This is a genomic window from Alkaliphilus peptidifermentans DSM 18978 (assembly GCF_900101495.1).
Classification (GTDB): Bacteria; Bacillota; Clostridia; order Peptostreptococcales; family Natronincolaceae; genus Alkaliphilus_C; species Alkaliphilus_C peptidifermentans.
This window is the reverse complement of sequence record NZ_FMUS01000009.1, coordinates 1-115343: the sequence shown is the minus strand read 5'-3', so window position 1 is coordinate 115343 and position 115343 is coordinate 1. Positions and strand designations below refer to the sequence as shown.

At 34.1% G+C, this 115343-nt stretch carries 111 protein-coding genes, 1 pseudogene and 1 other annotated feature (1 of these 113 running past the window's edge); of the genes and pseudogenes, 105 read left to right on the top strand and 7 right to left on the bottom strand.

What is annotated here, in order from left to right; translation table 11 throughout:
• The 9 genes from BLP68_RS08275 to BLP68_RS08235 all read left to right on the top strand — a co-directional run.
• Positions 1-2424: the 3' portion of an AAA family ATPase gene (locus BLP68_RS08275; protein ID WP_176758933.1), read on the top strand. The gene continues 720 nt to the left of window position 1, outside the view; only the last 2424 of its 3144 coding nucleotides appear in the window; the start codon falls outside the window, past its left edge; its stop codon occupies positions 2422-2424.
• A 134-nt stretch (positions 2425-2558) separates the two neighbouring features.
• Positions 2559-3098 carry an RNA polymerase sigma factor gene (locus BLP68_RS08270; protein ID WP_091542304.1) on the top strand — a complete coding sequence of 180 codons (540 nt, stop codon included), beginning with the start codon at positions 2559-2561 and terminating at the stop codon, positions 3096-3098.
• A 1-nt stretch (position 3099) separates the two neighbouring features.
• Positions 3100-3555, top strand: coding sequence for a hypothetical protein (locus tag BLP68_RS08265; protein ID WP_091542302.1), 456 nt, complete (start codon positions 3100-3102; stop codon positions 3553-3555).
• Between the two features lie 4 nt (positions 3556-3559).
• On the top strand, positions 3560-4066 hold the full coding sequence (locus tag BLP68_RS08260; protein WP_091542300.1) for a hypothetical protein: 507 nt from the start codon (positions 3560-3562) through the stop codon (positions 4064-4066).
• Entirely contained in the window at positions 4048-4965 is a 918-nt protein-coding gene (locus tag BLP68_RS08255) for a LiaF transmembrane domain-containing protein (RefSeq protein ID WP_091542298.1), read from the top strand. The genes BLP68_RS08260 and BLP68_RS08255 overlap by 19 nt, the downstream gene beginning before the upstream one ends.
• Positions 4966-5099: 134 nt before the next feature.
• Positions 5100-5357: a MoaD-like domain-containing protein gene (locus BLP68_RS08250; protein WP_091542296.1), complete on the top strand. Its 258-nt coding sequence runs from the start codon at positions 5100-5102 to the stop codon at positions 5355-5357.
• Between the two features lie 89 nt (positions 5358-5446).
• Entirely contained in the window at positions 5447-6691 is a 1245-nt protein-coding gene (locus BLP68_RS08245; protein ID WP_091542294.1) for a BaiN/RdsA family NAD(P)/FAD-dependent oxidoreductase, read from the top strand.
• Positions 6692-6705: 14 nt separating this feature from the next.
• Entirely contained in the window at positions 6706-8316 is a 1611-nt protein-coding gene (locus tag BLP68_RS08240; protein ID WP_091542376.1) for an NAD(P)/FAD-dependent oxidoreductase, read from the top strand.
• A gap of 198 nt (positions 8317-8514) precedes the next feature.
• Positions 8515-8910 (top strand): NUDIX domain-containing protein, encoded by a 396-nt coding sequence (locus BLP68_RS08235; RefSeq protein WP_176758932.1) that lies wholly within the window; start codon positions 8515-8517, stop codon positions 8908-8910.
• A 51-nt stretch (positions 8911-8961) separates the two neighbouring features.
• Here BLP68_RS08235 and BLP68_RS08230 read toward each other — a convergent pair whose 3' ends face one another.
• Genes BLP68_RS08230 through BLP68_RS08220 form a run of 3 tightly spaced genes read right to left on the bottom strand, consistent with a single transcriptional unit; the run spans position 8962 to position 16158 of the window.
• Positions 8962-10008 (bottom strand): flavodoxin family protein, encoded by a 1047-nt coding sequence (locus tag BLP68_RS08230; RefSeq protein WP_091542289.1) that lies wholly within the window; start codon positions 10006-10008, stop codon positions 8962-8964.
• Positions 10005-11246, bottom strand: coding sequence for a lactate/malate family dehydrogenase (locus BLP68_RS08225; protein WP_091542286.1), 1242 nt, complete (start codon positions 11244-11246; stop codon positions 10005-10007). Before BLP68_RS08225 ends, BLP68_RS08230 begins: the two co-directional genes overlap by 4 nt.
• Positions 11221-16158 (bottom strand): cytidyltransferase, encoded by a 4938-nt coding sequence (locus tag BLP68_RS08220; protein WP_091542283.1) that lies wholly within the window; start codon positions 16156-16158, stop codon positions 11221-11223. The genes BLP68_RS08225 and BLP68_RS08220 overlap by 26 nt, the downstream gene beginning before the upstream one ends.
• A gap of 222 nt (positions 16159-16380) precedes the next feature.
• On the opposite strand from BLP68_RS08220, the gene BLP68_RS08215 reads away from it, so the two are divergent.
• The 12 genes from BLP68_RS08215 (at position 16381) to pyrE (ending at position 30629) form a co-directional block, all read left to right on the top strand.
• Positions 16381-17406, top strand: coding sequence for a DUF3221 domain-containing protein (locus BLP68_RS08215; RefSeq protein WP_091542280.1), 1026 nt, complete (start codon positions 16381-16383; stop codon positions 17404-17406).
• 130 nt (positions 17407-17536) lie between these two features.
• Positions 17537-17739: a binding site (T-box leader), on the top strand.
• A 107-nt stretch (positions 17740-17846) separates the two neighbouring features.
• Positions 17847-19427 carry a phosphoglycerate dehydrogenase gene (gene serA / locus BLP68_RS08210; RefSeq protein WP_091542278.1) on the top strand — a complete coding sequence of 527 codons (1581 nt, stop codon included), beginning with the start codon at positions 17847-17849 and terminating at the stop codon, positions 19425-19427.
• Positions 19428-19441: 14 nt separating this feature from the next.
• Positions 19442-20521 carry a tartrate dehydrogenase gene (locus BLP68_RS08205; protein ID WP_091542275.1) on the top strand — a complete coding sequence of 360 codons (1080 nt, stop codon included), beginning with the start codon at positions 19442-19444 and terminating at the stop codon, positions 20519-20521.
• Positions 20522-20530: 9 nt separating this feature from the next.
• Positions 20531-21343, top strand: a complete 813-nt coding sequence (locus BLP68_RS08200) for a sugar phosphate isomerase/epimerase family protein (RefSeq protein ID WP_091542274.1) — start codon at positions 20531-20533, stop codon at positions 21341-21343.
• Positions 21344-21439: 96 nt separating this feature from the next.
• A complete protein-coding gene (locus BLP68_RS21720) occupies positions 21440-21607 on the top strand; it encodes a hypothetical protein (RefSeq protein WP_176758931.1) in 168 nt (55 codons plus the stop codon).
• 72 nt (positions 21608-21679) lie between these two features.
• A complete protein-coding gene (locus tag BLP68_RS08195; protein WP_091542271.1) occupies positions 21680-22978 on the top strand; it encodes a dihydroorotase in 1299 nt (432 codons plus the stop codon).
• A 133-nt stretch (positions 22979-23111) separates the two neighbouring features.
• On the top strand, positions 23112-24047 hold the full coding sequence (gene pyrF, locus BLP68_RS08190) for an orotidine-5'-phosphate decarboxylase (RefSeq protein WP_091542268.1): 936 nt from the start codon (positions 23112-23114) through the stop codon (positions 24045-24047).
• A gap of 32 nt (positions 24048-24079) precedes the next feature.
• Complete coding sequence (locus tag BLP68_RS08185) at positions 24080-25165, top strand: carbamoyl phosphate synthase small subunit (RefSeq protein ID WP_091542266.1); 1086 nt, start codon at positions 24080-24082, stop codon at positions 25163-25165.
• Positions 25144-28359 carry a carbamoyl-phosphate synthase large subunit gene (carB, locus tag BLP68_RS08180; RefSeq protein ID WP_091542263.1) on the top strand — a complete coding sequence of 1072 codons (3216 nt, stop codon included), beginning with the start codon at positions 25144-25146 and terminating at the stop codon, positions 28357-28359. Before BLP68_RS08185 ends, carB begins: the two co-directional genes overlap by 22 nt.
• Positions 28356-29123 (top strand): dihydroorotate dehydrogenase electron transfer subunit, encoded by a 768-nt coding sequence (locus BLP68_RS08175; RefSeq protein ID WP_091542261.1) that lies wholly within the window; start codon positions 28356-28358, stop codon positions 29121-29123. Before carB ends, BLP68_RS08175 begins: the two co-directional genes overlap by 4 nt.
• Positions 29116-30030 carry a dihydroorotate dehydrogenase gene (locus tag BLP68_RS08170; protein WP_091542258.1) on the top strand — a complete coding sequence of 305 codons (915 nt, stop codon included), beginning with the start codon at positions 29116-29118 and terminating at the stop codon, positions 30028-30030. Before BLP68_RS08175 ends, BLP68_RS08170 begins: the two co-directional genes overlap by 8 nt.
• A gap of 17 nt (positions 30031-30047) precedes the next feature.
• Positions 30048-30629, top strand: coding sequence for an orotate phosphoribosyltransferase (gene pyrE, locus BLP68_RS08165; RefSeq protein WP_091542255.1), 582 nt, complete (start codon positions 30048-30050; stop codon positions 30627-30629).
• An 83-nt stretch (positions 30630-30712) separates the two neighbouring features.
• Here pyrE and BLP68_RS08160 read toward each other — a convergent pair whose 3' ends face one another.
• Positions 30713-32428, bottom strand: a complete 1716-nt coding sequence (locus tag BLP68_RS08160) for a S41 family peptidase (RefSeq protein WP_091542253.1) — start codon at positions 32426-32428, stop codon at positions 30713-30715.
• Positions 32429-32760: 332 nt separating this feature from the next.
• Here BLP68_RS08160 and BLP68_RS08155 point away from each other — a divergent pair, with 332 nt between their 5' ends.
• The 46 genes from BLP68_RS08155 (at position 32761) to BLP68_RS07955 (ending at position 70963) form a co-directional block, all read left to right on the top strand.
• The gene (locus BLP68_RS08155) at positions 32761-33411 is read left to right on the top strand and encodes a hypothetical protein (RefSeq protein ID WP_091542250.1); all 651 of its coding nucleotides are present in this window, start codon (positions 32761-32763) and stop codon (positions 33409-33411) included.
• 341 nt (positions 33412-33752) lie between these two features.
• Positions 33753-34142: a GntR family transcriptional regulator gene (locus BLP68_RS08150; RefSeq protein ID WP_091542248.1), complete on the top strand. Its 390-nt coding sequence runs from the start codon at positions 33753-33755 to the stop codon at positions 34140-34142.
• Positions 34135-35034 carry an ABC transporter ATP-binding protein gene (locus BLP68_RS08145; protein ID WP_091542247.1) on the top strand — a complete coding sequence of 300 codons (900 nt, stop codon included), beginning with the start codon at positions 34135-34137 and terminating at the stop codon, positions 35032-35034. The genes BLP68_RS08150 and BLP68_RS08145 overlap by 8 nt, the downstream gene beginning before the upstream one ends.
• Positions 35009-37000, top strand: coding sequence for a DUF6449 domain-containing protein (locus BLP68_RS08140; protein WP_091542244.1), 1992 nt, complete (start codon positions 35009-35011; stop codon positions 36998-37000). Before BLP68_RS08145 ends, BLP68_RS08140 begins: the two co-directional genes overlap by 26 nt.
• A gap of 260 nt (positions 37001-37260) precedes the next feature.
• Positions 37261-38139 (top strand): pyridoxal 5'-phosphate synthase lyase subunit PdxS, encoded by an 879-nt coding sequence (pdxS, locus tag BLP68_RS08135; protein WP_091542242.1) that lies wholly within the window; start codon positions 37261-37263, stop codon positions 38137-38139.
• A gap of 1 nt (position 38140) precedes the next feature.
• A complete protein-coding gene (gene pdxT, locus BLP68_RS08130) occupies positions 38141-38722 on the top strand; it encodes a pyridoxal 5'-phosphate synthase glutaminase subunit PdxT (RefSeq protein ID WP_091542240.1) in 582 nt (193 codons plus the stop codon).
• 71 nt (positions 38723-38793) lie between these two features.
• Complete coding sequence (locus tag BLP68_RS08125; RefSeq protein ID WP_091542238.1) at positions 38794-38994, top strand: hypothetical protein; 201 nt, start codon at positions 38794-38796, stop codon at positions 38992-38994.
• Positions 38995-39128: 134 nt separating this feature from the next.
• A complete protein-coding gene (locus tag BLP68_RS08120) occupies positions 39129-39578 on the top strand; it encodes a type II secretion system protein (RefSeq protein WP_091542235.1) in 450 nt (149 codons plus the stop codon).
• Positions 39579-39751: 173 nt separating this feature from the next.
• The gene (locus BLP68_RS08115) at positions 39752-40480 is read left to right on the top strand and encodes a LytR/AlgR family response regulator transcription factor (protein WP_091542232.1); all 729 of its coding nucleotides are present in this window, start codon (positions 39752-39754) and stop codon (positions 40478-40480) included.
• 4 nt (positions 40481-40484) lie between these two features.
• A complete protein-coding gene (locus BLP68_RS08110; protein ID WP_176758930.1) occupies positions 40485-41801 on the top strand; it encodes a sensor histidine kinase in 1317 nt (438 codons plus the stop codon).
• Positions 41802-41928: 127 nt separating this feature from the next.
• Positions 41929-42525 (top strand): accessory gene regulator ArgB-like protein, encoded by a 597-nt coding sequence (locus BLP68_RS08105; protein ID WP_091542227.1) that lies wholly within the window; start codon positions 41929-41931, stop codon positions 42523-42525.
• Entirely contained in the window at positions 42526-42648 is a 123-nt protein-coding gene (locus BLP68_RS08100; RefSeq protein ID WP_091542224.1) for an AgrD family cyclic lactone autoinducer peptide, read from the top strand.
• Positions 42649-42798: 150 nt separating this feature from the next.
• The gene (locus BLP68_RS08095; RefSeq protein WP_176758929.1) at positions 42799-43566 is read left to right on the top strand and encodes a Yip1 family protein; all 768 of its coding nucleotides are present in this window, start codon (positions 42799-42801) and stop codon (positions 43564-43566) included.
• A gap of 175 nt (positions 43567-43741) precedes the next feature.
• Positions 43742-44635, top strand: coding sequence for a phosphatidylserine decarboxylase (locus tag BLP68_RS08090; protein WP_091542218.1), 894 nt, complete (start codon positions 43742-43744; stop codon positions 44633-44635).
• A gap of 91 nt (positions 44636-44726) precedes the next feature.
• Complete coding sequence (locus tag BLP68_RS21715; RefSeq protein WP_176758928.1) at positions 44727-44870, top strand: hypothetical protein; 144 nt, start codon at positions 44727-44729, stop codon at positions 44868-44870.
• A 107-nt stretch (positions 44871-44977) separates the two neighbouring features.
• The gene (locus tag BLP68_RS21710; protein WP_176758927.1) at positions 44978-45133 is read left to right on the top strand and encodes a hypothetical protein; all 156 of its coding nucleotides are present in this window, start codon (positions 44978-44980) and stop codon (positions 45131-45133) included.
• Positions 45134-45153: 20 nt separating this feature from the next.
• Positions 45154-45381 (top strand): hypothetical protein, encoded by a 228-nt coding sequence (locus BLP68_RS08085; RefSeq protein WP_091542214.1) that lies wholly within the window; start codon positions 45154-45156, stop codon positions 45379-45381.
• A gap of 19 nt (positions 45382-45400) precedes the next feature.
• On the top strand, positions 45401-45610 hold the full coding sequence (locus BLP68_RS08080; protein WP_091542212.1) for a hypothetical protein: 210 nt from the start codon (positions 45401-45403) through the stop codon (positions 45608-45610).
• Between the two features lie 18 nt (positions 45611-45628).
• Positions 45629-45784 (top strand): hypothetical protein, encoded by a 156-nt coding sequence (locus BLP68_RS21705; RefSeq protein ID WP_176758926.1) that lies wholly within the window; start codon positions 45629-45631, stop codon positions 45782-45784.
• Between the two features lie 93 nt (positions 45785-45877).
• Positions 45878-46045, top strand: a complete 168-nt coding sequence (locus BLP68_RS21700) for a hypothetical protein (RefSeq protein ID WP_176758925.1) — start codon at positions 45878-45880, stop codon at positions 46043-46045.
• A gap of 21 nt (positions 46046-46066) precedes the next feature.
• A complete protein-coding gene (locus BLP68_RS08075; RefSeq protein WP_091542209.1) occupies positions 46067-46375 on the top strand; it encodes a hypothetical protein in 309 nt (102 codons plus the stop codon).
• Positions 46376-46408: 33 nt separating this feature from the next.
• Complete coding sequence (locus BLP68_RS08070; protein ID WP_091542207.1) at positions 46409-46597, top strand: hypothetical protein; 189 nt, start codon at positions 46409-46411, stop codon at positions 46595-46597.
• Between the two features lies 1 nt (position 46598).
• Positions 46599-46886: a hypothetical protein gene (locus tag BLP68_RS08065; RefSeq protein WP_091542205.1), complete on the top strand. Its 288-nt coding sequence runs from the start codon at positions 46599-46601 to the stop codon at positions 46884-46886.
• Entirely contained in the window at positions 46879-47133 is a 255-nt protein-coding gene (locus BLP68_RS08060) for a hypothetical protein (RefSeq protein WP_091542203.1), read from the top strand. The genes BLP68_RS08065 and BLP68_RS08060 overlap by 8 nt, the downstream gene beginning before the upstream one ends.
• A 13-nt stretch (positions 47134-47146) precedes the next feature.
• Positions 47147-47494 carry a hypothetical protein gene (locus BLP68_RS08055; protein WP_091542201.1) on the top strand — a complete coding sequence of 116 codons (348 nt, stop codon included), beginning with the start codon at positions 47147-47149 and terminating at the stop codon, positions 47492-47494.
• Between the two features lie 16 nt (positions 47495-47510).
• Positions 47511-48203, top strand: a complete 693-nt coding sequence (locus BLP68_RS08050; RefSeq protein ID WP_091542199.1) for a hypothetical protein — start codon at positions 47511-47513, stop codon at positions 48201-48203.
• 367 nt (positions 48204-48570) lie between these two features.
• On the top strand, positions 48571-49539 hold the full coding sequence (locus tag BLP68_RS08045; protein ID WP_091542197.1) for a 3'-5' exoribonuclease YhaM family protein: 969 nt from the start codon (positions 48571-48573) through the stop codon (positions 49537-49539).
• 239 nt (positions 49540-49778) lie between these two features.
• Entirely contained in the window at positions 49779-53174 is a 3396-nt protein-coding gene (gene addB / locus BLP68_RS08040; RefSeq protein ID WP_091542195.1) for a helicase-exonuclease AddAB subunit AddB, read from the top strand.
• Entirely contained in the window at positions 53167-56739 is a 3573-nt protein-coding gene (gene addA / locus BLP68_RS08035) for a helicase-exonuclease AddAB subunit AddA (RefSeq protein WP_091542192.1), read from the top strand. Before addB ends, addA begins: the two co-directional genes overlap by 8 nt.
• Positions 56740-56982: 243 nt before the next feature.
• Positions 56983-57432: a CBS domain-containing protein gene (locus BLP68_RS08030; protein ID WP_091542189.1), complete on the top strand. Its 450-nt coding sequence runs from the start codon at positions 56983-56985 to the stop codon at positions 57430-57432.
• Positions 57433-57767: 335 nt separating this feature from the next.
• Positions 57768-58727, top strand: a complete 960-nt coding sequence (locus tag BLP68_RS08025) for an ABC transporter ATP-binding protein (protein ID WP_091542188.1) — start codon at positions 57768-57770, stop codon at positions 58725-58727.
• On the top strand, positions 58728-59504 hold the full coding sequence (locus BLP68_RS08020) for an ABC transporter permease (protein WP_091542185.1): 777 nt from the start codon (positions 58728-58730) through the stop codon (positions 59502-59504).
• 250 nt (positions 59505-59754) lie between these two features.
• Entirely contained in the window at positions 59755-59922 is a 168-nt protein-coding gene (locus tag BLP68_RS21695; protein WP_176758924.1) for a hypothetical protein, read from the top strand.
• Positions 59923-59939: 17 nt separating this feature from the next.
• Entirely contained in the window at positions 59940-60299 is a 360-nt protein-coding gene (locus tag BLP68_RS08015) for a hypothetical protein (protein WP_091542182.1), read from the top strand.
• Between the two features lie 12 nt (positions 60300-60311).
• A complete protein-coding gene (locus BLP68_RS08010) occupies positions 60312-60734 on the top strand; it encodes a hypothetical protein (protein WP_091542180.1) in 423 nt (140 codons plus the stop codon).
• Between the two features lie 520 nt (positions 60735-61254).
• Positions 61255-61761: a Na+/H+ antiporter subunit E gene (locus BLP68_RS08005; protein ID WP_091542178.1), complete on the top strand. Its 507-nt coding sequence runs from the start codon at positions 61255-61257 to the stop codon at positions 61759-61761.
• The gene (locus BLP68_RS08000) at positions 61761-62027 is read left to right on the top strand and encodes a monovalent cation/H+ antiporter complex subunit F (protein WP_091542174.1); all 267 of its coding nucleotides are present in this window, start codon (positions 61761-61763) and stop codon (positions 62025-62027) included. The genes BLP68_RS08005 and BLP68_RS08000 overlap by 1 nt, the downstream gene beginning before the upstream one ends.
• A gap of 12 nt (positions 62028-62039) precedes the next feature.
• Positions 62040-62351, top strand: coding sequence for a monovalent cation/H(+) antiporter subunit G (mnhG, locus tag BLP68_RS07995; protein ID WP_091542171.1), 312 nt, complete (start codon positions 62040-62042; stop codon positions 62349-62351).
• Positions 62352-62381: 30 nt separating this feature from the next.
• The gene (locus BLP68_RS07990; RefSeq protein ID WP_091542169.1) at positions 62382-62621 is read left to right on the top strand and encodes a hydrogenase subunit MbhD domain-containing protein; all 240 of its coding nucleotides are present in this window, start codon (positions 62382-62384) and stop codon (positions 62619-62621) included.
• Positions 62618-62923: a hydrogen gas-evolving membrane-bound hydrogenase subunit E gene (mbhE, locus tag BLP68_RS07985; protein WP_091542165.1), complete on the top strand. Its 306-nt coding sequence runs from the start codon at positions 62618-62620 to the stop codon at positions 62921-62923. Before BLP68_RS07990 ends, mbhE begins: the two co-directional genes overlap by 4 nt.
• Entirely contained in the window at positions 62916-63338 is a 423-nt protein-coding gene (locus tag BLP68_RS07980) for an MnhB domain-containing protein (protein WP_091542163.1), read from the top strand. The genes mbhE and BLP68_RS07980 overlap by 8 nt, the downstream gene beginning before the upstream one ends.
• A 2-nt stretch (positions 63339-63340) precedes the next feature.
• The gene (locus tag BLP68_RS07975) at positions 63341-63721 is read left to right on the top strand and encodes a cation:proton antiporter subunit C (RefSeq protein WP_330389114.1); all 381 of its coding nucleotides are present in this window, start codon (positions 63341-63343) and stop codon (positions 63719-63721) included.
• Entirely contained in the window at positions 63714-65201 is a 1488-nt protein-coding gene (locus BLP68_RS07970; RefSeq protein ID WP_176758923.1) for a proton-conducting transporter transmembrane domain-containing protein, read from the top strand. Before BLP68_RS07975 ends, BLP68_RS07970 begins: the two co-directional genes overlap by 8 nt.
• 405 nt (positions 65202-65606) lie before the next feature.
• Positions 65607-67805, top strand: coding sequence for a complex I subunit 5 family protein (locus tag BLP68_RS07965; RefSeq protein ID WP_091542155.1), 2199 nt, complete (start codon positions 65607-65609; stop codon positions 67803-67805).
• 381 nt (positions 67806-68186) lie between these two features.
• The gene (locus tag BLP68_RS07960; protein WP_091542152.1) at positions 68187-70043 is read left to right on the top strand and encodes a complex I subunit 5 family protein; all 1857 of its coding nucleotides are present in this window, start codon (positions 68187-68189) and stop codon (positions 70041-70043) included.
• A gap of 68 nt (positions 70044-70111) precedes the next feature.
• Positions 70112-70963: a deoxyribonuclease IV gene (locus BLP68_RS07955; RefSeq protein ID WP_091542150.1), complete on the top strand. Its 852-nt coding sequence runs from the start codon at positions 70112-70114 to the stop codon at positions 70961-70963.
• A 32-nt stretch (positions 70964-70995) separates the two neighbouring features.
• On the opposite strand, the gene BLP68_RS07950 is transcribed toward BLP68_RS07955, so the two are convergent.
• Positions 70996-71937 carry a hypothetical protein gene (locus BLP68_RS07950; protein ID WP_091542147.1) on the bottom strand — a complete coding sequence of 314 codons (942 nt, stop codon included), beginning with the start codon at positions 71935-71937 and terminating at the stop codon, positions 70996-70998.
• Positions 71938-72084: 147 nt separating this feature from the next.
• Here BLP68_RS07950 and BLP68_RS07945 point away from each other — a divergent pair, with 147 nt between their 5' ends.
• The 26 genes and pseudogenes from BLP68_RS07945 (at position 72085) to BLP68_RS07820 (ending at position 98470) form a co-directional block, all read left to right on the top strand.
• The gene (locus BLP68_RS07945) at positions 72085-72708 is read left to right on the top strand and encodes a hypothetical protein (RefSeq protein WP_091542146.1); all 624 of its coding nucleotides are present in this window, start codon (positions 72085-72087) and stop codon (positions 72706-72708) included.
• Positions 72709-72744: 36 nt separating this feature from the next.
• The gene (gene acpS / locus BLP68_RS07940; RefSeq protein ID WP_091542144.1) at positions 72745-73131 is read left to right on the top strand and encodes a holo-ACP synthase; all 387 of its coding nucleotides are present in this window, start codon (positions 72745-72747) and stop codon (positions 73129-73131) included.
• A gap of 12 nt (positions 73132-73143) precedes the next feature.
• Positions 73144-73776, top strand: coding sequence for a LolA family protein (locus tag BLP68_RS07935; RefSeq protein WP_091542143.1), 633 nt, complete (start codon positions 73144-73146; stop codon positions 73774-73776).
• 35 nt (positions 73777-73811) lie between these two features.
• Positions 73812-74984, top strand: a complete 1173-nt coding sequence (alr, locus tag BLP68_RS07930) for an alanine racemase (protein ID WP_091542374.1) — start codon at positions 73812-73814, stop codon at positions 74982-74984.
• A 195-nt stretch (positions 74985-75179) separates the two neighbouring features.
• Positions 75180-75455 (top strand): CopG family ribbon-helix-helix protein, encoded by a 276-nt coding sequence (locus BLP68_RS07925; RefSeq protein ID WP_091542140.1) that lies wholly within the window; start codon positions 75180-75182, stop codon positions 75453-75455.
• A 1-nt stretch (position 75456) separates the two neighbouring features.
• On the top strand, positions 75457-75807 hold the full coding sequence (locus BLP68_RS07920; RefSeq protein WP_091542137.1) for a type II toxin-antitoxin system PemK/MazF family toxin: 351 nt from the start codon (positions 75457-75459) through the stop codon (positions 75805-75807).
• 240 nt (positions 75808-76047) lie between these two features.
• Positions 76048-76539, top strand: coding sequence for a DUF4330 domain-containing protein (locus BLP68_RS07915; protein ID WP_176758922.1), 492 nt, complete (start codon positions 76048-76050; stop codon positions 76537-76539).
• Positions 76540-76555: 16 nt separating this feature from the next.
• A complete protein-coding gene (locus BLP68_RS07910) occupies positions 76556-78157 on the top strand; it encodes an O-antigen ligase family protein (protein ID WP_091542132.1) in 1602 nt (533 codons plus the stop codon).
• Positions 78150-79223, top strand: a complete 1074-nt coding sequence (locus BLP68_RS07905) for a glycosyltransferase (RefSeq protein WP_091542130.1) — start codon at positions 78150-78152, stop codon at positions 79221-79223. The genes BLP68_RS07910 and BLP68_RS07905 overlap by 8 nt, the downstream gene beginning before the upstream one ends.
• 138 nt (positions 79224-79361) lie before the next feature.
• Entirely contained in the window at positions 79362-80417 is a 1056-nt protein-coding gene (locus BLP68_RS07900; RefSeq protein ID WP_091542127.1) for a GNAT family N-acetyltransferase, read from the top strand.
• Positions 80418-80430: 13 nt separating this feature from the next.
• Positions 80431-81342, top strand: coding sequence for a PIG-L deacetylase family protein (locus tag BLP68_RS07895; protein WP_176758921.1), 912 nt, complete (start codon positions 80431-80433; stop codon positions 81340-81342).
• Between the two features lie 106 nt (positions 81343-81448).
• Positions 81449-81940, top strand: coding sequence for a hypothetical protein (locus BLP68_RS07890; RefSeq protein WP_091542121.1), 492 nt, complete (start codon positions 81449-81451; stop codon positions 81938-81940).
• 107 nt (positions 81941-82047) lie between these two features.
• Positions 82048-83184 carry a glycosyltransferase gene (locus BLP68_RS07885; protein WP_091542118.1) on the top strand — a complete coding sequence of 379 codons (1137 nt, stop codon included), beginning with the start codon at positions 82048-82050 and terminating at the stop codon, positions 83182-83184.
• The gene (locus tag BLP68_RS07880) at positions 83181-83675 is read left to right on the top strand and encodes a DUF4330 domain-containing protein (RefSeq protein WP_091542114.1); all 495 of its coding nucleotides are present in this window, start codon (positions 83181-83183) and stop codon (positions 83673-83675) included. Before BLP68_RS07885 ends, BLP68_RS07880 begins: the two co-directional genes overlap by 4 nt.
• A gap of 42 nt (positions 83676-83717) precedes the next feature.
• A complete protein-coding gene (gene csaB / locus BLP68_RS07875; RefSeq protein WP_091542110.1) occupies positions 83718-84806 on the top strand; it encodes a polysaccharide pyruvyl transferase CsaB in 1089 nt (362 codons plus the stop codon).
• Position 84807: 1 nt separating this feature from the next.
• A complete protein-coding gene (locus BLP68_RS07870) occupies positions 84808-85527 on the top strand; it encodes a WecB/TagA/CpsF family glycosyltransferase (RefSeq protein WP_091542109.1) in 720 nt (239 codons plus the stop codon).
• 28 nt (positions 85528-85555) lie between these two features.
• A complete protein-coding gene (locus tag BLP68_RS07865) occupies positions 85556-86428 on the top strand; it encodes a YitT family protein (protein WP_176758920.1) in 873 nt (290 codons plus the stop codon).
• A gap of 75 nt (positions 86429-86503) precedes the next feature.
• Complete coding sequence (locus BLP68_RS07860; RefSeq protein ID WP_091542106.1) at positions 86504-87325, top strand: transketolase; 822 nt, start codon at positions 86504-86506, stop codon at positions 87323-87325.
• Positions 87325-88251, top strand: a complete 927-nt coding sequence (locus tag BLP68_RS07855) for a transketolase family protein (protein WP_091542103.1) — start codon at positions 87325-87327, stop codon at positions 88249-88251. The genes BLP68_RS07860 and BLP68_RS07855 overlap by 1 nt, the downstream gene beginning before the upstream one ends.
• 187 nt (positions 88252-88438) lie before the next feature.
• A complete protein-coding gene (locus BLP68_RS07850; protein ID WP_091542100.1) occupies positions 88439-88720 on the top strand; it encodes a hypothetical protein in 282 nt (93 codons plus the stop codon).
• Positions 88721-88739: 19 nt separating this feature from the next.
• Complete coding sequence (locus BLP68_RS07845) at positions 88740-89687, top strand: hypothetical protein (protein WP_091542097.1); 948 nt, start codon at positions 88740-88742, stop codon at positions 89685-89687.
• Between the two features lie 868 nt (positions 89688-90555).
• A pseudogene (locus BLP68_RS22375) lies at positions 90556-90839 on the top strand (transketolase C-terminal domain-containing protein); the annotation flags it as partial.
• Positions 90840-90888: 49 nt separating this feature from the next.
• Positions 90889-91476, top strand: a complete 588-nt coding sequence (locus tag BLP68_RS07835) for a protease complex subunit PrcB family protein (RefSeq protein ID WP_242876941.1) — start codon at positions 90889-90891, stop codon at positions 91474-91476.
• A gap of 190 nt (positions 91477-91666) precedes the next feature.
• Positions 91667-94486, top strand: a complete 2820-nt coding sequence (locus BLP68_RS07830) for a phosphodiester glycosidase family protein (protein ID WP_176758919.1) — start codon at positions 91667-91669, stop codon at positions 94484-94486.
• 245 nt (positions 94487-94731) lie between these two features.
• Entirely contained in the window at positions 94732-95910 is a 1179-nt protein-coding gene (locus tag BLP68_RS07825) for a LysM peptidoglycan-binding domain-containing protein (RefSeq protein WP_091542092.1), read from the top strand.
• A 157-nt stretch (positions 95911-96067) separates the two neighbouring features.
• On the top strand, positions 96068-98470 hold the full coding sequence (locus BLP68_RS07820; RefSeq protein WP_091542090.1) for a Lon protease family protein: 2403 nt from the start codon (positions 96068-96070) through the stop codon (positions 98468-98470).
• A gap of 192 nt (positions 98471-98662) precedes the next feature.
• Here the strand turns inward: BLP68_RS07820 and BLP68_RS07815 are convergent, their stop codons facing one another.
• Complete coding sequence (locus BLP68_RS07815; protein ID WP_091542087.1) at positions 98663-99235, bottom strand: 5-formyltetrahydrofolate cyclo-ligase; 573 nt, start codon at positions 99233-99235, stop codon at positions 98663-98665.
• A 269-nt stretch (positions 99236-99504) separates the two neighbouring features.
• On the opposite strand from BLP68_RS07815, the gene ftsE reads away from it, so the two are divergent.
• From ftsE to BLP68_RS07775, 8 genes are all read left to right on the top strand, one after another.
• Positions 99505-100182, top strand: coding sequence for a cell division ATP-binding protein FtsE (gene ftsE / locus BLP68_RS07810; RefSeq protein ID WP_330389116.1), 678 nt, complete (start codon positions 99505-99507; stop codon positions 100180-100182).
• The gene (gene ftsX, locus BLP68_RS07805) at positions 100172-101068 is read left to right on the top strand and encodes a permease-like cell division protein FtsX (RefSeq protein WP_091542080.1); all 897 of its coding nucleotides are present in this window, start codon (positions 100172-100174) and stop codon (positions 101066-101068) included. The genes ftsE and ftsX overlap by 11 nt, the downstream gene beginning before the upstream one ends.
• A gap of 18 nt (positions 101069-101086) precedes the next feature.
• Positions 101087-102217, top strand: coding sequence for a murein hydrolase activator EnvC family protein (locus BLP68_RS07800; RefSeq protein ID WP_091542077.1), 1131 nt, complete (start codon positions 101087-101089; stop codon positions 102215-102217).
• 198 nt (positions 102218-102415) lie between these two features.
• Positions 102416-103633 (top strand): S41 family peptidase, encoded by a 1218-nt coding sequence (locus tag BLP68_RS07795; RefSeq protein ID WP_091542074.1) that lies wholly within the window; start codon positions 102416-102418, stop codon positions 103631-103633.
• Between the two features lie 253 nt (positions 103634-103886).
• Positions 103887-104558, top strand: coding sequence for a hypothetical protein (locus BLP68_RS07790; protein WP_091542069.1), 672 nt, complete (start codon positions 103887-103889; stop codon positions 104556-104558).
• A gap of 411 nt (positions 104559-104969) precedes the next feature.
• Complete coding sequence (gene uvrB, locus BLP68_RS07785; RefSeq protein ID WP_091542066.1) at positions 104970-106946, top strand: excinuclease ABC subunit UvrB; 1977 nt, start codon at positions 104970-104972, stop codon at positions 106944-106946.
• A gap of 15 nt (positions 106947-106961) precedes the next feature.
• Positions 106962-109826 carry an excinuclease ABC subunit UvrA gene (gene uvrA, locus BLP68_RS07780; RefSeq protein ID WP_091542064.1) on the top strand — a complete coding sequence of 955 codons (2865 nt, stop codon included), beginning with the start codon at positions 106962-106964 and terminating at the stop codon, positions 109824-109826.
• 58 nt (positions 109827-109884) lie between these two features.
• Positions 109885-110514: a flagellar brake protein gene (locus BLP68_RS07775; protein WP_091542061.1), complete on the top strand. Its 630-nt coding sequence runs from the start codon at positions 109885-109887 to the stop codon at positions 110512-110514.
• A 101-nt stretch (positions 110515-110615) separates the two neighbouring features.
• On the opposite strand, the gene BLP68_RS07770 is transcribed toward BLP68_RS07775, so the two are convergent.
• Positions 110616-111164 (bottom strand): stalk domain-containing protein, encoded by a 549-nt coding sequence (locus tag BLP68_RS07770; RefSeq protein WP_091542056.1) that lies wholly within the window; start codon positions 111162-111164, stop codon positions 110616-110618.
• Between the two features lie 259 nt (positions 111165-111423).
• Between BLP68_RS07770 and uvrC the strand changes: the two genes are divergently transcribed.
• From uvrC to BLP68_RS07750, 4 genes are all read left to right on the top strand, one after another.
• Positions 111424-113283, top strand: coding sequence for an excinuclease ABC subunit UvrC (gene uvrC, locus BLP68_RS07765; RefSeq protein WP_091542054.1), 1860 nt, complete (start codon positions 111424-111426; stop codon positions 113281-113283).
• Positions 113284-113357: 74 nt separating this feature from the next.
• A complete protein-coding gene (locus BLP68_RS07760; RefSeq protein ID WP_091542051.1) occupies positions 113358-113549 on the top strand; it encodes a PspC domain-containing protein in 192 nt (63 codons plus the stop codon).
• Positions 113550-113579: 30 nt separating this feature from the next.
• Entirely contained in the window at positions 113580-114512 is a 933-nt protein-coding gene (gene hprK, locus BLP68_RS07755) for an HPr(Ser) kinase/phosphatase (protein WP_091542048.1), read from the top strand.
• Between the two features lie 350 nt (positions 114513-114862).
• The gene (locus BLP68_RS07750) at positions 114863-115336 is read left to right on the top strand and encodes an NADH-quinone oxidoreductase subunit NuoE family protein (protein WP_091542045.1); all 474 of its coding nucleotides are present in this window, start codon (positions 114863-114865) and stop codon (positions 115334-115336) included.
• Positions 115337-115343: the final 7 nt, after the last annotated feature.

The window sequence follows — 115343 nt, the reverse complement described above, 5'->3', positions numbered from 1 at the left end:
TTATGTAAGGAAATTCAAAAAGATGAAGAGAAAATATTGCAGATGTTGAAGGATATTGAGGGTAAGGACAAGCTATTAGGTGAAAAGCAAAAGGAAAGAATTAAAGCTGAAGATAATAATAGAAAGCTTCAAGAGAGGCTAAAGCTAGAATATGAAAAAAAACAATTAGATAACCAAAGGGACAGTATTTTTATAAAGAAAAACATGCTTCAAAGTAATAAAAAAGCAGCAGAAATTTTATGGCTTGAGGAAGGCTATCTTGAAAAGGAGAGGCTAGTTCTTAATAAAAAACAGAAGCTTCAAGAGGTTAGTGGGAAGGTAAAGCTTTGTAGTAATACTCTAGAAGGGGCGGCAAAAAATTATTATCTAGAGAAGGATAAGGAGGTAGAGCGACTGGAGCTAAATAATCGTCTATTGCAGTTAAATGAGTATAAGAAAAGAGTTGAAAGCTACCTCGTTAAAAAAAATAGTATGCTTAAATATGAAGATGAATTCAATAGGCTAGCAAAGGAAAAGAAGAGGCTTACTGATAAATTGATAGCTTTAAAGGCAGAGGCCAAGATAATCGCCGAAGAGCTAGAAACCTCACGAAAAGCTCAAAACTGCTATATAATAATGAAAAATAAACTGGATAGCCTACAGCTTGTCTTAAAGAAATTAAAGCAAACCTTGCAGGAAAACCAGAAGCTAGAAGAGATAGAAAAAGAATACTTAGTAGCACAGGAAGAAAGTAAAAGGGTTGAAGAATATCTTGAAATAGCAGAAAGTACCTATAATGAAATGCAAGAAGAATGGTACAAGGGTCAGGCTGGACTCCTTGCTAAGGACTTGCAACAAGGTGATTTGTGTCCGGTTTGTGGCTCCCAGCAGCATCCTAGCTTAGCTCAACTACAAGAGGGCATACCATCCTCGGAGGAGCTAAAGGAGAAAAGAGATCAGCTGAGTCAATTGGAGAAGCAATATAAAATGCGTACCGAAGACTATACGAAAGCATCAGGAAGAAAAGAGGTTCAAATAGCAATTATAAATAATTTAAAAGGAGAATTAAAGGTTCTACTAGAGGATGAACCTGTTGAGGGTGAAGGTAGGCCACTGGAGATATTTTTACAAGAAAAAGTACTTACTCAGCAAATAGAGCAAGATAAATTATCTCTAGAAGTGAGACAGCTTGAGAAAGAAAAAAATAAGATGAAGGAATTAGAGATAAGGAATGAAGAAGTAAATAAAGAAGCATCAGTAACCGAAAAAAGCTTAGAAAATACAGAAAATCAGTATTCGGTTGCTTCAAATACCTTTAATAGAGAAAGGGCTTTATTAGAAGCCATTACACAGGAAATACCTAAGGAGCTTCTGATACAGGAAATTTTATTGGCTAAAATTGATGAAGTTTCCAGCACCTACTATAAACGTGTAAAGCTACTGGAGGAGTTAGAAAATAAATATCATGATTCAAAGCTAAAGATGGAGAGGGTAATAGCTGAAAAAACAGCGGTGGAAAGTGCCTTTAAAGAGGCATTATCATTTCTAAATGATGCTAAAGAAAAATTTGATATGGAGGTTATGAAGGCTGGCTTCATTGATAAAGCAGAGTATCAGAAGTATAAATCAACAAAGGATGAAATAGAAGCTTTAGAGGAGGAAATTCAAAGCTACCAGGAAAGATTAAAATCTATCTCTGATCGATATATTCAAATAACAATGGAGACTGCAGGACTAACCTTAGTAGAGCTTGACAATTTAGACAAAGAATATAATGTACTAAAAGAGGAATTAGAGGAAATGAACTCCAGCAGAACAAAGCTTTATGCTAAAATTGAGAGAAATAATCAAATATCAAAGGATATAGAAGAATTTGAGAAGCTAATTTTAGGGGTAGAGCAAGACTATAGCTATATAGGACATTTGTCAGAAATAGCAAAAGGCAATAATACAGAGGGACTAACCTTTGAGAGATATGTTCTGGCAGCTTTCTTAGAGAATGTTTTATCAGCTGCCAACAATCGATTAGTCCCTATGACCTCAGGGAGATACGAGCTAAATAGAACTGATCAGCGGGCCAGAAGTAATGCCCAAAGTGGGTTGGAGCTGGAGGTTTATGACCATTATACAGGAAAGACTCGGCATGTAAAGACTCTATCGGGGGGAGAAGGTTTTAAAGCATCCTTGGCACTGGCATTGGGGTTATCGGATGTAGTTCAGTCCTATACTGGAGGCATTAGCCTTGATACAATCTTTATAGATGAAGGCTTTGGTACCCTTGACTCGGAGTCCCTTGACGGAGCCATTGGAGCATTAATGGAATTGCAAAATTCAGGAAGACTAGTAGGAATTATATCACATGTACCGGAGCTGAAGGAAAGAATTGGGGTCAGACTAGAGGTTCAACCCAGTAGGACAGGTAGTAAAACAAGATTTATATTATAGGGCCTATAAATGAGGATTTATCATTATGATTACATTCATTATGATAAATCCTCTAAAAAATTTTAAAAAAAATGCAGGGTTTTTTGAACTAAATTCGTCTATTATATAAGGCAGAAGGGAGGGGAGCTTAGAAATTGGATGACCAAATTGTAAAAAGTGTTTTACAGGGAGAGCATCAAGCATTTCGACAAATTGTAGAAAAGTATAAGAAATATGTATTTGCAATCATTTATAATATCACTAGAAACCCAGAAGAAACAGAGAATCTATCGCAGGAAGCCTTTATTCAAGCATATAGCTCCCTTGCCACATATAAAAATCAAGGGTTAAAGACTTGGCTTGGAAGAATTGCAGTCAATAAAGCAATAGACTGGAATAGGAAGAAGAATAAAGAATTGACAGGTCAAATAAAATATCAGCAAGTGCAAAAAAATCTAAATGAAACAATACATACCATAGAGGATGAAGTTGTAAGAAGGGAAGAAATAAAAAGACTTAAAGATATCTGTAGTAGAATTCCACATAAATATGGGAATATTCTTCACAAATACTATATTCAATCTATGAACTATAAGGAAATTGCTGAAGAGGAAGGCATAAGTATAAGGACAGTTGAATCTAGGCTGTATAGAGCAAAAAAACTTTTGAGAGACAATTGGAAGGAGGGTGGATAAATTGGAGCATTACCAACAACAGCACTGGAGAGATTATACTTTGAATTTAAATAGTGACGAAGAAAGACAAAATATGGAGGAGCACTTATTAGTCTGTGATAGTTGTTTAGAAATATATCTAGAGGAATTAAGCTCTCGAGATGATTACCAACAAGATATCTCACCTGAATTCACAGATATTGTAATTAAAAAGGCCATTGGAAGCAAATATGAAAACGTTAAAAAATATGAAAGAAAAAAGTTCTTAAGAAATTATACAATAGCTGCCGGCTTAACCCTAGCATTAATGGCCAGTGGCGCCTTTGACTTGATCGGTAGTGGCATGCCTAAAATTATGTCCAGCTTTGTTTATTCAACAAAAAAAATAGAAACTACGGCCTCCAATGGATGGTCAACTAGGCTTATGAACAGTACCTTAGATATCATTGATAATATAAACGATAAATTAAAGGAGTGAAAAAATGAAAATAAATAAAACCTTTGGTGTATTTTTATCCTTTCTTCCTGGGGTAGCCCACATGTATATGGGTTTACAGCGGCAAGGAATAGAATTAATGACTCTCTTCTTTTTACCAATGTTTTTAACAGACTTTATAAGAATAAGTATATTCATGTTTGCAGTACCTATTATCTGGTTTTATAGCTTTTTTGATGCTCTACATAAATTATCAGATCCAGAAAAAAGAATTGATGGAGACATTTTATTATTTTCATGGCTAAAGGGGGAGGTAACAACCTCATGGAATAAGAATAAGCTTTTGGCTTATGGATTAATCTTTATCGGCTGCGTTTTAATATTTCAACGAGTAGCTTTACCATTGGTATCAACATACATTTCCTGGGGGATTGCTAGATATCTAGAAACAGCGGTTCTTGCTATACTATTTATTTTAGGAGGTATAAAACTACTCCTTGGAAGTAAGAACAGTAGCAAGGGAGGCAATGAGTCATGCGACAATGGAGAGTAGGTACATTTTCTATGGGAATTATCCTTATTGCTTTAGGCATAATTTTAATAATTTCAATGGTGGGTGGCAATGATATTGCCTCCAATTTATTAAAATGGTGGCCTATTATTCTAATAATACTTGGACTAGAAATATTAACATATCTATTTTTATCAAAGGAAGATGGGCCTGTAATAAAATACGATGTCTTCAGTATAGTTTTGATAATATTTATATTTATTTTCAGTACACTTGTCTATACATTAACTACAATAGGTATTGTTCCTAAGCTTACAGAAATGGTATCCAGTAGAAACTATATGGTAGAAATGAATAGACAAGAGGTGCAAGTAGATTCCGAAGTGAAAAAAATTGTTTTAGAATCACCACGTTATAATGTACAGATAAAAAGTGGCGAAGAAAATCGAGTGATTTTATGGGGGCAGGGTGAGGTTTATACATTATCAAAGGATATGGCTGATGATATAATAAATAAATCAGAATTAGTAACTAATCAGGTAGGTGATACCCTCTATGTTTCCTTCAATGAAATGGCTGGTATGACAGATTTTAATGGGGGTGTAAGCTTCTTTAGCTATACACTATGCCTACCATCAAATGTTGATGTTGAAATAAATAGAGGCAGAGGTTATCGGCCACAAATAGATATTGATGCAGGTATAATTGATGGGAAATGGGCTATTGATACACAAGGAAGAATTATAGTTAGGACAACCAATCAGCTGGATCTGTCGATTGAAGCTTTAGTAAATGGGAGGGACTGGCTAAGAGGAAATGCAAATTGGCAAACGGAAAAAAGCGACACCCATAATCAAGTATTAGGAGAACTTCAATTCGGGAATGGAACAAATCGCTTAACCATATTTAGTGGAGAGGTAGAAGTGCTGCATGTCAATTAAAATTCTTATACTTAAGGGAGAGCAACTAATACTTGCTCTCTTATTATTTTATTATCTGCAATTTATAAAGCCATTGACAAAGGTATGTATTAATATTAAATTAAGGGGGTAAAGGATGTTTATGGAGGTAAATAATGAGATCAACTATGCAACTGACAATGCGGGGGATATCCCCAGACGAATTTAAGGACTATTTTGAAGAAAAAGGCTGTGTAGAAAAAGAAGAATATATATTTCATTCACAAAATTGGAATGTAAAAATGCTTTCTAGCTACTGTAATGTTGGGTCTATAAAATTAGTGGAAGTTGAGCTGCATTTCTATGGTGATGAAGACATATTATTAGAGGTTGTGGCTAACCTTAGAAAGCAGTTTATGAGGGCCGGAGGATAGTGACTGAATAGCTTCGGTAAAATGGGTTAAAGTATTAAGAGTATAGCTTTCATATGATACTTTATAATTTATTAATAAGGAGCTTTATTATGAAAAAGGGACGAAGAATACTAATAATCGGAGGTGGAGCTGCTGGTTTAATGGCAGCAGTAGCAGCCGCTAAAAATGGAGTAGAGGTAATTATTCTTGAAGGCTTAAATAGAGTTGGTAAAAAAATCCTTGCAACAGGCAATGGAAGATGCAACTTAACAAATATACATATGGATATCAGACGATTCCACGGGAAAAATCCCAAATTTGCCTTTGGTGCATTGGGGCAATTTGATGTAGAGCAAACTATGAACTTCTTTGATTTTTTAGGAATTAAATGCAAAACAGAAGAAGGGGGAAAGGTATATCCATACTCTGATCAAGCCACCAGTGTATTGGATGTACTAAGGTATGAGCTTCAGCAGCTAGGGGTAAAGGAAGAATGTGAAAAAGAAGTTGTAGAAATCAAAATAAAAAATCAGAGCTTTGAGATAACTATTAAGGATGGAAGTAAAATTAAGGGAGATAAGGTTATTGTAGCTACAGGTGGTATGGCAAGCCCACAACTGGGATCAAACGGTGGTGGGTATAAGCTTTTAAAGGACCTTGGACATCGTTTGATTGAACCGATTCCTGCATTAGTCCAATTGAAGCTTCAAGCTACATTTCTCAAGCAATTAAAGGGTGTGAAATTTATAGGTGAAGCCTCACTTATGGAGGGTGACAAACTTATACGGGTTGAGGGTGGAGAAATTTTATTTACTGAATACGGAATATCTGGTCCTCCAATACTACAGTTGAGTAGAGGTGTTTCTGAGGAGCTAATAAAGAAAAATATTCCATACATAATATTAGACCTTTTTCCTCAGCTTTTAACAAAAGACTTGGAGGAATTATTGCAGCTAAGGCTGGCATATCAGCCTCAAAAATCTTTACAATTTAATTTTGTAGGACTTATTAATAAAAGACTTATTCCTGTAATACTTAAGGAAGCAGGTATAGATAATATTCAAAAAATCTCCTCGCAGGTAAATATAAAGGAAATTGAAGCAATAGCATATTTGCTGAAAAATTGGAAGCTTAAAGCTATAGGCACTCAAGACTGGAAGCATGCTCAGGTGACTGCGGGTGGCATAGATGTTGAACAGGTAGATTCCAAGACATTAGAATCTAAATTAGTTAAGGGTTTATATGTTGTCGGAGAATTATTAGATATTGATGGCGATTGTGGAGGCTTTAACCTCCAATGGGCGTGGTCTTCTGGGTATATAGCTGGAGAAGATGCAGCCTTGAGCAATAGATGAAGGGAGAAAAATTTATGATACGGGTTGCAGAAATTAAGGTATCAATTGATGCAGATGAAGACAAATTAAAAACTGAAATTTTGAGGAAATTAAAGATTAAAGAGGAAGAGCTTGTTAACTTCTGGATTTATAAGAAATCACTTGACGCTCGAAAAAAAGACCAAATAGCCTTTGTATATACATTGGATGTAGAGCTTAAAAAGGAAAAGGAATTTTTAAAGAAATATAAAGGACAACATGTTTCCCCAACCCCAGATATGGAATATAGGTTTGTAGAGGTAGGTAAAGCTTCATTAGCAATGCCCCCTGTAGTTGTGGGTACAGGACCAGCTGGATTGTTTGCTGGATTAATCCTTGCTGAAATGGGGTATTGTCCAATTGTTTTGGAGCGGGGAAAGGACGTTGATGAAAGAAGTAAGGATGTAATGGAATTTTGGAAAGAAGGGAAGCTGAAGGCTGAATCCAATGTACAATTTGGAGAGGGCGGCGCTGGAACATTTTCTGATGGAAAGCTAACAACACAAATCAAGGATTTACGCTGTAGAAAGGTTCTCAAAGAATTCATTTCAACTGGAGCTCCAGACGAAATACTGTACCACTACAAACCCCACGTGGGAACAGATAAACTTAGAAAAATAGTGAAGAAGATACGTAATAAAATAATAGATTTAGGTGGAGAGGTTCGTTTCAACAGTAAGGTTACTGATATCATAATCAATCAGGGTAAGGTGGAAGGAATCTATATAAACGGCAGTGAAAAAATAGATACTGAAATAGTTATACTTGCTATAGGACATAGCGCCAGAGACACCTTTGAAATGCTGTATGATAGAGGGATAGAGCTACAGCAAAAGCCATTTTCCATTGGTGTTAGAATTGAACATCCTCAGCAATTAGTTAACAATAGTCAATATGGCCAGTATGCCACCCACCCAAAGCTTGGAGCAGCAGATTATAAGCTATCCTATCATTGCTCCAACGGAAGATCTGCCTATACCTTTTGCATGTGTCCAGGTGGTGAGGTGGTTGCAGCTGCCTCAGAAGAGGGCAGGCTGGTTACCAATGGCATGAGCTATCATGCAAGGGACAAAGATAATGCCAATAGTGCCCTTCTAGTGGGTGTAGCCCCAGAGGATTATGAAAGCAGTCATCCCTTGGCGGGGGTTTATTATCAGCAAAGATGGGAAGAAAGAGCATTTCAATTGGGAGGAAGCAACTATCATGCACCAGTTCAATTGGTGGGTGATTTTCTAAAGGATTGTCCATCTAAGCAACTGGGCAATGTAAAACCCTCCTATACTCCCGGAGTTACCCCAACAGATTTAAGAGAATGCCTTCCTCAGTATGTTATTTCTGCCATGAAGGAGGCAATCATAGGATTAGATAAAAAGTTAAAGGGCTTTGCCCTTGAGGATGCTGTTATGACAGGGGTAGAAACCAGAAGCTCATCTCCAGTAAGAATTATAAGAAATGAAGGACTTATAAGCAATATAGATGGACTCTACCCTGCCGGGGAAGGGGCAGGCTACGCAGGTGGTATTGTATCGGCAGCTGTGGATGGCATAAAGGCAGCAGAGGCTGTTGCAAAGAAGTATAAACCAATAAAGTTAAGAGTTAAGAGTTAAGAGTTAAGAATGAAGAATGAAGAGTTAAGTGAAAAATGTTAAATGAAAAATAATGAATGGTGAATTGATGAAGAAATTTGCGTCACGAAATTTCTAAATAAATCTATGTTAAATGCTGTAGGGGTGGACGACCCTGTCCACCAGATTGTCATTATCTATTATTAATTACTAATTTACTTTGAAAAAGGGGTGCAATCATTGGAAAAACTAACAGGCTGCTGTGGTATTATAGTGGTGAAGGATAACAAATTACTTTTAGGATTAAGGACTGATGGTCAAGGCTGGGGATTAGCTGGTGGAAAGCTTGAGCATGAAGAAACCCATTATGAGGCAGCCAAACGGGAGCTTAATGAGGAGTTTAATATAATACCTAAAGAGTTAACTTTTCTAGGTTTTGTTGAAGAAGAGGCATTAGTTAAAGGTGAAAAGCTAATTGTGGTACCCTCTATTTATTTATGTGAGGATTATTTCGGTGAACCTAGGGCTGAACCCAAAGAAATGAAAGAATTAGGGTGGTTTGATGCTGATGAAATAAAGGAATTAAAGCTTTTTCCACCCTCGAAAGCTGCAATTTATAAATATTGGACTAAATGATTTTTCCATATTTTCATTCAACATTTAACATTTAACATTCAACATTTCTCATTAGCTTTTTCCCATTTCTCTAATCATGTGTTCAGCAAAAGCTTGAGCTTTTGATTCTATATTAGCCACCTCCATAATAGCCCCTGGATCATTTGCTGTTTCCATCATTGCAAATCGGGGAGGAAGATAAAAGCCCTTATTAATATTTAGAGCATCAATTAGCTGTTTAGCTACAGAATCGCTACCAGAATTTCCAGATACAATAATAGAAAAAATTGTTTTATTATTAAAGCTGATTTTTCTATATAGAGCTGTTAATCTATTTATAACCGCCATGAGGTTAGAGGAAATAGCATCGTTATAATTAGGACATATCCATACAACCCCATCTGCTTCTTCTATGGCTGGTAAAATGGTTTTAGTCATAACACCACCATAATAGCAGCTATTTTTTTGACCAAAGGAGAGACAGGTTTTAAAGGAGCAGCCATAGCAATCGTAAACTGAGCCATTTTCTATGGGGAGTTCATCTATTTGAAAACCATGAAGATGAGTACTCACCATTCGCCATAGGGTTAGGGTATTGGAGGTTGTACGGGAGCTGGAATGGAGTACAACAATTTTAGGATTCTCAATAATTTCTCTATTTTCATTTCTTAACCGTGAGCCTAGTTGCTGTGATATCTGGAGAGATATTTCTCTTAGTGGTAAATTAATAATCTTTTTCCATGTAAGAAAATTACTCAAATCATCAGTAGCTTCGACTAATGGTTGACCTATAAAGCTGCATCCCAGCTGATTAGCAACAAAAACTAAGTGGGCAGCAATACTTTTAGTATATAGCTGGCCATTGCTGTGGACTAATATCGCTGCGGTAGAACCCTCCAGAGGGTAAGCCTCTCTAGTAGCAAGGGATGATAAAATTTCAAACAAAGGAATATTTACACCAGCAGCATCCACCTCAACTGCAAAGAGTACTTTTTTGTTTTTTAAATCTGGAAGCTCATGATGGTTTTCAATTAAACAGTATGACAAGTCTCCAGTTGCCGCCTTTACCATATCTTTAAGCTGAGAAGAAATAATGCCTGGCTGTACCAAATACATCATATAATCAGCTCCAATTGTTTATAGGTTTCCTTAAGCCGGTCAAATAAGGTGGCAGACATTTTATAGGCTTCAACCTCTGTACCAGTTGAATTTAAGCGATTCAATGCTCCCATATAAATACCCCCCATAAAGGTGGCACTATAATGCCATTCACCACGTATGGTGGAAAGAATTGATAGTGCACCAGAAGAAAGGGCTGGAGCCACATAAGGCTTAAAGCCAGTTTGACGAACCTCAATATTAGCATTCTTAGCTTTATCTGTTAAATACAAGGAAAGCTCATGATTATAGTTATCGATACTATCAGCTATAATTAGGCCTTCACCATGGGGGCCAAAGGATCTGCCCTCCCTTTCAAAGTGCGTTGCTTCGTCTGATTGATTTGCATAATATAGAGCTCTTGCATTCATAACACCTAAACCATAGCCTCGTATTTGTTCTGGAGCTAAGCCTTTAAAGTCCCGAATACCATTTATAGAAGTATTACTGGCAATCAGTAAGGATTTACAAAGCAAATCTACAGGGTCAGAAACCACTGCAAAAATACCCTTAAAACCCTTATCTCTAGCAAGCTGACCATAGGTATTAATTATTTTAGAATTTTGCTCAAACTGCACCATCCTAACATCCACAGCTTCTTCACCTATCGGAGGAACTCTGGCAGCAATACAAAAGATAAATAGGTCACAATCAAAAACTTCTTCATAGGCGATAGAGCGAACCTCAGGTTGGTTTTCATTACTTCCATATTGATAAATTTGATTTATCTCCTGCTGCCATCGGCTTAATTTGTTGGCATCACGGTCGTAAATTCCTATACTTTGGATACAGTCACCACCCAAAAGCCTAAGTCCTATTAGTAGAGTACTCCCTACATCCCCTAGACCTGCGATGTTTACCTTCCATTTCTCAGGAGCTTTTCTATTTATTACGTCATGCCAATTTGCATAGGCAGTATTAACCGACATCACTTCTCTAGCCTCTATTTTTGTATTGAGCCAATCCGGTATAGGGTAATGAGACTCTTCATCCAACAGTAAGCTCAGGTCTTCCACACCTTGAAAAAGCTGATTAGGATTTGATACACAGTAGCTTCTTCTTGAGGTAAGGGGATCTAATTCCTTTAAGAAATATAGCTTCCCTGTAGCTTCCATAGCCCTCTGTTGATCTGTTTTTAATAGCTGAGGGTATTCTTTATGTGAAAAAAATATATTATCTTGATAATGGTAAAAATACATTGTCTGTTCCTCCTGTATGACTGGATATAATACTTGATTTTAATCTTCTCAATAGCTCTAGATCATTTTTTAAGTAACTGGATGGATTCAAATTTAAATCATAATGCATGTTTTTCCCCTGATCAGGACAACGGGGATATAAAATTACTTCCCCTAAGAGGGATAGTGTAAGCTTACGTTCGTTTACCCTTTGGTATTCAATCTCTAAAGCCTCAAGTATTTTTATAGCATTTAAAATGGATATTTCCGATAAGTCATAAATAGCTTCATTGGTCACTCCATGAATAAATGCGGGAGAGGTATAGGGGAATATTAAGTTTATAGAAGATAATAAGCTTTTTTCAGGATATACACCACGCCAAAGGGTATCTCCGCCGATAAAAGGATAAAGGAGATTTTCATTAAACCATAGCCTTAGCTTTGGTATAAAGTAGGCGCAATCAACTTTACGGTTTTGAATTTCCATTAATTCTTTACCCCGTCCAGAAAGAATACCAACAATTATTTTTTTTACATCGATACTTTCCGATTTTAGCAAAGGGTCAAGGGCTTTAAATCGATATCCTTTATTCAATAGATCATCCACCAATATAACGGGCCGACTAAATGACCTTATCATTTTCATTTGATTTTTTAAGTCTAAATAATAAGGATAAGCACCAATGGTAAAGCTTTTCAGATCTGGAGTGAACATTTTTTCCGTATGAAGGGATTTTGTTATTGTATTAGGAACAATCATACGATTTAGTATATTTCCAAATGGAACACACATTAAGTCCCCCAGCTGTCTAGGTCTTGATGGTATTGGAGAAACATCATTCTCATCACAAATTTTTCTTACCAAGGTTTCATCTATAATATTTCTATCAAAGGATAAAACTAGATTACCTGGATATAGATTTGTTAAAGCCCTTTGCAAAGCACTTCTTGTTTCTTTAATACAGCTCTGGATAGTACTGTTGCTCCTAAATGGCTCTTTAATTATTGTCTCTAAATCTAAACTCAGAGTACATGGGTTAGACATATTAACAGTCATAATTGGCAATTCTGATTCATTACAGGGAACTCTAACAAACCCATGTAGTTCTATAGTTTCTTGTAATGGTAGGTTCATGGTAAAGTCAATAGAGTTTTGATAAACTCCATAGCTATAGTCATTTTTTAAGCAATGGGAGATAGTTTCTGTTAATATAATTTGATTGAGGTTTCTAGAAGTTTCATTCCTTGCAAAAATTCCATCTATCATTATGATCCTTCCACTATAATGACGTCTAATATATTCAGTTACAGTGCTATTCTCAAACTGAGTATAAATGGAGTCTGAGGGTACCCAATGGAAAATTGAGTAGGATAGAATACTTTTGGGTTCATTTATATCTCTAATAGCAATGATACTTCCATAGGGTTTATTAAAAATAGATTTAATATTATCATAGGCTGAAGCAGAACCTTCATGAAAGGTTTTTACAATAGATGATATCAAATCTTCATTGTAATCTTCAATTAAGTCTACAGTGACGGATACTGTCTGAACCAACGATTTATATTGAGGTTCTTTTCGATACAGACTATTTTCATAAATAAATCTTTGAGCCAAAGGGTCAATTAGCTTTGAAATGTCTCTATTTTCGTCTATATTAGTTCGAATTTGTGTTGAGCTTATATCTTCATATTGAGGAGGCAAATTCAATCGAATTACAGGTGCGTGAATATTATTGATGGCCTTTGCCAACATAGCATCATTGATATCTTGAAAATCATCACTGCTGCTTCTCTCAAATACTATATGGGAAAAACTGTGGATTGAGTTTTCATGGGCCTCTGCTTTGTAGGCAGAAGCATTTAATAATACATCACTTCCAGCTACAATGTAAACTCGTGTATTTGGGAAATTGTCCTGTAGTCTTTTTAAATCAGCTGAGTTTCCAATGTTTGTGGGAAAATCTTCAGGATAAAGATGTATATCCATTTCATCTGCAATAGACATATGAATAATTTTCTTTCTAATTAAGTTAGGCTGTGTCCGTTTAGACCAAGAAAATTCATCGACTGCAAGATATACCTCAAAACCGTAATCCCTAATTGCTTTGGTAATCTCTTTATGACCGAGGGTAAATGGATCAAAGGTTCCAGGGAAAAAAGCTACTTTTTTGGGGCTTAGGGTTTTAATACTTCCATGGAGAAAAATAAACTCAGAAATAAATCTGTAAATGTTATTTAATCCAGCAGAGTTGGTTAGGAACAATAGGTCGCTTTCTTCTGTATCGGTTAATAGAGTAAGAACCTTCTTTCCTATCAATTGGAATATATGGTGTTTTTCCTCTAAAGATATGGTTTTAGAGGCAAATATTTCTTTACCTATGACACTGAAGGATATTTGCTTAATTTGCAATTCATCATGTACTAAACCATTCAAAAGAATACCCAGCATTTTTTTTAGTCTAGAAACGTGTTCATCGCCTTCTTTAGGAAAAAGTTCTTGGTACTTTGAATAGTTTGAAATGAGAATACCAACTGTTTTTAAAAGCAGAGAATTAATTTGTAAATTAGATTGCTTTATTTTATCAATTAAATCATTCAATATCTCATCCAATTCATATGGTTGAAGGAATATAAGTATTTGACCTAGGTAATCGGGGATATATTTTGTAAACTGATAACCCTCAATTTCCAGAGCCCTAAGAAGTTCAATAGCTATATCATTCCTTTGTTCTATAGGTAAATGTGGAAAAATATCAACCAGAGCTTTACCGGCTCGATTCCTAACTGTTTCAACAGCACTAACCTTCAAGAGGTTGCAAAAATGCATAGTTGTATAAAGTCCATCGGTTTTGGAGTGATTTAAAAAGGATTCTAAAAGCATTTCCACCTGTATCTTTTTTGTTACCCAATTTGTTGCAGTTTTTAAATTACTGAGGAAGATATCTGAAACCTTTTCCATATCCTTAAGCAATAGCTGGTAATGGTCATCTAGAATTTCAGCTTCTAAACCAATAACTCTTGCCAACTTTAATTTAAGATAGTTTTCAGCTGGTATTGAATTTTCGCTTCTATTGTTGAATAAATATAAAACCTTGTTCATTATATTAGAATTAAATTTTATCGATTTAAACATATGATATATAGTATCTAGAGCAGAAATCCTAATATCACTATTTTTATTATTCAAGCCGTCCTCTATATAGCTAAAAAGAATTTCTAAAGAAGGATCCACCTCATTTTCCAGCATGGGAATATGCTTTATAGCCTCCAGCAGATAAATGTTTATTTCATCATACAAAGTGTTTTTCTTGTAGTACTTTAGTATTGTTTTTTTATAGCCTTCAATTTGTGTAGCTTGACAATTTTGAAATAAAGAAGATATTAATATTTGCATGTTATAGCCTACCCAGCTTCTATGAAGGGGAATCATTTTATGATCAGGGAATATTAATTGATGCAGATATTCATCAAGTAATTGGTGACTTGTTATTTCAGCTGGAGCTAATGCTACTCCTTCAGGAATTTCCTTTCTATAATCCTCATCAAACATGCTTATTAAGATGCCCATAATTTCTGCGCACTGTCTACGGATATCCTCTTCTTGATGAATCAACTGCTCATATAAAAATCTTAAGGTAATGATTTTTTGTTTTTGAGTAAGATATGTAGAATACTCATAAAATACATCAAGATATTCTCTTAGTGTCTTTGGGTCAGTTTCACTTCTTGCTATTTCCAGTATTTCATTTAAAGAGGATTCATCACGAAGCTTATACATTAAATTAATGTTATGATTAATTGATAGATACTTTATATGCTCAGTAACAACATCACCAGTCATAAGTGAATAATATTTTTTACCTTTAGGTTGTTGATTAATAATTGGGTTATTAATATTAACCTCAAGGCCAAGATTAATTATATAATCTTCAAAATCCTTAAGCTTAGTATATACCCGTCTATACCTTCTTTCTTTTTCTTCATCAACATTATCAAGCTTATCTAGAATAACCTGAAATGAGTCCTGCAAACTGAAAATTTCCATTTCGTCTGGCTGATTATTCCGTTGAATATTCTTAACTCGAAAATCCGAATAAATAAGTATTAGGGATTCAATAGAAAGATTCTCTAGCTCTAAGTCCCATACAGAATGGTTTAGGGCAATATGGCCAATATAGGTTATTCCATGGTTCTTAAACCATAGGTCAGTATAGTAGTAGTGTAAATAAGCAACTCTTTTTGATTCCCAGCTTTTACAACCAAATTTTCCAAGGTCGTGGCCTGCCGCTGCACCAGATACACGTCCTAAATCAATAGGAATACCTGAATTGAAAAGCTGTTTTCCAATATGAAGGGCTAGGTGATGAACACCGCAAATATGGTCTAGTGTATTATGTCCAACTACCTCCTGGTTGAGCTTCATCATCTCATAAATAAACTCCGTATTAAAAAAGTTAACAAATCCCCTATACTCCTGAGAAACCTTATAATGCTCCATTTCCTCAGTCGTTAGAAATTCAAGCGGATACTTACTTTGAAGGGTACCGTCATCTGACTGCTTTTGAATATCACATAATAGTTTAAGGACATTAAGGTATATGAGACAAGAAGTATCCCATTCCTTATTCAACTGTATTTCCACAGAGCTAGGAAAAGAAAAACTGAGGGTGAATTGATAAATGTAAAAAAGTGGATTATGTGGTTGTTCTGCACCCCAATGGATAGTAAGAAGGTTGTTAACCAATTCATAGACTGCTTCACAACTATAATCATTTTCTTCAGCTATATGAGTAATTTTTGCTATGAAGTAAGGTCCCTCTAGCTCTTGCTTTATCTTTGTCTTATCAAGATTTAGATTTTCCAAAAAATCGGGGTTCATTAATAGATGACATGTTTCTTGATACAGTTTTCTTGCAGTAATATTTTTCATATGTTACCCCCCAGAAAATTGTCTTATTATCAATTATATCCTATGATAAAAGTATTAATAAAGAATTTTTATAAATCATTGTTAGATAATAGGTTTATACCCCATTTATAAGGGTGACTAATCTTTAAAATTTCATATACAAACCCAATAATTTTTCGGGTTAAAGTATTAGTAATGGAACAAATAGAGTTAAATTACGTCTACATATAAGGAGGTGTTGGCATGAAAAAATTTATATTACTGCTAATTGGAGTAACCTTAGCCTTTAACTTAATTGGTTGTAAACAAGTAGAAGACCATGAAGAATATATAGGAATAAGGGGGCTTATTACTGAACTCAACATAACTGAGGATAGAGTAAATATTCTAGTGGAAGGTGAGGTTGAAGAGGATACACAGTATGATTTGGCTTGGGTTACTATTACTGAGAATACAGTAGTTATAGATATTGATGGAAGTGAAGGCTCTACAGAACAGCTTCAAGAAGGTCAACTGGTGGAGGTTTGGTTTGATGGAGGTGTTAACGAATCATATCCTGTACAGGGAAGCGTTAAGAGAATTAAAATAGTTGAAAACAATCTATTTGTGTTATTAGATGAGGTAGAATTGGAATTTACTCCTCTTCAGCCCCAGTGGTTGTTAAAAGGTGAAGCTGATGAAAGTCTAGAGTATGTAAGGACCCTAGAATACCAAAATCAAGCTCTAAATCCATACAAAGTTCAAATATACAAAAACATTGAAATGGAAAACATTATGAATGGATTTCTTATATATGATAAAGTTTCTTATGACTTAGGAGAAATTACTGGATATGGAGAAGATGGCCTTAATATTTATACTGATGATATGACCAATAATGGAGTTGAGGAAATAATAATTGATGGTCTTATGGGGGCAACATATGTTGAAACTAAGGTTATTGGAATAAATGATGAATACCAACCGGTTATGATTCTTAAGGGCGGTTCCTTTGAAGTGGTTGACTTAGATAATAATGGAGAAAGAGAGTGGATTGCAGCCTCAAGGGGAAGCTTACCACCCTATGTAACTATATATCGATGGAATGGTGATATATTCCAATTTGCCGATGTAGAAAAGGCACTGGGAACTAATTATGCTCTATATTATGCAGAAAATAATATTTGGTTTGTTGAAAGTGGATTCTGGCAAGGGGATAAGGAGTTAGTATCTGCCATTTATACCTATGATTCAGGAAAACTCACAAGAGTGATTAAAGTCGGTGAGTAGAGCAGTTAATGAGTAATAGTATATACTATCTAAAGTCAGCAACTTTATAATTAATTGGAAATTTTCAAAAAAATTAGCTTGACAAATATGTAAGCACATAGTAATATACATAGAAATACATATTTATTCATTAAATGCAATGAAGGGGAATAGTATGCATCTAAAGGAATTATAGAGAGCCAATGGTTGGTGGAAATTGGTATCCATTGATGTTGAATCTACCCTAGAGCAGATGGGGAAATAACCTATTTCGGTGGAACCGTTAAAATCAAGAGTTCATAAATGAAATGAAAAAACAAGGTGGTACCACGTGAGTAAGCTCCCGTCCTTGGCAATAGCCAAAGATAGGAGTTTTATTTTATACATTTTAATTTATCAAAATAAAGTGATAATCAATTAAATCGCTAAAGAATTAAGAAAACTTAAAGGGGGAGTTTAGTTTGAAGATTTTAGTAACAGAAAAAATTGCTACAAAAGGAATAGACGCTATGCTACAGTCGGGGGCCATTGTGGATGAAATGGTAGGTATTAATAGGGAGCATCTGCTGGAAATAATAGCTGAATACGATGCTTTGGTGGTAAGAAGTGTAACAAAGGTAGATGAGGAGCTTTATGAAAGAGCTGGTAATCTAAAGGTTGTTGGTAGAGCAGGTAATGGTATAGATAATATTGAGATTGAAGGTGCCACTAAGAGAGGCATCATTGTTGTCAATACACCTGATGCTAATTCAGTTTCAGCAGCAGAAATGTCAATTGGACTTTTATTAGCCTCCTGCAGAAATATAACTCAGGCTGATGCACTATTAAGAAGTAAGGTATGGGATCGTAAGGGCTTTAAAGGGATAGAACTTAATGGAAAAACCGTTGGTATTGTAGGGTTGGGAAGAATAGGTTCACTGGTGGCAACACGACTGCAAGCCTTTGGCATGAAGACTATTGCATATGATCCATATATTACAGATGAAAGATTTAAAAAGTTTGGGGTGGAAAAGAAGGAAATCCTTGAAGATTTAGTAAGGGAGTCAGACTTCATAACCCTTCATACCCCAAAAACTGAAGAAACCTTTGGGATGATTGGTGAAGAGGCCTTTAGGATAGCTAAAAAAGGTATTGTAGTTGTTAATTGTGCTAGGGGGGGAATTGTCGATGAAGATGCATTGGTTAAGGCTATAGAGGATGGGACTGTAGCTTATGCTGGTATTGATGTTCTAGTACAAGAACCCAACACAACATCTCCTTTATTGGAATTAAAGAATGTAGTAAATACACCACACCTTGGTGCAGATACAGTGGAAGCTCAAGATAATGTAGGAATCACCATAGCAGAGGAAGTAATAAGTGCCTTAAGGGGAGAAATGGTACCAAATGCTGTTAATCTTCCAACTCTACATCATCAAGAGGTAGATGGTTTAAGGGCCTTCTTGAAGCTGGGTGAAACCTTGGGAAGACTATATCACCAACTGGAAAAGGAGGCTGTAAAGCAAGTTGAAGTTGTTTACAGCGGTGAAATTGCAAAGCAGGAAACAGAAGTAATAACCCTTGCTGTATTAAAGGGCTTATTTGAACCTGTATTAATGGAGAGGGTTAATTACGTAAATGCAATGTTAACAGCTAAGCAAAGGGGAGTTATGGTTACTGAGAGCAAAACAACAGAAATCGGAAACTACCTGAATCTAGTTCAAGTTAGGATCATTACAAATAAAAAGGAGTATACCTATAGCGGTACAATATTTGGTAAAGAAGAGCCACGTATTGTTGAAGTTAATGGCTTTGAATTTGATGTATCGCCAACTAAGTATATGCTTGTGGCAGAAAATCAAGATCAGCCTGGTATGATAGGTCAGATAGGAACCCTCTTAGGGAAACGTAATATAAATATAGCCACTATGCAAGTCAGTCGTAATTTAAAGGGAAAGAATGCTATGATGTTTTTAACCATCGACTCAGAGGTTTCAAAGGAAGAAAAAGAACAAATTAAAAACATAGATGGAATATCAAGAATTAAATTTATTAAGCTTTAAGGGGGGAATTTAAAATGAAAACATATAAGATAGCAGTAATACCTGGTGATGGAATAGGTGGCGAAGTAATGACAGAAGGGATCAAGGTACTAGATTGCTACGCTTCCTTGAAGGGTAATATAAAGTTTGCCTATGAAACCTTTCCATGGGGATGTGAATATTATTTAAAAACAGGGAAAATGATGGATGATGATGGTCTTGAAAAACTAAAAAAGTTTGATGCAATATTATTGGGCGCCGTGGGATTCCCAAATGTTCCAGACCATATTTCCCTACATGGGCTTTTAATTAATATAAGACAAAGCTTCAATCAATATATAAATTTAAGACCAGTTAAGCTTTTGCCAGGGGCACCATGTCCTTTAAAGGGAAAGGGGCCTCAGGATATTGATTTTGTAGTAGTTAGAGAAAATGTTGAGGGGGAATACTCTGGGGTGGGTGGAATTCGCTTCCCTGATAAACCAGAGGAAATAGCCCTTCAAACCTCAGTATTTACAAGAAAAAACACTGAAAAGGTTATGGAATATGCATTTCAGCTGGCTGAAGAACGAAATGGCAAAAGAAAGTTGACAAACGTAACAAAGTCCAACGCACTAAACTATAGTATGGTGTTTTGGGACAAAATTTTCAACGAGACAGCATTAAAGCATCAAGATATTCAAACCGAAACTATACATGTAGATGCTATTACAATGTATTTCATTCAGAAGCCGGAGGCATACGATGTGCTTGTGGCATCAAATTTATTCGGTGATATTATAACAGATCTAGGGGCAGCTCTTCAGGGTGGGCTTGGTTTTGCAGCCAGTGGAAATCTCAACCCCGAAGGAGAATATCCCTCCATGTTTGAGCCGGTTCATGGATCAGCCCCAGTTTTGGCAGGAAAAGGGGTGGCTAATCCTATTGCAATGGTATGGACGGTGAAAATGATGCTGGATTTTCTATTGAAGGTGGAGGCAGATGAAATAATTACTGCAGTTACTCAGCTACTTCAAGAGGGAGAAAGCTTAACGCCAGACCTAGGTGGAACAGCCACAACTCAGGAAGTAGGAGATGCCATATGTGGTAAACTGGCAAAATTAATAAAGGCTTAGGAGGAGAATATGAAGGAAAAGGGAATTCCTAAACCAATGGGGTTTGCAATTACAACAGATGCTAAAGATATATTTGAAGCATTGGAATTAGCATCTCAGCATGGTCTTACAGCTATAGAAATCAATCTCAACATTCCTTGCTTTTTCCCTGAAAAATATAGCCAAGGAGATAGGAAAAAAATTAAGAAATATGCTGACGAAAAGGAAATTCATATAACCTTTCATGCACCAGAGGATATTTCTCTATATCAGCTCCACTCCCATATAAGAAAGGCGGCTATGGAAAGGCTAAAGGAATGTATAGACTTCATCTATGAAACAGGTGGTAGTAAAATAACCATACATCCAGGTGAAACAGTTGTATTTACAATGACAGATAGAAAAATGACACTAATAGAGGCTTATCCAGAAGAATTTTCTAGAATTTTTAAGGAGAGCCTTATAGAGATACGGGACTATTGTCGTGGTAAAATACTTCCATGTATTGAAAATAACAGTAGCTTTAATACTATAGTGGCAGATGTCCTAGCAGAGCTTTTGCCCATGGGGGATCTTTACTTAACATGGGATATTGGGCACTCCTACGGAAATCTACTTCAAGAAAGCTTTTATCGAAGCCATAAGAGCTACATTAAAAACTGTCATGTACATGACAACAATGGTAAGTCAGATCATCAGGTGATTGGAACTGGAGATGTAGATTTTTTAGATTTTTTTAGGGAGATGGCAGATGTAAACACCAGTTATATTATTGAGGTAAGGCCAATTGAGATGGCATTACTTTCCTTGAAGCGACTAAAGAGAATATTGAAGGTAATTTAATTGTTTGCTTCTTCCAGTTGACATATAAAATATCCTATGCTAATATTATCTAAATGTGTGTCTACCTTTAATTTGGTCCAGAGAGGCCAGGAAGGAATGAAGATAATGAGACCATCAAATATTACCCAGTCTTTTTGTTGTGGAATATTACATTATATAGAAATAGATAACTTAACTACAGAAAAAAATAAGCCTCTGTTGTTGGGTTTTGTCATTGACTTAATAAATACTGGAAAAGCTAAGAGCAATAGAAGGAAGATTTAATATCTTCTTTCCATTGCTCTTTTTGTATTATTACAAAATTGAGACAATAAAAGAATTGGAAGGAGGACTACTATGAAATTATTAATAAAAAATGGACACATACTTGATCCAGCTACAAATACTGATATACATGGAGATGTTCTAGTTATTGAAGGAAAAATAGCAGATATTCAACAAGAAATATTGGTAAGGGCAGATGAAGAAATTGATGCTGCTGGCTGCTGGGTGGTACCAGGATTGATAGATGTACATGTTCATCTGAGGGAGCCTGGGTTTGAACATAAGGAAAATATTTTAACCGGTAGTCGCAGTGCTGCAATGGGGGGCTTCACAACCATCTGTTGTATGCCTAATACAAATCCTGTAATAGATTCTGTTAAGGTAGTAGATTATATTCAAGAAAAATCTAGAGAAGCAGACTTGGTTAGAGTTCTTCCCATTGGAAGCATTACTTTAGGTCAACAGGGAAAAGAACTGGTGCCACTTAAAGAAATTAAAAGGGCAGGGATTTGTGGAATCAGTGAAGATGGAAAAACCGTTATGAATATAGAGCTAATGGAAAGGGCAATGGAGCTAGCTGCTGAATTAAATGTAACTATCTTTTCCCACTGTGAGGATCATAAAATAGCCGGTGATGGAGTTATGAATCAAGGGAAGCTGAATAATATCCTTAATTTAAAAGGAATACCCAATGAGGCAGAAGACCTTATTACAGAAAGGGATATACTCCTGGCTAAAAAAACAGGAGCTAAGCTTCACCTATGTCATGTCAGCACCAAGGATTCAGTACATTTGGTTAGAGAAGCTAAGCTAAGGGGAGTAAAAGTAACTGCAGAGGTCAGCCCCCATCACTTTACCCTTACAGAGGAGGCGGTAGAGGATAAAAACCCCAACACTAAAATGAACCCGCCCCTAAGGAGCTCTGAGGATGTAGCAGAGTTAATAAAGGGTCTAAAGGATGGAACAATAGAAATAATTGCTACAGACCATGCACCCCATCATGAGGATGAAAAGGCTGTAGGTTTTGAAAAAGCACCCTTTGGTATTGTTGGGCTGGAAACGGCTGTAGCATTAGGATTAACTGAGCTAGTAGATAAGGGAATATTAACACCCACACAGCTAATCGAGAAAATGAGCACTAATCCAGCAAAGCTATTAGGAATAGAGGGTGGAAGTCTAAAGATAGGTGATAGGGCTGACATCACAATAATTAATCCAAATGAAGAATATGAAATTAATAAAAATAGCTTTGTGTCAAAAAGTAAAAATACTCCCTTTCATGGAAGACCAGTTAAAGGGAAGGTCATCCACACAATAGTTGAGGGAAAGATAGTGGTACAAAATGGGAAACTGAAGGCCGTTGAGAGTTAAGGATAAAAATTGAAAATTGAAAACTGAAAATTGAGAATGAAAAATAAAGAAATGAAATTTGTTATGCAAATTTCCACCACAATTATTCATTACTAATTATTCATTACTAATTGATATAAAGGAGGTTTTTTAAATGATAGATCGTCTGATTGCAAAAATTGAAGAAACACAAAATCCAACAGTTGTTGGCCTAGATCCAAGATTAAGCTTTATTCCAAAGTGGATTAAAGAAGAAAGCTATGAAGAGCATGGAAAAACACCAAAGGGGGCTGCAAAAGCATTTTTACACTTTAATAAGGAAATCATTGATGCTATTTATGATTTAATACCTGCAGTGAAGCCTCAAATTGCAATGTACGAGCAATATGGGTCCCATGGAATTGATGCATATATAGAAACCATTGAGTATTGCAAACAAAAAGGACTAATAATTATTGGAGATATAAAGAGGGGAGATATTGCATCCACTGCAGAGGCTTACTCCCATGGGCATATAGGAAAAGTAGATATTGAAGGAGATAGGTTTGAAATATACAAAGAAGATTCAATTACCATCAACCCATATCTTGGATATGACTCAATAGAACCCTTCCTGGCAGATTGCAGTAATTATGATAAAGGATTATTTGTTTTAGTAAAGACCTCAAATCCCAACAGTGGACAGATTCAAAATCTTGAGGTGGGTGGCATTAAGCTATATGAAAGAATGGGACAACTGGTTTCGGAATGGGGAGAGGGACTAATTGGGAAGAGGAGCTACAGCAGTATCGGAGCAGTAGTTGGAGCTACCCACCCAGAGGAAGCTAAAAATTTACGAAGGATAATGCCCCACACATACTTTTTAGTGCCAGGATATGGTGCACAGGGAGGAACAGCAGCTGACCTGGCAGGGTGCTTTAACAAGGACGGATTAGGAGCGATTATCAACTCATCCAGAGGAATAATAGCAGCTCATAATGATAAAGTGAATCAGAATAAGTATACCGAAAAGGAATTTGCCCAAGCAGCTAGAGAGGCAGTCATAAAAATGAAGCTAGACCTACAGCAGGTTCTAAATACCATTGTCTAAAAGACTAAAAATTTATAGGGAGAGGTGTAAAGATGAAGGCAACATTAATTTTAGAAAACGGCATGACCTTTCAGGGTAAGGCCTTTGGACATCTGGATGAAGCATTGGGAGAGGTTGTTTTCAACACAGGCATGACAGGATATCAAGAAATCCTAACAGACCCTTCCTATACAGGTCAAATTGTAACCATGACCTATCCACTAATCGGTAATTATGGAATTAATCTAGAGGATATTGAGTCAGCTACTCCAAAGGTAAAGGGATTCATAGTAAGGGAAAGGGCTGTTAAACCAAATCATTGGCGCTGTGAGATGGATATCGACGGATATTTAAAACAGCATCATATTATGGCAATTGAAGGAATTGATACACGGGCCCTAACAAAAATCATAAGAACACAGGGCACCATGAAGGGTATTATAACAATTGCAGAAATTAGAGAAGAGGTAATCAGAAAAAGATTTGATGACTTCCAAAACAACGATGCAGTAAAAAAAGTTACCACCAAAGAAGTATATGAAATTGGTGGTGTAGGTAAACATATTGCAGTAATTGACTACGGTATAAAGGGAAACATAATACGCTCCTTAAAAAATAGAAATTGTCGTATTACAGTATTTCCAGCTTACTCAACAGCAATGGAAATTCTTAAAATAAATCCAGATGGAATACTTCTTTCCAACGGACCTGGTGATCCAAAGGATTTACCAGAGATTACAGAGACTATAAAGGAATTATTAAATAAAAAACCCGTCTTTGGTATATGCCTTGGGCATCAGTTATTAAGTCTTGCTTTAGGGGGAGACACTGAAAAGCTTAAGTTTGGTCATAGAGGTTGTAATCACCCAGTGAAGGATCTGAATAACAACAGGGTTTATATAACATCACAAAATCATGGCTATGTAGTTAAACATAATAGCCTGCCCACAGATATAGTAGTTAGTCATATAAATCTTAATGACAATTCAATAGAGGGAATTCAACACAAAGAGCTACCTATATTTAGTGTTCAATTTCACCCAGAAGCTTCACCAGGACCTAAAGAAAACGACTATTTATTTGATAGATTCATAAAAATGATGGAGGGGGATAAACAATGCCAAGGGATAACAGCATAAAGAAGGTACTAGTAATTGGTTCTGGACCTATTGTCATTGGGCAGGCAGCAGAATTTGACTATGCAGGAACGCAAGCCTGTAAAGCCCTTAAAGAAGAAGGGGTTGAGGTGGTTCTAATTAATAGTAACCCTGCAACAATAATGACTGATAGAGAAATAGCTGACAAAATATATATTGAGCCCCTGACTGTGGAGTTTATTGAAAAGGTAATCGAAAAAGAAATGCCCGATAGCCTTCTGGCAGGCATGGGGGGGCAGACTGGATTAAACTTAGCGGTAGAGCTTCATGATAAAGGAGTTTTGGAAAGGCATAATGTAAGAATCATAGGGACCTCCATCGCGGCTATTAAGGAGGGGGAAGATAGAGAATTATTTCAGCAGCTTATGGAAAGAATCAATCAGCCTGTAATTGAAGGAGGAATTTTTACAAATCTTGATGAAGGGTTGAAATTCGCTGATGAACTGGGTTATCCTGTAGTGGTAAGGCCTGCCTACACCCTCGGTGGAAGTGGGGGAGGAATTGCCGAAGATAAGGAAGCTCTTCATGAAATACTTTCTCAGGGTCTTCAATTAAGCAGGGTAGGACAGGTGCTTATTGAAAAATCCATCAAGGGTTGGAAGGAAATTGAATACGAGGTAATGAGGGATGCTGCAGGTAATTGTATTACAGTATGTAATATGGAGAATATTGACCCTGTAGGGGTTCATACTGGAGACAGTATTGTGGTGGCCCCATCCCAGACTTTAACCGATAAAGAGTATCAAATGTTGAGAAGTGCAGCAATTGACATAATTAATGCAATAAAAATTGAAGGGGGATGTAATGTTCAATTTGCCCTTCACCCTAAAAGCCTTGATTATGTAGTTATTGAAATAAACCCAAGGGTAAGTCGTTCTTCTGCTTTAGCTTCAAAGGTTACAGGTTACCCAATTGCCAAGGTTGCAGCCAAGATATCTTTGGGCTATCGTTTGGATGAAATATTAAATACTGTCACTGGTAAGACCTACGCCTGCTTTGAGCCTACCCTAGATTATGTTGTTGTTAAGATTCCTAAATGGCCCTTTGAGAAGTTTACGGGTGCAATTAAAAATCTAGGAACAAAAATGATGGCAACAGGTGAAACAATGGCAATAGCCAACAACTTTGAAGCAGCGTTTCTGAAGGGAATCCGCTCATTGGAAATTGGACAATATAATTTAGAAAGGGAAGCTTCTAAGGAAAAAAGCCTAGAGGAGCTAAAAAGAAGGGTGCAGGTTCCTGATGATGAGAGGATATTCGATATTGCTGAAATGCTCAGAAGAAATTATAGGGTAGATAAGGTCTGTGAAATTACCGGGATGGATGCCTTTTTCATAGAAAAAATTAAGGATATTGTTATGGAGGAAGAGGAGCTAAAGAATACCAGACTTGAAGATCTCAACTACGATAGGTTATTATGGCTAAAGAAAAAGGGCTTTTCTGATAAGGGAATGGCAGATTTAATGAAAATATCTCCTCAGAAGATATATAAACTTAGACAAAGCTTCGGTATTGAGGCAGTATATAAAATGGTTGATACATGCGGTGGTGAATTTGATGCCATTTCCCCCTACTATTACTCCACCTATGATCAGATTGATGAAGTGGCAGTTTCAGATAAGAAAAAAGTGTTGGTGGTGGGCTCTGGACCAATCAGAATAGGACAAGGGATCGAGTTTGACTATTGCTCAGTACATTGTGTACTGGCCCTTAGGGAGATGGGAATAGAGACAATCATTGTTAATAATAATCCAGAAACAGTAAGTACAGACTTTGATATATCCGACAAGCTATACTTTGAACCATTAACAGAGGAGGATGTACTAAATATTGTTGAAAAAGAAAAACCAGATGGTGTTGTGCTACAGTTTGGAGGGCAAACAGCAATAAAATTGGCCAACTTTTTACAGAGTATGAATATACCAATTTTAGGAACGCAACCTCAGCAGATAGATGAGGCAGAGGATAGAGAAAAATTTGACGATATGCTTGAAAAGTTGAAGATTCCAAGACCTAAGGGTAAGGGGATATGGAATGTGGTAGAAGGATTAGAGGAAGCAAGAAAACTTGGGTTTCCAGTATTGGTTAGACCCTCCTATGTACTGGGGGGACAAGGCATGGAGATTACCCATGATGAAGTTGAGCTACAACACTATCTTCAGGAGGCATTCCAGAGAGATAAGAAAAGCCCAGTATTAATTGATAGGTATTTACTTGGTAGGGAGATTGAGGTTGATGCCATATGTGATGGTGAAGATGTTTTGATACCAGGGGTTATGGAGCATTTGGAAAGGGCAGGAGTCCATTCCGGCGACAGTATTACCATATATCCAAGCAATAATATCTCACCAGAAATAGAAGAAAGAATATTAGAGTATACTAGAAGGGTAGCTAAAGCCCTAAAGGTTAAGGGTATGATTAATATTCAATTCATAGAATTTCAATATGAGTTATATATAATTGAAGTAAATCCAAGATCCAGTAGAACAGTACCCTACATCAGTAAGATTAGTGGAGTACCTGTTATAAAGCTTGCTACAAAAATAATGCTTGGAGAAAAGCTACAACAGCTGGAGTATGGCACAGGAATATACAAGAAACCCAAGCTGGTGGCAGTGAAGGTACCTGTATTTTCCACCGAAAAACTACCTATGGCAGAGATTAGCCTAGGTCCAGAAATGAAGTCCACTGGAGAGGTGCTAGGCGTTGGAAAAACCTTTCAAGAGGCCATTTATAAAGGGTTTATTGCTTCAGGAGTAAAGCTTCCAACACCAAAAGGCAAGATATTAGTAACCATAAAGGATCAAGATAAGGATGAATTTCTTCCTTTGGCAAAGGAATTTGTAACTCTAGGATTTGAATTGGTAGCTACTACAGGAACAGCAAAATTTCTAGAAATCAATGGCTTACCCGCTACTAGGGTTAAAAAGATACAGGAGGGTATTCCCAATATCTTGGATTTAATAAGAAGTGGCATTATAGATTTAATTATTAATACCCCTACAAAGGGAAGGGATAGTAAAAGTGATGGTTTTAGAATACGTAGAACAGCAGTTGACACCTCAGTTAAAGTATTTACCTCTTTAGATACAGTAAAAACTATGCTGGAGATTTTAAAGAATCGAGTTTCTATAGATTCTCTTGAGGTAATTGATATAGGAGGAGGGGAAAAATGAAGGAAAGATTAACAGGGATTATTAAGAAAAATCAACAATTGGTGGATGGAATATTCGAAATGACGTTATCGGTTGATACAATATCCAATGAAGCTACGGTTGGTCAATTTGTTAACCTATATAGTATTAGGAAAGACCTATTACTACCAAGACCTATAAGCATTTGTGAGATTGATAAAGAAAATGGACAAATAAAGCTTGTATATGCAGTTGTAGGAAAAGGGACAGCAGATTTTAGCCAAATGCAGGAGGGGGACTCAATCCAGATGATGGGACCCTTTGGTAATGGATTTACCATATCTGAGGATACTAAAGAGCATGTGGTGGTAGGTGGAGGAATTGGAGTGCCACCTTTACTAGAACTGGTCAAGAGGTTAAAGGGTGATATATCAGTATATTTAGGGTTTAGATGTGATCCGATTTTAGTTAAGGAGTTCAGAATGTACACAGATAAGGTTTATGTTGCAACAGAAGATGGAAGCAATGGAGTTAAGGGAAATGTTATAGATTTACTTCATAAGCATCCACCAAAGGCTACCATGATATATAGCTGTGGACCAAAGCCAATGCTTAAGGCTGTAGCAGATTGGTCAAAAGAGAAGAAAATAGAAGCTCAGCTATCAATGGAGGAAAGAATGGCCTGTGGTATTGGAGCCTGTCTGGTATGTACATGTAAGTCAAAGAAGGATGATGATTGGGATTATAAACGGGTATGCAAGGATGGCCCGGTTTTTTGGAGAGATGAGGTGATGTGGGATGAATAGACCTGATCTAAAAGTAAATATAGCAGGAGTTGAACTGAAAAATCCTGTTATGACGGCATCAGGTACCTTTGGCTCGGGACTTGAATATGGAGAGTATATAGATTTAAACCAATTAGGGGCAGTGGTAACAAAGGGAGTTGCCAGTGTTCCTTGGAAGGGAAATTCTGGCGTTAGGGTTGCTGAAACATACGGAGGAATGTTAAATAGTGTTGGACTTCAAAACCCTGGAATAGAAGAATTTATAAAAAAAGACATTCCATTCCTTAGAAAATATGATACAAAAATAGTTGTAAATATTGCAGGTAAAACCCTAGAGGAGTATTGCAGTGTAGTGGAACGACTGTATGATGAAGATGTAGATCTATTAGAGCTAAACATATCATGTCCTAATGTTAAAGAAGGCGGGGTATGCTTTGGTACCGATACAGAAATGGTATCATATGTGGTTAAAGAGGTTAAAAAAAGAGCAAAGCAGCCTCTTATTGTGAAGCTTACACCCAATGTTACAGACATAGCTGCAATAGCAAAGGCAGCTGAAGCAGCAGGGGCAGATGCAATCTCCTTAATTAACACCCTACTAGGCATGGCAATTGATATTTATAGGAGAAAGCCAGTTTTAGGTAACATTGTTGGAGGCTTATCCGGGCCAGCAATTAAGCCAGTAGCCCTTCGTATGGTGTATCAGGTGGCAAATGCAGTAAAGGTACCTATAATTGGAATGGGGGGCATCATATCGGGAGAGGACGCTGTAGAGTTTTTATTGGCAGGAGCCACAGGAATAGCTGTTGGAACAGCCAATTTTGTAAACCCCAGGGCAACTATGGATGTACTGGAGGGAGTTGAAGAATATTTAGTTAAGTATAATGAGGATAAGGTTATTGATATCATTGGAACATTAAATATATAAGGGAGGAAGGCTATAAAATGTTAAACAAAGAGAGGGTATTAGAAATTTTTCGAGAAACTAATTTATTACTGGAGGGACATTTTCTTCTAACATCAGGAAGGCATAGTAATCAATATATGCAGTGTGCTAGATTATTACAATATCCCTGGTATACAGAAGAAATAATTGCTGGTTTGGCTGATGAATTCATGGAGGATAATGTTGATATTGTAATTGGCCCAGCAATGGGTGGTATTATTTTAGCCTATGAAATGGCAAGAAAGCTAAAGGCAGTTAATATATTTGCTGAAAGAGAAAATGGTAAAATGACTTTAAGAAGAGGCTTCACTATCCCGGCAGGAGCTAGGGTTTTAGTTGCGGAGGATGTAATAACCACAGGTGGCTCAGTAAGAGAAACCATTGATATAGTTAAAGAGCAGGGTGGAGAGGTAATTGGAGTTGCACTACTGGTAGATAGAAGCAATGGTAAAATTGATTTTGGTACAAAGCAGCGGGCTGCATTAACCACCGAGGTAATATCATATACAGCAGAGGAATGCCCCATATGCAAAGAAGGAAAGTTTCCTGTAGTTAAGCCTGGTAGTAGAAATATTAAATAGATACTATTTATCATTTAAAAACCAGCCCTCAATTAATATTGGGGGCTGGTTTTTACATAGCTTAATTATTAGGTTAATAACCCTTACTGCTGATTAATTACTTCAATAGCCTTTTCAAGTAATTCATCCCTATTTGATTTAATTCCTTCAATTGTAGGCTTAACCTCAATATCCGGGACTATGCCAATTCTCTGTGTTTCTCCTCCATCAGGGTAGTACACACCAATTCCACTTATGGCTGTTGTTATTCCCCCTGGAAGATTAAATGTAGATACATTTCCATCTGCACCAGCTGTGGTGCTTCCAATCACAGTAGCCCTTGGTGCAACTCTAAAGGCCATAGCAGTATACTCGGCCTGACTAAGAGTAAGCTCATTAACTAAAATGACAACCTTACCCTTATAATAATCCTTATTTTCTTTACCCACCTTTAATGTGTTTGTCATTGTAAAAAGTCCGGGGTCAGTTATACTACCATTAGAAAACTTTACAAAATCTGTACCTTGGGGCATTAAATATTCCCCTAGCTTAAAAACAGCAAATTCAAGAGGATAGCTTCTTAAATCAATTACTAAACCATTAGTATCCTTTATTTCCTCCATAATATCTGGAATATCCTTGCTTTTTAAAGCACCCATATAAATATAGGCTATTTCAGGGCTAATCCTTTTAAAATAATCCTTATTTTTTTGAAATCTATTTTCAATAGTCATCTCTTCACTGCTATAACATAGAATATCAATAGCATCTACTTTTTCATCCCGTATATACTCAATTTTTAAATAAGTGGTATTCCCTCTTAGGAGATTAGCTGCAATATTTCTTATTTGTGTTGGATAGTTAGAAGCAGGTGTATATTTTAATCTTTCGTTTATAATTTCTTCAACAGATTTGCCATTAACCCTTGTTATTATATCGCCGATTTTCAGTCCGGATGCTTCACCCAATTGAATATCATGGTAATCTGTTACAATTGCTTTATCCTCTACAAATGTAATTTCCAAGGGTGCATAATATTCACCCCAGTGATTTTCAAGAGTATTATCCCATACATTTGCATGAGTATCCTTAACTCTTGTAACTAATTCTAAAATAGAAAGCTTATATTCAAGCTCATCGGATGCTTCAATTAATTTTGGTATAAATTCATGTAAAACGTCATCCCAATTATCATCAATCAAGTATTTGTAAGGGAAATAATATTCAATAATATTCCAATAACGATATAAAGATAATAATCGATAGCCAGCATCGGGATACTGAGTTGATGAATATGACCCTTCATTTTTAAATTGCGGGTTTCCTACTCCCATAGCTAAGTCAACGTAATAATGCTTACTGGTTCTTTTAGCATTTTTTATATCACTAAGCTTAAGTATCAAGTCTGTAGACAAACTTGAATTAGAAATCCAATCTAAATTAGGAGACATTTTAATCTCGCCAGGTCTTTCTTTTTCTGGATCAACCAATTCGAATTTTCCAAGGTCATCTATCCAAGTGAGTAATATCTTATCGATTTCATTTGGGGTATTTGCATCAAGATAATCTGGTAGTATTCTAAATAACTCATAATCCCAATTGTATTTACCAGCTGCAACATTTGGATGATAATATTTTAAGTAGCCCCATATTTTACCAAGTAGCACCAGGTCATCTACCTTATCTTCTGATAAATTTATATACTCTATTTTTGATCCACCAACGAATTCATGGTCTTTATCTGCTTTATAACCTATAGAATATGAAATTAAAATTAGACAGATTATAATAATTGCTATAACTAACCAGCCTTTTTTCACTTTAAATCTCTCCTTTCATAAATCCAATATTTAGGCTTAATTACTAATTATAACATATATTATTTGGAAGGGTATGTGTAACATTATAACTTAGGGCTTAATTATTACAAAAAATAATAAAGTAATTACAATAAAAGACAACAATTACAAAATATACTCGATATAATATAAAGATAATTATATAGTGGGAAGTGTAAATCATACCTCATTAACCTTGATGACGTTCACCGCCTATGGTTAGTGTGTGCACTAACTATTTATTGCAGCATATTTTATATATTGGTTAATAATTTAGGAAATTGCAAAATTACCTTTAATTGAGGAGGGAAAAAATGTATAAGAAATTTATATTGTTAATTATTGTTACAGCTTTATTGTTGACGGCATGTTCAAGTACTGGTGATAAGGGTACATCAGGTGATAAAGAAAATGATAAGATAATCGAAGCAACTAATAAAGATATTGTAGATGAGGAACTTCCAAAATACAAAGCTATATTACCTCAATTAGATTTCGGAATGTCATATAAGGAAGTAATTGATGTATTAGGTGAACCTGATGGCATAATCAACATAGAAGATGAAGGACTAATAATTTTAAAGGGATATTTCATGCTGCTGGTGTATGACCACATAGAACTAATCATGTATAATAGCAATTATGAGAAAAAATTCGATATTAGCGATAGCACAATTATTCAAATTGATATAACAAAAGCTCATGTTAATGACGCCGATATTAAGGTTGGGGATTCTATTGAAGTAGTTAAAAATCAATATGACCTAAAGGGTCATAAAATTGATGCCTATGAAGAAAGTGATTTCTATAGAAGTCTGGTAAGAAATTACCGACAATATGATGCAGTGGAGGTTTACTTTCTTCATGGAGGAGTTATAGGAGAGATGCCTGTTGTTATTGCAATTTATGTCGACGAAAGCAATATAATAACTAGAATAGTTCTTGGCTTACCTACAGCAGGATAGAAATTAACATTTGAGGAAAGTATATAATTACCTTTGGTTGATTCTTTAACACAATAAATTGAGTTCCCGTGGGGCTATATAAGATGTATCTTGTGTGTAAAGAATGATAATTTAAATTATGCAATTTCAAAAATGACTTCTTTTCAGTTGATTTTTAAGCTGAAAGGAGGTCTTCTTTTAATTATTAGATATTTTTTTATGTGGAAAAAACTAATTAGATATTTACTAAATATATTATTATTTTCTTATATACAAATTTTAAAATATCATGTATACTATAACCGTATTATGAGTATTAATACAGTTAGTTCTCTTACTACAGTTTGGAAAGGAGTGAAGGAATGTTTGAATTAGATTTAAGGAGCCGTCTTCCTATTTATGAGCAACTGATAGCTAAAATAAAGGAGATGGTAATTAGTGAAGTTTTAAAGCCAGAAGAACAATTACCTTCAGTACGGGTATTAGCTCAACAGCTGACTATTAACCCCAACACCATACAAAAAGCCTACAGGGAACTGGAGCGTCAGGGATATATTTATACAGTAAAGGGGAAGGGAAATTTTGTGGCTCCAATAATTACTAATATTCAAAATGAAAAACTAAAATCATTAAAGGAAGAATTAATTAAGGTTATGTCAGAAGCAATGTATTTGGGAATGAAGGAAGAAGAGATTATAGAAATTATATCATATGTGAATGACAAGAAAAGGGGTGGAAGTAAAAATGATTGAAGTAAAGAATCTTACAAAGATATTTGAAGACTTTGAGGCAATTAAAGATGTTAGCCTATATATTAATAAAGGCTCTATTTATGGACTGCTGGGTTCAAATGGTGCTGGTAAAACAACATTTTTAAAGACTTTAGCCGGAATTTATAAAGAGGATAAAGGTGAGGTTTTCATAGATAATGATAGAGTTTTTGAAAACGAGAAGCTAAAGCAAAGGGTCATCTTTATTCCAGATGCTTTATATTTCTTTTCCTCTTATACAATAGAGGATATGGCAAAATTCTATAGAGACATATATATTACATGGAATGAAGATAGATATCAAAGACTTCAAAAGGTGTTTAAAATTGACTTTAATAAAAAAATCCACAAATTATCTAAGGGTATGCAGCGACAGGTTGCTTTTTGGCTTACTTTATCAATTATGCCAGATGTACTAATTTTAGATGAGCCGCTGGATGGATTAGATTCAGTAATGCGTCAAAAAGTAAAAAATCTACTTATTCAAGAAGTAGCAGAAAGAGAAATCACCATTATAATTTCATCCCATAATTTAAGGGAGCTGGAGGACTTATGCGATCATATTGCTATCCTCCATGAAGGAAGCCTATTGATGGAAAAAGATATGGATGATTTAAAAAAGGATATACACAAGGTTCAGGTTGCCTTTAGAGAACCACCTATAGAAGAAAGCTTTAATAAAATCAATGTACTTTATAAAGAACAGAGGGGCAGCGTTATGCTTTTTATTGTGAGAGGTGACAGAGAAAAGGTTTTAACTCACTTTAACGGGTATAGACCCCTATTATTAGATGCTCTGCCTTTGACACTTGAGGAAATATTTATATATGAAATGGGGGATAAAGGGTATGTCATTGAAAACGTCATATTTTAACACAGGTATTATTAAAAATAGTCTAAAACGATTTTACTGGATGGGGATTCTTTACTTTGTTGCCTTGTTTTTTATGGTTCCTATAAGAATTTTAATGACCCTGTCATCATTAGATAACTACAGCAGCAGATATGTACTAGAGGGAATTTTCACCTTTAGACATGAGTCATTACAACAATTACTAATAATTACTATACCGGTGCTATTTGCAGCTTTGCTATTTAATTATATGCAGAGTAAAAATCCCTCAGATATGATTCATAGCCTTCCTATTAAAAGAAATAAACTCTTTAATAGTAAGGTTGCTATAGGAATGTTGTTTTTGACCCTTCCTGTTATATTTGTAGCAATAACGGGTTTCATAATAAAAATAATTTTTAATTTAGAAGTCTTTTATACAACTATGGATATATTAATCTGGACTGGCTCAACAATACTTTTGAATGTGGTTATTTTTCTTACAACAGTTTTTGTTGGTGTTGTCACAGGCATTTCTGTAGTACAGGGAATTTTATCCTACATTATATTGCTTCTGCCTGCGGGACTTTGGGTTTTAGTATATTATAGCTTAGACAGCCTGCTATATGGGTTTGCTACAAATTACTACAAAGATAACCTATTCTTTGATTTATCACCAATAATTAGAGTTTTAGAATTGCATAGCAGCCTTCAATGGAAGGAAGTATTAGCATATATATTGTATTGTATATTTATCTATTTTGTAGGAATTTTCTTGTACAATAAGAGGAAGCTGGAGTTGAACCTGCAGTCAATTGTATTTACCAAGCTTCATTATCTCTTTAAATATGGTGTTGCTTTTTGCAGTATGCTTTTAGGTGGAGTATATATTTATAGTATAAGGGCAGGATTTGCCTGGGTTTTATTTGGTTATGCTGCCTTTTCCTTTATAGGCTACTGTATTGCCGAAGGAGTTTTGCTAAAATCTGTTAGAATTTTTACAAAAAAAATGCTAAGGGATTATCTACTATACTTAATTGTTATTACTATTCTTCTTACAGGTATAACATTTGACATAACAGGATATCAAAGAAGAGTACCGGAATTAGCAGAAATAGAAGGAGTATATTTTAATAGTATCTACTACTATAGAGAACTAAACGATGATAATATTTATTCATCACAGGAGAATATAATTAAGTTTCAACAGCTCCATAGAGGTATTTTAGAGAATAAAAGCTTGGGAAAAAAATTGCCAGTAATTTATGGAGACAGTGTAAAGGATGTAACATTAATTTATCAGCTTGTTGATGGAGGCAAAGTTGCAAGAAAATATACCATTGATTATAAAGATTATAAAGAACTATTAAAGCCGATTTATGAATCTTTAGAGTACAAAAATATTAACTATCCAATTATTCAACTGAGCCCCGCTGCAACAAAAAAAATAGTTATTAGATCTAATGAAATAAGTAAATCTGTATCAATTGTAGATTCAGATGAGATTCAACAGGTCATGGAAATAATAAAGAAAGAAGTAACTTCAGCAAGCTATGAAAATCTCAATGATTCAAGAACTCCCTGGGGACAAATATATTTTGAGATTGACGAAGATTTTGTAGAAGAAAATGATTGGTTAATGACCGGCAATATAGACATATCCTGGCTTAAATCCTTTAATATTCTTGAAGAATGGATGCAACAGCACAACTACTTAGAAAAGGCTATAGTAACCCCGGAGGATATACAATACGTAGTAATTGAGAAAGTGACCTCACCAGATGATTCACATTACATCTACAATAAAGAAGCACAAGGTAGAAGTCGATTAGAAATATTAGATAAGACTCAAATAGAAGGGATATTGGAGAACTATTCAGAACAATGGATAAGAGACAACTATCCAAGGTACATGTTAGCATTTTATGGTTATGAAGATTATGCATTGTTTTATGGTTCTATCGAAGAAAAGTATGTACCACAGTTTGTAAAGGATATTCTTCAATAAAAATCTAACTTCATGGAAATATCCCAGCACCCTTACGTATTTCTTTATACGCGCGGTGCTGGGTTTTCTTGCGCCCAAATCTGCGATTTTTTGATTAACATGTATTTTGATGATTCTGTCATCAACGGGGCATGGAGTTTTTTGTGGAATAAAAATTATAAAAGTGTATTGATAAAAGTAAAAATGTATGTAACAATATAAGAGTGAAGGGGTACAATATGAGTACAATATACATACAATTAAAAGGAGGGTCATTATCAATGAAGGAAAGGTATCAATTAAACAAGAATTTAGCTCAAATGTTAAAGGGTGGAGTTATTATGGATGTTACAAATAAGGAGGAGGCTATTATTGCAGAGAAGGCAGGTGCCTGTGCCGTCATGGCTTTAGAGCGAGTTCCAGCAGATATTCGCCGGGATGGCGGTGTAGCCAGAATGTCGGACCCTAAAATGATTAAAAGTATACAAAATGCTGTGACAATACCAGTAATGGCAAAGGTAAGAATTGGGCATTTTGTTGAAGCTCAAATACTTGAAGCCATTGAAATAGACTATATAGATGAAAGTGAAGTCCTTACACCAGCAGACAATGTATATCATATAGATAAGTCAAAATTCAAAGTGCCATTTGTCTGTGGTGCAAGAAATCTTGGAGAAGCACTAAGAAGAATTGGTGAAGGTGCAGCCATGATTAGAACCAAAGGCGAAGCAGGAACAGGAGATGTTGTAGAAGCAGTAACCCATATGAGGGCAATGGTGGCTGATATAAGAAAAATAGTAACCATGGGTGAAGAAGAATTAATGAATGCATCGAAGGAAATGGGAGCACCATATGATTTGATTAAATTTGTACATCAAAATAAAAGGTTACCAGTAGTTAATTTTGCAGCAGGGGGAATTGCAACACCAGCAGATGCTGCCCTTATGATGCAGCTAGGTTGTGATGGGGTGTTTGTTGGCTCTGGAATATTTAAGTCGGAAAATCCAGAAAAAAGAGCAGAAGCTATTGTTAAGGCAGTAACTTATTATAACGATACTGCTATGCTGGCTGGCTTATCTGAAGATTTAGGTGAAGCAATGTTTGGAATAACAGTACAAAGTATAGATGAAAAAAATAAATTAGCAAATAGAGGATGGTAAGATGAGGGTAGGAGTACTAGGAATGCAGGGAGCATTTGTTGAACATGTAAATGCTCTAGAAAAATTGAAGGTTCAAGCGGAAATTGTTAAGCACGAAAAAGAATTAGATGAAATCCATGGACTTATCATTCCAGGTGGTGAAAGTACTTCTATTGGAAAGCTGCTGGATGCATCAAATCTAAAAGAAAAACTAAAATCTAAAATAATAGAAGGGCTACCCGTATGGGGAACCTGTGCCGGTATGATTGTAATAGCACGAAAAATTAAGAACACCAATAAAACATATATTCCATTAATGGATATAGAAGTTATAAGAAATGGTTATGGAAGACAGTTGGCTAGCTTTATTACAAATGAAACAATGAAAGGAATAGAAAATGGAGGCTTTCCAATGGTTTTCATAAGGGCACCCTATATAGATGGTGTAGGAAAAAATGTTAATATTTTAGCTAAGGTGGATGGAAGAATTGTGGCTGCAAGAGAAAAAAATATGATGGTTACTTCATTCCATCCTGAATTATCAGAAGATTTAAGAATACATAAATATTTTTTGCGAATTATTAAAGATAAGTATGACTGCTAGTGGTCATACTAAATTTTTGTTTATTAATAGTGCAGGATGTATTAAAATATTATAAAAAGGAGGAGTTATCCATGAGGTTTGAAGCATTGCTTAGAATTGGAGGAATGGTCCTGATTGTTATTGCAGTAGGAATGCTAACTGGTGCTGCAAACTCCTTTATTGAACCAGTAACTGTCAACTATGCATTAGAAATAATTAAGGGGTTTATATTACTGCTTTTAGGAATACTCTTAGCTTTTGATGTTCAGAAGCTAATATTAAAAAGAAGGTGAAATATTAAAAAAAATATATATATTAAAATATTTTGAATATTATTAAGTTTTTGTAAACAGGATTCTGTTGGATGAGGCAGTATAATATAGTTAGAAAAGGCAATCTTTTGTGATGTCGGGATGGGGGGAATTATATGATCACTAAAATATCAGAAGTTTTTGACAATATGTTTACAGTTAGTCATAAAAAACAAACAAGAGGAAAAACATTTTTTGCATTTGTTATTGCAATTATTGGTATATTTATGCTGCCTATTTTCTTCAAAGTTGAAGATTATAATTATGCTAAGTATAGGGAGCAATACTTAATAGCTGAGAGTGTTATTGAGGAATATTATACTACACATGAAAAATACCCTGTTGGAGGAGCCATTCAGTGGGATCGCGAAAAAAAACTTAATAAATTTTTTCGGGAAAGCAATTTAACTGCTAATCGTAGGCTCTATTATATTAATACAGACCTTGTACCTGAAGTGAAGAATTTAAAACATGTATTTATAATAGATATCGATCAAGGAACCTTGTACACCCGTAAATCAGTTGCATATAGGTTCCGACGATGGCACTTTGCTTTGTTAGAATAGATATGAAATTCAGTACCTATTGAAAATAAAATGACTGTTTATTAAAATGCCTGTATGTAGCAACAGGCATTTTTTTATATTTTATAGCTGTCAAATAGTCGTCAATAAATAAAGGAAAATAAAATTCACTATCGAATTATTATATAGAAAGCGCATAATAGGAGGATTTTTTTGTGAAGATCACTATAGCTATTTGTGATGACCACCCTATCCAGGTAGACCTGCTAAAAAATTTTATTGAAGCAATGAAACTACCAATTGAAATAGATTATTTATTGACCTATAGTGGAGAGGAGTTATTATTAAATATTGATAAAAAAATATTAGACATAGTTTTCCTTGATGTGGAGATGAAGAACATAAATGGTATAGAAACTGGACGCATAATTCGACAAAAATTTCCCCAGGCAATAATAGTATTTATTACTGGATATAAGCATTATGCGTTAGAGGCCTTTGAATTATACTCCTTTCAGTATATTTTGAAGCCTATTACTATGGAAAAAATGCAAGATATAATGAATAAAATAATTTTAAGGATTCAGGAGTTAAATGTATTAAATGATATTTCCAAATTATTTGTCTTTAAGAATAAAGAAGAAGTTGTTCAACTTAGAGTAGATGATATATATTTCTTCGAAAAGGAGTTCCGAAAGATTAAAATTCAAACTAAGAATGGAAAATACAGCTATTATGGTACAATAAAGCTATTGTTAGAAGAACTTGATTCATCATTGTTTATTCAATGTCAGCAGGGCTATATTGTTAATCGCACTAAAATCTTAGAAGTAAGAGATTACTGTATTTATTTTAGAGATGTAAATGAAAAGGTTCCTATTAGCAGAAGGTTTAAAAAACAGGTTATAGAAGCCTTTGAGAAGAACCTTTTTAGATTGGAGTGATATGATGGAAATCATAATAACTAACTTTGTTACAAGTACTATTGACACATTTTTAATTTACTATTCTGTACAAACTTTACTTAAAAAAAAGGTAAAGCTTAAATATGTTATTCCAACTGTATTTGTAGTGATATTTCTCAGTACATTTTTAAATATTACATATGGTTTAGCAAATCTGAAAGCATTTATTGGGGTACTTATATTGTCATCAATATTATACTCAATTATATTAAAAAGTAATCTATTGCATGTATCCTTACTGGCCTTAATTAGTTCATTATTAATGTTTCTAGCGGAAATATTATCTATAAATATAATTGTAATAATATTTAGTATTTCACCTACAGAGATTTTATCAGTCAATTACTATAAATTAATAGCGATAATATCATCAAAGACTGGATTTCTTCTAGTCATATATTTTGTATTGAGAAGAATTGATATACAGAAATTTATAAGTAGAAGAGATGTATTACCAATAACAGCAGTATTATTCTTTAATATGATTATTTCTTATATGACCTTTCTTCTATACAAGCACCTAGAAATAGCAACAGGAAGAGATTACATAAGTTTATTGGGAATGGCTGTAGGTGCAATAATATTCAGCTGGCTGGTATTTATGCTAATGAAGAGAATGATGGACCAAAATGAAAGAGAGCTTCTATGGTCCATGAGGGAAAAGGAGTATCAAAACCAGAGAATATATTTTAGTAATTTAGAAGAAATATTAAAAACAATGAAGGCTCAAAGACATGACTTTAACAATCATATAAGTATAATATACGGTATGCTGCAGCTGGGTAAAAATAAAGAAGCAGGAAAGTACATTAAAGAGTTGGGTGAAAGTGTATCGGAATTAAATGAAATAGTACAGGCTAACCATCCTGTTATTACTGCTTTAATAAATGTAAAAAAACAAAAAGCTAGTAAAGAAGGTATTGAAATGGATTTAGATATAGAGCTGCCTGAAGAGCTCTCCTTTGATTATATAGATATATCTATTATACTTGGAAATTTACTAGACAATGCAATTGAAGCTAGTAGGAAGACAGAATGTAAAGAGATTGACGTAAGGCTCTACTTGAAAGGCAATTATATGATAATTAATATAATGAATACTAAATCGGAAGCTACTATTTATCAGGAGAGTGATAATGATACTCGATATACTTCGAAGGAGGACTCTGATAATCACGGATTTGGTCTTATGAATGTTAAACAGGTGGTATATAGATATAAAGGAATTATAAAAATAGAGGATAAAGGTGAACTATTTGAAGTAAATATAGCACTTCCCCTAATGAATGATGTTAAATAAGCATCATTCATTTTCTTCGACCGAATAAGACAAAATAATGACCGATGGTGCAATAACTCTTGTATAAAATATCATTAAATAGTATATTTTGTATAATAAGTATCGTTTTGAGGGAGGTAGTAGAATAATGATTTATGAATTTGCGATGAAGATTTCTAAAACCCTTGAGATGAACAATTTAATAAAGGATGAGGACATCGATTTTTATAGATATGGCTTGGAGTTGATAATAATAACAATACTTAAGGGTGCTGGATTACTAATTCTTGCAGCCATCATTGGCATTGTTAAAGAAACTATTGTATTCATCATATTTTTCACCTCATTAAGGGTACAAGCAGGTGGAGTTCATTCGCAATCAGTATGGAAATGTTTTGTTATAACATGCTTAATGACCTTTTCAGCTATTTATATAAGTAAATTAATTCCACAAGATTATGAAAAGATTTACCAATACTTCATGATGATATTTGCATTAATGGGTATTTGGCTGTTTGCTCCAATGGATACCCCCAATAGAAGGCTAAATGCAAAGGAAAAGAAAAAATATAGGAAAAGAAGTATTGCCACCATTATAATTGCATGTTTTGTAATTATCAGTATTGGTCTTTTAGGCTCCAATTATCAAATATATGCAACTATAGCAGTAACTGCTATAGCTTTTGAAGGGGTTACTTTAATACCAATTAACATAAAAAAATCAAATTTTAAGGAGGTGTTTTGAATGATTAAAACAATAATCCTAAATTCGATTGCTGCTGTCGCACTTGTAGTTGCAAATGCTGGAGTAGGTATAAACTGTTATGGCTTTCTATATCAACCTAAGTATCCCAAAGTAAAGAAGTAAAGGTCTTAAAAGATGTCTTTCATAGACATCTTTTTTTTATGTTAAAATGTAACATCAATTTTATATATAATTATTATAATATTTATATATAAAAATTTAACAATTTCATGGTATAATCTAATGGTAAAGATTGAGAGGGGAGGATATAAAATGAACGAGAACCAAGATTTTGAAAACAAAACAGAACAAGAGGAATTAGATCAAACAATTGAAGTAATCGATGTTGAGCCCGAGGAAGAAAAACTAACTATGGGAGAAAAACTAAAATATTTTTTTAGCGAGCCTTCAAAAACAATGAAGGATGTAGCTATAAATCCTGTAATATATCCCATTTTTATAATAGCTACCCTAATGCTAATTCTTATTGTTCCTAGGTTAAATTTAATGATTGATTACATGACTCCGCAAATGCTGGAAAGCTATCGTCAACAGGGGTTAGATATAACTGAGTTGCCTGCTGCGGTTATAACCATATCCAAGATAAGTATGCTTGTAGCTGCTTTCGTGGTACCTATTGTAGGGTGGTTTATCAATGGATTAGTAATTTTGATACTTGGACTTATAACAAAGTGTAAGGGTCGTTTTAAAGGGGTACTATCTGTAGTCGGATTTGCAAGTATTATTAGCTTGATGGGGGAAGCAATTAGAGCAACTATAACTTTAATTACTGGAAACCCAGAAGTCTACACATCATTGGCTTCCATAGGAATATTAATTAATCCAGATATGCTAACAGAAAATGCAGTGTTATTTGGTATTTTAAGTAGCTTTGAAATATTTAATCTGGTTTCTTTGTATTTTGTAGCCATTGGGCTTACATACGTATATAAAATAGGTATAAAAAAGGCAGTTATTTTATCCTATGCAACATGGTTATTAACAATAATCTTTAATGTTGGAATGGGGCTGCTGTTCTAATTGCTATATTAACTACAATTAGATTTATGTGAATGAGAATAAGTCGCAGTACTCTGCGGCTTATTATTTTTTCAATTAAATATTTCTTTGTATGGCTGCTTATAGTATAATTTATCAAGACAAATAGGATATATTATAATATTATAATAATAATGTGAAGATAAAGGGTGATAAAGTGAAAATCTTTTTTGTTGAACGGAAAACAGGTGAATTGAAGGTTGAAACAGTTGCAGGAGATGCTTATCTTAGGTGGACATATGATACAAAGATGGGTAGGTCAATTTTAGAAAATATCATGAAGAAGAAGTTTTTTTCTAAAATGATAGGGTTATATATGGAATCTCCTTTTAGCAGAAGAAGATTGACATCATTTATTAATGAGCTATCCATCGATATGTCAGAGGCTCTAAATGAAAACATAAGTGGCTATAAAAGTTTTAATGATTTTTTCATTCGCAAATTAAAGCCTGAAGCAAGGCCAATTGCTAAAGATGAAGAAATATTGATATCTCCTGCTGACGGCAGAGTGTTAGTATATGATAATATAAATGTATGTAAAGTGGTACAGGTGAAGGGATTAGATTATTCACTGGAAGAGTTAATCGGAGATAAGGAATTAGCAAATAGCTACGAAGGTGGCGTTTGTATAATTACTCGCTTGAATCCATCAGACTATCATAGATTTCATTTTCCAGATGGTGGCATACCTATAACCAGTAAGAGAATTGAAGGGAGCTATTATTCTGTTAATCCCTTGGCACTAAAAAAGGTGGCGGCATTATATTGTAAAAACAAAAGAGAGATAACTATTTTTCAGTCTAATAATTTTGGCGAAATTTTAATGATAGAGGTAGGCGCCACATGTGTTGGAACAATAGTTCAAACCTATAAAAAGGACAAGCAGGTTTTAAAGGGTGAAGAAAAGGGTTTCTTTAAATTTGGTGGATCAACAACAATAATGTTTATAAAAAAAGATAAGGTTAAGCTAGACTCTGATCTAATAAAGAACAGTGATGAAGGCTATGAAACCAAGGTATATATGGGAGAAGGAATAGGTAAAAGAAACTAAATAACCACTGAAGGTAGTTGTAATTCTAATCCCGCTAGAATAAGCTTAGTAAAAAGACAGTATAAAGGATAAGGCCTATGGGGATATTGTGTTGTTGACTAAAGATACCTTAGAAATAGATACGGTTATAGCAATGGAGAAATTATGGTGGCAAAGGGAGAAGCTGTTGTTAAAGGGACATTTCAATAATTACCAATTATGTGAATCAGTCAGTATAAGCACTAATACTGGCTGATTTTTTAGTGGCATATTTAGTTAGATTACATAATATGAAGTGCAAAAAGCTTTACTAATGATAATTGGCTCTTAAAGAAAACAAAATAGATAATAAGGGTTGTCTTAATGCCAGATATTTTTGTAGCAAGTGTAATCAACCAAAAAGCTGTTAATCAAACTGCTCAGCAGGTACTAGTAATAATTGCGGCACAAATAGTATCTGTAATTGAAGCTCAATTTGGATTTTCAACCAATGAAGACAATGATGATATTAAAGCTTAATAAAGAGGGAGGCTATGTGAATGAGTAATTTACCCAATCCACAAAAATTAAAGGGCACTGCAAAAAAATACGCTCAAATTGCACAAATCGCCAATGGAGATATATTTATCGCCAGTGTAATTAATCAAAAAGCCATAAATCAAAATGCACAACAAATACTAGTAGCTGTTGCAGTGCAGGCTGCCAACATTATAGAAGCCCAATTTGGTTTTTCAACAAACGAAGATAATGACGAAATTACAACTTAATGCGGAGGGAGTGAAAAAATTGAAAATTGGATTTAGCAAAACTGGTCTAACAATTGATTCTAAAAAATTTAATCCTCTTAATCTATCTGTAAATGGCCATGGATTTGAGTCGAATTTAGATGATATAGATGTAAACCCATTTGAAATTTTAGGCAAATTAGCAGAAGCAAGGAATTCAGATATGACAAAGCAGGAGAAGGTAAATGTTATTAAAAATGTAGTTAAATAGTCTTAAGGAGGGATTATCTTGCCAGATATTTTAGTAGCAAGTGTAATAAATCAAAAAGCTGTTAATCAAAATGCCCAGCAAATCTTAGTAGTAGTTGCAGCCCAGATTCTTAACATTATTGAAGCTCAGTTTGGATTTGCCACTAATCAAGACAATGATAATATTTGGGCATAATTAAACCTGAATAAAATTAAGGAATCTCTTTTAGAGATTTAAAAGGGATTCCTTTTTAAATAAATAGTATGTATAAATGCGGGAGGGATAATTATGTCAGAAAAAACAGATGGAAAATCTGTAAAAGACAACAATAGAAGTGTATATATGCAGGCTGATATAATAGATCAAATTAATACCAATCAGCAGTCCAATATGACATTATCTGCCTATTCAACTATTACACAGTCATATTCCAATGTTAAAATAAACAATGCTTAGAAGGCTTAGGGAGGTAGGTTAATGAAATCAAAAAAAAGTAAAAGTAACAATTGGATTACAATTAAAAATCTAAGAAGCAAAGGAAATGAACCCAATAGTGTAGTTGTTGATTTTAATGGTAATGTTTACATTGATGGAGTATTATACGATGAAAATAATGCAAAATATGAAAATCTAAGTATAGATGTAGAAAAGCATAATAGAGTTAGCACAGGTGAAGAAACACAAAAAATGTTTAAGGGATTTGAGGAAGCTAATGAAGGTGAAACCATTACTATTAAGGATGAAAAGGATCAAAATAGACGAGAAAAAACAACTATTAAATACTAGTACCCCATCTATATTAAGGAGGGATAAAGATATATGGAAAATAAATCAGATTATATTAAGTTCACTACGGGACAATTTGAAGTATCCACCGGAATAGATTTGAAGTGGGATGCTGGTGATCTTATGAAGGAACTAGCGATAATAAAGAATAATGATATGATAACTAATGAGGAAAAGAAGGCTTTTGTTGAAGCTGCAATTAAAAAATATTGGAGTGATTGATTTGAAAAACATTCAGACTTCACTAAATCTATCAAGTCAGGGAAATCTTAAGGAGGCTACAAAAACTGAATTGTTGCAATTTAACCATCTTATTATCTTTGGCTTTAGGAATTGTGATGAAAAGAAGTTGGCACCGGTAAAAATTAAGTTAAAAAAATCCGGTGAGCTTCTGATAGAAGGCTTAGATGATATTGAGATGAGGGATAACACAATCAAGGTGTACTCTGATAAGAAGGAAACTCGCTCTTTAGATCAGAAGGAAAAAGAAGAGGGGGAAAAAAATGAGTGACAATAATATTAATCTATTAATAAATGCAACAAACCAAGCTAATATGTATAAAACTAAAAACAATAATACAACACAAATTAATTCTATATTTATCTTCGTGGACCCATATCAGCTTGAAAGCTTAGAGTTGGAAGACTTAACAATTGAAATTAACGTAGATGATAAGGGTAACTTTATAATAGATAATGAAGAATTTAAGCCAATTGAGTTGAAAAAGGGTATTAAGGTTTTGGGATTGACAAAATAAATGAGGTGGTAATATGGGTAAATGCAAGACTTGTAATAGTGAAGAAGTAATATTTCTCCATGAAAAGGATAAAGTAAAAATTGAATGTATAAATGGACATATATATTATGAAAATTATTTTGAAGAGGGAGGAAGTCATCAAAGATCTATTGGTTCAATAAAGCTTGAAGATACATTATTTCCCTCTCAATTACAACTATACAATAAGATTCTATTAGAAATAGAAAAGAATAAAGAGTTTTATAAGAAGGCACTGCCTAATGAAAAGCTGACAATGCTTATGAAGTGTTGTGGAGGAAGAGATAAGGATATTTACATGATTATGAAAAAGATAGTTGAATTTGAAAAAAATAACAATTAAAAAGGGGGCTAACTTTATGAAGAATAATAAACATATATATAATGAACCAATTGGTGAGGAGGCAGCAGTGTTTTCTCCTGAAGAGTATTATAGAAGGAAGCGCTTGCCTCAAAGAAAAGGAGAAGCCACAATAACTCACCACAAAAGTGAAGAAATATCCAATGAATTGGAAACAAAAAATAATGAGGAATATAGTGAAGCTACAAGAATACTTGATCATGACATTGATAACTACAATCAATTAGAGACAAGTAAACATACACCGGCGGATTCGGAAGAGGCGGAAGTAATTAGCCCAGAGGAATATGAAAGACGAAAAAGAAAGTCAAGTAAAATACAAGGAAATATAGTGGGAAATAGAGTGACAGAAGTAAATCTAATAGATTTAGAAGAAAGAACAGGTAGTGATGATTACAACAATGAAAGTGAACATCAAATAATAATAATAGATGAATATCCTACTTATGAAAAGAATGACACAGTGGAAGCTATAGTTTCCCAAGAGGAAAAAAAAGAAATAATAAACAAAGAGAAAAACCATGTTGATATTGAAACAGCAACAGAAGATAAGATTACAGAGGAGAAGGAAATAACTACTATAAAAATAGATATTGAAAAAGACATAGTTGTTGACAATACTGAAGATTTAAAGGGTTTAGAAGCATTGGAGAAGCTTATAGACATTTATAGCAAACGTAATGAGGGATAATAAAAGCAATGGCTAAGTTTTGGTTGATTACAGACCCTGATATTTTCAAAACTACGTAAACCCGTTCAGAACTAAACGGGAATGAGCTTAAGATAATCAGGCATTTTCAAAACTCGCTTTCCCTCAAACAGTTGAAAACTTTAGCTGATTATCTTTTCGCTCTTTTTATTCTAACTTCACTGATTGTTTACTTAAGTTTTAAAAATCGAGTTTGTTATATAAATCTTACTTTGTCTACCTAGCAAAGGCTAGGTTTTTGTTATGTCATTAATGGGTAAAGAAATAATAACAGGAAATTGAAAAGGATTTTTTTACTCTTTATAGAAATTAAATAGTAATAAGACATATCAGCAGTAGGAGGTAAATTATGTTTATACAACAATTAATTGAAATTAGTAAAGAACACATTAATCAAACGATAGAAGTAATAGCTATGGTTACAGATATGAAGGTTAAATTGACTAAGTCAGATAAGAAATACATAGATTTAATTATTCAGGATGCATCAAAAAGAATTGATGCTAAATGCTGGGAATATGAAGAAAAAGAGACCTTTTTTAAAGAGCTTAATGCAAATCAAGCCGTTAAAATAAAGGGTGTTGTAGGAGAATATCAAGGAATACTTCAATTAACAATTAAAGATATAGAAGGGGTTAAAGAATCTGAGATAGATATTAGAGCATTAATACCTACAAGTGATTGGGAAATTGAATCAATGAAGAAAGGACTTCAATATTTTTATGATAAGGTTAAAACCCCTCATCTAAAAGAGCTATTAGATAAAATGATTTTCACTACCCATCACTACGAAAAGTTTTGTTCATACCCGGCAGCACGTCAAGTTCATCATAATTTTTACCATGGGCTATTACAGCATGTGCTGGAGGTTCTTAAGTATGCTTATACTGTAGCCACAACTAAAAAACTATCACAAAGACAGCTTGAAAGGCTAATTGTTATGTCATTTTTGCATGATTGGGCCAAAATTATGGAATATAAGCAACTTCCTGAAACTGGATTTACAGAAGAAGGAACCATGCTGGGACACATTTTTATGGGGGCCCATATGACATTAAATTATATAAATGAAATTGAAAATTTTGATTCTGAAGATAAACTTATAGTTCTTAATGGAATTTTAGGCCATCATGGAAAGCTTGAATATGGATCACCAGTCCTTCCTAAAACTGTTGAAGCTCAGATTCTTCATCATGCTGACATAATGTCCGGCGATATAGAAAGCATTCAGTCCTTCATGAAGGAGGAGGAAGGAAAAGAGGACACCTTTACCAATAAGCTTTGGAACATGGGTACAGAATATTATAAGAAGGGATAGAGAAAAGTGAAAAGCTGGTCTTTTCGCTTTTTAAATGTCTAGGAAAGTATGCTTTTAAATTTACTAGACATGGGGAGTGCAGAGGGGATTCCCCTCTGTCGTATTCAGGAGGGTGCTCAGGCTGCTTAACAGCCGTCGAAGGGAACCTAGGGTTCCCTAGCGAAAACAATTTGACGAAGTCAAATTTGTTCCTATGATATAATTGATAAATAAAGTGAGTAAAAATGGAGGTGATATTCTTGAGTATTAGATATATATTAGGAAGAAGTGGTGCTGGTAAAAGCCAGTTTGTGTATGAATCTATATGTGAAAACATTACTGATAAGACAACAAAACAGTTTCTAATTGTACCAGAACAATTTACATTGCAAGCAGAGAGGGATTTGATTACAAAGGGTAATCTAAAAGGAATTATGGATGTTGAGGTATTAAGCTTTTCTCGGCTAGCCTTTCGTGTATTAAGTGAAGTAGGTGGATTAACCAAAACACATATAAACGATATTGGAAAAAACATGATAATAAGAAGACTGTTAACTGATTTAGAAAAGGAATTAAGCATATATCAGAAAACCATTAGGCAAACGGGTTTTGTGGCTAAGCTCAATAGCTTAATAACAGAAATGAAGCAGCATGATATAATTCCCCAACATTTAAAAAATCAACTTGAAGAATTAGAAGAAAATAGTCTTTTGAAAATGAAGCTATCGGACGTAGCCACCATTTATGAAGCCTTTAATCAATACCTTGAAAACAGATATATTGATACAGAAGATCATATAAATTTACTTATTGAAAAGTTAGAATCAACAAAAATCTTCGACGATACTATTATATGGATAGATGGTTTTCATAAACTTACTCCTCAAACCTTTAGAATCATTGAAAAGATAATGCTTAAGGCTAAACAACTGAATATTACATTTACATTAGACCCAGAACCCAGAGAGGGGGATGGAGATCTATTTAAGTTAACTAATCAGACATATAACCGTATAAAGAAATTAACTAAGGACTTAGGTGGTTTTACAGAAGAAGTAATTAATATATATAGGGCAAATAAAACTGATGACTTTAAAAATACTTTAATGGAGCACATGGAAGAGGAATTTTATGCATATCCCTACAAAATTTATAAGGGTGAATTGAAGGGACTAAAGCTCTTTGCAGCGTCTAATCACTTTACAGAAGTAGAGAATGCTGCTGCAGAAATTGTATCCTTGGTTAGAGAAAAGCAATATCGATGGAGGGATATTGCGGTTGTTTCTGGTGGTTTAGATGGCTATAGTATGTTACTAAAAAGTGTATTTCAGGAGTATGATATTCCTTTTTTTATGGATGAGAAAAGGTCTATAATAGATCATCCTATTATTGAGGTGATTTTGTCAGCTATTGATATCATTTCAAATAATTATCGACCCCACGATGTGTTCCGCTTTTTAAGAACAGGCTTTAGTGACTTAACAAAGGACCAGTGGGAGGAGCTTGAAAATTTTTGCCTGCAGTATGGAGTAAAAGGAAATCGATGGTTCAGTGAATTTAATAAGTCTAAAGATTATGACATGGAAGAAATAAATAATAGTCGTGAAAAATTATGTACTCCTTTTCTAGTTTTGTCAAAGGAGATTAAGAAAGCTAATAATATAGCTGAAATTACCAAGGGGTTATTTTACTTTTTAAAGGATTTAAGAATAGAAGAAAAATTAAATGCATGGATAGAAGCACTTAAAGAACAGGGACGCTATGATTACGTCAATGAAAATACGCAAATATGGAATACAGTGATGGAAATGTTTGATCAGCTTTCTGAAATACTAGGAGATCAAAAAGTAACTTTAAAGGAATATCGAGATATTTTGGATTCGGGATTTGCTGCAACAGAAATAGGCGTGATTCCATCCACTATTGATCAGGTATTGATAGGAAGCATTGAGCGGTCTCGAAGTCATAATATTAAAGCACTGTTTCTTATAGGAGTTAACGATGGTATACTTCCAGCATTAGGAGCAGAAGATGGTATTTTACAGCTTCATGAAAGAAACTTCTTAACAGAGGCTGGAATAACCTTAGGCTATGAGGGAGAAAGCCAGCTTTATGAAGAAAAACTATCTATTTATACTATATTATCTAAGCCAAGCGAATATCTTTGGGTAAGCTACTCTCTTGCAGATCAAGAGGGTAAAGCCTTAAGACCTTCTATTTTAGTTGATCGATTTAGAAAGCTATACCCCCAAGTACCTATTTGTAGCGATGTTATCAATACTCTAGAACAACAATTACATTTAGTTACAACCCCTAGTAGCACATTTAAGTATATGATAGATGGCTTCCGTTTATTTATTGATGATAATGAAATGGAGGATATATGGTGGGATGTTTATCGGTGGTACTATAATAATCCATTGTGGAATGAAAAAAGACATATGATGATTCAAGGCCTATTCCATAAAAATCAAATATATTATATTCCAGAAGTGAAAGCACGAAACTTATATTCGACTCCTATACATACGAGTATATCAAGACTTGAGGGCTTTTCCAATTGCCCATTTTCCCATTTTGTTTCCTATGGACTAAAGCCAAAAGAAAGAAAAACCTATGAAATTAAGAATCCAGATATAGGTAAGCTATTTCATGATGCCTTGGAGCAATTTGAAAAACAATTGAAAACCAACGGGATTGATTGGAAAGGAATTGATAAAGAATATAGTGATAAAGTTGTTGAGAATATTATTGATGAAATGGCAGGTAAATTTCAAGAAGGTATTTTTTATAGTAGCAATCGATATAGATATTTATTGCAAAGATTAAAGAGAATCAGTAAGCGTGCATTATGGACATTAACCCTGCATCTAAAGCAGGGGAGCTTTACATCCTATGGACATGAGATTTCCTTTGGACAAGAAGGTGACATTCCTCCAATTGTTATTCAACTGGAAACTGGTGAAGAAATTCATCTTGAGGGTAGAATTGACAGAGTGGACTTCTATGAAGATGAAGATGGTACCTACGTCAAAGTTATTGACTATAAGTCAAGTGATAAAGATTTAAGCCTAACAGATGTATATTATGGATTGCAGCTTCAACTACTCGTCTATATTGACGCAATAATTTCCATAGGAGAATACTTAAAAAAGGATAAAATCTACCCAGCTGGAGTATTTTACTTCAAAATTGATGATCCGCTGATTAGAACCACCGATAGAGCTATAGAGACTATTGAAAAAGAAATAAGTAAATCTTTAAAAATGAAGGGTTTTGCCCTTAAGGATATAAGCATTATCAAAGAAATTGATACTGAGATAGATCGTAGCTCAAATATTATTCCAGTAAGCATAAATAAGGGAGATGAGATTTCAAAAAATTCATCTGTATTATCGCTGGAGGAGTTTAAACTAGTAACACAACATATACGTAATTTAATAAAAGATATAGCCGGTGAAATTACAAAAGGAAATGTAAAGATAGAACCCTGTAAAAAAGGTAATATGGTTTCCTGTAAATATTGTCAATATCTATCAATTTGTCAATTTGATAGACTGATTGACGATAACCAGTACAGAGTAATTAAAGAATTAAAGCAAGAAGAAATAATTGGGAAAATTGCTGCAAAGAAGGAAGGTGATGCAGATGCCTAAATGGACAAAGGAGCAGGAGGCTGCTATAAAATCCAGGGGGAGCAATTTATTGGTTTCTGCTGCTGCTGGTTCTGGCAAAACTGCTGTATTAGTTGAAAGAATACTTAGGCTAATCATTGACGATGAAGTTAATATTGATGAGCTTCTTATTGTGACATTTACCAATGCTGCTGCTGGTGAGATGCGTGAAAGGATTGCACAAGCAGTAATTAAGGAGCTTGAAAATAAAAGCCCAAAAGAGGAGCACTTAAGGCGACAGCTAACTCTATTAAATAAAGCTACAATTGCTACCCTCCATGCCTTCTGTATAGAAGTAGTTAGAAAGCACTTTCATTTCATCGATGTGGACCCTTCCTTTCGTATTGGTGATACCACTGAAACACTAATATTAAAGCAGGAGGCAATTGAAGAGCTATTGGAGGATGAGTACGGAAAAGAAAAGGAAGAATTCTTTGGTTTAGTAGAAGCCTTTGGGGGGCGAAGGGAAGATTTAGAACTACAGACACTTATAATTAAGATTTATGATTTCATTCAGAGTCAACCATATCCATTAATCTGGTTATATGATAAAGTTAAATGCTTTTCAATGAGTTTATCAGAATTTGAAGACAGTTTATGGATAAAAACCATCAAACAAAGCATTTTATTGAGGATAAAAGGAATTAAGGATCTGTTGATGGAAGCAAGTGAGATCTGTAATAAACCCATGGGACCCTATGGATATCAGAAGGCAATTACAAATGATATAGCAATTGTAGATAATTTAGTTAGTGGATTAGAACTAGAGCTTAACTCCTTTTATCAAGTGCTTCTAGAAGTAAATCATGAAACTTTAGGCAGATGTAAGGACATAGATGAAAATTTGAAGGAAGATGCAAAGAAGCTTAGAAATCAAGCTAAAGATGGCATAAAAAAGCTTAGAGATGATTTTTTTGCAGCATCTCCTGAGGAGTATGTTGAAGATCTTAATAAATTTGCACCTATGATGGAGCATCTTGCGTATCTTGTAGAGGCCTTTCATGGATTATATCAGCAAAAGAAATCAGATAAAGGCATAGTAGATTTTAATGATCTTGAACACTTCGCTTTAAAACTGTTGGAAAATCAACTGGTGGCTAAAGAGTATCAAGAACGATTTAAATATATTTTTATTGATGAGTATCAAGATAGTAATATTGTTCAGGAAACAATTATTCAAAGAATTCAGAGGGACAAGAATTTATTTATGGTTGGAGACGTTAAACAAAGCATATATCGCTTTAGACTAGCAGATCCCACCCTCTTTATTGAAAAATATAATACATTTTCAATTAGAGAAGATGATCCCAATAGGCGTGTTGATTTAGCTAAAAACTTCAGGAGTAGACCAGAGATTTTGGATGGTGTTAACCTTATATTTAAAAATATTATGTCTAATACAGTTGGAGAAATAGAATATACTGATGAGGTATATCTTAATCCAGGTGGAGAGTTTCCTGCTTCACCGGACAAAGCCTTAGAGCTCCACATTGTAGAGAAGGATTTTGTTGTGGAAGATGAAGATATAGATGACTTGGAGGAGCTTGAAGATATTGAGGTTGAAGCGAAAATAGTGACACAAAGAATTAAGGATTTATTAAAGGAGCAAATATATGATGCAAAAATTAACACCTATAGAAAAATAGAGTACAGGGATATAGTTGTATTATTGCGAGCAACCCGAAATTGGGCAGCATCATTTCTAGAGGTATTCTTGCAGGAGGGGTTGCCAGCATACGCAGACGCAGGCTCCGGGTATTTTGAAGCTATTGAGGTTAACCTGTTTGTAAATCTACTAAAGGTTTTAGATAATAAGAGACAGGATATACCATTAATAAGTGTGATGCGTTCGCCAATAGGAGGCTTTACAGTAGATGAGTTGATTACTGTAAGAATGGAGTATAAGGAAAAAAGCTTTTTTAAAGCAATTACCAAGTATATTGAAGAAAAAGACGATTTTCTGAAAGAAAAGCTTGTGAATTTCATTGATAATGTAGAAAACTGGTCTCGAGAAGCTAGGTACATAAAAATGGACGAGCTTATTTGGAAGCTTTACACCGATACAGGATATTACCATTATGTTGGAGCAATGCCAGGGGGAATTCAGCGACAGGCAAATCTCAGGATATTACTTGATAGAGCAAATCAGTTTCAAAAAACCTCAATTCGAGGACTCTTCAACTTTATTACCTTTATAGAAAAGCTTCAAAGCAATAAGGGTGATATGGGTTCGGCAAAAATATTAAGTGAAAATGATAATGTAATACGGTTAATGAGTATCCATAAGAGTAAGGGATTGGAGTTTCCAGTAGTAATTGTAGCAGGACTCGGCAAACAATTCAACTTGAGGGATTTAAATAACAGAATGCTGTTGCATAAGGATTTAGGTATAGGGCCAGATTATGTAGATCCAAACATTAGGGTCATAAGAGAAACAATTGCAAAGCTGGCCATGAAGGATCAAATAAAGCTGGGAAGCTTATCTGAGGAAATGAGGATTCTATATGTTGCCCTTACAAGACCAAAGGATAAGTTGATTTTAGTAGGTTCAGTTAAGCAGCTTAAAAGAAAATGTAAAAAATGGGGAAGAAATTTAACCGATTATGCCATAGCTGCAGCTCGAACAAATCTGGATTGGATATGTAGTGTATTAATGAAACATGAAGATGGATACCTATTGCGTCAAATTGCAGAGATAGAGACATCGGAAAAGGATTTATTTAAGGATAATTCTCGCTGGAATATAGAGATATATAATAGGCTGGACCTTGCAAGAGAAAGAAAACGACTGAATGAAGGAAAGGATACATTGAAGGATAAGCTTAAATCCTATAAGGAAGGAGCTGTTACTCCTTATCATAAATTGATAGAAAAAAGATTAAACTGGAGCTATCCTCAAAGAGAAGCAGTCAAAATTCCTTCTAAGCTATCTGTAACTGATATAAAGCAGGCTCATATTAATAAGATAGAACACCTAGGCTTTAAAATTCCACAGCTAATAAAAATACCTAAATTTATCGATAGTTCTAATGCACTTACTGCAGCAGAAAGAGGGACGGTTTTGCATTTCGTAATGCAGCATTTAGATTTGACTACACAGTTGAGTAAAAAAGGAATTGAAGAGCAGCTTGATGGGATGGTAAAGAAAGAGCTATTAACAGAGTTAGAGGTAGCCTCTGTCAACTTGGAAAAAATTGAAAATTTTTTTTCCAGTGAGATAGGAAAACGCCTAATTAATGCCGAAGATATAAATAGAGAGGTACCATTCAATATCCGCAAAACAGCTTCCGAAGTACTTGATGGTGTACAAAGTGATGAGCCTTTATTGGTACAGGGTGTAATCGATTGCTATTTTAAAGAGGAAGAGGGAATCGTTCTTATCGACTACAAAAGCGATTATGTTTTTGAAGGTGGAAGAGATGTTATTGTAAGCAAATATAAAACTCAATTAGACCTTTATCAAGAAGCAATTGAACTAATACATGGTGAAAGAATAAAGGAACGTTATATTTATCTGTTTGATATAGATGAGGCAGTGAAAATATGATTAAAAGCAATGAATAATGGAAAAGCAATGAGTAATGAAAAGCAATGAGTAATGAAAAGAAAAAAGCTAAGAGTTATAATGGTTACTATTTATAAAAAGTTAAAGCTAGATAATTTCTTCCATAATTATTCATTACACATTACTCATTACTAATTATGTTGATAAATTACTAATTAGTTTTACTATCCTATACAATTGGGTATCTTAACAATAAATAAATATCTTTTAAAGAGGGGTGTAATTATGCAAGCAAAAGAAATAATGACTAAAGATGTAGTTGTTACAAAAATGGATAACACTGTTGAGGAAGTTGTAAAGATATTAGTAGAAAATAACATAAGCGGACTACCTGTAGTAAATGAAGAAAATAAAGTTGTGGGAATTATAACAGAGGGAGACTTAATTTATAGAAGTAAGAAGCTTCAATTACCATCATATTTTACCATACTTGATAGCTATATCTTCTTGGAAAGTACAAATAATCTAAAGGAACAAATAAAAAAGATGGTTGGTTACAAGGTAGAGGATGTAATGACAAAGGATGTAATTACAGCAGAAGAAGATGATAATATAGAAGATGTAGCCACTCTGATGGCCAATAATAAGATAAACCGTATACCAATTGTTAGAAATGGAATTTTGGTTGGCATAATAAGTAGAAGAGATATTATACGTGCATATGCTAGAGACTAGAAATATCAGATTTTCTGTATAAGATAGGAGCTTTCAACAAAGCAGAGACTGTTCAAAAGCTTCTAGATACGAGGCGCAAGAAAAGCCAGAGTACGAAGCGTATAGATAATACGTAAGGGTTCTGGCTTTTAGAAGCAACGAAGAAGATAGGAGCTTTTCAATAAAGCAGAGACTGTTCAAAAGCTTCTAGATACGAGGCGCAAGAAAAGCCAGAGTACGAAGCGTATAGATAATACGTAAGGGTTCTGGCTTTTAGAAGCAACAAAGTAGATAGGAGTTTTTCAACAGTCTGAACCTACCTTAGGGGTAGGTTTTCTATAAGAAAGGGGTAAGCTATGGAGGAATTGCTTCAGGTTAATAATCTTGAAAAAATATACTATACAGGGAATAATAATCATTTGAAGGCTGTAGATAATGTTTCCTTCAATGTTAATAAAGGAGAAGTGTTTGGACTTCTGGGACCCAATGGTGCAGGTAAAACAAGCACTATAAAGTGTATTTGTGGTCTGTTGGATTATGAGGGCGGAGATGTGCTGGTAAAAGGGTATTCAATGAAGAAAAAAAGAAGAAAAGGTCTTAAACATATTAGTGCAGTACTTGAAGGAAATAGAAACATATATTGGAGAATGACAGTAAAAGAGAATCTTGAGTTTTTTTCAGGGATAAATGGATTATCCAGCACTAAAATAAAGGAACGAATGGATTATTTGATAAAACAGTTTCAATTGGAGGACCAAGAGAATGTTGTTGTTAACAAGCTATCTAGAGGAATGAAGCAGAAGGTGGCCATTGCCATTTCATTAATAACAGATAAAGACATTATATTACTTGATGAACCAACCTTAGGATTAGATGTTTCAATGAGTCATGAAATGAGGCAGATTTTGAGACGAATTGCCAAAGAAGAAGATAAAACTATTCTACTAAGCACACATGATATGAATGTAGTAGAAGACACCTGTGATCGTCTAATAATTATTAATAATGGACAGGTTATTGCTAAGGATACTGTTGAAAACTTAAAAAACCTATTCAATAAAGAAATATATAAAATCCTTTTCAAAGGAAATACAGAGCATCAACTATTACCAAAGCTTAAGAATGTATCAAATATAGTAGAACTTCAAAGACAAGTGGATCATAACGTTGTAATATTGCAATTAAACGATGCAAATGAATTATTTGCTATTTTTGAGCTGTTGAAGGGAGAGTCTATAAATTTAATATCTATAGAAAAGGTTACAAAAAACCTTGAAGGGATTTTTATGGACCTATTGAAGGAGGAGCAACAATAAATGAAGTACTATTATAGTTTTTTGTCCATAGCAAAAAGAGAATGGATTGAATTAAGGCGATATTGGTTTAATAGCTTCATCGGAATAATTATGTATGTACTAGTTTTTGTAGCGCTATTTGCAGGAGCACAATCGATTGGACAGAATAATTTTGCACTGATGGATAGCCTTGAGGGTTTCTTAATTGGATATGCCCTTTGGTTCTTGGCGATGGGTGCTTTCTCAGATACTGCCTACTCCATAGTTGATGAAGCACGGAAAGGCACACTAGAACAATTATATATGACAGAAGTGCCCTTTACGTGGTTACTTATAAGTAAAAACATTGTATCAACAATAATCTTTGTTTTTTTATTTATGATTATAACCATTGTACAGATGCAAATTACTGGTATAAGACTAAACCTAGATTTTTTTAGTATTTTCGTAACCCTTTTTATTAGTTTATTTAGTCTCTATGGTGTTGGCTTAATTTTAGCAGGAGTTGGGCTAATATTTAAGAAAATACAGAATTTGCTAGGTGCAACTCAATTCATATTGGTTGCTATTATGATTTTATCGCCTACAACTGTTCCTATTGTGAAATTTTTGCCATTTGTGTACGGAAGAGAATTGATTATGAATATAATGAGAAACGGATACTCTATAGTAGGGTTTACTTTGTTAGATTGGACATTTCTAATAGGTAATGCTGTATTTTATATGGCTGTAGGTATCTATGGCTATAAAATATCAGAAAAGCAAGTATTAAAAAGAGGCATGCTGGGCCAATACTAAACCATTTTTATTTAAGGTGAATAGTTATTAAATTAACGACAATATATACAGATTATTCTGAATAATCATAGTATAAAAACCAACAAAACTATTAAAAACTTGGTATTATAATTTTAAGAATAGTTACAATATTGATAATTATATGAAATAATAATGACTATTACTAAAAAACTATGAAATGTTTGACATATTATTGACAAGGATATAAAATAATAATAAGAAGATAATGATGCAAAAGGAGGAAAGATTAATGACAAGGAAAATCCTCGGGTTTCTAGCCTTTGTTGCAACTGGTGTTGGACTTTTTGTTTCTACAGTTATGAAGGAATCTAATTTCTTATTTATTCTGCTAACATTAGCTATAGCAGGACTTTATGCAATCGGACTTATGGATCATTATAAGGAATTACAGAAATAGTAAAGGGGGGAAAACCAATGAGATTAGATAAAGGAAAAGCTCACATTATGTTATGTGCTTTTATAGGAGTAACTGCTACTTGGTTTATGAACCATCAGATGGGATACGGAGCAATTGTTTCTAACGGAATAATCGGAGTTTTGGCAGCGATTCTATTACCAGGGCCTCTTGCTGGAGCCACATATGCTGCTTCATTTGTTGGAATGTCATCGATGGCTGTAATTCCTTCCTTGATGGGTGCCGCTGTTGGAGGTATAGTAGTGGGATTAATACTTGCTTTAACAGCAGAGATTTATGCGGGTATTGGAGGCAAGGGTGGTACTACGGCTGCTTTAGCTGTTTTAATCACAAAAACTATAATGGGTTTCTTTGGATAGGGGGGCGACGAAATGGAAAATTTTTATGTAATTGCAGTAGCAGTTTTAGCAGGTATGTCTGCTTATGCCATTAGTATCTATTTAAATAAGGGTGCTGTTTTCGGATCGGCAGTAGTAACATTAGTTTCAGGACTTATTTTTCCTTACTTTGTACCATCCATAGGCGCTAAACTAGCCATCGTTGCAACCTGTGCATCCTATGCAGGGATGGTGGCAGTAAAAAATGTACCTAAACTATGGGAAATGGCAATTGTTTCATTTATCGCAGGAGTATTATTTGTTTTATCAAGTGCAGCCTATGTAGGTGTTGGCGGTAAGCTTGGAGTAATTGGAGCTATTTCATGTTTTTCTTGGATAGGTTTTAAGAAGGTAATGGTGGCGGTAAAAGCTTCAAAAAAAAGCGATGTGCTTAATACAAAGGTAGTTGATCAATAACATCAATTCTTAACGAACTTTAGCAACTATTTAACAAATGCTGGGTTTATAACAATATAAACTTAAACATCATTAATGACCTGTACTCATATTGTACAGATCTGAGTTGAATAAATCAACAAAATACAGACTGTTCAAAAGCTTCTAGATTCGAGGCGCAAAAAAACTCAGTGACTGTAGCGTATACGTAATACGTGAGGGTACTGAGTTTTTGCAACAACGAAGAATATAGGAGTTTTTCAACAGTCTATGACCTGTACTCTTTTTGTACAGGTCTTAAGTATATATACACAAAAATACTTATTGCTTTAAAAAAAATGTAAAAAATTCAACAGCAAACCCTTTATAATACTAGTTTTATTTAAGGCGATAATTGAAACAACTGAATGAATCATTGAAGAAAAATGAAAACTGCTGTACAATATAATATATAAAATACAAAATTAATTAATATAATTTATTATTAAAGAATTTTTTAAAAAGCATTAAGCAAAATTATCTATGATAATAGGAGGCTATAATGAAATTTTTTCATGTGTTTTTTACTAAAAAAGCGATTCTACTATTTATACCATTGTTATTATTTTGGCTAATATTATCGCCTGCCCTTACAGTTGAAACCATAATCATTGGTTTTGTCATATGTTGGGGGGTTGTACTTTTCTCAAAAGATATTATTTTTAGTGAAGATGAAACATCTTTATATTCTCTAAGGGGATTAAAGAACTTTTTTATGTTTCTTATTACTTTAGTTGTTGAAATAATTAAGGCAAATATTGATGTAGCTAAGATAGTATTAAGTCCGTCACTACCAATTACACCATGTTTTGTGAAAATACCTAATACTGTTAAGAAGGACACCAACAAGGTTCTTTTAGCAAATGCAATTACTTTAACTCCAGGGACCTTGACAGTTGACTTAACAGAGGAGGGATATGTTATTCATGCCTTAACAAAGGAAGCAGGGGATGCAATTAAAGGTAGCGCACTTGAAGAAGCTATAATAAAGTTGGAGGGTGAGGAGTAATGATAGCAGGAGCATTTTTGATTTTAACTACATTTCTTGCTATAATGACCTTTGTCTGCTTATACCGTGCCTATAAAGGTCCAACCTCAGCAGATAGAGTTATAGCAATTAATGTGATAGCTACAAAGGTTACTGTGCTAATTGTTTTACTTGCAATGATGACTGATCAAGATTCCTTTGTAGATGTTGCAATTGTGTATGCAATGATGGGGTTTATTACTACTGTATGTGTTTCTAAGTATATGGAAAAAGGAAAACTTTTTTAAGGAGTGCAAATCATGGAATTATTATATAATTTGTTAATTGTTGTTTTTTTTATGGGTGGAGCTTTTTTCTTTTTTGTAGGAACACTGGGATTAATAAGAATGCCTGACGTTTTTTGTAGAATGCATGCCACTACAAAATGTGATACATTAGGAGCTGGATTAATACTAATAGGCTTGATGCTATATAGAGGCTTTGATATTTTATCTTTAAAGCTACTATTAATTATAATGTTTATATGGATTACAAATCCTACAGCGGCCCATATTATAGCAAAGGCAGAGCATAACAAAGGTGAAAGGGACGTAAAACTTGATGAAGAATAACACAAGCTTTCGGATGAAAGGGTGGAAACGGTGGAATTATTAAATGTTATTTTAGTAGTATTTTTAATTGTATGTGCAATTGCCGTTGAGCGCACTAAAGACTTGCTAGGCGCAGTAATAATATTTGCTGCATACAGTTTAACAATGGCAGTTCTTTGGCTAATGCTGAAGGCACCTGATATTGCCTTGACTGAAGCAGCTATAGGGGCAGGAGCAACTACAATATTGTTTGTTGCTGTAATCAGTCGTACAAGGAGGATGGAGAAGTGAAAAAGGGACTATTTATTATAGTATTATCAGGACTTTTTCTTCTGCTGGTGGCTAGTATCCTTCAGATGCCATCACTTGGTAGTATAGAAAACCCATCCTATAATGAAACTGCAGTGTACTACCTAGAAAATGCTGTGGAGGATACCCATGCACCCAATGCTATTGCAGCTATTATTACTGATTATAGGGCCTTTGATACTTTAGGAGAAACAACTGTACTTTTCACCTCAATAGCTGCAGTAATATCAGTTCTAAAGATAAGTCATCATTCAAAGAATAAGGGGGATAAAGCTAATGGATGATTTAATAGTAAAAACTATTACAAGATTAATAGTTCCCTTTATACAGGTTTATGGAATATTTATTATTTTACACGGTCATATTTCTCCCGGTGGTGGTTTCTCAGGCGGAGCAGTATTAGGCTCGAGTATGATACTGTTTACATTATCCTATGGACTTACAGATGCCACAAAAAAGCTTCCCCATAAGGTTACTGGGGTACTGGAATCGGGTGGAATTATATGGTATATACTGCTTGGCTTAATGGGGATTCTTCTGGGTGGAAAATTCCTGTCAAATAAAGAGGTTGGTTTCTTTATGGGACAAGCTGGCGAAATTTTAAGTGCTGGAATAATTCCACTAATTACTGTGGCTATAGGGATTAAGGTTGCCAGTACTGTGATTACACTATTTCATACGATTATTGAGGAGGACTGATGGTGGAATTTATAAGATCAATTGTAGAACATATAAATTATGTAGCTTCGGTTGCCCTCTTTATCATTGGATTATACACAGTATTAACCCATAGTAACCTTTTAAAAAAAGTTATTGGTATTAATATTATGGAGACTTCAATATTTTTATTTTTTGTTTCAATAGGCTATGTTCATGATGGTAGTGCTCCTATTATAAACTTAGGAGGAGATAGGGTAATATATGTTAACCCATTGCCTTCAGCTCTAATTCTTACGGGTATTGTTGTTGCTGTTAGTATTACTGCATATTCCCTCAGCTTAATAATTAAGCTCTATGAGGCATATGGAACTATAGATTTAAATGAGATTATGGAGATTAGGGGGGGACGCACCAATGAGTAGTCAGCATTTTCCTGTTTATAGTTTACTGTTATTATTAGCTGCTGCTGTAATAATTCCCCTGTTAAACAAAAAATCATTTTCTAAGGTTAAATTATTTTTGATAACTGTATTGGTGGCTGTATGGGGTTTTACATTAAAAACCCTATTATTTGTGTATCAATCAGGAGCTTATAGCTATAATTTTGGTAATTGGAATGAGATTATAGGAGTACAGTTTATAGTAGATGAGTTTTCCGCACTAATGACATTATTTGTAATGTCATTAGCAATATTAATCCTTATTTACTCCTTCAAGGATATGGAGCACGAGATTAATAAAGATCAATTTACAGGCTATTATACACTTGTTTTTATTCTTTTGTTTTCAATGATAGGAATAACATATACCAATGATTTATTTAACATGTATGTATTTATGGAGATATTATCAATAACATCCTGTAGTATCATTTCTATTAAGAAGAAGAAAGAAAATTATATGGCAGCCTTTAGGTATTTAATTTTAAATACAATAGGTTCACTTTCAATTTTAATGGGTATAGCAATGATTTACATGGTAACTGGACATCTAAATATGACTCAGGTGTACCAAACAATAGCAGAAGTATGGCAGCTATATCCAACCAATATCTTAACAGCCGTAGGATTTATTCTTACAGGGTTGGGAATTAAAGCAGCCATGTTTCCCCTCCATATATGGTTACCAGATGCCCATTCAACTGCACCATCTCCATCAAGTGCCTTATTGTCCAGCTTAGTTGTTAAGGTTTATATATTCTCAGTCTATAAAATATTATTTAAGGTATTAGGTCAATCGATTGTGGTGGCATTGGGAGTGCCTACTTTTATCACATATTTTGCAGCTGTAGGTATGATAATGGGCTCGGTTTTTGCAATTGGACAAAAAGATATTAAAAGGATGCTGGCATATTCCAGCGTAGCACAAATAGGATATATCTTTCTAGGCCTGGGACTAGTAACAATAGATGGGTTATCTGCATCAATGTTTCATATTATATCCCATGGATTAATGAAATCGGCATTGTTTTTGAGTGCTGGAGCAATTATCTATTATAAGGATAAGCGTAATATAAATGATCTTGATGGGATAGGATATGAAATGCCCATCACAATGTTTGTATTTACAGTAGCTGCCTTTGGTATGATTGGTATACCAGGAATTAATGGATTCATGAGTAAAATATATTTAAGCTTTGCAGTATTAGACGCTAATAAACCAATATATCTTATTTTGATACTGGCAAGTAGCTTTTTAAATGCTGTCTATTATTTGCCAATAATAATTTCAGCCTTTTTAAAGGAGAGCAAAGATAGAAAGAATATAATGGAGATAGATAAACTTCCCAAATCAATGCTTATCCCTATGGTTATTCTAGCCTTAGGAAGTATAATAATGGGCTTCTACCCACAATTAATTATGAATGTTGTGGAAAAAGCAGTACCAACCTTCTTATTTTAAGGCTATAATGGTCATTTATTATTAAATATGAGTATAATATTTAGTAGATATAATTAATAAAATTATTATTAAAATTTATTAAAGAAAAGCCCCATTGATTATTGAAATCTATGGGGCTCTGGTGTACAATGATGTTAGAAGAAGTTGAATGTTAAACATATAACAAAGTATTGGTGTTTAAAAAATACCTATTATTATTAAATACTTTCTATAATATAGATTAAGCTTAATGTAAAGTAATATTAAAGCTTTTAATAATATATACGGAATACAGGGTAGTATCCTGGTGTTAAATTTATAACAATCATCCATACTTCAACTAAATACGAGATTAAATGATTAAACTGTGTAGCTAGAGTAGTTTAACTTAGCTTTTGTGATCTATTTCTATGGAGGAGATTAAAAATGAAAAGTGTAGAAAATCTAAAGGTGTTATCTAAAGGAGGAAGTGCAATATCACTTCAGGAAAACAAATGGAACTCCTTTTCTGTTGACTGTATTGTTGTATTTATTGCTTCTTTAGTTATTATTATGGGCTTCATAGCTCTAACTATTACTGGTTTAGGGGATACCATCTTTAGTATTAAATTTGAAGCATTGAGAAAGATTATTACTAGTATAGCTAATTATAAGCCACTACCATTACTTGTTATTATGACACCTTTTTTAGGGAGTCTTGTTGAGCTATATTGGGGCAGAAAGTCAGATGATTTGAGAGATGTTACTGTTGTAAATACAACGTTTTTAAGCTTACTAATGATTTTAGCAATGTATCCACAGGCATTAGATGGTGGTCATGTATATCGTATTTCAAGAATACTTGGCTTTGGGTTGTCTTTTAAGGTTGATATGCTTAGTATTACAATGGCCTTCACGACATCCGTGTTATGGCTTCTAGTGATGATTTATTCTCATGACTATATGCTCTTTGAAAACCATAGAAATCGATTTTACTTTTTTATGTCAGTAACCTATGGAGCAATTTTAGGAACAGTTATGGCTGGCGATATATTTACAATGTTCTTGTTTTTTGAAATTATGACATTTAGTTCATATATGTTGGTTTCCCACTGTGAACATGAAGACTGTATAGTAGCAGGGTATAATTATATTTATATGGGTGTTCTTGGAGGCTTAAGTATATTATTAGGTATGATACTGCTTTATATAAAGACAGGTACTCTTGAATTTGTTCCTATGGTGTCAATGCTTGAAGGTACTGGTCCATTAAAATACTGGATAATAGGATTATTTATCTTTGGATTTGGGATTAAGGCGGGAATGGCACCGGTGCATATTTGGCTACCCAAGGCCCATCCAGTTGCACCAACCCCAGCTAGTGCCCTGTTATCTGGTATTATGATTAAAATAGGTGCTTATGGAATACTTAGGGCAACAACAACTATCTTTTTTCCAGCGGCCTTTGAAATTTCTGGATACAAGGATTTATTATGGGAGCCATCACAAAATTTAGGTGCATTTATTATATGGCTCGGTATTATTACAATGGGACTTGGAGTGTTTTTAGCACTACAGCAGGCAAATATAAAAAAGATGCTGGCATACCATAGTATTAGTCAAATGGGTTATATTGTAATGGGAATAGGAGTAGCAGTATACTTGGGGTATAAAGGCGGTATGGGTTTTTCAGGTGCCTTATATCATATTATCAACCATGCTTTATTTAAATCACTATTATTCATGGTGGCAGGCATTATATACCTTAAGACTCATGAATTGGATATGTATAAGCTTGGAGGACTATGGAAAAAGATGCCCTTCACAGCCATGGTGTGTCTTATAGCCGCTTTAGGTATTACGGGAATGCCAGGATTCAACGGATTTGCTAGTAAGTCAATACTACACCACGCAATTATTGAGGCATATGAATATGGACACCCCTCCTTTAAGTATGCTGAAGTGATATTTACAATAATAAGTGCTGGTACGGTATGTTCATTTATAAAGCTATTTGGATTCGTTTTTCTAGGTAAACTGCCAGAGAAGCATAGAAATATTAAAGGCACCTATAGAATGATGGAAATGGCAATGGCTGGTATGGCGCTAATGATTATTGGAATTGGGTTAAAGCCTAACTATTTGCTTGATCATTTCATTATACCTGCAGTAAGGAGTGTAACCTATGATCCAGCCTTCATTGATAAATATCTAGTGAATATGAACTTTTTTAATGGTCAGGATATGATGGGTATGGTTTGGGTATATTTGTTGGGGGCTATCATCTTTGTTTTAGGATTAAAGTTCCACCTATTCCATATTCATTTACCGGAATGGCTAAAAATTGAATATATTTTCTTCTATCCATTAATAAAGGTTTTGCAAGCCATAAGGAGAGTTATGGTTAATGGGGAAGAGGATATTGTTATTGGAAATAATGCTGCAGGCAGAATAAATAAAGCTTTACATGCAATAACAGAAGACCGTGATGAAAGTACAATGAATAAAGAAGGAATTATACAACGTTTTGTTTCTACAGTACAAATTTTTACAAATAAATATGAAATGACTATCATACGAAGTGATGTAATTATTTACTCTGTTGTACTAACTGGAGTTATGGCATTATTATTTGTTTTTAGATAAAAGGTCAATATTAGTTGCTAAAGATTAAGACTTAATAAAACTATTTATTAAGTCTTTTCTTATTCATATTAATAAAATTTATTAAAAAAGTATTTATACTTTAATAAGAAAGTATTATAAGAAGAATATAAGACCTAGAGAGGGCTAAATAGAGACCTAATTTCTTGACAATAATAATTCTTATCATGTAAGATTAAGTGATAACTACTATCATAATAACTTTTCATAAAACAATAGGACTTATGAATTCAAAATTGTATTAGATTGAACTGATAATTAAATTATATAAACACAGAGTTGTTGTCATTCTAATCATCAATAACTAATAAATTTATAATTAACTACTAATGATTCTTTCATTATATTGACAGGAGGTAAATAATGAATATTTTAAGGGTTGTTATAATGTTTTGGCTCCCGGCAGTGGTAATCTTTTTTGGATTATTTGAAGCTTTAATAATTCCATTGTTGGATGATAGTCATCGACTAGCTCGAAGGATTTCTGTAAATGCTTTTATTATATTTACTACGATTCTTATTATGCTAACCTATAATCAGGTAAAGGATGCACCTATAGTTTATGAGTTCGGTCGGGTTTTTGGAATGGGAATTTTCTTCAAGATTGATCTATTGAATTATATTTTAATGGTATTTGCAGGAATTATATTTACTATATCTAGTATCTACAGTCTTGAAGATATTAAGCAAAAAGATAGAGAAAGAACCTTCTATTTCTTTTATATTATTACCTATGTTGCTACAATTGGTACATTAATGGCAGGTGACCTTCTAAGCTTTTTCTTATTTTTTGAAATAATGACCTTTAGCTCCTATGGACTGATGGTTCACTATAGAGGAGAGGAAGTACTAGAGGCAGGTAACGTTTATATTTATATGGGTATTATAGGTGGATTAAGCATTCTTAGTGGGATAATACTACTATCAGCCTATACCCAAAGCTATGAATGGATAAATCTTGCCGATAAGTTTAGCCAGCTAGGATTCATAAAATATGTTATCGGAGGCTTGTTTATATTTGGTTTTGGTGTAAAGGCCGGTATGGTACCCTTTCATTTCTGGTTACCTAAAATATATAGAGAAGCTCCAATTACTGTTAATGCAATTTCATCTGGTATTTTAACAAAGGTTGGAGCATACGGAATACTACGTGTAGCAACAATTATTTACTCAGTAAGTGCTGTAGAAGCTTCAACTGCCAACGTAGTATTATGGAACACCTCTACTAATTTAGGTGTTGTAATAATTTGGCTTGGTATCATAACAATGGTGGTAGGCGTGTTTCTTGCCCTCCTTGAAAGCAACATGAAAAAGATGTTGGCCTATCATAGTATAAGTCAAATGGGTTATATTATTATGGGGATAGGAGTGGCAGCTTACTTGGGATATAAAGGAGCTATGGGTTTCTCGGGAAGTATATACCATATGGTTAACCATGGATTTTTCAAATCTCTCCTGTTTATGGTGGCGGGAGTAGTATATCTGCATACTAAAGAATTAGACATGTATCGTCTTGGTGGCCTATGGAAAAAAATGCCCTTTGCAGCTTTAGTGGCTTTAGTTGCTGTATTGGGTATTACAGGCATGCCAGGCTTCAATGGATTTGCAAGTAAGTCTATACTACATCACGCAATAATAGAAGCCTATGAATATGGACATCCTTCATTTCGATATGCAGAATTGATTTTCAAACTGGTTAGTGCAGGAACAGTCTGTTCCTTCTTAAAGTTCTTTGGGTTTATTTTTATGGGAGAATGCCCACCCCAATATGAAAACTTAAAGCCAAGGTACCCAAGAATGGCCGTAGCTATGGGGACTCTAGCATTTATAGTAGTAGCAATTGGTATTCGCCCTGAATGGTTTTTAAATAGATTTATTATACCGGCAGTTTTATCCTTCACTTATGATCCAGTATTTGTTGAGAAATATATTGTAGGTATAAACTTTTGGAATATGAAAGACATTATGGGTATGGTAATGGTTTATGGAATGGGGATTGGTATTTTTGTAGTAGGCGTTAAGTATCACTTGTTTCATCACCACTTACCAAGCTGGCTGAATGCAGAGCGATTTATATATAGACCCGTAACACAATTTTGTGAAGGCTTTCCCAATATGTGTGTTCAGAAATATGAGAAACCTATGGTTCTTGGAGATGTCTTTATATATGTAACATTACTAACCCTCATCTTAGGTGCGTTGGTTGTTACTGGTTTTTAATTTGAGAAGTTGGGTATAACACTATTATAGAGAGTTAAGTGGCAAGAAATTTTGAGAGGGTGATATACATGAAGCTAGGCTCTCATGTTTCTGTTTCAGGTAAAGGATTGCTTTCTGCTGTTAAAGAAGCTATAAGCTATAATGCCGATACCTTTATGATTTATACAGGAGCACCACAAAATACAAGAAGAAAAAATATTGAAGATATGTTTATAGGGGAAGGCTTAAGCTTAATGAAGGAGTATGGCATTGAAGATTTTATAGTACATGCTCCGTATATTATGAATTTTGCATCCCCCAATAAAGAAACCTTCCAAATGTCGGTTGATTTTTTAGCAAAGGAAATTGTTAGAACAGAGGCAATGGGAGCTCCTTATATAGTCATGCATCCTGGAGCTCATGTAGGCTCAGGAGAAGAAATTGGCTTGCAAAGAATAGTAGAGGGTCTTAATGAAGTAATAACCTCCAAGCAAAGGGTAAAGATAGCCCTAGAGCTGATGGCGGGAAAGGGAACAGAATTAAACTATAAATTTGAGCATTCTGCCTATATAATGGATAAAGTAAAGTATCCAGATAAGTTGACTGTTTGTTTTGATACGTGCCACACCCATGATGCTGGTTACGACATAATAAACGATTTTGATGGAGTAATGGATTACTTTGATAGAATAATTGGTATTGAAAGGCTAGAAGTTTTTCACATCAATGGTTCTTTAAATCAGAGGGGAAAAAGAAAGGACCGACATGCTAATATTGGAGCGGATGAGAATAATCCAAAAGGGAAGGACTATATTGGACTAAAGGCATTAAAATATATAGTTCATCATGAGGCCGCACTAGGAAAACCCTGTATATTAGAAACACCTTGGATTGATAAAAAGACAAATTTATATAAAGAAGAGATTATAATGTTAAAATAACATTAAAAAAGCAGGGAGATTCCTGCTTTTTTTTAATGACTATTGGATTCAAAAATATCAATTATTTGTTCAATATTTTTTATTATAATTGCTCCTTTAACCTGTGTAAGATGAAAGTTTTCTTCCTCTAGTTCATTTTTATAATCTTCGATGGATAGCTTGAATTGTTGAAACCCATCACCTTCATTCTTTTCCACAAGTCGCTGCTTTAAACTATCTCCAATTTCTTCAGCCTCATTAATTTCATTCTCTGCTTCCTCAAAATCTTCAAGAGATGCCATTAAAACTGACTGTCGAACACGATATTTAACTTCATATATCTCCTGTGGAGCCTTTGAACTAAAATGACCACGGAAATCATTTAAACATGAAGTTAATTCATTAAACTCCAGTAGGCTTGTGAGTATTTCTTTATTGGACACACTGATTGATGCGTCACCTAGCTTATTTTCAAAGGTTTCAACATCATCACTGGAAGCTCCAGCTTTTCTCAATTGAGGTTCTAATACATTCCATTTTCTATGTATTCCAGCAACTAAAATTTCTATTTGGTACCATATATTTTCTATATCATTAGGAAGCTCTTCTATCTGAACTATGTCACTTTCAACATCTTCCTCTTCAAGCAAGGGAATAATAAGCGCCTCCTCATGAATAAACATATTTATATCTATAGCTTCCTTGGCAGGCTCTTCTTTTTCCTCTGCATCCAGTTCCACATCTGATTCCAATTCTACCTCTTGCTTTCCCTTTTCTACTTCCTCCATTGCTTTTTCAAGACCGGTAACTCCATCGATTGACAGCATAACAGTAAGTATATCCTCTTCAATTTCAGTAAAGGATCCTGGTAATTCAGGTGCTTCATCATTCTTCTCTTGGGGGTTAGGCTTAGGATTGCCATTACAACCCCATATGAACAATAAAGCCATAACTAATAGAAAAATACTTATTTTTTTAATTAACTTTGTATTCATCATATCACCTCAAATCTAGTGTTTCCATTAAACAAAATTTAATAACAATAATTAAAATAGGACAAGAGACTAGCAGGATAAATGTAATAATTATATAATAATATAGACATATAATAATGCATTTTGAGTTGCAGAAAGAGGGATACTATGTTCTTCAAAAAAACAATAAAAGATATAAAATTAAATGAAAAAGTACTAAAAAAGAGCAGGGTTCCTATACTAATTAAGGATAGTGGATGGAAAAAGGTTTTTGAACCTAAAAAAAATAGATTTATGGAGAATTTATCTAAAAACCTTGAAGCTCTACTTAATGAAGAAAGAGAATTGAAAAAAGAAATAAGGGGCAAGAATGAACGAAAGCTTCTTCTTGTAAAAAAAATATTAAAGCTATCTGAATTAGTTAATAGAGACAATAGGGAAGATGCTCTTGAAGAGATGGAGAGATGTAAGCTTGAAATGCAGCATCTTAGTACTGAAATTGAAAGCTTATTTCTTCGATTGGAGGAATTGCCAAGGGAGATAGAGCAGAATAATTTAGCTCTTTTAAAGGAAACCATTAAAATTGCTTATGACGAACTATCCACCAACAAAAATAGTTTAACCACTACAGACGAAGAAATCAACACCTTAAGAAATCGGTTGGGGGAGTTAAGGGATCAAAAAGAGGAACTGGAAAAAAAGATAGACTTTTTGTATTCATTTCTTCATACAATGGTAGGATATGAGGAAATGGAGAGTTTAGATCATCAATTATTAGACACAGAAAACTAATGGAATATGGTAAGATATATTTAAGAGGTGATCCTTGTGATTAAAGGAATTGGTATTGATATAATCGAAATAAATCGTATTGCTAAGGCCATTGATAAAAGCCCAAGATTTATTGAAAGAATTTTTACCGAGAATGAGATAAGCATATTAAACAAAAACAATATGAAACCAGCATCAGTGGCAGGTTTTTTTGCTGCTAAGGAAGCAGTGGTTAAAGCACTTGGAACTGGATTAAGGGATATGAAATGGAAGGATATAGAGATATTAAAGGATGAATTGGGAAAACCATTGGTACTTTTGCATAATAATGCCCTAAAAACTGCATATAGTAGAAATATAAATACTATATTAATTACTATATCCCATAGTAAAGAAAATGCAGTTGCACATGCAACCGCCCTCGGAAAAAATGGGGATTTATAAGGAGGGTTTTAATTGAAGCTTTGGAGGGTTGTTTTTTTAGGAGTAATTGTTGTAACTCTATTGTCAGCCTGTAAACAGCCTACCAATGAAGAAGTATATTATAAAGCACAAAAGAAGCTAAATGAGATGGAAAGCTATAAATGCACCGTTCGAATTTCTGTATCAGGAAATGAAGGGGTAAGAGAGTATGTTTTAGAGCAGATGTTCAAATATCCTGATAGATATCGATTAGAAGTAATTGAACCTGCGGAAAACAAGGGGAATGCCACCATCTATAATGGTAAAACTGCTTGGGTTATTAGTCCTTCTTTAAATCAGATATGGAAGATGAATTCATTTGAAAGATCCAATGAGCAACTACTATTTATAGGGTATTTTATGAAAAACATGCTTAACAATGAATCAACGACAATTACAAGTGAAGCATTAGAAGAAGATTTTATAGTAATAAAAACAGATTTACCCACCGGCAACTTTTACTTTCACAGCCAAAAGCTATGGATATCTAGTAAAGAATTAGTTCCAACACAGCTACAAATATTAGATGAAAAAGAGAATATACGCTTTAGAGTGCATTTTGAAGATTTCCAATATAATCCAAAGCTAGAGGATGAATTGTTTTTCTTAAATACTGAAGAGGAATAAAACTTTAACAAATGATAAAGGAAGGAAGATGGGTTATGCTTACTAGACAAGACTTACGACCCGTTTGGGCAGAAATAAATCTTAATAATTTAAAAAATAACATTTCCGAAGTTAGAAGAGTTGTTAAGAAGGATACCCTAATTTGTGCAGTAATAAAGGCTGATGGCTATGGACATGGAGCTGTGGAAATTGCCTCAACCTTGTTAGCAAATGGTGCTGATCGTTTGGCTGTAGCCACCTTGACAGAGGCAATCCAGTTAAGAAAAGCTGGTATTGATACTTCTTTAATGGTCCTTGGATATACACCTGAAGAACAAGCTCAACTGGTAATAAACTATGATATAATTCAGACGGTTTATACTCTTCAACAGGCAAAGGCCTTTTCAGAAGCTGCTACATTAAATAATAAAAGTGTAAAACTACATTTAAAAATTGACACAGGCATGTCTAGGTTGGGATTCGATACCACTGATAAAACAATCAAAGAAATTGGAGAAATAGTTTTAATGCCAAATTTAGTTGTTGAGGGAATATATACTCATTTTGCAATGGCTGACGAAAAAGATAAAACCTTTACTCATCAACAGTTTAATAGGTTTACAGAACTTACACACAAATTAGAAAAAGAAGATATTAACATACCAATAAAACATGTTTCAAATAGTGCAGCTATTATAGATTTGCCTGAAATGAACCTTGATATGGTAAGAGCAGGTATAATGCTCTATGGATTATACCCATCAAAGGATGTCAACCATAATCAAGTAAAACTAAAACAAGTAATGACATTAAAAGCTAGGGTGTCACATGTAAAAAAACTACCTGCTGACTGTGGAATAAGCTATGGCTTAATTTACAAAACAGAGGAAGAACGAAAAATAATTACCCTTCCTATTGGATATGCAGATGGGTTTACTAGACTACTTACTGGTAAAGCAACAGTATCCATCAAAGGAGAGAAAATACCAGTAGTTGGTAGAATATGTATGGATCAATCTATGGCCGATGCCACAGGAATAGAAGTAGAAAGAGGCGATGAAGTTATACTTTTTGGTGAGACTTCAGATATAGCAGATACAGTTGATGATTTTGCTGCTAAATTAGGCACTATTAACTATGAAATAGTATGTATGATTGGTAAAAGAGTACCACGAGTTTATTTGGAAAATAATAAGCTTTTACACATTCGTGATACTTTGTTAGAATAATATAGAGTACCCATAATAAAAGAATAAAAAAATATAATTTATTTTTTGCTTGTCTTTTGTATAAATTATCTGTCATATTGACACACTTTAAATGAATAATATATAATTGGGTATATATTTTTCACCTATATTATTATTGAGAGTTAATATATCAAACATACTTTTATTTTTACTCATGTTTTTAGGAGGTGCTAAATGGCTGAATCAAAACGAATTATGATAAGCCTACCCGATAGCCTGCTCAAGGAGATCGATAATATTGTTTCGTCAGAAAGAACCAACAGAAGTGAATTTATAAGAAAAGCTATGAAGCTATATCTTAGGGAAAAAAGCAAGATAGAATTAAGAGAACGAATGAAAGCTGGATACCAAGAAATGGCTAATATTAATCTATCTTTGGCAGAATTGGGACTTAGCCTCGATATATCATCCTTAGAAAACTATGAGGTAAAAATGGCGGAGTGTGAGTGATGTGAATGTTAAAAGAGGAGATATCTACTACGCAGATTTAAGTCCTGTTATAGGTTCGGAGCAAGGGGGCGTTAGGCCTGTATTAATTGTACAAAATGATATAGGTAATCGATATAGTCCTACTGTTATTATTGCTGCTATTACGTCCCAGATAAACAAGGCTAAACTACCTACCCATATCGAAATTGTAGCAGCGGAATATGGATTGCCAAAGGACTCCGTTGTATTACTGGAGCAAATCAGAACAATTGATAAGCGAAGATTGGATGAAAAGGTAGGGCATCTGAACGAAGAAATGATGGAAAAGGTAAATGATGCTTTGCTGATAAGTTTAGGATTAATAGATTTCTAGTGAAGGCTTAAGATTTTCTTAGGTCTTTTTATTATGCAGTTCTTAGTGGGCAACTGGTAATTATGTACCACACATTAACCTTGAAAGGTGTTCACATTTTATGACATTTAGTCTATAATAAAGAGGTTAGAGAGTAAATACTAACAATTACATTATTATTGAATTATATATCTATTCATAAAACTAAATATAATGGTTTATGATAGAAAAACACTGGTCAATATAGGAGGAGGGAGACAAATGAAACTAATAGACGAAAATGGGAGAGTATTTGGCAAAATCAGTTGGATTGATTTGACGATATTAATACTTGTTGCTGCAATGGCATTATTTCTATTCTATAGAGGCTTTATGCGTTCAGAACTAAAGGAGAATGTTGGACAAGAAAAGAATGTTACAGTTACTGTTTTCTTACCCAAATTGACATCCTTTCAGTTAGATGCTTTAGAGGAAGGTCCAGCTAGGCTTCAAAGAACTGGTAGAAACGCCAACGTTGAGGTAATGATAATTGAAGCTGTACCAGCACAGGAGCCTGTAGAAACAAAGGATGGAACTATAGTAATAGCCAGTAGTCCCAATAGGTTTGATGCAAAGGTAACAGTAACTGGCCCAGGTGAAGTTATGAGGGATAGAATAATGATAGGAACAATTGAAGTGAAGGTAGGTACAGATTTAAGACTATTAACTAAATACTTTGAAGGCGTTGGAGTAATCTATAGTATAGACGAGTAGCGAAGGGAGTAAAAATATGGAGAATAGTATAATAATTAAATCCTTTGCAGTTCTATATATGTTTTTTACAGAGAGCATGGCCTATAAATTCATGGAAAAACTAAGAAACTTTTGTGGCGTAGCAATCAAGAATAGCATGTTCTATAGAAGTATTATAAAAGATTATCGATTTTTTCAGGCCTGGCGTGCTAGCTTTGTAGGAACAATATTTTATAGGACCTGCTTGTATATATGGAAAATTGCTAAAAGTATTGTAAAGACCATAAAAAGGACAGCTCCTATAAGTTGGTCCTATAAAATATTTTGTATACCATATGAAATTTTAAATAAAACTGTCGTTAGGAGCTATAGCATCCTGACCTTATCAGTAATGCTATTGATATTGTCCAACAATTCATTGTTGCAATTGTTAGGACTTGCTTACGTTGTATATTATTCTTTTTTCAAAATTGAAAGGGGAATATACACAGTAGCATTTATAATCCCCTTTACAAATTCTACAAATTTAACTCTGCTGGCTTTAGGTTTACTTGTTAGCTTTGTATTTAATAATATTAAAGTTAAATCATTAAAGGTAGAACCATTTTTCCTTTTATTCTTTGCATTTCTTTTGTTATCTGTGGTAACTTCTCCTTTTCGGGGAAGTAGTTTGAGGACACTAACATTATATGGAAGCGGAATTATATTTGGTTATATCTTAATATTTGCATTAGACAATAGACAAAAGCTGATGAATTTTTTGAAGGCTAATGTTTTTGCAGCTGTTTTTCAGAGTGTATATGCTATTTTACAATATAGATTTAATATTTCCATGGGAGGTACATGGGTAGACTTAGAGCAATTTGGTGAAATAACCACGAGAGCAATGGGAACCTTAGGAAATCCTAATGTACTTGCAAAATATTTAGTTATAACAATTATGATGGGTATAATTATCATGCTAACAGAGTATAAAGTAAATAATCGTATTTTATATGGTCTATGCAACTTGTTAATTGCCACTGGACTAATTCTATCCCTCTCAAGGGGAGGGTGGTTAGCCTTTATCTTTGCGGTGGTGGTTATGGCACTATTAATAGATAAAAGATTAATTTTTCTTATGGCGGTTTTAGGAATAGGAGTACTCTTTTTGTCCCCAGACCTATTATTAAGAAGATTAGGATCCGTTACTAATTTACAGGACACTTCAAATGCCTATCGAATTTCTATATGGATTGGAACAATAGACCTAATTAGATATAACTGGTTAAGAGGCACAGGACTGGGACTTCCTGCATTTTCGTATATGTATCAATATTTTGTTTATGGAAGTGCATTAGCTGTCCATTCTCATAATCTAATTCTACAAATTGCTGCAGAACTTGGTATACTTGGCTTAGGGTCCTTTATGTTAATGCTGGCTGCTCTAATAAAATGGTCAATTCTATCTGCTACTAAGATGAAAGAAAATAAGAATAAGTTTATTGTTTATGGATTATTAGCAGCAATAGCTGGACATATGTTACATGGGTTCGTAGATTATGTATGGTATGATCCAAGAATATTATTTGCATTTTGGATGCTATTGGGTGCAACAATCTGTAGTGTGACAATAGGACAGGAGGAGAGCCGTGGTTAAAGTAATACATGTTATTTCTGATCACAATTTTGGTGGGGCAGGACAATATCTAATGAGTATTTTAAAGTACAGCAATCGACAGGAATTTGATGTTCAGGTGATCTGCCATGGAAAGGGTCAGCTATATCATAAATTAGTTAAGGAAACAAATATAAAGATACATTTAGCTTCAGAAACCATTGGGCCAAAAAGCTTTGATCCTAAGCTATTTATTAAAATATTAAAAATACTAAACAATGAAAAGCCCCAAATACTTCATGTCCATGCTAGTTTAGCAGGTAGGCTGGCTGCAAAGTTACTTGGTATAAAAATAGTTATGACAAAACATTGGAAGCAAAACCCTGGCAACAGACAACTAATAAAACTGATGTCGAAAGGATTAACTAATAAAATTATTGCAATTTCAGATGCTGTTGCAGTCTCTTTAGTAAAGGCAGGAGTACCGGACAAATTCATAAAGGTTATCCACAACGGCATTGATGTAGAAAGCTTCCAAAGCTTATCAGAGGTTGATATGAGGGAGGAGCTAAAAATTAAGACTCCAATAGTTATTGGAATGGTTGCTAGACTAGAGGCTGAGAAGGATCATAAAACCTTTTTAAAAGCTGCAAAGCTAGTATTAGACAATACCCGTGATGTGACCTTTATAGTTGCAGGAAAAGGGTCTATGGAAAGTGAATTAAAAGAATATGGTAGAGAACTTAAAATAGATAAAAATGTTATATTTACAGGCTTTGTTGAAAATATAAATGAATTAATTAATATTCTAGATATATCTGTACTAACCTCTGTTAATGAAGCCTTTGGATTAGTGCTGGCGGAGGGTATGATTCTTGAAAAGCCAATTGTTGCAACAAGTCTTGATAGCATACAAGAGGTGGTTGGAGAGGCTGGACTATATTTCACCCCAGGTGATGCAGAAGGATTAGCTAACAAAATGCTTAAGCTTATAACAAATGATGATATGAGGCTACAGCTAGGAAAGCAGGGGAAGGATAGGGTGTTAAAATTTTTTGATTCTAGGGTTATGGTTAAAAAATTAGAAGATACCTATAGGGTTCTTTAATTTGTTGAATAAGTCAATCAAACTCTAGCATTTTAAAATTTTAGATTCGTGATCAATTACAGCGCCCTGTGCTCTAAACTATATTATTAGTTATTAAGTGATGTATAGGTGTATTCTATAAAGAATAGAGGGAAAAAGATGTCCTTAGTTCGAGAGTATAAAATTGGTGATGAAAATCAAATACTGGAGCTATTCAATAGTACCTTTAATATGAATAGAAGTATGGAGCATTGGTACTGGAAATTTAGAGATAATCCTTTTAATACTTCAATCATAGCTTTGGCAGAGGAGGATAAACACATTATTGGACAATGTACCCTTCTGCCCTCACTGATGAAAATTGGTGATCATAATATAATGGGGGGGCAATCCATCGATGCAATGATCCATAAAAATCATCGTAGAAGGGGATATTATGAAAAACTATCCCTTTACTCCTATGAATTAGGAATGGAAAGAAATATCCCTTTTAGATATAGCTTCCCAAGCCCCTCCACCTTAGAGGGGATTATTAGAAAATTGGGTGGCACTTTAGTATGTAATATACCTGTATATATTCAAATTTATAATGTTAATTCCTTTGCCTCAATATTTATAAAAAATCAAGGATTAGCAAGGCTCTTATCTCAACCATTAACAGCCTTTCTTAAAATAATTAAAAGAAGTAAGATAAAGAAAAGGCTAACATATGATATTAAAAAGGTAAATGAATTTGATAGCAGCTTTGATGAGCTATGGGACAAATATAAAGATATGTATTCTAATCTATCAATACGCAGTAGCAATTATTTAAATTGGAGAATTAGAAATCATCCGGATATTGAATATCAAGTATTTAGTGCTACAGAAAATAATCTAAAGGGTTATATTGTATTAAAAATTGAAGAAAAAAAAGTTAAAGGTAAGTACCTTATGAAGGTGGGAACTATTGTAGATTTGGTCGCATTGGATATTGAAACTATTGATCAATTACTATATCAGGCTACTGAATATTTTAATGAAAACAAGGTTGACTTTGCTTCAGCATGGGGGCTAGACCACATGTCACATACAAAAGAATTAAAAAAGGCAGGATTTATCAAATCAAGGGGATGTATTCCCTTTGCAGTAAAGTCATTTGATGAGAAGCTAAGTCAAGAATTATATAAAAAAAATAACTGGTATCTGATGCCAATTGAAACCGATACCTATTAAAGGAATGAGGAAGATGGCAAAGCGTATTATAAAGGCAATACTAAAATATCCACTAACTTTGATGAACCATATAGTATTATGGAGCTATTATCGATGGAGTAGTAGAAGGGTAATAGTCAAAGAAAATATGTTTCAAATTAATAGTTGCAAGGTATTGGTTTTAGCCCCCCATGTGGATGATGAAACAATTGGTCTGGGAGGGACACTTATTAAGCATGCTGAGAAGGGAAGCTCCATCCATTGTGTATATATAACCGATGGGAGCGGCAGTAATACAGAGTTACCTAAAGAACAGATTATAAGAGCTAGAAAAGAGGAAGCAAAAAGAATACAAGATCAAATCGGTATTAAGGAAATATACTTTATGGAAGAGCCAGATGGTAGTATACAGCCATCAGAAGAGCTACAAAGGCGCCTTTATGATATTTTAGATATGGTAAATCCCGAAATTATTTATGCACCCTTTTTAATAGATGCCCATAGTGATCATGTGGAAACTACCAGAAATTTTATTAGTGTATTAAACAAATGGAATCCTAATTTTAGTAACTTATATATGTATGAAATAAACTGCCCTATAATTCCGAGGCTAATAAATGAGGTTTCTATCCTGGATGAAGAACAACTACAGCAAAAAATTAAGCTTATGGAGGAATTTAAGACTCAAGAATCTATGGCTTTTGATGGATTTATACTATTGAATCGCATGAAGGGGCAGCTGGTAAAAGATAACAGTGCAGCAGAAATCTTCATAAAGGCTAATCTTCAGCAAATTCAAGAAGCCGATAAAATTCTTATAAAAGAAGGTTTTTCATATAAGCAGTTTAGACAGCTTAGTAATAGATATAATCTTCTGCTAGGATTTTTACAGGGGTATTATAAAAAATTAAACTATAGTAAAAAGCTTGAAAATGTAATTAAATAGAAACATAGCTGTAAAATGAAAATCTTTAATTATATTAAATAGTATAGTATAATAATAAAAACAAATGGTCTTATTTGAACTGACGATAAATCAAGGAGGAGTACATATGCTGAATACTCAAAGAAAACGGATATCTACCTCTATTCTAGTTATAGGGTTTTTGCTATTAATAGCACAAATTGTTTATGGAAACCAAGCAGAGCCTGGATCAACTGAAGATCCTTTAGTAACACAATCATATGTTGAACAAAGAATAGAGCAGTTCAAATTTTATGTTGACCAAAGGCTAGCCAATGTCAGTGGAGGAACAAGTGAGCAAGGTGAAAGCAGTAGTACTTTTCAACTTGTGGAATTGAAAAATGGTGAAAGTCTTATTACTGGACAAGGTACAGAGCTAATATTAAGAAGTGGAAAAGCATTAGCTGTTGTTAGTGAACTGGGTGGATTATCAAATGTTACAAATGGTAATGATATAGGAAAGGATCAAGCTATACCAACAAACCACTTGTTGATAATTCCAAGAGATGATGGTAGAGGAGTTAAGGCTACCTCCGATGCTATATTAATGGTTAAGGGATCTTATACTATTCAGAAATAAAGTGGTTACTTGATAACCTATAGGACTTCCCGCAATAGAAATATGGAAGTCTTTTTTTAATAAAAATCAGACAGTGATTATATGAGTATAGAAGGAGCGTTTACTTTATGAAGAAATTAAAAATCCTTCTACCAACAACTGGACTGGATATTGGTGGAGCGGAAACCCATGTTACAGAACTGGCAAAGCAGCTAAAGGAAATGGGTCATCAACCTATAGTTATGTCTAGTGGAGGTATTTATGTCGAGGAGTTAAAAAACTATGACATAAGTCATGTAGAATGTCCATTAAATAGTAAAAGTCCTATGGATATCATTGCTTCCATTAATGGCTTTAATAATGCTGTGAAAATATATCAACCAGATATTATTCATACACATGGAAGAATAGCTGCTCTTATTTCTAAATTAGTTAGTTTAAGATTTAAAATACCCTTTATGTCAACTTCCCATGCGCTGTTTACCTATAGATGGCCCTTGAAGCACTTAACTTTTTGGGGAGACGAGATAATAGCAATAAGTAATGATGCCAAGCAGCATCTAATAAGGCATTTCGATGTTGATGCCGACAAAATAACAGTTATAACCAATGGCATCAATATGAAAAGGTTTCATCCCGATGCAGACCACCATGAAATAGAAAAGGAGCTTGCCTTAAGAAAAACCAGCAAAAAGGTTGTTTATATCAGCAGATTAACAGGGCCATTGGTGGACATTGCAAATATGGTGGTGGATATTGCTCCAAAGCTAAAAAATCACTTTAAAGATATAGAAATAATTATCGTTGGAGATGGAGAGGGTTTAAACAGTATAAAGCAACATGCTGAGGGAATAGAAAACAATAAGCATTATATTAAAATTATAGGCAAAAGAACTGATATACCAAACATACTTAATATGGCTGATGTAGTTATAGCAGTTGGTAGAACAGCAATAGAGGCTATGGCTATGGAAAAATCAATTATTCTTGCAGGTGGAGAAGGCTATTTAGGAATACTCACAGAAGATAAATTTCATTTGGCTCAGGAAACAAATTTTACAGGACGTAATATTGGGATAATTGAATCAGATAGTCAGTTATTTGAAGATGTTAAACAAATTCTAGAATTACCTAAAAATGATGTGAAGGACCGGGGAAGTTTTTTTCGAAAGAAAGTAATGGAATTATATTCTGTGGAGGAAATGGCACGTCAAACTGTAGAGGTGTATCATAAATTGCTGAGGGTACGAGGTGATAAAAGATGAAGCTAATAGATAATAAGGGAAGAATTTTTGGAAAAATTAATATATTTGATATACTAATTATAATAGTATTAATATTTGGCTTGTCATGGGGATATCAACGGTATACCAACAATCAACCAGTAGCTATTTCAGAGCAATCTGAGGTACTAGTTCAAATCTTTATCCATGATGTGAGAAATGTTACTACTAATGCTATCCAAGAAGGTGATCGACTTCATTTCTCAGAAAACCACCAATTTTTTGGTGAAATAGTTGATAAACAGGTTACTGCAGCGGAAAAGCTTGTAGAGACAGAGGACGGTAAAATAGTGAAGTCACAAATTCCTGGCAAATATGATATGCTTATTACAGTGAAGGGCTTTGGTACTATAACCAATAGAAGTATTATCATAGGCTCAAGAGAAATTCGTGTAGGAATGCCTTTAAAGGTTTACACTAATCTATATGAGGTTAATACAACAGTATTTGTTGTTGAAGATCAAGCACAATAACTGACTAAAGAAAACTTCATGTGGGGAGAGGAAGAGTAGCTGATGAAAGTCTTTTTATTTGGCTATTATGGTTTTCAGAACACTGGAGATGAGGCCATACTAGAGGTTATAGTTGAACAATTAAAACAAAGCTCCTGTGATATTGAAATTACTGCCCTAAGCTATAAGGCTAAGGAAACAGAAGAGAAATATCATATTAGAGCTGTTAGTAGAAATGATTTTAGTAAAATAATACGTGCTATTAAAGAGGCTGATGTTGTAATTAGTGGAGGGGGCTCTGTTCTTCAGGATGTAACCAGTAGCCGTTCATTAATGTACTATTTGGCTATAATTTATATAGCAAAAAAGATGGGTAAAAAAGTTATGTTTTATGGAAATGGCTTTGGACCCATCAATAAAGCCATAAACAAAAAAATGTCTGCTTATATTATAAATCAGGTTGATGCCATTACTGTTAGAGACTTTCAAGCTAAAGAGCTGATGAAATCAATTGGTGTAAATAAAAACATTATTGTTACAGCAGATGTTACCTTTAGTATGGAATTGCTAGATAAAAAAAATATCGACTTGATACTTGAAAGTGAAGAACTACTTACTGATAAAAAGCTAATAGGTATTTCAGTTCGGAGCTGGAAGGATGAAAATAAATATAAACAGATAGTAGCAAAAATTGCAGACTACCTAAATAAGATGAATTACCAAATTGTTTTTATTCCAATGCAATACCCCGATGATGTTAAAATATCTTTAGAAATAGTAGAATTAATGGAAACTAGTGGGAAGGTTATAGAAAAGCCATACTTACCGAAGGAAATATTAAGCATTATCAGTAGGTTTGATCTACTGATTGGAATGAGACTTCATTCCTTAGTTTTTGCAGCTATTGCATTAGTACCAATGGTTGGTTTAGAATATGATCCCAAGATTAATAGCTTTCTAAAAATAGCTGGACAGCAGAGCGGTGGTAATGTTAAGGACTTAGATTTTATACATTTATGTACTACAATAGAAGGTGTCTTGAATAATAAGGAGAGCTATTCAGGAAAGCTACAGAAAATTAAAGAAAGCATGAAGCATAAATCAGAAATGAATAGAGAAGTATTAATGGATATTTTTAAAGAGGGTGAATAACTTGAAAAGGGTTGAAATATTGAATGTTCCAATTCATGCTGTAAGCCAACATGAGGCAGTGGAAGCTCTTATTGGCTTTTTAAACCAAGATAAGCTTATGAAGGTCTACACACCTAATCCAGAAATAGTTATGTTGGCTCAAGCAGATGAAGGGCTATTGAATATATTGAAAGATGGAGATTTAGTTGTACCTGATGGGATTGGGCTAATTATGGCTTCAAAACTAAAGGGATTAGGTCTAAAGGAACGTGTAACAGGTGTAGATTTAACCCATAGGTTATTAAGCTATTGTGGGAATAGCAAAAAATCAGTATTTATTCTTGGTGGTAAACCTGACGTACCGGAAAAAGCGGCAGAAAATATTGAAAATAAATATAATGGAATAAAAATAGCAGGTACCCAGCATGGGTATTTTAAACAAGAGGAAAATGAAGAAATAATAAATAGCATAAACAGCTCAAAGGCTGATGTGCTATTTGTCTGCTTAGGTGCTCCAAGACAGGAAATCTGGATTGATGATAATAAGGATAAATTAAACTGTAGAATAGCTATTGGACTTGGCGGTGGCGTAGATATATATGCCGGTACTGCCAAAAGAGCACCTATGGCTTATCAAAAATTAGGGTTAGAATGGTTTTATAGGTTAATGAAAGAGCCTAAGAGATATAAGAGAATGCTTCTTCTCCCTAAATTTCTAGTTGAATTTTTAATTAAAGGATAGTTGTATAGAAATAGGGGGTATAGTAATAATGGTGATAAGCAAAAAAAACAAAACAATTATGGAATATATAGGGATTACTATAGGATGTGCCTTAATGGCTATTAGTCTTATTTTCTTTCTAGAACCAAATACCATTGCACCAGGAGGTGTTACTGGCCTTGCTATATTAATTCAAAAAATCACAGGAATCCCGATTGATGTTACAAATTTGCTGTTTAACATACCATTATTTATTACAGGAATTTATGTGCTTGGTAAACTTTTTGGTATTAAGACAGCCTATGCAACCATTGCTTTATCAGGCTTTATCAGGCTGTTTATTATTTTATTTGGCAGTGGAGCCATGATAACAGGCGACTTATTGTTATCTAGTATTTATGGAGGAGTAATAATGGGGGTTGGCCTAGGCTTGGTTTTTTTATATGGAGGAACAACTGGTGGTACTGATTTGGCCGGTGCCATATTAAATCACTACTTTCCTTCAATTAGCACAGCTAAGCTGATGATGGTATTAGATTTAATTATTGTTGCTGCTGCAGGTTTGGTGGAAAAAAATATTGAAACCTCATTATATTCCATTATCGCCTTGTACATATTAGTAAAAGTAGCTGATTTTATAGTTGAGGGTCTTGGATACGGAAAAGCCTTCTACATTATTTCAAATAGTCCTAATGAAATCGCAAAAAAAATAATGGAAGAGCTGGGAAGGGGAGTAACTGCCCTAGAAGGAAAAGGCTTGTATACTGGAACTAAACGGGATATACTATTATGTGTTGTAAATAGAGCTCAGGTGGCAAAGCTTAAGAAGCTGGTTCATGAAATTGATGATAAGGCCTTTATTATGGTAACTACAATCCATGAGGTACTAGGTGAAGGCTTTAAAGAAATAAATAAAACTTAACAGTCCCATCATCGAATAATAGGGGTATTGTAAAATCAAGAAATTTAAATAACCGTCAGGAGGTAGAAAAAAAGAATGAAAATGAATGAGTCATTAAAGAAAACGGCAACTTCAATTCGAAAAAGTATTATAGAGATGTTGGCAGAGTCAGGTTCTGGGCATCCCGGAGGCTCCTTATCAACAGCAGATATTTTAACCGTGCTTTATTTTCATGTAATGAAAACAGATCCTCAGAACCCCAAATGGGAAGACCGAGATCGATTTGTTCTTTCAAAGGGACATGGTGCCCCTGTATTATATGCAACCTTAGTGGAAAAAGGATTTTTTCCAAAGGAGGAGCTTTTAAAACTAAGAAAAATAGATGCTATGCTTCAAGGACATCCAGATATGAAGGGTACTCCAGGGGTTGAAATGTCTACTGGCTCATTGGGGCAAGGTTTCTCTGCCTCCTGTGGAATGGCAATTGCCAATAAACTTGATAAAAGAGACTCAAGGGTATATGCTTTGCTGGGTGATGGAGAGCTTCAAGAGGGTCTTGTTTGGGAGGCAGCAATGGCAGCAGCTCACTTCAAGCTTGACAATTTAACAGCCATAATTGATTATAATGGACTTCAAATAGATGGACCAAATGAAGAGGTTATGGGGATAAATCCCTTGGCTGACAAGTTTAAGGCCTTCAATTGGAATGTCATTGAATGTGATGGACATGATTTTGAGGAACTGATTAAAGCCTTTGAAGAAGCAAAAAATACTAAAAACAGTCCAACTGTAATTATTGCTAAAACTGTTAAAGGAAAAGGCGTTTCTTTTATGGAAAATCAGGTTGGATGGCATGGTAATGCTCCCAAAAAAGAAGAAGCAGAAAAAGCATTGGAAGAACTGGGAGGTGTATTATAATGACAATTAAAATTGCCACTAGAGATGCATACGGTGATGCTTTAATAGAGCTTGGCAAAGAAAATCCAAATGTTGTAGTATTAGATGCTGATTTATCAAAATCTACAAAAACCCATGGATTTAGCAAAGAATTTCCAGATCGTTTTTTTAATGTTGGAATTGCAGAACAAAATTTAATTGGTATGGCAGCAGGCTTAGCAACTGCTGGCAAAATCCCATTTGCTAGCACCTTTGCAATGTTTGCCACAGGTAGAGCCTTCGAAATTATCCGTAATTCAGTAGCCTATCCTAAATTGAATGTGAAAATCTGTGCAACTCATTCTGGCCTAACAGTAGGAGAAGATGGAGCTTCCCATCAGTCCCTAGAGGATATCGCCTGCATGCGGGCTATACCTAATATGACTGTAATTGTGCCAGCAGATGGTATTGAGGCAAAAAAGGCTATATTTGCAGTGGCTGAAAAGAATGGTCCTGTGTATGTTCGATTAGGAAGACCCAATGTACCAGTGATAAATGATGAAGATTATCAATTTGAAATTGGCAAGGGAGTTACATTAAAGGATGGAAATGATATAACAATTATTGCAACAGGCATCATGGTAAGTAAAGCCCTAGAGGCAAGTGAAGCATTAGCCCAAGAAGGAATTAATGCAAGGGTAATTAACATACATACAATAAAACCCATTGATGAAGAGCTAATAATCAAAGCTGCTAAGGAAACCGGTAAAATAGTAACTGTAGAAGAGCATAACATAATTGGAGGATTAGGCTCTGCTGTTGCAGAGGTTATTTCTGAAAACTGTCCTGTTCCTCTAAAGAGAATTGGAACTGCCGATACCTTTGGTGAGTCTGGTAAACCAGATGAGCTGTTGGAGAAGTATGGATTGACAGCAGAGGCTATAGCAAAGGCTGTTAAAGGAATGTAAAATAGTAAATAAGAAAATAATATAATTATGCAACAAACCCCTCCCTTTAAAAAGAGAGGGGTTTGTTTTGGTTAAATGAAACTTCAGAAATTACCATAAATGTAATTGAATTGTAATGAAATAAATATCAAAATATGACAAATTTTGTATATTTGCTCTGATAATATAATAAAGAACAGGAATTAAAATGAAAAAAATGACTAGAAAACTTGTTGCTCTGTTTATAATGCTCATGTTGGTATCGTCTATTGGGACCTCATTTGCATATGCAGCCCCAACAGATGATTCAAGTATCGTGAAGGAGCCTAACGAAAGCATTTCAGATGATTCAATCATTGTGGAAGATCCTTACGGAGACTTTATTGGGGAGATGTCTTATGAGGAATATCTGTTTTATCTATATGGCGAAGAAATGATAGTACCCTATAGTATCCCTGGAGTTGTAGAACATAAGATGCTGATTATTTGATTCATTCAAGGAGGGAACTATGAAAAGATTTTTTATCGGAATCACAGTGATCGTAATCCTTTTTGCAGTCTGGATAGTGATCGGGCAGTCAAATTCAAAGGCAAAAGTAACAGCCCAATATCGGGATGGCAGAATCACAACCCAAGTGAAGACAACGGGCATCCATAATATTGCATCTACAATATTTCGATATAAGACACATTTTCTTGATCAGTATATCAATGTAGACCCATGGGTAGTAACCTATACATTCCCCAACAGGGATGAAACCCATATCTATGAGGTGCCTGCGGATTTATTTGGAGGAAAAAAAGATGACCTGGAAGTGGAAGTTGCGGTGACTTATCAGGACGGAACAGAAGAAATATTGGGAAATGTTATCCTAAAGGATATGAAGAAGCAGGTATATGATGATTTTGTCCTTGAACCTGAATTTGAAGAAGGGTTTGTTTATTATCATGCCAATGGGTTAACAGCGGTGATTGCTCAGAATGCATACGATGAAGATATTATATTTTATTCCTATCCTAACAGTTCATCTCTTTCAGTAGGCTTTCAAAAATATTATGCGCTCTATCCCTTGAAGAACTATGGGGTGATATCAGAAGAAGCTTTGAGTGAGGATTTCTTAGGATTTGAGCCTGTTAATGCTTTTATCAATGTTTCAGGGGAGGAAATGTATATTGTAGTAGAACACAGTATGATTGATTTAAGGTGGGATGGGTTTTATCCTTATGACAGCGAAGGAAATGAAGTGATTTATGAAGGTAAAGCAGGAGAAAATATCAATTTGGTAAGGAATGGTGAATTAGTCGATATTTCTAAAGCCAGTCATGAAAAATATAGGCAGATGGTAAGCAGAATCCCAGATATTAGATTTCTTATAACATCTTTATACGAGTGGAAAGGGACAAAGGGACAGAAACCTTCAATGTCGTCAACTATTAATCTTAGCTTTTTCAAGTAATACCTACAGAGGTTTTAAACAACTCTACAAAGGCTGGACAAAAGATTTTCTGCCTAGCTTCTGAAAAAGCTTGCTTTGTTTAGAATTTATTATTTAACAACATTTTTTTTACACATAAAAAATCAGCTCCAAGTCAGAAAGTATAGAAAGTATAGAAAATATCTATGAATCTGATTGTGAAGCCGATTCGTTATAGTACTCAATTTCAGTTAGATTAATAGATTGTAGAGAATAGGTGGAATAAACATGAAAAATATGTGTAGTAGAAAACGTTTATTTTTCTAGTTTGTTTATATTGTATTATATTAATTGTCCTTATAGGATGTTCACAAAAGAGAAGGATTGTTCTTGACTTTGATTCTGAAGATGTTCAATATCTTGAACTGTTCAGATACACTAATCCATATGAAGCTAAAAAATATGTTATAACAGACAGAAGTAAAATAGAGCGAGTAACAAGTTTATTCACTCGTTTAGAATATAAGGATAATAAAGACCGAAGAGAATATGAAGATCCAATCACAAGCTTTCGTTTTCATCTAGAAAATGGCTGTACTTTTGATATCATCTACATTGGTTTAGGAGTAAAGAATGGAATTATTAAGTCTCCCAATCATTTTGATTATAAAACCATAGCTGATATAGGAGGGGTTGGATCAAGCCTTATTGATGAAGATACATATGTAGAACAAGTTGAAAAGGACGAATTACCTTATTACGAAGATAATTAACAAACCAAGGGGACAGGGTTGTAATATTGTTAACTTAAGATAATCGAATAAAAATCCGTAATTTTTTACAAAAATACTTGAAAATTCAATGCTTTTTATTTTCAGCAACTCAAGGAAAGGGACATTGTCCCTTTACGAGGGTAATTAACATACATACAATAAAACCCATTTATGAGAGCTAATAATCAAAGCTGCTAAGGAAACCGGTAAAATAGTTACTGTAGAAGAGCATAACATAATTGGAGGCTTAGGCTCTGCTGTTGCAGAGGTTATTTCTGAAAACTGTCCTGTTCCTCTAAAGAGAATTGGAACTGCCGATACATTCGGTGAATCTGGGAAACCAGATGAGCTATTGGAGAAATACGGATTGACAGTCGAAGCCATAGTAGATGCATCCAAGGCAATTGTAGCAGAAAAATAATTTAATTATATAAGCCTTCTCATGAATAAAACCATGAGGGGGTTTTTTTATGAATTCTTTATTATTTCTTACCCATACCCTTGAATATTTTACTGATTATAGGAATAAACATAAATTGAAGCTTATAGAGAATAGATATGTAATAGAAGGGGTGAGAAATATGAATAAGGGGATAAAACTACCGAAATTTCCAAAGGTAAACTGGAAACTGATTATAGCAGTACTTATTCTAATAGTATTTGTAGCAATTGTTATTAAAGTTGTACCAAGATTTTTTGCTGGCGATGATAAAGTAGGGTTTGTAATTGTAGAAGGTCAAGAAATACCTGAAAAGATTCAAGAAATCCTACCAAGATACAGAATGCTGGAAAGAGCTCTTGCAATAAAGATTGATGAAGATGTCTACGTTGTTGTGACGAGAGGCGAAAAACTTACTGGTGGTTATTCTGTAGATATTGACAAAATGACTTTGATAAAGGAAAAAGACGATACCATACTAACAGTCTATGCATTATTTAAAGATCCAAGGCCAGATGAGCTAGTTCCACAGGTTATATCTTATCCATATACAGTGGCTAAAACAAATCTTAAGGAGCTACCAAAGAAGATTAGCTTGCAAGTAGATTATATTGATTAAAACATAGAATCAAGCTAATACAGCAAAAACAGAGAAATGGTGCAGTTCTTAAAAAATTGTGCCATTTTTTATTTATTTTTCTTCATGGAAATGTAATCTCTCTGTAATAGACATTTAATATAGATTATATATAATGAGATTAGCAATATATGTAATTATATGTAATTCAACATCTTGGGAGGAGTGTCTTATGTTTAGAAGAAGAAATACTTATTTAAGTCGATTCTTATTGTGTCTAATGATTATTGTTTTATTGTCGGCAACAGTATATGGTAATGAAGCAACAGTTGAAAAGGTTGAAACAGAAAGGCTTGCACATGGTGTAACCTACCAGAACATTCTTAGATTCAATAAAAATGGTTGGTTAAATGCTAATGTATTATTTGTAGATTTAACTGATAATAGTACAGAACTAAAAATACTTAAAAGTGAAAATGGCCTATCTACTAGGGAGACTCTTTCATCAATGGTTAATAAGGATGAACAGGTTATAGGGGCAATAAATGGCGATTTCTTCTTTATGAATACACCTGCTGGTTCACCAACGGGTGCCATTGTAGAAGACGGGAAAATGGTTAGTAGCCCAGTAATAGGTGAAAATTTAGCCAACTTCTATATTAATAATGATGGTTTAGCCTTTGCTGATTATTGGGATTATGAAATTTACATAACAACAGATAAAGGTGACAAAATTGAACTAGGTTCTATAAATAAATATAGGTGGATGTATCAAGAAATCCTTTTAATTGATAAAAACTGGGGAAAAACTTCAGTAGGTGCTACAGAAGCCCTGAAGGATATGGTTGAAGTTGTTGTAATAGATGATGTTGTAACAGAGATAAGAAGAGGACAACCAGCTATAGAAATACCAGAAGATGGATACATATTACTATCAGCAGGCCCCAAAATGAGAGACCTATTGAAATTACAGATTGGTACAGAAATTAAGGTGCACACTGATATTAAGCCTAATATTGAAAATATAAATCTGGCTATGGGTGGTGGAACAGTACTAGTTAAAGATGGAAAGGTGGCATCTTTTACGCAAAATGTATCTGGAAATCATCCGAGAACAGCAATAGGAATAACAAAAGACCGTAAACAGTTAATACTAATAACAGTTGATGGTAGACATGCTTCCTTTAAAGGTGTAGATGGACAACAACTTGCTAAACTGTTAATTGAGCTTGGGAGTCATGAAGCCATTATTATGGATGGTGGAGGTTCAACCACTATGACTACTAGAAGCATTGGAGATCAAACATCCCGTGTTGTAAATTATCCATCCGATGGATCCCAAAGAAGAATAACAAATGCTCTTGCAGTTGCCTCTAAAATGCCTGCAGGCTCCGTATATGGAATAATAGCAGAGTCTGAAAATAACAATGTTATTGTGGGAACATCAAGAGGAATAATACTAAAGGGCTATGATATGTATTTTAACCCATTAAAAATCAACCTGGATGAAGTAAATTATTCAATAAAATCAGGTGGTGGAAGGGTAGAGAATAATCGATTTATATCAGATATTGCTGGTGAGACAGTTGTTACTATTGACTATAGAGGTGTAACTACAGATATTACATTTAATGTTATAGGTCCCGATGATCTATCGCATATTGAAATAACGCCAAGAACTGTTCGTTTAAACCACAATGGAAGCACGAATTTCTTTATTACTGGAGTAACAGATTTAGGCTATAGAGTACCTATATTCGCCGGTGATGTTAAGTTTAGTGATACAAATAATCTTGGTACCTTCAATGGTGGAAGATTTACAGCAGGATCAAAAACTGGTGAAACTATAATCGAAGCATCTTTTGGTGGTAGTACTGTTAATAGCGTTGCATTGGTTGGAAGCAGTCAACAAATATTAGATGATTTTGAAGATATAAGAGGAAACTTTACAAGGTATCCCAACGAGGTTGGTGGTTCTATAAAATTATCAAATGATGCCTATAGAGGGTCCTACTCATTAAATCTTGAATATGATTTTAGTACAACAGACGCTACAAGAGCAGCATATATTGACTATAGTAATGGTGGATTAAAAATCAACGGAAAGCCAGAAAGAATTGGAGTTTGGGTTCATTCATCAGAAGTAGCTCCCCATTGGATTCGAACAAGAATTGTTGATGCTAAAGGCGATCACCACGTTCTTGATTTAGTAAAGGAAATAAATTGGACTGGCTGGAAATATATTGAAGCCAGGGTACCAACCGCTGTTTCATATCCCATAGCAGTTGATAGACTTTATGTAGTGGAAACAGATGCTAGCCAAAAACAAGTTGGAAGCTTATTATTTGATGATCTCCAGGCAGTTTATCAGCTACCTTTTACCATGACCGATAAGCTTATAACTCCACCGGCTATAAAGGATAAAGCAAATAGACCTGCTGAAACAGAAGGAACAAAGCTTTTTATTCATTCGGGCATTAAGTTCTCTAAGGAAACTCTTCTAGATAGAATGATATCTAATAGAGTTATAGAACAAGCTAATTCAAAGTCTCAATATACATTATTCACAAGTTCAGTTAATACTAATGTTTTAGATAAGATTACTACTCCATTTATTGAAGCGAAGCAAGGATACTCAGCTAAGGAATTTGAGAATAACCTGATTCTTAAAATGGATAATACAAAAAATGGATTTAGACAAACAAACTTTGATCAATGGCCATGGCTAATTAAGCAATTAGAAACAACTAAAAAGGAGAATATTTTTATAGTAGTACCTACACCAATATGGGGCGATAAGGGCTTTTCAGATGCATTGGAATTAAAGCTCTTTACAGATGCTTTAACTGCTGAAGCTGAAAAAGGTAAAAATGTATATGTGTTATATGGTGGGCCTGAGGTTGAAGTGCGAGTTATGGATGGTGTTCGCTACATTTCAGCAGGAAGCTATGATAGCAGTACAAATAAAAGTCCAGCAGAAAGCTTTCAGTATATTGAATTTAACATTAATGACAATGATGTTACTTATCAAATAAAACCATTATTTCAATAAAGCTAAAATCCAATAATTAGCAAATTGAAATGAGCAATAAAAAAATTAAAGATTTTTCTAATAACCCGGCTAACTAGAATAGCTGGGTTTTTGTTGCTGATGGTTATTAATTAGAATTACCCACTGATGCTATTTACTCCATACAATACCTTGACAACCATTTTTTACATCAAGGAATTTTGGAACTTTTCAAGAAATTGTGTATAGATAGGTTTATTAATAGAATTACATAAGGGGGACTTAAAATGAATAATAAACTTAGGAAATGGATTGTTGGTACTACACTGGTGACAAGTATATTCTCTGTTTCGACTATTTCTACCTTTGGTAATCAAGAGGTGCATTTGGTGTCAAATGGAGATACTTTGTGGAAAATCTCTCAAAAATACAATATTACAATGAATGACATTTATCGGCTTAATCCGAAATATAACAATGATTCAACTCTTTTTGTAGGTGATAAAGTTAATATATCATCGTCACAAAGTCATGTAGTGGTAAAGGGAGATACACCATGGAAAATTAGCCAAGCCTATAAGGTAGACTTAAACCAATTATTAAGGATAAATGGTTTAAGCTCCAATTCCGAAATATATCCTGGTCAAAGAATCCTTATTCCCAGCTCTACAAACAACAATAATGGCTGGAGCTACACAGTTGTAAGGAATGACACTCCTTGGACTATAAGCCAAAAATTTAGTGTATCATTCAGTAACCTACTGGCAATGAATGGTCTAAAAGAAGGTGATCACATTTATGTCGGGCAGAAAATTTTAGTACCAAATGAAACAGTAAAAAAACCAGTACAAAACACATTACCTACAGCAAATAAAAAAAGCTTCATTACTCATACTGTAGTTAGAGGGGATGACTTATGGAATATATCAATAAAATATGGAATACCCTTTCATGAACTATTACAGGTTAATGGCTTAAGAGATAACCATGTTATAAATATTGGAGATAAGCTTACTGTACCTGTATATGAGATAGCCATTAAGGAAACGCCGGGGCCACAATATGGTGAATTGCTGGATTGGTGGACAGAAGCTCAATATGTTTTACCCATTGGAAAGGTTTTTGATGTAGTAGATTTCAATACAGGGAAAAAGTGGACAATGAAAAGAACTATAGGTGCAAATCATGCTGATGTCGAGCCACTTACAAGCAGAGATGCTGCAATAATGAAAGAAGTATGGGGTGGAAGCTATAGCTGGAACCGTAGACCAGTTATTGTAGAGATAGATAATAGAAGACTTGCCGCCTCTGCCAGCTCTATGCCCCATGATATTCAATATATAAATAATAATAATTTTAGTGGACATGCAGACCTATACTTTGGTAATAGTACAAGGCATGTTGATGGAAAAGCAGATTCTCTGCATCAATCAAATATCGAAATTGCTGCTGGAATAAAAAAATAAATCTATTGAAAAGACACTTCTGTAAGCCTTGCCCTTGCAGGAGTGTATTTTATTTATGTCAATTGAAGGAGTCTTATAAAATAAAAAACACTGTATTTTTTAATTAAAAGAAAATAAAATAGGTATATATGAAGTAAGTACTAAAGGGGGGAGCAAAATGATTAATCAATTGCGATTAGCACCAGAAAGATTGACAAGTCCATGTAAAATTGAAGGTTTTGATTTTAATACTACAGCTGACTTAAAGCCATTAAAGGGAATCATTGGTCAAGACCGTGCAGTTGAAGCCTTAGACTTTGGATTAAGAATGAAAAAAAAGGGCTATAACATTTATATTGCTGGATTAAGTGGAACTGGTAGAAGCAGCTATGCAAATTCAATAACTGAAAAGCTAGCTGAAGAAATGCCTATTCCAGACGATTGGGTATATGTTTATAACTTTAAGAATCCAGATAAGCCAAAGGCTCTTAATATGGAGGCAGGCTTAGCAATACAATTTAAGAAGGAAATTGAGGGTGTAATTGAGCAGCTAAGGAAAGAAATACCAGTAGCCTTCCTCGGTGCAGAATATGAAACACAAAAAAATGAAGTTTTTCGAGAATTTCAAGAGTTAAATCAAAACATTATTCTGAAACTAAATGATAAGGCAAAACAATTTGGCTTTATATTTAAGGAATCTGAGCAGGGATTGGTTACAGTACCGTTGATAGAAGGTAGACCGATGAAACAGGAGGAGTATTCCAGTCTACCTATTTCAGAAATGGAAAGATTAAGAGAACAATCAAATCAATTAAGTTTAGAAACAATTGAAATTTTTAATCAATTGAAGGGTTTAGAGGAGGAGATGCGACTCCGTATTAGAAAGCTGGATGAAGATATAGGGTATAGCGTTATCAATTACTTCATAAAAAAGCTTCTACAAAGATATGGGCATCGCGATAACATTGTGGAATATATTAATCAGATTGAACAGGATGTTGTTGATAATATATCAAAATTCAATAAAGTTAATAATGAAGATGAAGCACAACAGCTTCTAATGATGCAAATGAAAAATGATGAGAATTTTTTTAATAGATATAAGGTGAATCTTTTCATTAATAATTCAGAACTAAAGCATGCACCTATTATAAATGAAGCAAATCCCACCTTTGCTAATATTTTAGGAGCCATAGAGTATCGTAATGAGATGGGTGCATTAAAGACAGATTTCACTCAAATTAAAGCAGGAGCACTTCATACAGCTAATGGAGGTTTTTTAATTCTTAATATAAAAGAGGTTTTGTCTCAGCCCTATGCGTGGGAATCCTTGAAGAGGGCATTAAAAACTGGTGAAATAAACATTGAATCCTTGAGTAAAAACATGGGTTATATTGTAACCTCAACCATAAAGCCAGAAGCTATTCCTCTAAATCTAAAGGTAATTTTAATTGGCGATTCATATATGTACAGGATGCTATATGAAATGGATGAAGACTTCAGAAAACTTTTCAAAATTATGGCTGATTTTGATATTGAAATGTCAAAGGATAAGGAAAATATATATCGAATGGCAATGTTTATTGCAAAGCATTGTCAGAAAGAAGATATGAAACATTTCGACAAGACTGCTGTTGCACGGATGATGGAATATAGCTCCAGATTAGCAGATCACCAAGAAAAGCTAACCTCTCGTTTTAATCAATTTGTAGAAGTTCTATATGAGGCAGAAGCATGGGCAGAGGTAAACAATCATGAATATGTTACAAAGGAAGATGTAGAAAAGGCAATTCAGCAAAAAATCTATAGAAATAGTAAATATGAAGAGAAGCTTAATGAAATGTTTAAGGAAGGCAACCTGCTTTTGGACGTTGATGGTGAAAAAATAGGGCAAATTAATGGCTTGGTGGTAATGGGCAATGGTGAATATAGCTTTGGTAAACCCAGTCGAATCACTGTGTCTACTTATCAAGGCAAACCTGGAATAATTAACATTGAAAGAGAAGTTAGGAAAAGTGGGAGCATACATGATAAGGGAGTTCTTATCCTAAGTGGATACCTTGGTTGTAAGTTTGCCCAAGAACAACCAATGTCACTATCTGTAAGCATAAGCTTTGAGCAAAACTATTCTATGATCGATGGAGACAGCGCTTCAAGTACGGAGCTATATGCTATACTATCAAGTATTGCAGAGGTACCAATTAGACAAGATATGGCTGTTACAGGCTCCGTTAATCAAAAAGGAGAAATACAACCGATTGGTGGGGTTAATGAAAAAATTGAAGGTTTTTTTGATGTTTGTAAGTTTAAAGGATTAACAGGTAATCAGGGGGTTATTATTCCAAAGCAAAACATCAAAAATCTAATGCTAAAGCAGGATGTAATCGACGCTGTCAAAAATAATGAATTTCATATATATGCTATTGGACATGTAGATGAAGGGATTGAGATTTTAACGGGTATCCCAGCAGGTATAAAGGATGACGCCGGTAGGTATCCTGAAGGGAGCATTAACTATCTTGTAGCTAAAAAGCTTAATCAGATATATCAAAAAGAAAAGGAATCTAAACTAAAAGAATAAAAGTAAAACTAAGTATTAAAAAAGCTTTATAAGGTTGAAGGTTAATGTTGAATGTTAAATGTTGAATGAGAAAAAAAAATACAATTATAGGGGCGGACGATTCTTATGTCCGCCCGTTACTAATTATAAATAAGAAACCTTTCGTTTTAATGTTCTATCATTTCAATTTTCAACTTTAAATTTTCAATTTAATCATTCCTTCGATGCTTTAATAAATCTTTTTTCTGTGATAATATACTTAACTGGAATGTCATAATCATCATTAGGCACAGATTCCACCATTTGCATTTCAAATGCCAATGACACAGTAGTTACCTGTGGCAGGCCAGATAGAAACCTATCATAGTAGCCAGCACCATATCCAATACGGTAACCCCTCTCATCAAATACCAATCCAGGTACAATAATTAAATCAAGAATTGTTGGAGACACAAGCCTGAGGGCTTCTTTTTTTGGCTCCAATACCCCAAAGTGCCCTAACTCAAGGTCATTATGATAATCCTTTATCTCACAAACAGATAATTCCTTTGTTTTGGGGTTTGTTAATGGAACAAAGACTCTTTTATTCTTCAAAAATAAATCCTGAATTATTTCATAGGTATTTACTTCATTGCGGAAAGATACAAAAAGCATCACATTATGGGCATCCTTATAGAAGTCTGATTCAAATAGAGTCTTAATAATTAATTTACTATTACTATCAACAAAATTCGATGATAATGCTTCTCTTTTATTTAAGATGGTTTTTCTTAGTGAGTCCTTCATAATCTTAATAACCTCCTGACATTACTTTGTAATGTAATTGTAACAGAATTTTGGTAATCAATTCAATTGAATTCACATGTCGACTATTGTTATAATAGAAAAGTGATATTATATAAGAAATTAGTATAAGGAACTAAATCCTTTTTTATACGTCAGCAAATAACAAATAGTAATAATTTACCATGTTTTTATACCAGTAAAAGCAGGAAATTATGTTTTAATGTCGAAATAAAATAATGTGTGTTCAGGAGTTGATAAATTTGATTGAAATGAAAAATATTAGCAAGGTTTATCCCAAAGGGATACAAGCATTAACTAATATAAACTTTAAAATTGAAAAGGGAGATTTTGTGTTTTTAGTGGGTCCCAGTGGAGCAGGAAAGTCTACTTTCCTAAAGATACTGCTTAAGGAAGAAGAACCTACAGAAGGTACAATTTATGTTGGAGAGCAAAATATAACAAAGCTGTCTACACGTAAAATACCATATTTAAGAAGAACCATTGGAGTAGTATTTCAGGACTTTAGGTTATTACCCAATAAAACAGTTTATGAAAATGTAGCATTTGCAATGCAAATTATTGAGGCATCCTCAAAGGAAATTCGTCGCCAGGTACCAATGATACTGGGGATGGTTGGTCTAAGCGATCGTGCAGCACAATATCCCCATCAGCTATCTGGTGGAGAAAAGCAAAGAGTTTCGATAGCAAGGGCTATTGTTAATAATCCTTCTATACTTATAGCAGATGAACCGACAGGAAATCTTGACCCTGAAACTGCATGGGAAATCATGAAGGTTTTAAGGCAGATTAACCGAAGAGGAACTACTGTTCTTATGGCCACCCATGCCAAGGACATTGTTGATATGATGCAGCAACGGGTTATTGCCCTAGAAAAAGGCAGAGTTGTACGTGATCAGCAAAGGGGGGCATATGGCTATGAAGATTAGAACAGTAAGATATATGTTTAATCAAGGATTTACAGGCCTTTGGAGAAATAAAAATATGAGTCTAGCGTCTATTAGTTCAGTTGCAGCTTCACTAATGATATTAGGCTTAATAATAACTTTAGTCTTAAATATTAACAATGTGGCAGATTTAGCTCAAATGCAATTTGACACAATACAGGTTTTTCTAGAGGAAGATATTAGTCAACAGAAGATTTCCGAAATTGGAAATAGTATTCTTAAAATTAATGACGTAAATCGTATAGAATATGAATCGAAGGAGCAAGCGCTACTTAACATGAAGGAGAGCTGGGGAGAACAGGGGTATTTACTTGATACCCTGGAAGAAAATTATCTTCCAAATTCCTATATTATATATTTAAATTCTATAGATAGGGCAGAGTTTGTTGTGGGAGAGCTTGCAACAATCGATGGTATTGATATGATAAAGTACCATCAAGAAATTATAGATACTCTATTGGGGATTGCTTCATTCATAAAAACTGTAGGATTAGCTTTAATTCTTGTTTTAATTCTGATTGCAATGTTTATTATATCAAATACAATTCGATTGGCTTTAAATGCTAGAAGACAAGAAATAAATATTATGAAATATGTTGGTGCTACCAACTGGTTTATCAGATGGCCCTTCATTTTAGAGGGTATTATACTTGGCTTGTTGGGAGCAATTATTGCATTGTTAATCACCTACTATGGCTATAACTATGCTTATAGTGCTATTTCAAATCAATTTACAGTAGTGTTTAGTGCTTACTTGATTCCTATAGGTCAAATGATGAATACGACAATTATTATGTTTATTGTAATAGGCTCAGGGGTTGGAGCCCTTGGGAGTATAGTATCCTTAAGAAAGCATTTAAGGGTTTAGTTTTGGGGAGGTGCCTTGATGAAAAGAAGAAAAATTATATTGTTTATAATTATGGTTACCGTAATCATATCTACATTAGCTGCTTATTCTAATGATACAGATACCTTACAAAAAGAATTGGCAGAAACCAATAGAAATCTAGAGAAAAATCGAGCAGAGCAGAAAAGAATGACTGACGAATTAGGTAAAATAGCTCTCCAAATACAAGAGTATGATTTAATAATAGATAAGACTGAAAAAGAAATAAAAGTCTTAGGAAGTGAAATAGGTACAACAGAAAAGAAAATCGACATTATAACAGGTGAACTCATAGAAGCAGAAGAAAATATCGATCAAAAGCAAGACTTATTGGGGTCGAGATTGAATGTTATGTATAAGAATGGAAACATTGGATATGCAGAAGTACTTTTAAGCTCCCGAAGCTTCCCTGAGCTATTAAGTAATCTTGATATGATAAAGAAAATAGTACAGCATGATGTAGACCTTCTTAAATTTCTTGAAATTGAAAGAAATAAGATCGAAGACGGAAAAGTCAAGCTGGAAAATGAAAAGGCTCAGCTTATTTCATTAAAGAACAATGTTGAAGATAAAAAAGAGCAACTTGTTGTTTCTCGTGGACAACAGGAGGGAAAACGAAGAGAACTACTAACAAATAGAAAAGCATTATCAGATATGGAAGATAGACTAGAAAGGCAAGCAAATGAGATTGCTGATGAGATTAGGAGAAAGACTTCTGATGGAGAATATATAGCTGGAGAAATGCAATGGCCTGTACCAGGTCATACTAGAGTTTCTTCTCCCTATGGAAATAGAGTTCATCCTATATTAGGGGGGACACGCTTCCACTCAGGAATTGATATTCCAGCACCAACTGGAACAGAAATAATTGCAGCTGGTATGGGAACTGTGATATTTGCTGGAGATTTAGGTGGCTATGGAAAAACTGTAATTATTGACCACGGCGGAGATGTAACAACCCTATATGCCCATAACTCTAAGCTTGATGTATCAGAAGGGGATGAGGTTAATGGGGGACAAAAAATAGCTGAAGCTGGTAGTACCGGCCTATCAACAGGACCACATCTTCATTTTGAGGTAAGAGAAGATGGTAAATACGTAGATCCCACATCATATGTAAAGCGCAATTAATTAAATAGAAATTAACCTAAAGCCAGAAGAAGAATCTTCTGGCTTTAGTATATGAATTAATATATAGTACAAACTAGTGAATAGCAAACTCTTTATGAAAAGATTTTATTACTAGTAAAAGTATATGTTATAATTAATTTTAATAAGCTATATATAAGGAAATAAAATCTTGTTTATTCAGCCAAAGGGGAGAATTTAATGATAAGTAAAAGAAGTGCTATAATTGGGGCTATTATTATTGTATTACTGACAACAGCTTTAAATGTTACAGTAGGTAATGTAATTGCAATAAGACTAGGTCAAAAGGTAGTAGTATCAGAAGATACCTATGAATACTATAATGAAATGAAGAATAAATATGGCAAGCTATTTAGTTTAAATGATTATCTTATGAAGAATTACTATCAAGAGCTAGATGAAGAGGAATTAATAGAGGGTGCAATTAAAGGAATGTTTGATAGTATAGGTGACCCATATACCAATTACATGAGTCTAAAGGAATTTAAAGAGCTAATGACACGTACTTCTGGCTCCTATGGTGGTATTGGAGTGATTGTTACCCCGGGAGATGACGGATTTGTAACAGTAGTTTCACCAATTGAAGATACCCCAGGTGAAAGAGCAGGACTTAGAACCGGAGATAGAATTGTAACTGTTGATGATGTTACAATATCAGGTGATAAGCTAGAATATGCTGTTGAGCTAATGAAGGGAAAACCAGGAACAACAGTTAACCTAGCTATAAGAAGAGATGGTGTATCTAATCTAATAAATGTTAGCATCGTAAGGGAAGAAATAAGATTAAAGACTGTTAAGTCCGAAGTAATAGATGGTAATATAGGATATATTAGAATTACTATGTTTGATGAAAAAACAGCAGATGATTTTAAAGAGCAACTTAATGAACTTGAGAAAAGCAATATTGAAGCCCTAATCCTTGATTTGAGAAATAATCCAGGTGGTTTATTATCACAATGTATAAAAATTGCAGATATGCTTCTGGGAGAACAATTAATCGTATATACCGAAGACAGACATGGTGTGAGGGAAGAAGAAAAATCAAAAAAACAATCAATCAACTATCCATTAGTGATGCTTGTAAACGGGGGAAGTGCAAGCGCTTCAGAAATCCTTGCAGGTGCAATAAAGGATGGTGAAGCAGGTACTATTATAGGTACAACAACCTTCGGTAAGGCACTGGTTCAACAGGTGAAGCCACTAAATGATGGTACTGGATTCAAATATACCATAGCACAATATTTTACCCCTAATGGTACAAATATACATGGAACAGGAATAGAACCCCATATAGTAGTTGAGCTTCCAGAGGAATTAGAAGAAGAGTATAACCTAGAGAAAAGTGAAGATTTACAATTAATTAAGGCGCTTGAGGTAATCAAGGAGAAGATTAAATAAAAACTAAAACCTAGATAAAGAGCTATCGAATTTAAAGAGATAAATCCTAATACTAACAAGGGTTTATCTCTTTTTTATGAATTAACTATATTGATTTAAAAACTTAATTGAAATAATGTTATGTAGTTGACAAAAAATAGGTATAAATGGTAAAATAAAGTAAATTGTGTATAAGAGAGCCAGTAAATGCTAATTTATTGTAATTTTATGTAAGATACTTACCTATAAATATAATATAAAGTGGATGATTAATATGAAAACTAAACTTAAAAGTATATTTTTAATAATAATGATATCTGTAATGTGGTTACCATTATCCAGTGATGCCATTATCTATAATAATGGAGACGAAAAAGAGAATAATTTCTACAGTTGCAAAGAAAAGAATCACCCCAGCTATGATGAAGCATTAATGAATGAAATGATTATTCAACAAGAAGTTTTAGAAAAAGAAATTAATGAAAAATTGAATGGAATATCAGACAAGAAATTTGAGGTGTTTAAAACACAGAATATCGATGAGCTTATTCATTTACTGGATCATCTGAAAGCTGAGTCAATTGCTATTACAGAAGTGTCTAAAAAGCAAGACGAATTAAATAAGAAGATTGAAGCACTAAATAGAAAATTTAATGAAAATCGAAGTTCTGAGAGTACCAATATAATTGAAGAAACCTGTGTTTATGGAAAAACATTCGAAATATTGAGCATTGAAGACCTTATAAAAAGTAATAGAATAGAGCAGGTAGAAATAAAACAAATGATAAATCAAAGCATATTTACTAACTCAGAAGTAGAGATATTGACTGGAGAGGAAGCAAGGGATACTTTGAAGGAGCATGAAGAGAGATTATTAATCAAAGCCAGGGAAATGGAAAGGCTTATTAGAGAAATTAAAGAAACCGGTAATTATAAAATAGACTAAAAATTCTAGTTCCTGAATTAAAAAACTAATAAATTGCATGTAAATAAAAAAATTAAAGCTAGCTATATACGATAAAAGGCAACGATCTAGTACTCGTTGTTTTTTATCGTTTTACATGTAAAACAAACAAATAGTTTTATACTTCACTAATCTTGACAATCATTATATGTAGAAGTATAATAGATGTACGAACAAACGTTCTCGAATAAAAGCTTAATTATGTAAACTTAATATGATATAATATATAGGGCAATGAAGAATTATAAGTGACGAATTAAGAGTTAAAAGGTAAAGAATATTTAGGAATTATCTTAACTCTTAACTCTTAATTCTTAATTCTTAACTCTTAACTATTAAGCTCTTAACTATTAACTCTTAACTTTTAATTATAAAGAACTGTGGGGTAAAAGTATGGAAAAATTCAAATTGCAATCAGATTATTCGCCAACCGGGGATCAACCTAAGGCAATTAAATCATTGGAAGAAAGCATTCTAAAAAACAATAGACATCAGACCTTATTGGGTGTTACAGGCTCAGGAAAAACCTTTACTATGGCTAATATTATACAGAACCTTCAAAAACCGACATTAGTTATCGCCCACAATAAAACCTTAGCAGCTCAATTATGTAGTGAGTTTAAGGAGTTTTTTCCAGAAAATGCTGTTGAGTATTTTGTCAGCTACTACGATTATTATCAGCCAGAGGCCTATGTTGTTCACTCTGATACCTATATTGAAAAGGATGCCTCTATAAACGAAGAAATTGATAAGCTAAGGCATTCAGCAACATCCTCTCTGCTTGAAAGAAGAGATGTAATTGTTGTAGCCAGTGTATCCTGCATATATGGCTTGGGAGATCCAGAAGAATACAAAAAACTAACAGTTTCCTTAAGACCTGGAATGCAAAAAGATAGAGACGAGGTTTTAAGGCAATTAATTAATATACAGTATGAAAGAAATGATATAAATTTTGTAAGGGGAGCCTTTAGAGTGCGAGGGGATGTTGTAGAGATTTTTCCTGCATCATCTTCAGAGAATGCAATTCGAGTAGATTTTTTTGGAGATGAGATAGAAAAAATAACTGAAGTTAATGCCTTAACAGGTGAAATTATTGGACAAAGAAAGCACATATCCATTTTCCCTGCCTCCCATTATGCAACTGGATCAGATAAGCTCGAACTGGCAATAAAGAGAATCGAAGAAGAGCTAGAGGAGCGGGTTAGATTTCTGCATGACTCAGATAAGCTGGTGGAGGCACAACGGCTGCAGCAACGTACTCTATATGATATAGAAATGCTAAGGGAGGTTGGCTTTTGCCAGGGTATAGAGAACTACTCCAGACACTTAACAGGACGAAAGGAAGGCAGTCGCCCCCATACTCTTATGGATTACTTTCCTAAGGATTATCTAACAATTGTAGATGAATCCCACGTAACTATACCTCAGGTACGAGGTATGTATAACGGAGATAGATCAAGGAAGGGAACCCTAATAGATTATGGATTTAGATTGCCTTCAGCTTTGGATAATCGTCCTCTTCAATTTTCAGAATTTGAAGCTTTAGTGAATCAAATTCTTTATGTTAGCGCCACACCTGGTCCATATGAATTAGAGAAGGATGGTCCTGTAGTGGAGCAGATTATAAGACCAACTGGCCTTTTAGACCCGGTGGTTGAAGTTCGCCCAGTAAAGGGGCAAATCGATAACCTGTTGGGTGAAATACATCAAAGAATAACTAAAAAACAACGGGTAATGGTGACAACCCTTACTAAAAAAATGTCCGAGGATTTAACTAACTACATGAAGGATATGGATATTGCAGTTAGATATTTACATTCGGATATTAATACCATCGAAAGAATGGAAATAATTCGAGATTTAAGGTTAGGTGTATTTGATGTGCTGGTGGGTATTAACCTATTAAGGGAAGGCTTGGATATACCGGAGGTTGCTCTAGTTGCTATTTTAGATGCAGATAAGGAAGGCTTTTTAAGGTCTGAGACATCATTAATTCAGACAATAGGTAGGGCAGCCCGTAATGTTGAAGGTAAGGTAATACTTTATGCAGACAAAATTACTAATTCTATGGAAAAGGCTATTAACGAAACGGATAGAAGAAGAAAAATACAGCATCAACATAATATAGATAATAATATAGAGCCGAAATCAATTATAAAGAAGGTAAGAGAGGTTATTGAGGGAACTAAGGTGGCTGAGGATGCAGAAGAGTATAAATTCGACAAAAAACAAAAGCTTTCTAAGGACCAGGTAGAAAAAACTATACGTGAGCTAGAAATAGAAATGTATAAGGCTGCAGAAGGATTGGAATTTGAGCGGGCAGCAGAATTAAGAGATAGAATTAAAAACATACAAAAACAAAATCATTAAAGATGAGGTGTAAATGTGGCAAGGGATAAAATAATAATTAGAGGTGCAAAGGAGCACAATTTAAAAAATATAGATTTAGAAATACCCAGAGATAAATTTGTTGTTTTGACTGGATTGTCGGGATCAGGGAAGTCTTCCTTAGCCTTCGACACTATTTATGCAGAGGGTCAAAGACGATACATTGAAAGCTTATCTTCCTATGCAAGGCAGTTTTTAGGTCAAATGGAAAAGCCAGATGTAGAATATATAGAAGGTCTGTCACCAGCCATTTCAATAGATCAAAAGACCACCAGCAAAAACCCTCGTTCTACCGTGGGGACGGTTACAGAGATATATGATTACCTAAGATTATTATATGCTAGAATCGGCATACCCCATTGTCCAGTATGTAATATAGAGATAACACAAATGACAGTAGAACAGATTGTAGATAAAATTATGGAACTGGGGTTAGGAGTAAAGCTTCAATTATTGGCTCCTATCATAAGAGGGAAAAAGGGTGAGCATCAAAAGATATTGGAGGAAATTAAGAAGGAAGGCTTTGTCAGAGTAAGGATTGATGGATTAGTTATGGATTTACAGGAGGAAATCAAACTTACTAAGACTAAAAAACATAATATAGAGGTAGTTGTAGATCGGATTGTATTGAAGGAAGATTCCCATCAACGATTGGCAGACTCCATTGAAACAGTTTTAAAGCTTACTGAAGGTTTAATAATTGTTGATGTTATTGATAAGGAAGAAATACTTTTTTCTACAAAATTCGCATGTCCAGAGCACGGAATAGGAATAGAAGACATGTCGCCAAGGATGTTTTCCTTCAATAGTCCATTCGGTGCATGTAATGCATGTAATGGTATTGGTCATAAGAAGGTTGTTGATCCTGAGTTAGTTATACCTAATAAGAAATTAAGCATTCGACAGGGTGGTGTAGAACCTTGGGCCGGATCGAATGGAAATTCAGAGAATACCTATTATTTTAAAATGATGGAGAGCTTAGCAGAACAATATAAAGCAGACCTAGATACACCCATCAAAAACTTGCCGACAGAATTTATTAATGACCTACTATATGGCAGTAGTGACAAAATGGTATCATTTGAATATGAGTCCAAATACGGTGGCAATAGGGTTTATACTGCTGCATTTGAAGGAATTATACCTAATCTTGAAAGACGTTATCGAGAAACAAGCTCTGACTATATCCGTGAGAAGATTGAAGAATTTATGAGTGAAAGTCCCTGTGATGTGTGTAATGGGGCTCGTCTTAAGGATGTAATTCTAGCTGTAACTGTTGGTGATAAAAACATTCATGAAGTTACAGAAATGTCGATAGGAGATTTAAAAGATTTTTTTGAGAATCTTACATTAGATAAACGTAAAAGTACCATAGCTGCACAGATTTTGAAGGAGATAAAGGCTAGGTTAACATTTTTGATGGATGTGGGGTTAGATTATCTTACCCTATCAAGAACAGCAGGCACCCTTTCTGGTGGTGAATCACAGAGGATTAGATTAGCAACCCAGATTGGATCAAGCTTAGTAGGCGTACTATATATACTTGACGAACCAAGTATAGGGCTACATCAGCGTGATAATGAGAGATTACTAAAAACCTTAAGACATCTTACAGACATAGGAAACACAGTTATTGTTGTCGAACATGATGAAGATACAATGTATCATGCCGATCATGTTATTGATATAGGCCCTTTAGCAGGTATCCATGGAGGAGAGATTGTGGCCCAGGGAACTGTAGAAGATATCATTAATTGTCATGAATCTATTACAGGACAATATTTAAGTGGTAGGAGAAGAATTGAAATACCTTTAAAAAGAAGACTGCCCAATGGTAAATGGATAGAAATAAAGGGTGCCCAGGAAAATAACCTGAAAAATATTGATGTAAGCATACCAATGGGTGTATTTACCTGTGTAACTGGAGTATCTGGATCGGGTAAAAGTACATTAATTAATGATATACTTTATAAGAAAATAGCTAATGAGCTTAACGGAGCAAAGGCAAGACCAGGAAATCATAAATCTATACATGGTCTGGAGTATATGGATAAAGTAATAGAAATAGATCAATCACCAATAGGAAGAACACCCAGGTCAAATCCCGCAACCTATACAGGCGTCTTTGACGAAATCAGAGATGTATTTGCACAAACACCACAAGCTAAAATGAGGGGATATCAAAAAGGACGCTTTAGTTTTAATTTAAAGGGAGGCCGGTGTGAGGCATGTAATGGAGATGGCATTATTAAAATAGAGATGCATTTTCTTCCAGATGTATATGTGCCCTGTGAGGTATGTAAAGGAAAAAGATATAATAGAGAGACTTTAGATGTTAAATATAAAGGAAAAACTATATCTGATGTATTAAATATGAATGTAGAGGAAGCATTAGTATTTTTTGAGAATATCCCCAAGATAAAACGAAAGCTAGAAACTCTATATGAAGTAGGTTTAGGCTACGTCAAACTAGGACAACCCTCTACACAGCTATCAGGAGGAGAGGCCCAACGAATTAAGCTAGCCTCAGAACTTAGTAAAAGAAGTACAGGAAAAACCCTATATATACTAGATGAACCCACAACTGGACTCCATTTTGCTGACGTTCATAGATTAATTGATGTACTGCATAAACTAGTAGATTCTGGTAATACTGTACTTGTGATTGAACATAATTTAGATGTAATAAAAACCGCCGATCATATCATTGACCTTGGTCCAGAGGGAGGTATTAAGGGAGGCGAAATAGTCGCAGAAGGTAAGCCGGAGGATTTGGTTAATGTTAAAGAGTCATATACAGGTCACTTTCTCCAACAGGTATTATACCCATCAATGAAGGTAAATAAGAAAATAATACTATAGAAAAATTTTTTTATATTATGTATTATTAAACTACCACTGTATTATAGGAGGAGATATAATGTCTGGTGCCTTTATTAGTAAGGATGCTGCAATAAAGTTGGAAATAGATGTTATTCCCCCATATCTTTCCTTTTGGGGAAAAATTCATTTGGTAGATAAGAAATTCTTTGTTGTGAAGATAGATGGTAAGTATGTGCAAAATGAACCAAGAAAAGTCAAATGTACAATACCTAATGAAAAAAAAGTTTGTGTCATTAATAGTACAATTCATGGATTTGAAAATGATTTGTTATTTATAGAAATACCTTCAAATAATAACATTGAAATACTTCAAAGAAGGAAATATGTACGAATAGCAGTGGATAAAGAGGTTGAGTGCTATTTGATTGGCATTAATGATCGAAGGGTAGAAAACACTAAATTTTTTCCCGCTACACTAAAAGATATTAGTGGAGGGGGAGTATTGCTAAACACATCATTGTCTATCCCAATAGGAACTGTTATTGTATTTGAGTTGGATATTAATGGAGCATCAATTTTACTAACTTGCAAAGTATTAAGAAATACAGAAAATGAAAATAATCAAAGTCGTAACATTGGTTGTGAATTTATTGCATTAAGCGATAATGATCGTCAACGTATTATTTCCTATTGTTCAAAGGAACAATTAAAGCACAAAAGAAAGTAGGTAATAATGGGATATTACTCATTCTTTTTAGTGGGCATATGAAAAAACCAGCTACATTCACTTTGTAGCTGGTTTTAATGATCCTAAATTTAAAAATGATGCTAAATATCTATTATAACAGCTCGCACTTTATTTTGTTCATTTACAATTATACCAACAACATCACCAACGCGTAAATCGTCAAAATACACAGCCATTTCTTGATTATTCCGCTGCATTATAATAACTGCATCCTCTAAGACAGGCAAGGCTTCAAATATTTCTCGACTATTATGATCTAGGTGCTGCTCAATGTGTAATAAGTTGCTTTCTCGATCAATTTTTAAAATCTGACCATAAATAAAGGCTTCACCATTAAAAGGATTACAAGGTTCTACTTTAGTATAGGCTTCTGAAAGTACGACTTCTCGGTTTGTTTCATCCCATTCTATATTGTATTGTAGCAATTCAGACAAATCCCTTAATGAAACAAAAATTTTGTTTTTATAAATGAAGGATTCATTTCCAGAGAGAATTTGATCTTCACCCAAAAGTATTTTGATATCATTTATATAGGCTTTAATCTCATAAAACTCTGTGCTTCCCCAGCTGCTTGATATGTTTACTAAAAATAATGATATTAATAATATGATAAGTGCTTTTTTTAACATATTAGTTTTCCCTCCAAATAGTTATTTTATTTAAAGTATTGTCAATATCAAAATAAATATTCAACTTTTTAAATTTTGATACTACTAAAGCAAAGAACAAAAGCATTAACATTACTGTAAATAGAAAAGGAAAATAATACTCAATAATCTACTAATTTCAAATTGGTGAAATGATGGTAGGATATAGAATAAAAATGGTACAATATAATAGAAGGTGTATCCAGCAAGAAGAAACTTCAAGTTAAAGGGAGCATAGAAGATGTTTAACATTCAAGAACAATTAAAATTATTACCTAATAAGCCTGGCGTATATATTATGAAAAACAAAGAAGACGATGTAATATATGTGGGAAAAGCTATATCATTAAAAAATAGAGTGCGACAATACTTTCAGTCAGCAAAAAATCATCCTCCAAAGGTTCAAGCTATGGTTTCCCATATAAGCTTTTTTGAATATATTGTTACAGATACTGAGCTTGAAGCTTTAATACTGGAATGTAATCTTATAAAAAAAAATAGGCCAAAGTATAATGTGCTGCTAAGGGATGATAAAACCTATCCCTATATTAAGGTTTCAGTAAGTGAAGAATACCCTAGGGTATTAAAAACTCGTAACATTCAAAAAGATAAAAACAGATACTTTGGGCCATATACTAATATAAGTGCTCTGAATGAAACTCTAGATATAATTCATCGTATGTATCCCATAAGAACATGTAAGAAGAATATAACAAGAATGATAGAAAAAAAAGAAAGACCCTGCTTAAACTATCATATAAAAAAATGTATTGGACCATGTAAAGGGAACATATATAAAGAAGATTACACCCAAATGATTGATGAGATACTTCTAATACTTGGAGGCAAGCAGGAGGAGTTAATAAAGCGATTAAAGAAGAAAATGAATGAAGCTTCGATGGAACTAAATTATGAAAAGGCGGCATTATTTAGGGATCAGCTAAGGTCTTTAGATAGTACTCTTGAAAAACAAAAAATAGTAACAGATCAGTCCTTTGATCAGGATGTAATTGGATTAGCAAGCAATGAAGAGGTGACTTGCGTGCAGGTTTTCTTTATTAGAGAAGGAAAGCTTATTCATAGAGAGCATTATGATCTTAATGCTAATCAAGAGGAAAGTAAAGGAGAAATACTATCAGCATTCATAAAACAATTCTATAGTAATGTTTCCTTTATACCAAAAGAAATACTTGTGGAAGAAGATATACTAGATAAGGATATTATAGAAGAGTGGTTGAAGAAGAAAAAAGGCAAGAAAGTATCTATAAAGGTGCCCCATAGGGGAGATAAAAAAAATCTTCTTGAAATGGTTAAAAAGAATGCAGTTATTTCATTAATACAACTAACAAAAAGCATTCCTCAAAATAAAAAAATATCAATTATAAGCGAACTTCAGAATTTGTTGAGGCTAGATGCTCCCCCAGCACGTATTGAAGCCTATGATATTTCCAATACTCAAGGAGTTCAATCTGTTGGGTCTATGGTGGTATTCCATGAGGGTAAAGCAAAACATAAGGACTATAGAAGATTCAAAATCAAAACCATAGAAGGACCCAATGATTATGGTAGCCTTGAGGAAATAATAAAAAGACGGTTTCAACGGGGAATAGATGAAACCAATGAAATAATAGAAGGTAAGCTTCAGATTAATGATGGTAAGTTTATGGTGTTTCCAGATTTAATAATGGTGGATGGCGGATTCGGACAGGTTTCAAGCGTTGAAAAGGTTCTGAATAATCTAGATGTTAAGATTCCTGTATGTGGTATGATTAAAGATAACAGACATCGAACTAGAGGTATTGCTTTTATGGGAGAAGAGATCATTCTTAATAAGCATACAGATTTGTTTAGATTCATCTATAGGATTCAAGAAGAAGTTCATCGCTTTGCCATAGCATATCATAAAACATTAAGAAAAAAGGATATGCTTAAGTCAGAGCTGGAGGAAATTAAAGGCATTGGTGAAGCAAAACGAAAAGCCTTGATGAAGCATTTTAAGAGTATTGATAGTATAAAAGGTGCAAATATAGATCAACTTCAAGAGGTTAAAGGTATAACTAAAGGAAATGCAGAGGAAATTATAGATTTCTTTAAAAAATAAGGTAGACTTTTTAAAGCTAGGGACGTATTAATTGGTATAAAAATATTTAAGTACTATAAAAAGGGGAGATTACTATGGAACAGAAAAGACTAAGGTTATCACAAATTGATAAAAAGCTTTCAGGTGTATGCGGAGGAATAGCAGAATATTTTGATGTTGACTCTACACTTATTCGATTAGGTTGGGTTGTGCTGACAATTTTTAGTGCTGGTTTAGGCGGTATAATAGCCTATATCATTGCAGCAGCTATTATGCCTAAGTATTAAATTAATGCCATCAGCTACCAAGGAGGAAATATGAAATCAATAACCGTTAAAAATATGATTGAGGATTTAAAATTAGAGGAGATTAATCACCCTCTACATGAAATTAGACATATAACAACCATGGAGCTGAACCGACCAGGAATACAGCTTGCAGGCTTCTTTGACTATTTTGCATATGAAAGAATCCAAATAATAGGCAAGGTGGAGCATCAGTATTTAAGTACATTAACTGGTGAGATCAGAAAAGAAAGAATTGACAAACTATTATCCTATGATATTCCATGCTTAATTATTAGTAGAAATTTAGAGGTATACGAAGAAATAATGGTGGCAGCAGATAAAAACAAAAGAAAAATTCTTAGAAGCCATAGAAATACAACAAAGCTTATCAATAAACTAGCCAATTACCTTGAGGATAAGCTGGCTCCTACAGTTGTACTACATGGTGTTTTGATGGATATTTATGGTGTTGGAGTTCTGATAACAGGCAAAAGTGGAATAGGTAAAAGTGAAACAGCAGTTGAACTTATAAAAAGAGGACATCTTCTTGTTGCAGACGATTCAGTGGAAATAAGAAGAATTGGTCAAGAAGCATTAATAGGGACAGCACCCCAAATAATCCGACATATGATGGAGGTTCGGGGTATTGGAATTATGGATATCAAAAGTCTCTTTGGAGTTAGTGCAATAAAGGAAAGCACTCCAGTTAATCTAATCATTCACCTAGAAGAGTGGGAGAACAATAAAAACTATGATCGTTTAGGGTTAGATGATAACTATAGAGAAATACTAGGTATGAATGTTGCTGAAGTTACTATTCCAATAAAACCAGCTAGAAACATAGCTTTACTTATTGAAGTTGCAGCAAGAAATCATCGTCAAAAAGAAATGGGATATCATGCTGCAAAGGAATTTAATGAACGATTAATGAATCAATTGTCATCTGAAGGCAAAGACAAATAATTTTGTGTAATAGATAAAAAATGAGATAAACCTCCTTTTAATTTTTTTGTTGAGTAAAGAAATGAAAGGAGGTTTTTGTATATCTCTCATTAATAATTATTATTAGTGACTGTAAATTAATGTTAAAAAAATAACAAATAATTAATAATTAATACAAATTAACAATTGAATAATTTTGCTTTATAATGTATAATAAAGGTGTTGTTAAATCAACTTTTGATTGTGATAAATTATATGAATTGTATGAATATTTTAAAAAATAAACGGATAATTTTACATATTATCCATTTTAATTGGCATATTTGTGTTAAAAATTTAACATACAATTTTCTTCAAGGAGGAATCATATCATGGCAAAGAATCAATTAACAGAAGAGAATTTTCAAAAGCTAAATGAAGTAATTCAGGAACACAAGACTAAAAAAGGCGCACTAATGCCAGTACTTCATGAAGCCCAGAAGATTTTCGGATATGTGCCCCTAGAGGTACAAAAAGTGATATCAGATGAATTAATGATATCATTAAGCGAAATCTATGGAGTAGTAACCTTTTACTCCCAGTTTACCCTAGAACCAAGGGGTGAGTTTGTTATCGGAGTATGTATGGGAACAGCCTGTTATGTAAGAAATGCACAGCCTATTCTAGACAAAATAAGCGAATTGACAAAGACAGGTGTAGGAAAAACATCAGAGGATGGAAAATTCACATTAGAAGCGACAAGATGTATAGGGGCCTGTGGTTTAGCACCAGTAATTACAGTAAATGAAGATGTATACGGAAGGCTAGTATTAAGCGATGTACCGGATATTATTAAAAAATATTAGAGTATAG

Excerpts from the sequence above, each read along its gene's own strand:
- BLP68_RS08260 (WP_091542300.1), top strand. The coding sequence starts at position 3,560 with ATGAAAATAAATAAAACCTTTGGTGTATTTTTATCCTTTCTTCCTGGG.
- BLP68_RS08255 (WP_091542298.1), top strand. The coding sequence starts at position 4,048 with ATGCGACAATGGAGAGTAGGTACATTTTCTATGGGAATTATCCTTATT.
- BLP68_RS08250 (WP_091542296.1), top strand. The coding sequence starts at position 5,100 with ATGAGATCAACTATGCAACTGACAATGCGGGGGATATCCCCAGACGAA.
- BLP68_RS08245 (WP_091542294.1), top strand. The coding sequence starts at position 5,447 with ATGAAAAAGGGACGAAGAATACTAATAATCGGAGGTGGAGCTGCTGGT.
- BLP68_RS08240 (WP_091542376.1), top strand. The coding sequence starts at position 6,706 with ATGATACGGGTTGCAGAAATTAAGGTATCAATTGATGCAGATGAAGAC.
- BLP68_RS08230 (WP_091542289.1), bottom strand. The coding sequence starts at position 10,008 with ATGATGTATTTGGTACAGCCAGGCATTATTTCTTCTCAGCTTAAAGAT.
- BLP68_RS08225 (WP_091542286.1), bottom strand. The coding sequence starts at position 11,246 with ATGTATTTTTACCATTATCAAGATAATATATTTTTTTCACATAAAGAA.
- BLP68_RS08220 (WP_091542283.1), bottom strand. The coding sequence starts at position 16,158 with ATGAAAAATATTACTGCAAGAAAACTGTATCAAGAAACATGTCATCTA.
- BLP68_RS08215 (WP_091542280.1), top strand. The coding sequence starts at position 16,381 with ATGAAAAAATTTATATTACTGCTAATTGGAGTAACCTTAGCCTTTAAC.
- BLP68_RS08205 (WP_091542275.1), top strand. The coding sequence starts at position 19,442 with ATGAAAACATATAAGATAGCAGTAATACCTGGTGATGGAATAGGTGGC.
- BLP68_RS08200 (WP_091542274.1), top strand. The coding sequence starts at position 20,531 with ATGAAGGAAAAGGGAATTCCTAAACCAATGGGGTTTGCAATTACAACA.
- BLP68_RS21720 (WP_176758931.1), top strand. The coding sequence starts at position 21,440 with ATGAAGATAATGAGACCATCAAATATTACCCAGTCTTTTTGTTGTGGA.
- BLP68_RS08195 (WP_091542271.1), top strand. The coding sequence starts at position 21,680 with ATGAAATTATTAATAAAAAATGGACACATACTTGATCCAGCTACAAAT.
- pyrF (WP_091542268.1), top strand. The coding sequence starts at position 23,112 with ATGATAGATCGTCTGATTGCAAAAATTGAAGAAACACAAAATCCAACA.
- BLP68_RS08185 (WP_091542266.1), top strand. The coding sequence starts at position 24,080 with ATGAAGGCAACATTAATTTTAGAAAACGGCATGACCTTTCAGGGTAAG.
- carB (WP_091542263.1), top strand. The coding sequence starts at position 25,144 with ATGCCAAGGGATAACAGCATAAAGAAGGTACTAGTAATTGGTTCTGGA.
- BLP68_RS08175 (WP_091542261.1), top strand. The coding sequence starts at position 28,356 with ATGAAGGAAAGATTAACAGGGATTATTAAGAAAAATCAACAATTGGTG.
- BLP68_RS08170 (WP_091542258.1), top strand. The coding sequence starts at position 29,116 with ATGAATAGACCTGATCTAAAAGTAAATATAGCAGGAGTTGAACTGAAA.
- pyrE (WP_091542255.1), top strand. The coding sequence starts at position 30,048 with ATGTTAAACAAAGAGAGGGTATTAGAAATTTTTCGAGAAACTAATTTA.
- BLP68_RS08155 (WP_091542250.1), top strand. The coding sequence starts at position 32,761 with ATGTATAAGAAATTTATATTGTTAATTATTGTTACAGCTTTATTGTTG.
- BLP68_RS08150 (WP_091542248.1), top strand. The coding sequence starts at position 33,753 with ATGTTTGAATTAGATTTAAGGAGCCGTCTTCCTATTTATGAGCAACTG.
- BLP68_RS08145 (WP_091542247.1), top strand. The coding sequence starts at position 34,135 with ATGATTGAAGTAAAGAATCTTACAAAGATATTTGAAGACTTTGAGGCA.
- BLP68_RS08140 (WP_091542244.1), top strand. The coding sequence starts at position 35,009 with ATGTCATTGAAAACGTCATATTTTAACACAGGTATTATTAAAAATAGT.
- pdxS (WP_091542242.1), top strand. The coding sequence starts at position 37,261 with ATGAAGGAAAGGTATCAATTAAACAAGAATTTAGCTCAAATGTTAAAG.
- pdxT (WP_091542240.1), top strand. The coding sequence starts at position 38,141 with ATGAGGGTAGGAGTACTAGGAATGCAGGGAGCATTTGTTGAACATGTA.
- BLP68_RS08125 (WP_091542238.1), top strand. The coding sequence starts at position 38,794 with ATGAGGTTTGAAGCATTGCTTAGAATTGGAGGAATGGTCCTGATTGTT.
- BLP68_RS08120 (WP_091542235.1), top strand. The coding sequence starts at position 39,129 with ATGATCACTAAAATATCAGAAGTTTTTGACAATATGTTTACAGTTAGT.
- BLP68_RS08110 (WP_176758930.1), top strand. The coding sequence starts at position 40,485 with ATGGAAATCATAATAACTAACTTTGTTACAAGTACTATTGACACATTT.
- BLP68_RS08105 (WP_091542227.1), top strand. The coding sequence starts at position 41,929 with ATGATTTATGAATTTGCGATGAAGATTTCTAAAACCCTTGAGATGAAC.
- BLP68_RS08100 (WP_091542224.1), top strand. The coding sequence starts at position 42,526 with ATGATTAAAACAATAATCCTAAATTCGATTGCTGCTGTCGCACTTGTA.
- BLP68_RS08095 (WP_176758929.1), top strand. The coding sequence starts at position 42,799 with ATGAACGAGAACCAAGATTTTGAAAACAAAACAGAACAAGAGGAATTA.
- BLP68_RS21710 (WP_176758927.1), top strand. The coding sequence starts at position 44,978 with ATGCCAGATATTTTTGTAGCAAGTGTAATCAACCAAAAAGCTGTTAAT.
- BLP68_RS08085 (WP_091542214.1), top strand. The coding sequence starts at position 45,154 with ATGAGTAATTTACCCAATCCACAAAAATTAAAGGGCACTGCAAAAAAA.
- BLP68_RS21700 (WP_176758925.1), top strand. The coding sequence starts at position 45,878 with ATGTCAGAAAAAACAGATGGAAAATCTGTAAAAGACAACAATAGAAGT.
- BLP68_RS08075 (WP_091542209.1), top strand. The coding sequence starts at position 46,067 with ATGAAATCAAAAAAAAGTAAAAGTAACAATTGGATTACAATTAAAAAT.
- BLP68_RS08070 (WP_091542207.1), top strand. The coding sequence starts at position 46,409 with ATGGAAAATAAATCAGATTATATTAAGTTCACTACGGGACAATTTGAA.
- BLP68_RS08060 (WP_091542203.1), top strand. The coding sequence starts at position 46,879 with ATGAGTGACAATAATATTAATCTATTAATAAATGCAACAAACCAAGCT.
- BLP68_RS08055 (WP_091542201.1), top strand. The coding sequence starts at position 47,147 with ATGGGTAAATGCAAGACTTGTAATAGTGAAGAAGTAATATTTCTCCAT.
- BLP68_RS08050 (WP_091542199.1), top strand. The coding sequence starts at position 47,511 with ATGAAGAATAATAAACATATATATAATGAACCAATTGGTGAGGAGGCA.
- BLP68_RS08045 (WP_091542197.1), top strand. The coding sequence starts at position 48,571 with ATGTTTATACAACAATTAATTGAAATTAGTAAAGAACACATTAATCAA.
- addA (WP_091542192.1), top strand. The coding sequence starts at position 53,167 with ATGCCTAAATGGACAAAGGAGCAGGAGGCTGCTATAAAATCCAGGGGG.
- BLP68_RS08030 (WP_091542189.1), top strand. The coding sequence starts at position 56,983 with ATGCAAGCAAAAGAAATAATGACTAAAGATGTAGTTGTTACAAAAATG.
- BLP68_RS08025 (WP_091542188.1), top strand. The coding sequence starts at position 57,768 with ATGGAGGAATTGCTTCAGGTTAATAATCTTGAAAAAATATACTATACA.
- BLP68_RS08020 (WP_091542185.1), top strand. The coding sequence starts at position 58,728 with ATGAAGTACTATTATAGTTTTTTGTCCATAGCAAAAAGAGAATGGATT.
- BLP68_RS21695 (WP_176758924.1), top strand. The coding sequence starts at position 59,755 with ATGACAAGGAAAATCCTCGGGTTTCTAGCCTTTGTTGCAACTGGTGTT.
- BLP68_RS08015 (WP_091542182.1), top strand. The coding sequence starts at position 59,940 with ATGAGATTAGATAAAGGAAAAGCTCACATTATGTTATGTGCTTTTATA.
- BLP68_RS08010 (WP_091542180.1), top strand. The coding sequence starts at position 60,312 with ATGGAAAATTTTTATGTAATTGCAGTAGCAGTTTTAGCAGGTATGTCT.
- BLP68_RS08005 (WP_091542178.1), top strand. The coding sequence starts at position 61,255 with ATGAAATTTTTTCATGTGTTTTTTACTAAAAAAGCGATTCTACTATTT.
- BLP68_RS08000 (WP_091542174.1), top strand. The coding sequence starts at position 61,761 with ATGATAGCAGGAGCATTTTTGATTTTAACTACATTTCTTGCTATAATG.
- mnhG (WP_091542171.1), top strand. The coding sequence starts at position 62,040 with ATGGAATTATTATATAATTTGTTAATTGTTGTTTTTTTTATGGGTGGA.
- BLP68_RS07980 (WP_091542163.1), top strand. The coding sequence starts at position 62,916 with ATGGATGATTTAATAGTAAAAACTATTACAAGATTAATAGTTCCCTTT.
- BLP68_RS07970 (WP_176758923.1), top strand. The coding sequence starts at position 63,714 with ATGAGTAGTCAGCATTTTCCTGTTTATAGTTTACTGTTATTATTAGCT.
- BLP68_RS07965 (WP_091542155.1), top strand. The coding sequence starts at position 65,607 with ATGAAAAGTGTAGAAAATCTAAAGGTGTTATCTAAAGGAGGAAGTGCA.
- BLP68_RS07960 (WP_091542152.1), top strand. The coding sequence starts at position 68,187 with ATGAATATTTTAAGGGTTGTTATAATGTTTTGGCTCCCGGCAGTGGTA.
- BLP68_RS07955 (WP_091542150.1), top strand. The coding sequence starts at position 70,112 with ATGAAGCTAGGCTCTCATGTTTCTGTTTCAGGTAAAGGATTGCTTTCT.
- BLP68_RS07950 (WP_091542147.1), bottom strand. The coding sequence starts at position 71,937 with ATGAATACAAAGTTAATTAAAAAAATAAGTATTTTTCTATTAGTTATG.
- BLP68_RS07945 (WP_091542146.1), top strand. The coding sequence starts at position 72,085 with ATGTTCTTCAAAAAAACAATAAAAGATATAAAATTAAATGAAAAAGTA.
- alr (WP_091542374.1), top strand. The coding sequence starts at position 73,812 with ATGCTTACTAGACAAGACTTACGACCCGTTTGGGCAGAAATAAATCTT.
- BLP68_RS07925 (WP_091542140.1), top strand. The coding sequence starts at position 75,180 with ATGGCTGAATCAAAACGAATTATGATAAGCCTACCCGATAGCCTGCTC.
- BLP68_RS07915 (WP_176758922.1), top strand. The coding sequence starts at position 76,048 with ATGAAACTAATAGACGAAAATGGGAGAGTATTTGGCAAAATCAGTTGG.
- BLP68_RS07910 (WP_091542132.1), top strand. The coding sequence starts at position 76,556 with ATGGAGAATAGTATAATAATTAAATCCTTTGCAGTTCTATATATGTTT.
- BLP68_RS07900 (WP_091542127.1), top strand. The coding sequence starts at position 79,362 with ATGTCCTTAGTTCGAGAGTATAAAATTGGTGATGAAAATCAAATACTG.
- BLP68_RS07895 (WP_176758921.1), top strand. The coding sequence starts at position 80,431 with ATGGCAAAGCGTATTATAAAGGCAATACTAAAATATCCACTAACTTTG.
- BLP68_RS07890 (WP_091542121.1), top strand. The coding sequence starts at position 81,449 with ATGCTGAATACTCAAAGAAAACGGATATCTACCTCTATTCTAGTTATA.
- BLP68_RS07885 (WP_091542118.1), top strand. The coding sequence starts at position 82,048 with ATGAAGAAATTAAAAATCCTTCTACCAACAACTGGACTGGATATTGGT.
- BLP68_RS07880 (WP_091542114.1), top strand. The coding sequence starts at position 83,181 with ATGAAGCTAATAGATAATAAGGGAAGAATTTTTGGAAAAATTAATATA.
- csaB (WP_091542110.1), top strand. The coding sequence starts at position 83,718 with ATGAAAGTCTTTTTATTTGGCTATTATGGTTTTCAGAACACTGGAGAT.
- BLP68_RS07865 (WP_176758920.1), top strand. The coding sequence starts at position 85,556 with ATGGTGATAAGCAAAAAAAACAAAACAATTATGGAATATATAGGGATT.
- BLP68_RS07860 (WP_091542106.1), top strand. The coding sequence starts at position 86,504 with ATGAAAATGAATGAGTCATTAAAGAAAACGGCAACTTCAATTCGAAAA.
- BLP68_RS07855 (WP_091542103.1), top strand. The coding sequence starts at position 87,325 with ATGACAATTAAAATTGCCACTAGAGATGCATACGGTGATGCTTTAATA.
- BLP68_RS07850 (WP_091542100.1), top strand. The coding sequence starts at position 88,439 with ATGAAAAAAATGACTAGAAAACTTGTTGCTCTGTTTATAATGCTCATG.
- BLP68_RS07845 (WP_091542097.1), top strand. The coding sequence starts at position 88,740 with ATGAAAAGATTTTTTATCGGAATCACAGTGATCGTAATCCTTTTTGCA.
- BLP68_RS07835 (WP_242876941.1), top strand. The coding sequence starts at position 90,889 with ATGAATTCTTTATTATTTCTTACCCATACCCTTGAATATTTTACTGAT.
- BLP68_RS07830 (WP_176758919.1), top strand. The coding sequence starts at position 91,667 with ATGTTTAGAAGAAGAAATACTTATTTAAGTCGATTCTTATTGTGTCTA.
- BLP68_RS07825 (WP_091542092.1), top strand. The coding sequence starts at position 94,732 with ATGAATAATAAACTTAGGAAATGGATTGTTGGTACTACACTGGTGACA.
- BLP68_RS07820 (WP_091542090.1), top strand. The coding sequence starts at position 96,068 with ATGATTAATCAATTGCGATTAGCACCAGAAAGATTGACAAGTCCATGT.
- BLP68_RS07815 (WP_091542087.1), bottom strand. The coding sequence starts at position 99,235 with ATGAAGGACTCACTAAGAAAAACCATCTTAAATAAAAGAGAAGCATTA.
- ftsE (WP_330389116.1), top strand. The coding sequence starts at position 99,505 with ATGAAAAATATTAGCAAGGTTTATCCCAAAGGGATACAAGCATTAACT.
- ftsX (WP_091542080.1), top strand. The coding sequence starts at position 100,172 with ATGAAGATTAGAACAGTAAGATATATGTTTAATCAAGGATTTACAGGC.
- BLP68_RS07800 (WP_091542077.1), top strand. The coding sequence starts at position 101,087 with ATGAAAAGAAGAAAAATTATATTGTTTATAATTATGGTTACCGTAATC.
- BLP68_RS07795 (WP_091542074.1), top strand. The coding sequence starts at position 102,416 with ATGATAAGTAAAAGAAGTGCTATAATTGGGGCTATTATTATTGTATTA.
- BLP68_RS07790 (WP_091542069.1), top strand. The coding sequence starts at position 103,887 with ATGAAAACTAAACTTAAAAGTATATTTTTAATAATAATGATATCTGTA.
- uvrB (WP_091542066.1), top strand. The coding sequence starts at position 104,970 with ATGGAAAAATTCAAATTGCAATCAGATTATTCGCCAACCGGGGATCAA.
- BLP68_RS07775 (WP_091542061.1), top strand. The coding sequence starts at position 109,885 with ATGTCTGGTGCCTTTATTAGTAAGGATGCTGCAATAAAGTTGGAAATA.
- BLP68_RS07770 (WP_091542056.1), bottom strand. The coding sequence starts at position 111,164 with ATGTTAAAAAAAGCACTTATCATATTATTAATATCATTATTTTTAGTA.
- uvrC (WP_091542054.1), top strand. The coding sequence starts at position 111,424 with ATGTTTAACATTCAAGAACAATTAAAATTATTACCTAATAAGCCTGGC.
- BLP68_RS07760 (WP_091542051.1), top strand. The coding sequence starts at position 113,358 with ATGGAACAGAAAAGACTAAGGTTATCACAAATTGATAAAAAGCTTTCA.
- hprK (WP_091542048.1), top strand. The coding sequence starts at position 113,580 with ATGAAATCAATAACCGTTAAAAATATGATTGAGGATTTAAAATTAGAG.
- BLP68_RS07750 (WP_091542045.1), top strand. The coding sequence starts at position 114,863 with ATGGCAAAGAATCAATTAACAGAAGAGAATTTTCAAAAGCTAAATGAA.